This window comes from Amycolatopsis sp. VS8301801F10, assembly GCF_046195355.1.
GTDB lineage: Bacteria > Actinomycetota > Actinomycetes > Mycobacteriales > Pseudonocardiaceae > Amycolatopsis.
In genome coordinates this window covers 1,473,936-1,588,557 of sequence record NZ_CP176065.1, presented here as the reverse complement: position 1 = coordinate 1,588,557, position 114,622 = coordinate 1,473,936, and the positions used below count along the sequence as shown (strand labels likewise).

General features: G+C 68.7%; 108 protein-coding genes (1 of these 108 running past the window's edge). 61 read left to right on the top strand and 47 right to left on the bottom strand.

The genetic code is table 11. The annotated features are described in order from the left end of the window. The 3 genes in view from F9C11_RS07675 to F9C11_RS07665 are tightly spaced (at most 24 nt apart) and all read right to left on the bottom strand, a layout consistent with a single transcriptional unit that may run on beyond the window. A protein-coding gene (locus tag F9C11_RS07675; RefSeq protein WP_409184190.1) for a VanW family protein crosses the window boundary here: on the bottom strand, positions 1-1,797 show its 5' portion. It extends 42 nt beyond the left edge of the window; 1,797 of the gene's 1,839 nt are visible here — the first part of the coding sequence; it begins with the start codon at positions 1,795-1,797; the stop codon falls past the left edge of the window. Between the two features lie 24 nt (positions 1,798-1,821). Then, entirely contained in the window at positions 1,822-2,154 is a 333-nt protein-coding gene (locus F9C11_RS07670) for a co-chaperone GroES (protein ID WP_009085068.1), read from the bottom strand. A gap of 1 nt (position 2,155) precedes the next feature. Further along, on the bottom strand, positions 2,156-3,985 hold the full coding sequence (locus F9C11_RS07665) for a thioredoxin-like domain-containing protein (protein WP_409186840.1): 1,830 nt from the start codon (positions 3,983-3,985) through the stop codon (positions 2,156-2,158). A gap of 169 nt (positions 3,986-4,154) precedes the next feature. Here F9C11_RS07665 and F9C11_RS07660 point away from each other — a divergent pair, with 169 nt between their 5' ends. After that, positions 4,155-4,727, top strand: coding sequence for a hypothetical protein (locus tag F9C11_RS07660; RefSeq protein WP_409184189.1), 573 nt, complete (start codon positions 4,155-4,157; stop codon positions 4,725-4,727). A 362-nt stretch (positions 4,728-5,089) separates the two neighbouring features. Here the strand turns inward: F9C11_RS07660 and F9C11_RS07655 are convergent, their stop codons facing one another. Continuing rightward, on the bottom strand, positions 5,090-7,393 hold the full coding sequence (locus tag F9C11_RS07655; RefSeq protein WP_409184188.1) for an oxidoreductase: 2,304 nt from the start codon (positions 7,391-7,393) through the stop codon (positions 5,090-5,092). 257 nt (positions 7,394-7,650) lie between these two features. On the opposite strand from F9C11_RS07655, the gene F9C11_RS07650 reads away from it, so the two are divergent. The 4 genes from F9C11_RS07650 to F9C11_RS07635 are packed head-to-tail and all read left to right on the top strand — an operon-like array spanning position 7,651 to position 10,772. Further along, positions 7,651-8,172, top strand: a complete 522-nt coding sequence (locus F9C11_RS07650) for a hypothetical protein (RefSeq protein WP_409184187.1) — start codon at positions 7,651-7,653, stop codon at positions 8,170-8,172. Beyond that, positions 8,159-8,767 carry a DUF3558 domain-containing protein gene (locus F9C11_RS07645; protein WP_409184186.1) on the top strand — a complete coding sequence of 203 codons (609 nt, stop codon included), beginning with the start codon at positions 8,159-8,161 and terminating at the stop codon, positions 8,765-8,767. Before F9C11_RS07650 ends, F9C11_RS07645 begins: the two co-directional genes overlap by 14 nt. A 1-nt stretch (position 8,768) precedes the next feature. Next, positions 8,769-10,004 (top strand): hypothetical protein, encoded by a 1,236-nt coding sequence (locus F9C11_RS07640; RefSeq protein ID WP_409184185.1) that lies wholly within the window; start codon positions 8,769-8,771, stop codon positions 10,002-10,004. Positions 10,005-10,031: 27 nt separating this feature from the next. After that, a complete protein-coding gene (locus F9C11_RS07635; protein ID WP_409184184.1) occupies positions 10,032-10,772 on the top strand; it encodes an ESX secretion-associated protein EspG in 741 nt (246 codons plus the stop codon). Positions 10,773-10,815: 43 nt separating this feature from the next. Here the strand turns inward: F9C11_RS07635 and F9C11_RS07630 are convergent, their stop codons facing one another. From F9C11_RS07630 to F9C11_RS07620, 3 genes are read right to left on the bottom strand one after another with little or no spacing between them, the layout of a single operon-like run. Beyond that, the gene (locus F9C11_RS07630) at positions 10,816-11,589 is read right to left on the bottom strand and encodes an amino acid ABC transporter ATP-binding protein (RefSeq protein ID WP_409184183.1); all 774 of its coding nucleotides are present in this window, start codon (positions 11,587-11,589) and stop codon (positions 10,816-10,818) included. Then, positions 11,586-12,545 carry an amino acid ABC transporter permease gene (locus F9C11_RS07625; protein ID WP_409184182.1) on the bottom strand — a complete coding sequence of 320 codons (960 nt, stop codon included), beginning with the start codon at positions 12,543-12,545 and terminating at the stop codon, positions 11,586-11,588. The genes F9C11_RS07630 and F9C11_RS07625 overlap by 4 nt, the downstream gene beginning before the upstream one ends. A gap of 23 nt (positions 12,546-12,568) precedes the next feature. After that, positions 12,569-13,444: an ABC transporter substrate-binding protein gene (locus F9C11_RS07620; RefSeq protein WP_409186839.1), complete on the bottom strand. Its 876-nt coding sequence runs from the start codon at positions 13,442-13,444 to the stop codon at positions 12,569-12,571. A gap of 208 nt (positions 13,445-13,652) precedes the next feature. Between F9C11_RS07620 and F9C11_RS07615 the strand changes: the two genes are divergently transcribed. Genes F9C11_RS07615 through F9C11_RS07605 form a run of 3 tightly spaced genes read left to right on the top strand, consistent with a single transcriptional unit; the run spans position 13,653 to position 17,120 of the window. Beyond that, entirely contained in the window at positions 13,653-15,317 is a 1,665-nt protein-coding gene (locus tag F9C11_RS07615) for a circularly permuted type 2 ATP-grasp protein (RefSeq protein ID WP_409184181.1), read from the top strand. A gap of 16 nt (positions 15,318-15,333) precedes the next feature. Next, on the top strand, positions 15,334-16,281 hold the full coding sequence (locus F9C11_RS07610) for an alpha-E domain-containing protein (protein ID WP_009085091.1): 948 nt from the start codon (positions 15,334-15,336) through the stop codon (positions 16,279-16,281). Continuing rightward, on the top strand, positions 16,278-17,120 hold the full coding sequence (locus tag F9C11_RS07605) for a transglutaminase domain-containing protein (protein WP_409184180.1): 843 nt from the start codon (positions 16,278-16,280) through the stop codon (positions 17,118-17,120). The genes F9C11_RS07610 and F9C11_RS07605 overlap by 4 nt, the downstream gene beginning before the upstream one ends. On the opposite strand, the gene F9C11_RS07600 is transcribed toward F9C11_RS07605, so the two are convergent. Then, positions 17,121-18,101, bottom strand: a complete 981-nt coding sequence (locus F9C11_RS07600; protein ID WP_409184179.1) for a FecCD family ABC transporter permease — start codon at positions 18,099-18,101, stop codon at positions 17,121-17,123. Next, positions 18,098-19,114, bottom strand: coding sequence for a FecCD family ABC transporter permease (locus F9C11_RS07595; protein ID WP_409184178.1), 1,017 nt, complete (start codon positions 19,112-19,114; stop codon positions 18,098-18,100). Before F9C11_RS07595 ends, F9C11_RS07600 begins: the two co-directional genes overlap by 4 nt. A 62-nt stretch (positions 19,115-19,176) precedes the next feature. On the opposite strand from F9C11_RS07595, the gene F9C11_RS07590 reads away from it, so the two are divergent. Then, a complete protein-coding gene (locus F9C11_RS07590) occupies positions 19,177-20,190 on the top strand; it encodes an ABC transporter substrate-binding protein (protein ID WP_409184177.1) in 1,014 nt (337 codons plus the stop codon). 45 nt (positions 20,191-20,235) lie between these two features. Here F9C11_RS07590 and F9C11_RS07585 read toward each other — a convergent pair whose 3' ends face one another. Further along, positions 20,236-21,657: a M20/M25/M40 family metallo-hydrolase gene (locus F9C11_RS07585; RefSeq protein WP_409184176.1), complete on the bottom strand. Its 1,422-nt coding sequence runs from the start codon at positions 21,655-21,657 to the stop codon at positions 20,236-20,238. Positions 21,658-22,018: 361 nt separating this feature from the next. On the opposite strand from F9C11_RS07585, the gene pdhA reads away from it, so the two are divergent. The 10 genes from pdhA (at position 22,019) to F9C11_RS07535 (ending at position 32,204) form a co-directional block, all read left to right on the top strand. Next, positions 22,019-23,257, top strand: coding sequence for a pyruvate dehydrogenase (acetyl-transferring) E1 component subunit alpha (gene pdhA, locus F9C11_RS07580; protein ID WP_409184175.1), 1,239 nt, complete (start codon positions 22,019-22,021; stop codon positions 23,255-23,257). Next, positions 23,257-24,249, top strand: a complete 993-nt coding sequence (locus tag F9C11_RS07575) for an alpha-ketoacid dehydrogenase subunit beta (RefSeq protein ID WP_409184174.1) — start codon at positions 23,257-23,259, stop codon at positions 24,247-24,249. Before pdhA ends, F9C11_RS07575 begins: the two co-directional genes overlap by 1 nt. Positions 24,250-24,265: 16 nt before the next feature. Then, the gene (locus tag F9C11_RS07570; RefSeq protein ID WP_409184173.1) at positions 24,266-25,639 is read left to right on the top strand and encodes a dihydrolipoamide acetyltransferase family protein; all 1,374 of its coding nucleotides are present in this window, start codon (positions 24,266-24,268) and stop codon (positions 25,637-25,639) included. 106 nt (positions 25,640-25,745) lie between these two features. Then, a complete protein-coding gene (locus F9C11_RS07565) occupies positions 25,746-26,312 on the top strand; it encodes a TetR/AcrR family transcriptional regulator (RefSeq protein ID WP_409186838.1) in 567 nt (188 codons plus the stop codon). Positions 26,313-26,332: 20 nt separating this feature from the next. Further along, positions 26,333-28,267 carry an ABC transporter ATP-binding protein gene (locus F9C11_RS07560; protein ID WP_409186837.1) on the top strand — a complete coding sequence of 645 codons (1,935 nt, stop codon included), beginning with the start codon at positions 26,333-26,335 and terminating at the stop codon, positions 28,265-28,267. 10 nt (positions 28,268-28,277) lie between these two features. Further along, positions 28,278-28,883 (top strand): ATP-binding cassette domain-containing protein, encoded by a 606-nt coding sequence (locus F9C11_RS07555; RefSeq protein WP_409184172.1) that lies wholly within the window; start codon positions 28,278-28,280, stop codon positions 28,881-28,883. Continuing rightward, complete coding sequence (locus tag F9C11_RS07550; RefSeq protein ID WP_409184171.1) at positions 28,880-30,064, top strand: hypothetical protein; 1,185 nt, start codon at positions 28,880-28,882, stop codon at positions 30,062-30,064. Before F9C11_RS07555 ends, F9C11_RS07550 begins: the two co-directional genes overlap by 4 nt. Before the next feature lie 108 nt (positions 30,065-30,172). After that, complete coding sequence (locus F9C11_RS07545; protein ID WP_409184170.1) at positions 30,173-30,637, top strand: FxsA family protein; 465 nt, start codon at positions 30,173-30,175, stop codon at positions 30,635-30,637. 12 nt (positions 30,638-30,649) lie between these two features. Further along, positions 30,650-31,078, top strand: a complete 429-nt coding sequence (locus F9C11_RS07540; protein ID WP_409184169.1) for a very short patch repair endonuclease — start codon at positions 30,650-30,652, stop codon at positions 31,076-31,078. Between the two features lie 10 nt (positions 31,079-31,088). After that, positions 31,089-32,204 (top strand): DNA cytosine methyltransferase, encoded by a 1,116-nt coding sequence (locus F9C11_RS07535; protein ID WP_409184168.1) that lies wholly within the window; start codon positions 31,089-31,091, stop codon positions 32,202-32,204. Between the two features lie 102 nt (positions 32,205-32,306). Here the strand turns inward: F9C11_RS07535 and F9C11_RS07530 are convergent, their stop codons facing one another. Then, entirely contained in the window at positions 32,307-32,759 is a 453-nt protein-coding gene (locus F9C11_RS07530; RefSeq protein WP_409184167.1) for a very short patch repair endonuclease, read from the bottom strand. Between the two features lie 86 nt (positions 32,760-32,845). On the opposite strand from F9C11_RS07530, the gene F9C11_RS07525 reads away from it, so the two are divergent. After that, positions 32,846-34,132 carry a DNA cytosine methyltransferase gene (locus F9C11_RS07525; RefSeq protein ID WP_409184166.1) on the top strand — a complete coding sequence of 429 codons (1,287 nt, stop codon included), beginning with the start codon at positions 32,846-32,848 and terminating at the stop codon, positions 34,130-34,132. A 20-nt stretch (positions 34,133-34,152) separates the two neighbouring features. On the opposite strand, the gene F9C11_RS07520 is transcribed toward F9C11_RS07525, so the two are convergent. The 4 genes from F9C11_RS07520 to F9C11_RS07505 form a co-directional block, all read right to left on the bottom strand. Then, positions 34,153-35,112, bottom strand: coding sequence for a NaeI family type II restriction endonuclease (locus F9C11_RS07520; protein ID WP_409184165.1), 960 nt, complete (start codon positions 35,110-35,112; stop codon positions 34,153-34,155). A 59-nt stretch (positions 35,113-35,171) separates the two neighbouring features. Next, positions 35,172-36,998, bottom strand: coding sequence for a DEAD/DEAH box helicase (locus tag F9C11_RS07515; RefSeq protein ID WP_409184164.1), 1,827 nt, complete (start codon positions 36,996-36,998; stop codon positions 35,172-35,174). Then, on the bottom strand, positions 36,999-38,396 hold the full coding sequence (locus tag F9C11_RS07510) for a transcriptional regulator (protein WP_409184163.1): 1,398 nt from the start codon (positions 38,394-38,396) through the stop codon (positions 36,999-37,001). It lies immediately after the preceding gene. Between the two features lie 67 nt (positions 38,397-38,463). Beyond that, on the bottom strand, positions 38,464-39,144 hold the full coding sequence (locus F9C11_RS07505; protein WP_409184162.1) for a hypothetical protein: 681 nt from the start codon (positions 39,142-39,144) through the stop codon (positions 38,464-38,466). A 694-nt stretch (positions 39,145-39,838) separates the two neighbouring features. Here F9C11_RS07505 and F9C11_RS07500 point away from each other — a divergent pair. Next, entirely contained in the window at positions 39,839-40,531 is a 693-nt protein-coding gene (locus F9C11_RS07500) for a hypothetical protein (protein WP_409184161.1), read from the top strand. Between the two features lie 246 nt (positions 40,532-40,777). Then, the gene (locus F9C11_RS07495) at positions 40,778-40,999 is read left to right on the top strand and encodes a hypothetical protein (RefSeq protein WP_409184160.1); all 222 of its coding nucleotides are present in this window, start codon (positions 40,778-40,780) and stop codon (positions 40,997-40,999) included. Between the two features lie 61 nt (positions 41,000-41,060). Here the strand turns inward: F9C11_RS07495 and F9C11_RS07490 are convergent, their stop codons facing one another. Next, positions 41,061-41,639: an SCP2 sterol-binding domain-containing protein gene (locus tag F9C11_RS07490; RefSeq protein ID WP_409184159.1), complete on the bottom strand. Its 579-nt coding sequence runs from the start codon at positions 41,637-41,639 to the stop codon at positions 41,061-41,063. A 30-nt stretch (positions 41,640-41,669) separates the two neighbouring features. Then, complete coding sequence (locus tag F9C11_RS07485) at positions 41,670-42,314, bottom strand: SCP2 sterol-binding domain-containing protein (protein WP_409184158.1); 645 nt, start codon at positions 42,312-42,314, stop codon at positions 41,670-41,672. 120 nt (positions 42,315-42,434) lie between these two features. On the opposite strand from F9C11_RS07485, the gene F9C11_RS07480 reads away from it, so the two are divergent. Beyond that, the gene (locus F9C11_RS07480; protein WP_037364354.1) at positions 42,435-43,094 is read left to right on the top strand and encodes a TetR/AcrR family transcriptional regulator; all 660 of its coding nucleotides are present in this window, start codon (positions 42,435-42,437) and stop codon (positions 43,092-43,094) included. Here F9C11_RS07480 and F9C11_RS07475 read toward each other — a convergent pair. Together F9C11_RS07475 and F9C11_RS07470 are read right to left on the bottom strand one after the other, a co-directional pair. Next, the gene (locus F9C11_RS07475; RefSeq protein WP_409184157.1) at positions 43,083-43,919 is read right to left on the bottom strand and encodes a MaoC/PaaZ C-terminal domain-containing protein; all 837 of its coding nucleotides are present in this window, start codon (positions 43,917-43,919) and stop codon (positions 43,083-43,085) included. The genes F9C11_RS07480 and F9C11_RS07475 overlap by 12 nt on opposite strands. Positions 43,920-43,922: 3 nt before the next feature. Then, entirely contained in the window at positions 43,923-45,257 is a 1,335-nt protein-coding gene (locus F9C11_RS07470) for a 3-oxoacyl-ACP reductase (RefSeq protein WP_409184156.1), read from the bottom strand. A gap of 95 nt (positions 45,258-45,352) precedes the next feature. Here F9C11_RS07470 and F9C11_RS07465 point away from each other — a divergent pair, with 95 nt between their 5' ends. Further along, a complete protein-coding gene (locus tag F9C11_RS07465) occupies positions 45,353-46,642 on the top strand; it encodes an acetyl-CoA C-acetyltransferase (RefSeq protein WP_409184155.1) in 1,290 nt (429 codons plus the stop codon). 49 nt (positions 46,643-46,691) lie between these two features. On the opposite strand, the gene F9C11_RS07460 is transcribed toward F9C11_RS07465, so the two are convergent. After that, the gene (locus tag F9C11_RS07460; RefSeq protein WP_409184154.1) at positions 46,692-47,198 is read right to left on the bottom strand and encodes a DoxX family protein; all 507 of its coding nucleotides are present in this window, start codon (positions 47,196-47,198) and stop codon (positions 46,692-46,694) included. A gap of 184 nt (positions 47,199-47,382) precedes the next feature. On the opposite strand from F9C11_RS07460, the gene F9C11_RS07455 reads away from it, so the two are divergent. The 5 genes from F9C11_RS07455 to F9C11_RS07435 all read left to right on the top strand — a co-directional run bounded on the left by F9C11_RS07455 (position 47,383) and on the right by F9C11_RS07435 (position 51,370). Next, positions 47,383-48,141: a MerR family transcriptional regulator gene (locus F9C11_RS07455; RefSeq protein WP_409184153.1), complete on the top strand. Its 759-nt coding sequence runs from the start codon at positions 47,383-47,385 to the stop codon at positions 48,139-48,141. Between the two features lie 153 nt (positions 48,142-48,294). After that, complete coding sequence (locus tag F9C11_RS07450; RefSeq protein WP_009085137.1) at positions 48,295-49,485, top strand: ATP-binding protein; 1,191 nt, start codon at positions 48,295-48,297, stop codon at positions 49,483-49,485. Between the two features lie 256 nt (positions 49,486-49,741). Then, a complete protein-coding gene (locus F9C11_RS07445; RefSeq protein ID WP_162836041.1) occupies positions 49,742-49,891 on the top strand; it encodes a hypothetical protein in 150 nt (49 codons plus the stop codon). Between the two features lie 261 nt (positions 49,892-50,152). Further along, a complete protein-coding gene (locus F9C11_RS07440; RefSeq protein ID WP_409184152.1) occupies positions 50,153-51,082 on the top strand; it encodes a GNAT family N-acetyltransferase in 930 nt (309 codons plus the stop codon). Further along, positions 51,083-51,370, top strand: coding sequence for a hypothetical protein (locus F9C11_RS07435; protein WP_409184151.1), 288 nt, complete (start codon positions 51,083-51,085; stop codon positions 51,368-51,370). It begins immediately after the preceding gene. Here the strand turns inward: F9C11_RS07435 and F9C11_RS07430 are convergent. Further along, entirely contained in the window at positions 51,358-51,933 is a 576-nt protein-coding gene (locus tag F9C11_RS07430; RefSeq protein ID WP_409184150.1) for a peroxidase-related enzyme, read from the bottom strand. The two genes, F9C11_RS07435 and F9C11_RS07430, sit on opposite strands and share 13 nt — an antisense overlap. Before the next feature lie 758 nt (positions 51,934-52,691). Between F9C11_RS07430 and F9C11_RS07425 the strand changes: the two genes are divergently transcribed. After that, positions 52,692-53,342, top strand: coding sequence for a hypothetical protein (locus tag F9C11_RS07425; protein WP_409184149.1), 651 nt, complete (start codon positions 52,692-52,694; stop codon positions 53,340-53,342). Positions 53,343-53,349: 7 nt separating this feature from the next. Here the strand turns inward: F9C11_RS07425 and mctP are convergent, their stop codons facing one another. Beyond that, complete coding sequence (mctP, locus tag F9C11_RS07420) at positions 53,350-55,014, bottom strand: monocarboxylate uptake permease MctP (protein WP_409184148.1); 1,665 nt, start codon at positions 55,012-55,014, stop codon at positions 53,350-53,352. Then, the gene (locus tag F9C11_RS07415) at positions 55,011-55,289 is read right to left on the bottom strand and encodes a DUF3311 domain-containing protein (RefSeq protein ID WP_409184147.1); all 279 of its coding nucleotides are present in this window, start codon (positions 55,287-55,289) and stop codon (positions 55,011-55,013) included. The genes mctP and F9C11_RS07415 overlap by 4 nt, the downstream gene beginning before the upstream one ends. A 304-nt stretch (positions 55,290-55,593) precedes the next feature. Between F9C11_RS07415 and F9C11_RS07410 the strand changes: the two genes are divergently transcribed. Continuing rightward, a complete protein-coding gene (locus tag F9C11_RS07410; RefSeq protein WP_009085150.1) occupies positions 55,594-55,863 on the top strand; it encodes a helix-turn-helix domain-containing protein in 270 nt (89 codons plus the stop codon). A gap of 315 nt (positions 55,864-56,178) precedes the next feature. Here F9C11_RS07410 and F9C11_RS07405 read toward each other — a convergent pair whose 3' ends face one another. From F9C11_RS07405 to F9C11_RS07350, 12 genes are all read right to left on the bottom strand, one after another. Beyond that, positions 56,179-56,754, bottom strand: a complete 576-nt coding sequence (locus tag F9C11_RS07405) for an EndoU domain-containing protein (RefSeq protein WP_409184146.1) — start codon at positions 56,752-56,754, stop codon at positions 56,179-56,181. Positions 56,755-56,800: 46 nt separating this feature from the next. Next, entirely contained in the window at positions 56,801-58,069 is a 1,269-nt protein-coding gene (locus F9C11_RS07400; protein WP_409184145.1) for a hypothetical protein, read from the bottom strand. Then, the gene (locus tag F9C11_RS07395; RefSeq protein ID WP_409186836.1) at positions 58,063-58,668 is read right to left on the bottom strand and encodes an ATP-binding cassette domain-containing protein; all 606 of its coding nucleotides are present in this window, start codon (positions 58,666-58,668) and stop codon (positions 58,063-58,065) included. The genes F9C11_RS07400 and F9C11_RS07395 overlap by 7 nt, the downstream gene beginning before the upstream one ends. Beyond that, the gene (locus F9C11_RS07390; RefSeq protein WP_409184144.1) at positions 58,665-59,558 is read right to left on the bottom strand and encodes a TIGR03621 family F420-dependent LLM class oxidoreductase; all 894 of its coding nucleotides are present in this window, start codon (positions 59,556-59,558) and stop codon (positions 58,665-58,667) included. The genes F9C11_RS07395 and F9C11_RS07390 overlap by 4 nt, the downstream gene beginning before the upstream one ends. An 87-nt stretch (positions 59,559-59,645) precedes the next feature. Continuing rightward, entirely contained in the window at positions 59,646-61,466 is a 1,821-nt protein-coding gene (locus tag F9C11_RS07385; protein WP_409184143.1) for a phosphoenolpyruvate carboxykinase (GTP), read from the bottom strand. A gap of 400 nt (positions 61,467-61,866) precedes the next feature. Further along, entirely contained in the window at positions 61,867-62,562 is a 696-nt protein-coding gene (locus F9C11_RS07380; RefSeq protein ID WP_409184142.1) for a DUF6802 family protein, read from the bottom strand. An 88-nt stretch (positions 62,563-62,650) separates the two neighbouring features. After that, a complete protein-coding gene (locus F9C11_RS07375; protein ID WP_409184141.1) occupies positions 62,651-64,483 on the bottom strand; it encodes a dynamin family protein in 1,833 nt (610 codons plus the stop codon). Then, positions 64,480-64,944, bottom strand: coding sequence for a nucleotide exchange factor GrpE (grpE, locus tag F9C11_RS07370; protein WP_409184140.1), 465 nt, complete (start codon positions 64,942-64,944; stop codon positions 64,480-64,482). Before grpE ends, F9C11_RS07375 begins: the two co-directional genes overlap by 4 nt. 69 nt (positions 64,945-65,013) lie before the next feature. Next, a complete protein-coding gene (locus F9C11_RS07365) occupies positions 65,014-65,616 on the bottom strand; it encodes a TetR/AcrR family transcriptional regulator (protein ID WP_409184139.1) in 603 nt (200 codons plus the stop codon). A 7-nt stretch (positions 65,617-65,623) separates the two neighbouring features. Continuing rightward, positions 65,624-66,103, bottom strand: a complete 480-nt coding sequence (locus tag F9C11_RS07360; RefSeq protein WP_409184138.1) for a hypothetical protein — start codon at positions 66,101-66,103, stop codon at positions 65,624-65,626. 44 nt (positions 66,104-66,147) lie between these two features. Then, positions 66,148-66,741 (bottom strand): hypothetical protein, encoded by a 594-nt coding sequence (locus F9C11_RS07355; RefSeq protein WP_409184137.1) that lies wholly within the window; start codon positions 66,739-66,741, stop codon positions 66,148-66,150. Positions 66,742-66,773: 32 nt separating this feature from the next. Beyond that, the gene (locus F9C11_RS07350) at positions 66,774-68,318 is read right to left on the bottom strand and encodes a dynamin family protein (protein ID WP_409184136.1); all 1,545 of its coding nucleotides are present in this window, start codon (positions 68,316-68,318) and stop codon (positions 66,774-66,776) included. Positions 68,319-68,484: 166 nt separating this feature from the next. Here F9C11_RS07350 and F9C11_RS07345 point away from each other — a divergent pair, with 166 nt between their 5' ends. The 8 genes from F9C11_RS07345 to trmB all read left to right on the top strand — a co-directional run bounded on the left by F9C11_RS07345 (position 68,485) and on the right by trmB (position 75,528). Continuing rightward, complete coding sequence (locus F9C11_RS07345) at positions 68,485-69,690, top strand: sensor histidine kinase (protein ID WP_409186835.1); 1,206 nt, start codon at positions 68,485-68,487, stop codon at positions 69,688-69,690. Continuing rightward, positions 69,687-70,343 (top strand): response regulator transcription factor, encoded by a 657-nt coding sequence (locus F9C11_RS07340; RefSeq protein ID WP_009085178.1) that lies wholly within the window; start codon positions 69,687-69,689, stop codon positions 70,341-70,343. Before F9C11_RS07345 ends, F9C11_RS07340 begins: the two co-directional genes overlap by 4 nt. A 236-nt stretch (positions 70,344-70,579) precedes the next feature. After that, a complete protein-coding gene (locus F9C11_RS07335) occupies positions 70,580-71,515 on the top strand; it encodes an ABC transporter ATP-binding protein (RefSeq protein WP_409184135.1) in 936 nt (311 codons plus the stop codon). Positions 71,516-71,543: 28 nt separating this feature from the next. Continuing rightward, complete coding sequence (locus F9C11_RS07330; protein WP_409184134.1) at positions 71,544-72,284, top strand: hypothetical protein; 741 nt, start codon at positions 71,544-71,546, stop codon at positions 72,282-72,284. Between the two features lie 156 nt (positions 72,285-72,440). After that, positions 72,441-73,349, top strand: coding sequence for an ABC transporter ATP-binding protein (locus F9C11_RS07325; protein ID WP_409184133.1), 909 nt, complete (start codon positions 72,441-72,443; stop codon positions 73,347-73,349). Next, positions 73,346-74,089 (top strand): hypothetical protein, encoded by a 744-nt coding sequence (locus F9C11_RS07320; protein ID WP_409184132.1) that lies wholly within the window; start codon positions 73,346-73,348, stop codon positions 74,087-74,089. The genes F9C11_RS07325 and F9C11_RS07320 overlap by 4 nt, the downstream gene beginning before the upstream one ends. 215 nt (positions 74,090-74,304) lie before the next feature. After that, positions 74,305-74,799: a hypothetical protein gene (locus tag F9C11_RS07315; protein WP_409186834.1), complete on the top strand. Its 495-nt coding sequence runs from the start codon at positions 74,305-74,307 to the stop codon at positions 74,797-74,799. A gap of 21 nt (positions 74,800-74,820) precedes the next feature. Beyond that, positions 74,821-75,528, top strand: coding sequence for a tRNA (guanosine(46)-N7)-methyltransferase TrmB (gene trmB, locus F9C11_RS07310; protein WP_409184131.1), 708 nt, complete (start codon positions 74,821-74,823; stop codon positions 75,526-75,528). A gap of 114 nt (positions 75,529-75,642) precedes the next feature. Here trmB and F9C11_RS07305 read toward each other — a convergent pair whose 3' ends face one another. Together F9C11_RS07305 and F9C11_RS07300 are read right to left on the bottom strand one after the other, a co-directional pair. Continuing rightward, the gene (locus F9C11_RS07305) at positions 75,643-77,913 is read right to left on the bottom strand and encodes an FtsX-like permease family protein (protein ID WP_409184130.1); all 2,271 of its coding nucleotides are present in this window, start codon (positions 77,911-77,913) and stop codon (positions 75,643-75,645) included. Next, positions 77,910-78,605, bottom strand: coding sequence for an ABC transporter ATP-binding protein (locus tag F9C11_RS07300; protein WP_409184129.1), 696 nt, complete (start codon positions 78,603-78,605; stop codon positions 77,910-77,912). The genes F9C11_RS07305 and F9C11_RS07300 overlap by 4 nt, the downstream gene beginning before the upstream one ends. A gap of 188 nt (positions 78,606-78,793) precedes the next feature. Between F9C11_RS07300 and F9C11_RS07295 the strand changes: the two genes are divergently transcribed. The 3 genes from F9C11_RS07295 to F9C11_RS07285 are packed head-to-tail and all read left to right on the top strand — an operon-like array spanning position 78,794 to position 82,584. After that, complete coding sequence (locus F9C11_RS07295) at positions 78,794-80,596, top strand: sensor histidine kinase (RefSeq protein WP_409184128.1); 1,803 nt, start codon at positions 78,794-78,796, stop codon at positions 80,594-80,596. Beyond that, the gene (locus tag F9C11_RS07290; protein ID WP_409184127.1) at positions 80,593-81,246 is read left to right on the top strand and encodes a response regulator; all 654 of its coding nucleotides are present in this window, start codon (positions 80,593-80,595) and stop codon (positions 81,244-81,246) included. The genes F9C11_RS07295 and F9C11_RS07290 overlap by 4 nt, the downstream gene beginning before the upstream one ends. 30 nt (positions 81,247-81,276) lie before the next feature. After that, positions 81,277-82,584 (top strand): amidohydrolase family protein, encoded by a 1,308-nt coding sequence (locus F9C11_RS07285; protein ID WP_409184126.1) that lies wholly within the window; start codon positions 81,277-81,279, stop codon positions 82,582-82,584. Positions 82,585-82,586: 2 nt separating this feature from the next. On the opposite strand, the gene F9C11_RS07280 is transcribed toward F9C11_RS07285, so the two are convergent. The 6 genes from F9C11_RS07280 to F9C11_RS07255 all read right to left on the bottom strand — a co-directional run bounded on the left by F9C11_RS07280 (position 82,587) and on the right by F9C11_RS07255 (position 90,502). Further along, complete coding sequence (locus tag F9C11_RS07280; RefSeq protein WP_409184125.1) at positions 82,587-83,264, bottom strand: SDR family oxidoreductase; 678 nt, start codon at positions 83,262-83,264, stop codon at positions 82,587-82,589. Between the two features lie 52 nt (positions 83,265-83,316). Beyond that, entirely contained in the window at positions 83,317-84,999 is a 1,683-nt protein-coding gene (locus F9C11_RS07275; protein ID WP_409184124.1) for a hypothetical protein, read from the bottom strand. A gap of 99 nt (positions 85,000-85,098) precedes the next feature. After that, positions 85,099-86,496 (bottom strand): SdrD B-like domain-containing protein, encoded by a 1,398-nt coding sequence (locus tag F9C11_RS07270; protein WP_409184123.1) that lies wholly within the window; start codon positions 86,494-86,496, stop codon positions 85,099-85,101. Between the two features lie 54 nt (positions 86,497-86,550). Further along, positions 86,551-88,629, bottom strand: coding sequence for a PhoX family protein (locus F9C11_RS07265; RefSeq protein ID WP_409184122.1), 2,079 nt, complete (start codon positions 88,627-88,629; stop codon positions 86,551-86,553). A gap of 170 nt (positions 88,630-88,799) precedes the next feature. Further along, the gene (locus F9C11_RS07260) at positions 88,800-90,020 is read right to left on the bottom strand and encodes an MFS transporter (RefSeq protein WP_409184121.1); all 1,221 of its coding nucleotides are present in this window, start codon (positions 90,018-90,020) and stop codon (positions 88,800-88,802) included. Next, positions 90,017-90,502, bottom strand: coding sequence for a MarR family winged helix-turn-helix transcriptional regulator (locus F9C11_RS07255; RefSeq protein ID WP_409184120.1), 486 nt, complete (start codon positions 90,500-90,502; stop codon positions 90,017-90,019). Before F9C11_RS07255 ends, F9C11_RS07260 begins: the two co-directional genes overlap by 4 nt. Positions 90,503-90,587: 85 nt before the next feature. Between F9C11_RS07255 and F9C11_RS07250 the strand changes: the two genes are divergently transcribed. Together F9C11_RS07250 and F9C11_RS07245 are read left to right on the top strand one after the other, a co-directional pair. Then, on the top strand, positions 90,588-91,226 hold the full coding sequence (locus F9C11_RS07250) for an HAD family hydrolase (protein WP_409184119.1): 639 nt from the start codon (positions 90,588-90,590) through the stop codon (positions 91,224-91,226). Next, a complete protein-coding gene (locus F9C11_RS07245) occupies positions 91,223-91,429 on the top strand; it encodes a hypothetical protein (RefSeq protein ID WP_409184118.1) in 207 nt (68 codons plus the stop codon). The genes F9C11_RS07250 and F9C11_RS07245 overlap by 4 nt, the downstream gene beginning before the upstream one ends. A 72-nt stretch (positions 91,430-91,501) precedes the next feature. On the opposite strand, the gene F9C11_RS07240 is transcribed toward F9C11_RS07245, so the two are convergent. Both F9C11_RS07240 and F9C11_RS07235 read right to left on the bottom strand, forming a co-directional pair. Next, positions 91,502-92,590 carry an inositol-3-phosphate synthase gene (locus F9C11_RS07240; RefSeq protein ID WP_409184117.1) on the bottom strand — a complete coding sequence of 363 codons (1,089 nt, stop codon included), beginning with the start codon at positions 92,588-92,590 and terminating at the stop codon, positions 91,502-91,504. Positions 92,591-92,655: 65 nt separating this feature from the next. Further along, a complete protein-coding gene (locus F9C11_RS07235) occupies positions 92,656-93,213 on the bottom strand; it encodes a PadR family transcriptional regulator (RefSeq protein ID WP_409184116.1) in 558 nt (185 codons plus the stop codon). Between the two features lie 245 nt (positions 93,214-93,458). Between F9C11_RS07235 and F9C11_RS07230 the strand changes: the two genes are divergently transcribed. The 3 genes from F9C11_RS07230 (at position 93,459) to F9C11_RS07220 (ending at position 99,593) form a co-directional block, all read left to right on the top strand. Continuing rightward, positions 93,459-93,860, top strand: a complete 402-nt coding sequence (locus F9C11_RS07230; protein ID WP_043831456.1) for a DUF5318 domain-containing protein — start codon at positions 93,459-93,461, stop codon at positions 93,858-93,860. A gap of 349 nt (positions 93,861-94,209) precedes the next feature. Further along, a complete protein-coding gene (locus tag F9C11_RS07225; protein WP_409184115.1) occupies positions 94,210-96,855 on the top strand; it encodes a transglycosylase domain-containing protein in 2,646 nt (881 codons plus the stop codon). A 422-nt stretch (positions 96,856-97,277) separates the two neighbouring features. Beyond that, entirely contained in the window at positions 97,278-99,593 is a 2,316-nt protein-coding gene (locus F9C11_RS07220; RefSeq protein ID WP_409186833.1) for a transglycosylase domain-containing protein, read from the top strand. Positions 99,594-99,659: 66 nt separating this feature from the next. Here the strand turns inward: F9C11_RS07220 and F9C11_RS07215 are convergent, their stop codons facing one another. Continuing rightward, positions 99,660-100,718, bottom strand: coding sequence for a Gfo/Idh/MocA family oxidoreductase (locus F9C11_RS07215; RefSeq protein WP_409184114.1), 1,059 nt, complete (start codon positions 100,716-100,718; stop codon positions 99,660-99,662). 57 nt (positions 100,719-100,775) lie between these two features. On the opposite strand from F9C11_RS07215, the gene F9C11_RS07210 reads away from it, so the two are divergent. Further along, complete coding sequence (locus tag F9C11_RS07210; RefSeq protein ID WP_409184113.1) at positions 100,776-101,843, top strand: ROK family transcriptional regulator; 1,068 nt, start codon at positions 100,776-100,778, stop codon at positions 101,841-101,843. Positions 101,844-101,878: 35 nt separating this feature from the next. Further along, entirely contained in the window at positions 101,879-103,444 is a 1,566-nt protein-coding gene (locus F9C11_RS07205) for a glycosyltransferase family 87 protein (RefSeq protein ID WP_409184112.1), read from the top strand. A gap of 55 nt (positions 103,445-103,499) precedes the next feature. On the opposite strand, the gene F9C11_RS07200 is transcribed toward F9C11_RS07205, so the two are convergent. Then, entirely contained in the window at positions 103,500-104,273 is a 774-nt protein-coding gene (locus F9C11_RS07200; protein WP_409184111.1) for a deoxyribonuclease IV, read from the bottom strand. Between the two features lie 103 nt (positions 104,274-104,376). Between F9C11_RS07200 and F9C11_RS07195 the strand changes: the two genes are divergently transcribed. From F9C11_RS07195 to dnaB, 12 genes are all read left to right on the top strand, one after another. Then, positions 104,377-105,195: a hypothetical protein gene (locus F9C11_RS07195; protein WP_409184110.1), complete on the top strand. Its 819-nt coding sequence runs from the start codon at positions 104,377-104,379 to the stop codon at positions 105,193-105,195. A 133-nt stretch (positions 105,196-105,328) separates the two neighbouring features. Next, positions 105,329-106,279 (top strand): hypothetical protein, encoded by a 951-nt coding sequence (locus F9C11_RS07190; protein WP_409184109.1) that lies wholly within the window; start codon positions 105,329-105,331, stop codon positions 106,277-106,279. Positions 106,280-106,408: 129 nt separating this feature from the next. After that, positions 106,409-107,335, top strand: a complete 927-nt coding sequence (locus F9C11_RS07185; protein ID WP_409184108.1) for a hypothetical protein — start codon at positions 106,409-106,411, stop codon at positions 107,333-107,335. Positions 107,336-107,436: 101 nt separating this feature from the next. Next, positions 107,437-107,760: a 30S ribosomal protein S6 gene (rpsF, locus tag F9C11_RS07180; protein WP_106964995.1), complete on the top strand. Its 324-nt coding sequence runs from the start codon at positions 107,437-107,439 to the stop codon at positions 107,758-107,760. A gap of 29 nt (positions 107,761-107,789) precedes the next feature. Next, positions 107,790-108,293: a single-stranded DNA-binding protein gene (locus F9C11_RS07175; RefSeq protein WP_409184107.1), complete on the top strand. Its 504-nt coding sequence runs from the start codon at positions 107,790-107,792 to the stop codon at positions 108,291-108,293. A gap of 34 nt (positions 108,294-108,327) precedes the next feature. Beyond that, entirely contained in the window at positions 108,328-108,576 is a 249-nt protein-coding gene (gene rpsR, locus F9C11_RS07170; protein WP_009085242.1) for a 30S ribosomal protein S18, read from the top strand. A 14-nt stretch (positions 108,577-108,590) separates the two neighbouring features. Further along, complete coding sequence (gene rplI, locus F9C11_RS07165) at positions 108,591-109,055, top strand: 50S ribosomal protein L9 (protein WP_037364230.1); 465 nt, start codon at positions 108,591-108,593, stop codon at positions 109,053-109,055. 194 nt (positions 109,056-109,249) lie between these two features. Beyond that, positions 109,250-109,612 (top strand): hypothetical protein, encoded by a 363-nt coding sequence (locus tag F9C11_RS07160; RefSeq protein ID WP_409184106.1) that lies wholly within the window; start codon positions 109,250-109,252, stop codon positions 109,610-109,612. Between the two features lie 7 nt (positions 109,613-109,619). Then, complete coding sequence (locus tag F9C11_RS07155) at positions 109,620-110,219, top strand: DUF3558 domain-containing protein (protein ID WP_409184105.1); 600 nt, start codon at positions 109,620-109,622, stop codon at positions 110,217-110,219. Positions 110,220-110,261: 42 nt separating this feature from the next. After that, positions 110,262-111,641 (top strand): hypothetical protein, encoded by a 1,380-nt coding sequence (locus F9C11_RS07150; RefSeq protein ID WP_409184104.1) that lies wholly within the window; start codon positions 110,262-110,264, stop codon positions 111,639-111,641. 11 nt (positions 111,642-111,652) lie between these two features. Then, entirely contained in the window at positions 111,653-112,450 is a 798-nt protein-coding gene (locus tag F9C11_RS07145; RefSeq protein ID WP_409184103.1) for an ESX secretion-associated protein EspG, read from the top strand. Positions 112,451-113,163: 713 nt separating this feature from the next. Further along, the gene (gene dnaB / locus F9C11_RS07140) at positions 113,164-114,567 is read left to right on the top strand and encodes a replicative DNA helicase (protein WP_409184102.1); all 1,404 of its coding nucleotides are present in this window, start codon (positions 113,164-113,166) and stop codon (positions 114,565-114,567) included. The last annotated feature ends 55 nt before the right edge of the window (positions 114,568-114,622 follow it).

Sequence of the window (114,622 nt, the reverse complement as noted above, 5' to 3'; positions counted from 1 at the left end):
GCTTTCCTCGCGGACCTCGGCGCCGCTGGCCAGGTCGTAGAACACCCGGGTGTCGCTGACGGTGAACCCGGACGCGCCCGGCGACGCATGACACTGGCCGTCCGGACCGGGTCCGACCTGCACCGGCGGCGGTACCTGGTTCGACGGCGCACCGCTGCGGCCTTCGACCCGGAAGTGCTTGGTACCCCAGATCTTCACCGTCACCGAACCGCCGCTGACGCTCGCCTGGATCGCGAACCCGGTCGGATCGTTGTTGGCCAGCTTGAGGTCCACGGCGTTGCCGGAACTGTCCACCGCCACCGCGTCGCGGCCCGCCGGGTAGCGGTTGAGGAAGTGGTCGTGCGCCGCGTGGCCGCCGTCGCCTAGGCCAGCCAGGTAGGCCGCGTTGTACAAAGTGGACGAAAGCTGCGACAGCCCGCCGCCAGGCACCGCCGGGCCGGTGCCGTCCTCGTCGACCGGGGCGGACGCGTACCCGCCGCCGCGATAGTCGTTGAGGCTGAACGATTCTCCCGGTTTCACGACGACCCCGTTGATGCGGCCGGCGAGCGTGGCGACGTTGTCCGCGGCCGGGCCGCTGAGCCCGCCGGTGGTGTACTCGCCGATGACCTCCTTGACGCCAAGCGCGTTCGCGTCGTCGGTGGTCAGCGTCGGATGCTTCTTGTCGTACGCGACCGGCAAATCGCGGCCGGCCGGCTTGGCGAGCACCTCGGTGAGGGTCTTGAAAGTGTTGGCCCAGTTGATCTTTCGCCCCTCTTCGGACGGCGTGACGGCTGGGACGCCGGAGTCGAGGCTGATCCGCGCGTCCTTGCTGTTGGCCTCGGTGGACGCCAGGTCCGGCTGGACGGCCGCGCGCAGCTTCTCCTGATCGATCCGCAGTTCGAGCCCGCCGCCCCCGTTGGGCTGGAACTGGAACGACGACGCGATCGCGGACGGCTGCAGCGTGGCGTCCTTGCCCTCGCCGTGCAGCACGACCGGCGCGGCGACCGCGGGCGCGACCACGGTGTCCAGCAAGCGATGCACGTCGGCGGACGTGGTTTTGGCCGGGGTAACCGCCATCTTCACCGTGACCCCGCGCGGCGAAAGCCAGTCCGCCACCACGGCTTGCACCGCGGCCGGGACGTCGGTCAGCTCCTGGCCCTGGCGCGGCTCGACCGCGTACGCGGTGACCCCGTTGTTTTCCTTCGGCGTGAACCCGATGCTGCCCTCGACCAGCGGATGGTTGAGCTGCTTCCCGGCGAGCTGCTGGACCGCGTCGGTGACCTCGAGCTGGTCGCTGCGCGTCACGACGCCGACCTCGCGGGTGGTGAAGAACGAGAGCAGCCGCGTGACCGGGCTCCACGGCTGATGCCCGGCCTGGGCGAGCGTGCCCGGCCAGTCGAGCCCGAGTCCGGAATCCGCGGGCACGAGCGTCGCGGTGACGTCCCCGGCGTGGACCGGCACCGGACGCGTCAGCCTCGGCTGGAGTTCGGTGTGCAGCTTTGCTTCGGCCTCGGCGTACGACAGGCCGCCGACGTCGATCCCGGCGACCTGCACGCCGCGCGGGACGTCACCGGCGCTGGTCATCAGGTCGATGGTGTAGAGCAGCACGAACAGCCCGAGCAGACAGCCGACGATCATGAAGCTGCGGCCGACGCGTTTGCGGAAGCGGCGAAACGGCGTGTCCGGCGGCGGGGGCGCGTCGGCGACGGCGAAGATCTCCGTGGCCAGATCGGGTTCCCTGACCAGGGCGGGGTCGTTCAGCAGCTCGTCGCTCAGCAGGTCGTCGGCGAAAGCCGACGAACGGTCTTCTTCACGCAACGCCTGCCTCCCCTGGTACGGGAGCTACAGGTAAAGCCCCGTGCCGTGTTCGGTCCGCTCCGTGGCCACCGCGTGGATGTCGCGTTCGCGCATCACCAGATGGCCTTCGCCCTGGATCTCGACCTCGAGCTGGTCCTCCGGGTTGAACAGAACCCGGTCTCCCTGCTTGACGTTCCGCACGCTGTTGCCGACACCCAGTACATCACCCCACATCAGCCTGCGCGCGACTTGCGCGGTGGCGGGGATCACGATGCCGCCGCTGCTGCGGCGCTCGCCTTCCTCCTGCGACAACCGCACGAGGACGCGGTCGTGCAGCATCTGGATCTCGAGCTTGGGCGTGTCCGGCACGCCAGCCATGCTACTGACCGGTTGCCGGAGCCTTGGGCTCGCCCGCCATCATCAGGCTCAGCGCCTTCCCCCCTCCGTTCTCGAACCGCACCGGAACGCCCCAGTCCTGCCGGGTGATCCGGCACGCCGGGTGCTCGCCGCCGTCGTCGCAGCTCGCGGCCTGCGCCACTACCTGCAACACACCTTCGGTCGCTCCTTCGGCGAACTTGATCCGCCGGACGAGATCAGTTCCGACCCCGGCCCCGTCGGCGAGCAGCTCCGGCGGCGACGCGGTGATCTCCAGCCGCGTCGAGGGCCCGTAGCGCTCGTCGAGCTTCTCGCCCGGCGGCGGGGTGAAGACGACGGAAAACTCGATCTCTCCGGGGGCGAGCACGGTCGGCGGACGCCGCACGGCTTGCTTCGTGCCCGCGACGGCGGTCGCCTGCCCATTGCCCCCGAGCGGGGTAACCCGGTTGCCCGCCGATTCCACGACGTACAGCTCGCCGTCGTGGCGCACCAGGCCCTGCGGTTCGGCGAACCCGGTCGCCAGCGTCGTGACGTCGCGGGTGAAGGGGTCGTAGCGGCGGATCGCGCCGTTGTAGGTGTCGGCGATCGCGACCCGGCCGTCGGGCAGCACGGCGAGGCCGAGCGGATGCTGCAGCAACGCCTGGTCGGCCGGGCCGTCGGCGTGACCGAAGGTGAACAGGTCGGTACCGACCGCGGTGTGCACGGCGAACGACTCGCCCGCCGGTTCGATCCAGCGCAGGGCCGAGGTTTCCGCGTCGACGAACCACAGTTTCTGGCCGTCCACGGCGAATCCGGAGGTCTGGGCGAAGAACGCTTCGTGCACGTCGCCGTCGCGCAGGCCCTCGACGGTGGTCCCGGCGAACCGGCGGATGGAGCCGGCGACCGGGTCGAACACGCTCAGCGTGTGGTTTCCGGCCATCGCGACCACGACGCCGCCCGCCGGAGCCCACCAGGCGACGTCCCACGGGCTGGTGAGGTCGATGTCCAGCGCCTTGCCGGTGTCGGTGCCGTCGCGCCACTGTTTCCCGGTCCCGGCAACGGTTTTCACCTCGCCGGTGTTGAGGTCGAGGCCGCGCAGCCGGTGCCCGGCGGTGTCCGCGACGACCGCGTGGTACCCGGCGCGCTCGGCGACCTCGTTGGGCAGCAAGGCGATTCCGGCCGGTTCGGCGAACTGGGCCAGGTCGAACGGCCCGTCCTGCGTCCCGCGCACGCCGCTGCCGAAGCGGCGGATGACGGTCTCGCCGTCCGAGGCGAACTCGACGATGGAGTGGTGCCCGGTGTCGGCCACCAGGATCCGCCCGCCCGCGGTGACCACGGCCTTGCTGGGGAAACGCAGTTCCGTGCGCTGTTCCTCGACCGGTACGTACGGGCTGCCGCCGCGGCGGAGGGTGCCCTTCGCCTCGTGTTTGGCGACGAGGTCGGCGATCACTCGGCGTAGCGCCTCGCCGTGGCCCTCACCAGCCGCGACGTGCACGACGTAGCCCTCGGGGTCGACGACGACCAGCGTCGGCCAGGCTCGCACGGCGTACTGCGACCAGAGTTCCATCTTCGGGTCGTTGACCACCGGATGCTGCACCTCGTACCGGCGCACCGCGGCCTCGATCGACGTGCGCTCGCCCTCGCGGCTGAACTTCGGCGAGTGCACCCCGACGGTGACCAGGACGTCGGCGAATTCCTGTTCCAGCGGACGCAGTTCGTCGAGCACGTGCAGGCAGTTGATGCAGCCGCTGGTCCAGAAATCCAGCAGCACCACGCGTCCGCGCAGTTGCGCCAGGGACAACCGGCGGCCACCCGTGTTGAGCCAGACGTCGCCGGTCAGCTCGGGCGCGCGCACGCGGGCTTGCCGGGCTTGCGGTGAGGAAGTCACGGGAGGAGTGAACTACATCCGGTCACGCAGTGTTCCGCCAACCACGGCTGGAGAGAAGAACCTCACCCCGGCGAGGGAGCTCATTCCGGCGAAAAAGGACGCGCGGACGCGGCCCGGCGCTACGTACGCTTCGGGCATGACAAACGTTCAGCCGGCCGAAGCCTTCACCGTGGAGGAGGCCCGCGTCCTGCAGCAGAATCTCGGCGAGCCCTTGCGGCCTGGCCTCACGCCCGCCGAACTGAGCGACGTCGAAGACCAGTTCGGGTTCACGTTCTCCGACGACCACCGGATTTTCCTCACCGCGGGCGTGCCGGTCGGCGACCGCTGGCCGGACTGGCGCCACGGCGACCCGGACCAGCTGCGCAAACGCCTGGACTGGCCGGTCGACGGCGTCCTGTACGACGTGGAGAACAACGACCTGTGGCTTCCCGAATGGGGCGCCCGGCCGCGGTCGATGTGCAACGCGCTGGCGGTCGCCCGCCGGCACCTAGCGACGGTGCCGCAGCTCGTGCCGGTGTGCGGGCACCGGTACCTGCCCGCGACGCCAGGGGAATCCGGGTATCCGGTGCTGTCGGTCTACCAGACCGACGTGGTTTATTACGGCTGGGACCTGCGCAGCTACCTGCGGCACGAGTTCGGCGGGGAACCGCTGGGGGAGGAACCCGCGAACGTCCGGGTCGTGGAGTTCTGGTCGCGGTTCGTGGAGTGAGTGGTGTCTTTGGCGCCGGCTCCGCCGTCGCGGCGGGATCGCTGTGTTTGGTGGCGACGGCTCCGCCGTCGCGTGCGGGATCGCCTTTAAGTCGGCGGGTCGGGGAGCACCGCACCCGGCCCGGGGGGCCGTGCACGCTGCTCCCCGACCCGCCGACGCGATCCCGCCGTTCGAGTCAAGTCGGCGTCAGGCCTGGTCTGACCAAAACCGGCCAAAGACCACCACCCAACCCGACCCGAACGCGGGATCGCGTCGGCGTCTGGCGGGAGCGGCGTGCACGGCCCCCGGGCCGGGTGCGTCGTTCCCGCCAGACGCCGACTTGAAGGCGATCCCGCCGCGCCGGCTCCGCCGGCGCCAAAAATTCAAGACTCCCTCCGCAGCATCCGGCTTACGCCCGCCGCGACCGTGGTCGCGAGGATCCAGCCGGACGCGGTGAAGCCGGCCGCCACCCAGTTGTCCGCACCGTGCATGTACCAGCGCGACTTGTTGCCGAAGTCGACGATCGGCACCAGCAGGTCGGCCGTGTAGATGACCGGGTTCCATTGCAGACCGGAGTCCTGCTGGTTGACCAGGCAGCGCGGCCCGCTGGTCATGTAGCGGCCGGTGCGGTCGTTGACGCAGTCGTCCTTGCCGAGGCCGAACCACAGGCTGCCGAGCACCAGCAGCGTGAAGAGCCAGCCGAGCGCGCGCACCGGACGGAAGCCGTAGCCGACCATCGACCGCTGCAGCCAGCTCCAGACGCGGACGCCGGGGCCGAAGAACTTGAAGCCCTTGGCGAGTGCTTCGTAGCGGAACTGCTGCTTTCTCAGCGCGACGGTGGAGGCGTGCTCCTCGTTTCCGGCCGCGCGCAGGGTCGCGGCGAGCTGGTCGTACGGGCCTGGGCGGTAGCCGCGCATTGCCTTGCGCAGCAGCTCGATCCGGTGGTCCAGCGCTTTGTCGTCGTCGAGCGCGATGCCGTGTTTCAAGGCGTCGTAACGGAAATCCTCGAGTTCGAGACCGTCGGTGGCGTTCCAGATCTCTTCGTTGTCGGCTAGCGCACCGCAATGCGCCCTGCGCAGCCGCACCGAGCCAGTCGGCGGTTCCGCCGGGGACAGGACGAACTCGTCCGCCGTGACGTCGCTGGCGTCGAGCGCGATCCCGTGCGGGGCAAGGGATCCCAGCTTGGCACCGTGCATGTCGAGTCTGCGCGCGATCTGCGCGCCGTCGAGGTTCACGCCGCCCTCGGCCAGGAACGGGCGGTCCTTGTCCTCGGTCAGCACGAGGTCGCGGCCGATCCGCGCGGTGCGGATGTCGAGGGAGAAGCTGCTGGATTTCCGTTGCCCCGGCTCGGTCAGCAGCGTGCCGAACATGTTTACCGAGCCGCCGATTTCCGCGCCCTGGAGCCGCAGCGTGCCCTTCAGGGTGGCGTCGGTCAGCTGGAAATTGCCGGAGATCTTGGCTCTCCGTGCGGAAAACACGTCCCGTCCCGGATGGAGGAACATCGAATTCCAGGCGAGGAAGTTCCCGCCGACGGTGATGTCCGCGAGCCGGAGCTGCCCAATCGGCACGCGAAGGTTGGTCGCCTCGATGTCGCCGCCGATCGTGGACCCGTCGAGGTGCAGCGCCCGGTCGTAATACGGCGTCGCGCGGCCGCGCACCATGGTGATTTCCGCGCCCGCGAGCCTCAATGACCCGCCGATGCGCGCGTTGACCATGCGGAGCGTGCCGAACGCCCGCAGCCCGTCGGACAATTCGAGATTGCCGTCGACCTTCAGCCGATCCGCGACCAACGCCGGCCGCGGATCGAGGTACGGATCCCCGGATTTCCAGGCGTCCACGACAACCGGCCCGCGCTGGTCGACTTGAAGCCGCGCCTCGCGCAGGACGATGTCACTGTCCACAGTGGCGCTTGGGAGGTAGAGAACTCCCTTGGCGGAGAACCGTTTCCGCTCACTGGCCGGACCGTAGTTGTCGACCTCGCACAGCAAGCTGCCGCCGATGTGCAATCCGTTCCCGTTGAACGCGAAGCCATCCGGATTGTCGAACGTGGCCCCGGAGAAGTTGACGTTACCGCCGGTCCGCATGCCCGGCAGCCGCACCTCGCCCTCGGCGACCATCCGATAAGCCAGCAGAGCCCCGGTGATCACCAGGCGGTCGCCTTGAATAGCCTTGCCGTGCGGATGCTTGATCGTGGTCCTGGTGAGCACGACCGAACCGTCGATCACCGCGTCGGTGAGATTGACCGCGGCGTTGGGCATGCCGCGCTCGCGATCGTCCCCGCGCTGCACCGTGGTGGTCTCCAGCTCGAACCCGTCCGCCGCGATTTCCACCACGCTGCGAATCAGGCGCAGGTCATTCCGGCTGCGCAGATTTCGGGCCCGCAGACCGGGAAGCCAGCATTTCCGGAAAACGAGCCCGAGAAGAGTCGCCTCGCGCACGTCCGGCGGATGCTCGAACCGGCACCGCTCGAATTGGAAAAGGAAATTGAGATCGGCGGCGCGCAGATCGAGCGTACCGGTGATGTAGGCGTCCTCGACCAGCACGATCGGCGCGTTGGTGGCCTGCCGTCTCCAGCGAAGGATGCCGGTGGTGCCAGGTTTGAGCAGGTCCGCGGCCTTCACCTCATACCGCTTGTCGGGAACCCCGGCAAACGGATCAAGCGGCGGCAAGGTCGTATCGGTCGGCACGAGCCCCTTCTCCCCACGATCGTTCGGTCCTCAGGGAATCGGATCAACGGCGGATGAGCAAGGGGCCGGGTGGAGTAGTGGGTGGTAGCGGTTACTTAGTGCTTGCGGGTGACTACTGAAGTGCTCCACTGGCCGAGCGATCTTGCGAGAACCACCTTCCCGGGCGGCGCGTGCCTGCTATGGTCACGTGCCGAAGCTGATCAAGAACAGAGGGTAGGCCGCACCCGGGAACCGCGGCCCGTGCGGGGAGGCACGACATGCCAGACGGAAGCACCAGGGACCCCCAGGCTGTCCTCAAGGACGCCCTCGCGCCGACCCAGCCGTTACCACCGGGCAGCCCGCCCCTGCCGTTGGGCGCGACCGGGCAGACGGCCACGACCGGCCAGCGCCTGGACTACACGACGCTGGGCGCCAACCAGGCGAAAGCGGACTTCGCGGCCGCGGCGGGCAATGGCGGCTGGACTTTCAATCCCGAGGCGATGGACAAGGTCATCCAGGAGTTGGAAGACAGCCTGGACGGCGACTTTCGCAAGGCGCAGAACCACGGTCAGATGATGGCCCTCATGACGCCTCCGGGCGGGGAGCACGTAAGCACGAACTATGTGTCAACGGCCGTGAAAACCGTGGTCGCGCACAACGAGTTCGTCAAGGGCGCGGTGGACTACGTCACGTCGTACCTCGAGACGCTGAAAAAGGTGCGCACCGCCTACGTAAATCAGGACCACGCTGCTATGGACGACCTACGGAAGACTGGGACCCTGCCTGATGAACACCGCTAAAGCAACCATTCCGGTCATCATCGGCACCGCCGCGGCGCTCCTGCTCTCGGCCTGCAACAGCAATCCTGGCTCCCCAGCCCCCGCGTCGTCCCCCTCTTCCGGCACCGCCAACAGCAGCGCCAGTGCTCCGCCGAAGGTCGCGGACCCGATTACGAACACCTCAGCAGCGGAGAAGGACCCCTGTTCCGCCCTGCCGACCAGCGAGGTCGAGAAACTCGGCGGCAAGGTGCGCACGACAGCGGTGGACACGACGCCCGTCGGCATCACCTGCGGCTGGATCTTCGCCGACGGAACTGGTTCAGTCAACGGAGGGCTCGCCAGCGGCGCGAACGGGCTGCAAGGCCTCTATCAGCGAAACGCTGTAGGCGGGCTGAAGAAATTCGAGGTCCAGCCGGCCATCCAGGGCTACCCCGCGGTCGTATACGACATCGGCCTGAACGGCGATGGCGCTTGTGCGCTCGCGGTCGGGATCAACGACCGGTTGGCCTATGCCGTCAACACGCAGTTGCGGCCCGGGAATCCGAACGTCGCCGATCCGTGCGCGCTGGCGACCAAGCTCGCGTCCGCGGCTATCACCAGTCTCAAGGCGAAATGACATGGCTTACACCGGTGCAGACATCTACAAGCTGATGCACAGTCCGGGCGACACGTCGAGCCTCGACAACAGCCGCACTGCCGCCGAAGAACTCAAAGGCGTGCACGAGAACCTCGGCAAAATGCTGGCCAACAGCCAGAAGGCACTTGATTCTTTCTGGAAGGGGACTGCCGCCGACGGTGCCAAGCAGGGCTTGAACCCTCTCATTCAGGCCTCTCAAATCGCGGCGCAAAACCTCGACCGAACCCAGCAGTCGATGGCCGACCAGTCGGCGTCCTTCACTACGACGAAGAACTCAGTACGCCCGGTCGCCGACTCGCGCCCCGACGATCAGAAATTAAGCGATTACGTTTCACTCGGCGCTAGCGACGACGAAAAAGCGGCCGCTCAGTTCGATTACGACACAAAGATCAACGTCGAGCAGTACACGAACTACGAGGTTTCCACAAATCCTCGTATCTCATTCCTTCCGGCCGGCTATCCGTCGGCGCACGACCCGAACGTTTCCGCGAGCGAAATCACCCCGACCGACTCCGGAACAGGACCTGCCACCGGGCGGATCGGTTCCGGAGTCGGTCACCATTCAGCGGGCGGTTCGTCTCACAACTACGGCGGCGGTTCCTCGAACAACTACAGCAGCGGGCCCAGCACCTACTCCGCTCCTCCGGGGGCCGCGGGCATGCCGGCTCCTCCTCCGCCCGGGCACGGTGGGGTCGGGGCTCCTCCTGTGTCTCCGCCGAATGACAGCACTCGGGCGGCTTGGGCCGATCCCACTCCGCCTACTCCGCCGCCGACGTGGCAGCCTCCGGCTACGGTGCCGGGTGGCGGAAATCCTGGCGGGAATCCTGGCGGGATGAGCGGCGGGTTCGGGCCGGTCGGCGGGTTTGGCGGATTCGGGCCCACCAGCGGTGGCGGCGGCGGATTCGGCCCGGGTGGGTCCGGGTCCGGTGGCGCGGGCAGTGCGGGCGGCGGCGGTGCCGGACCGCGAGGTGTTGGCGGTGGTACTGGTGCCGGTGCGTTCGGCGAGGGTGCGGCTCGGCCTGGGATGGGCGGGGCTGGTGCCGCTGGGGCGAAAGGCCAGCCCGGCATGGGCGGCATGGGTGGCGGCGGCAAGGGCGGCAAAGGGCCCGAGGACGAGGAACACCAGCGCAAGATCCTGCTGGCCGAAGAGGACCCGGATTCGATTTTCGGGGGTTACGACGGCAATCGGCCGACGCCGCCGGTTATCGGGGCTTAGCGGAATGGCCAAGGGGGAGGGAAAGCGGTGCTGCGCAAGCCCGTTGAGCTGAGCCTGCAGACCTTCGAGGTGCTGCTGGAAAGGCTGAATCTCGGCGACATTCACCCGACGCTGGTTCGCGGCGCTTTGTGGTACTCGCCGGAGGAGCGGCGGCAGCTGGCGGCCGACACGGATCGCGAGTTGCACAATGTCGGGCTGATGCAGCGTGGCCGGCTTAGCGACGAATTCGTCGAGACAATGCATTTGCTGCAGCGTCCGGGCGTCGAGTACTACTCGTGGGTCAAATCGGAGCGTGGCGAGCGGACGGTGCGTGCCGCGGCGAGTGGGCGGGACGCGGCGACTGTGGTTGCGGTGAACCAGAAGCTGTATATCGCGCCGTGTTCGGCGGATACGTTGGTTCGCGAGTTCATCGGGCTGCTGCCGGAGGCTCCGGCTGCGCGGGTTCTGTCGCTTAACTGTTCCGACGAGGATCTGAACCTGGTCAAAAGCGGGCAGAACACGGGGCGGACCAGTCCGAGTATTCGCGACGCCAAGCAGGTGCTGCAGTGGCTCGAGAAGCCGCATACGTACTTCGGGCGGCTGTACGTCGCGGTTCGGGACAGCCGGGGGAAGCGGCGGCGCAACGAGAATCCGCCGGGATGGGCGGATATGGAGGAGGGACGGATTCTGTTCGGGGTGGACAAGTCCGGATGGATCAGCTTGGCCGGGGCGGGGCCGCAGGAGATGGCGAAGAAGGTGCAGCAGCTGGAGAACGAGCTGCGGCGTTAAAAAGGGCCGCCCGGAGATAACTCCGGGCGGCCCCAGCGAAAACTCAAGCGTTCGGGTTCAACACCCGGGCCAAAAACGCCTTCGTCCGTTCATGCTTCGGGTCCCCGATAACCTCTTCCGGAGACCCGGACTCCACGACAACGCCGCCGTCCATGAAGAAGACCTTGTCGGCTACTTCGCGGGCGAACTGCATTTCGTGGGTTACCACGACCATCGTCATGCCGTCCTTGGCCAGTTGGCGCATGACGCCCAATACATCCCCGACCAACTCCGGGTCCAAAGCGGACGTCGGCTCGTCGAAGAGCATCAGCTTCGGCTGCATCGCCAGCGCTCGCGCGATGGCCACCCGTTGCTGCTGGCCGCCGGAAAGCTGACCGGGGTAGGAACGGGCCTTATCCGCCAGACCGACTCGGTCCAGCAATTCCAGAGCCCGTTCCCGTACCTGGCCCCGAGGCTCGCGGCGGACCTGGATCGGGGCTTCCATGACGTTTTCCAAAGCCGTCATGTGCGGGAATAAATTGAATCGCTGGAACACCATGCCGATGTTCTTGCGCTGCTCGGCGATTTCCTTGTCCCGCAGCTCGTGCAAGCGGCCGCCGCGTTCGCGGTAGCCGACCAGCACCCCGTCGACATAAAGCCGGCCCGCGTCGATTTTCTCCAGGTGGTTGATGCAGCGCAGCAGGGTGGACTTGCCGGAACCGGACGGGCCGATCAGGCAGAGCACCTCTCGCTCCTGCACTTCCAGGTCGATGCCCTTCAGCACGTCGAGCGAGCCGAAGCTCTTGCACACCTTCTGTGCGGAAACAACGGGAGTCATCGCGAAGCACCCCCGCTCCCGGCACCGCCGCGGCCGAAGCGGTAGCCCAGCATTCGCGCTCCCCACCTGTTCTTCTGCGCGATCGCCCGGGAAGTGCCCCTGGCGAAATACCGCTCGATGTAAAACTGCACGACCGTCAGCACCGACGTCATGAACAGATACCACGTCGCCGCCACGATCAGCAGCGGAACCGTTTTGTAGTTCTGCGAATAAATCGTCTGTGCCGACACCATCAGCTCGAAGTACCCGATGACGACGACCAGCGACGTGGTCTTCAACATCGAAATGGTCTCGTTGCCGGTGGGCGGGATGATCACCCGCATCGCCTGCGGCAGGATGATCCGGCGCAGCGTCTTGCCCCGGCTCATGCCCAGCGCGGACGACGCTTCCAGCTGGCCGCTGTCCACGGACTGAATACCGCCGCGGACGATTTCCGCCATGTACGCCGCTTCGTTCAGGCCCAGGCCGAGCAACGACGCGACGAATTGGGTGATCAGCGTGTTCGTGTCCCAGCTGATGAAGGTCGGCCCGAACGGAATGCCCAGGCCGATCCTCGAATACGCCAGCGCCAGGAAGTTCCAAATCACCAGCTGAGTGATCAACGGCGTGCCGCGGAACAGCCAGATGTACACCGACGCCGCACCCGACATCAGCGGGTTCGGCGACAGCCGCATCACCGCGAGCAGCACGCCGCCGACAATGCCGATGATCATCGAGATCACCGTGAGCAGCAACGTGTTCCGCACGCCGTTGAGAATCCGGTTGTCGAAGAGGTACTCGCCGACGACCGGCCACTGCAACGCGGAATTCGTGACGACGCTGCGGATCACGATGAACGCGACGAACACGATGATCACGCCGGCGATCCAGCGTCCGTAATGCCGGACCGGGACCGCCTTGATCGGGGTGGTGTCGACCTCCTGCCAGGAATCGGCGGGGCCGGGGGAAGTGGACACGAGTGACTACGTCCTCAGTTTCTTCAGGAAGCGGACGGGTTGATCTCCGACTTGGTGATGGCGCCGGAACCGGACAGACCCCACTTGTCCAGGATCTTCTTGTAGATTCCGGTGTCGATGAGCTTCTGCACCGCGCCCTGCACCGCCTTGGCGAAGTCGCCGCTGCCCTTCGGCAGCACGATCCCGTACGGCGCGGTGTCGTACGGCGCGCCCGCGGACTCCAGCTGGCCGCCGGTCTGCTTCACCGCGTAGTCGATCACCGGCGAGTCGGCCAGTTCGGCCTGCACGCGCTTCGCGGTCAGCGCCAGGTTCACGTCGGTCTGCGCCTGGAACTGCGTGATGTTGATCGGCTGCTTGCCCGCCTTGGTGCACGCGGTGTTGCGCTTGCCGAGGTCGTCGACCTGCGTGGTGCCCTTCTGCACGGCCACATTCTTACCGCACAGGTCGTCCACCGACAGTTTGTCCGGATTGCCCTTGAGCACCGCGAGCGAGGTGCCCGCGCTGTAGTACGAGATCATGTCGACGGTCTGCATCCGCTCGGCGTTGATCGTGAACGACGAGATGCCCATTTCGTACTTCTTCGCCGAAATACCGGGAATGATGCCGTCGAACGCCGAGTTCTGGAACTCCGTCTGCACGCCGAGCACCTGGCCGACCGCGGTGGCGAGGTCGACGTCGAAGCCGGTCGCCTTGCCGTTCTCGACGAATTCGTTCGGCGGGTAGGTCTGGTCCTGGCCGATCACGATCTTGCCGTCGGCCTTGATCTCAGCGGGCACCTGCGCGGCCAGTGCCGCGTCCTTCTGCGCGGTCGGCGCGCTTTCCGTGCCGCCGGGAGCCTGGCTGGAACCCGCGTCGGTGCCGCCAGAGCCGTTGCCGCCCGCGCCGCACGCCATCGTCATGCCGACCAGCGCGAAAGCGGGGAGAAGGGCGAGTGCCTTCACTTGCTGTCCTCGGGCCACTTCGTCACTCCTCGTAGTTCTCAAGGGCTGAGAGCTGGCATATTGCCACTCGTAAGCGGGTATGCACAGCACTGATGCGTCACGGGGAAGTTTCGCACAAGACTTGCCGGAAGACGGGTGTCCCGGCCGCCGCGCACGGTAAGTCAGGATGTCCCCCATGAACAGCAACCCCGGACCCCGGCTGCCGCCAGCCGGTCGACGTGCGCGAACGGTGAACGGCCGCCGCACGGCCCGGCCCGGCGCGCAGTTCGACGGATACCTCGCCCCGGAGCGTCCGCACGCCGGCGCGTACGACGAGATGTTCGCGCCCGACGGCACGGTCCGCGCCCCGTACCGCGCGCTGTACGGCTCGCTCGCCGCGCTCGACGCCAGCGACCTCACCAACCGCTCGCAGGCGCTGGACCGGGCGATGGTGGACCAGGGGATCACGTTCTCGCTGTCCGGCCAGGAGCGGCCGTTCCCGCTCGACCTCGTGCCCCGCGTCATCCAGGCGACCGAATGGTCCCGGCTCGAACGCGGCGTGACCCAGCGGGTCCGCGCGCTGGAGGCGTTCCTCGCCGACGTCTACGGCGACCGGCAGATCCTGCGCGACGGCGTGCTCCCGCGCAGGCTGATCACCTCGTGCGAGCACTTCCACCGCGAGGCGTACGGGATCAAACCGCCCAACGGCGTGCGGATCCACGTGTCCGGAGTGGACCTCGTGCGCGGCGAAGAGGGCACCTTTCGCGTACTGGAGGACAATCTCCGCAACCCCTCCGGCGTGTCGTACGTGATGGAGAACCGCCGCACGATGGCGCGCGTGTTCCCGGACCTGTTCGCGCGACACCGGGTCCGGCCGGTCGGTGACTACGCGTCACATCTGCTTCGCGCACTGCGAGCGGCGGCCGCGCCGAACGTCGCCGACCCGATGGTCGTCGTGCTCACCCCGGGCGTCTACAACTCGGCGTACTTCGAGCATTCGCTGCTCGCCCGGCTGATGGGCGTGGAGCTGGTCGAGGGCCGCGACATGTTCTGCCGCGACAACGTGGTCTACCTGCGCACCACCGAGGGCGAACGCCAGGTCGACGTGATCTACCGGCGGATCGACGACGAATTCCTCGACCCGGTGCACCACCGGCCGGATTCGGTGCTCGGCGTCGCCGGGATCCTCAACGCCGCCCGCGCGGGCAACGTGGTGGTGGCGAACGCGGTCGGCAACGGCGTCGGCGACGACAAGCTCGTCTACACCTACGTGCCGGAAATGGTGCGCTACTACCTGAACGAGAAACCCATCCTGCCCAATGTGGACACCTTCCGCTGCTGGCTGCCCGACGAGTTCGACCACGTCATGCAGCACGCCGACGAATTGGTGATCAAACCCGTCGAGGGTTCCGGCGGGTACGGCATCGTCTTCGGGCCGGAAGCGTCCAAAAAGGAACTCGACGCGTTGCGCCGCAAGGTGCGTGCGAACCGGCGCGGCTGGATCGCGCAGCCGGTAGTGCAGCTGTCGACCGTTCCGTCCAAGGTGGACGATCGGCTCGCGCCGCGGCATGTGGACCTGCGGCCGTTCGCGGTCAACGACGGGAAGGACATTTTCGTGCTGCCCGGCGGGTTGACCCGGGTCGCGCTGCCCGAGGGCAGTCTCGTGGTGAACTCGTCGCAGGGCGGCGGTTCGAAGGACACCTGGGTGCTCGCTTCGCGGTCCTCGACGTCGGAGCAGGAACTTGACCGGCCCGCGCTCGGCGAGGTGTCCGTTGTGGACGGTGTGGCCGCGGAACAGGGTCCGGAGCTGTCCACGTCGCAGCAGCAGCAACAACAGCAGCAGCAGAGCTGAGGGAGGGAAATCCATGATGCTGGCCCGCAACGCGGAGTCGCTGTACTGGATCGGCCGTTACGTCGAACGCGCCGACGACACCTCCCGCATCCTCAACGTCTCGGTGCATCAGCTGCTGGAAGACGCGAGCGTCGATCCGGACCACGTCAGCCGTCAGCTGCTCGCCGTGCTCGGCATTCCGTTCGACGCGGGCGACGCGCTCGACGTGTGGAAGCTGACCGAGCTGGTCGCTTACGCGAAGGACAATCCGTCGTCCATCGTCGGCTCGATCAACTCCGCCCGCGAGAATACCCGCGGCGCACGCGAGGTCGTTTCGACCGAACTGTGGGAATGCCTGAACGCGACGTGGAACGCGGTGCCGGACCGGCAGCGGTACGCCCGCCGCGCCGGACCGCACGCGTTTCTGTCCTTTGTGGAGGAGCGCGCGGCGATGTTCGCCGGGCTCGCCGATTCCACGATGAGCCGCGACGACGGCTGGTTGTTCCTGGTGCTCGGCCGATCGGTCGAACGCGCGGACATGGTGGTGCGGCTGCTGCTTTCGCGGGTGTCCGACCGCGCTTCGTCGCCGGGGTGGATGACCGTGCTTCGCTCAGCGGGCGCGCAGGACACCTACCTGCGCACCAACCGCGGCGCACTTGACGCGGCACGCGTCGTGCAATTCCTGCTGAGGGACACGCTTTTCCCGCGTTCGGTGTTCCACGCGCTGCGTCAGGCAGAGGATTGTTTACGCCAGCTCGATCCGGGAATCAACGCTCGGGGCAACGAAAAGTCCGAGGCCGTCCGGCTGCTCGGCCGGGCCCGCAGCGAGCTGGAATTCCTCCACCCCGCGGCACTGCTGGACGACCTGCCGCGGCGGCTGCGCGGGCTGCAGGAAGCGATCAAGGAAGTCGGGGAAGCAGTGTCCATTCAGTACTTCCACACGTCGCCGTGGGTGGCGTGGAGCGGTGCGGAGGTGTCCCTGTGAGCTGGCAATTGCGGGTGACGCACCGGACCGGCTACCGGTACGCGACGCCGGCCACCCAGTCGTACAACGAAGCGCGCCTCACCCCGCGTTCGGACCGGCGGCAGACCACTTTGGCCACTCGCATCGAAACGTCGCCGGCCACCCGGGCCTATCGCTACACCGATTACTGGGGCACCGACGTCACGTCGTTCGACTTGCACGCGCCGCACACCGAGTTCACCGTGCTCGCGACTTCCGTGGTGGAGACCGCCGACGAAGCGGAACCGGTGCGTTCGGCGACGTGGAAGGACCTGCAGAGCGAGTCCGTCCGCGATCAGCGCACGGAGTTTTTGACCCCGACTCCGTACACGCCGAACGACCAGGAACTGTCCAAACAGGCCCGTGCGCTGCGGAAGGGCCTCGACCCAGCGGACGCGGTGCTCGCGATCTGCGGCTGGGTGAACGAGCAGTTGAAATACCAGCCCGGAACCACTGGGGTGCACAGCACGGCGACCGACGCGTGGCGGGCGCGCGAGGGGGTGTGCCAGGACTTCGCGCACGTGTCGCTGGTGATGCTGCGGGCGATCGGCATCCCGGCGCGGTACTGCTCGGGATACCTGCACACCAAGCCGGAGGCCAAACTCGGCGAGAAGGTAGAGGGCGAAAGCCACGCCTGGGTCGACGTGTGGACCGGCGGCTGGTGGGCGCACGACCCAACGAACGCGATCCCGGTCGGCCCGCGGCACGTGTGGGTCGCTACTGGGCGCGATTACGCGGATGTGGCTCCGTTGAAGGGGATCTTCACCGGGGCTAGTCAGTCCACTTTGGATGTTTCGGTGGAACTGACGCGGATGGCGTAGTCACGCGGTCTGGCGACGGCGGGAAACCGCCAGCAGCCACAACAAGTACCCGCCACCCAAAGCGGCCGCGACCACGCCCACCGGCAGCAGTGAAGCGTCCAGCACCCGCTGGCCCACGAAGTCCGCCGCCAGCACCAGCACCGCGCCCATCGCCGCGGAGGCCAGCAGGTTCGGTCCCGGGCGGCGGGTCAGGCGGCGCGCGAGTTGCGGTGCGGCGAGGGCGACGAACGGGATCGGTCCGGCCGCGGCGGTCGCGGCGGCGGCCAGTGCGACCGCCGCCAACAGGACCACCGCACGCACTCGCGGTACGGCGACCCCGACCGCGACTGCCGCGTCGTCGCCCATTTCCAGCATTCGCAGTGCGGGCTGGTGCACGAAGAGGAACGGCGCGAGCACCAGAACAGCCACGCACAGCGGGATGAAGTAGTTCCAGTCGCGGCCCGCCAGATCGCCGGTCAGCCAGCCGACCGCCTGTGCCGCGGCCTCGAGTTTCGCTTGCACCAGCAGGTAACCGTTCACCCCGGCCAGCACCGCGCTCACCGCGATGCCCAGGAGCACCAAGCGGGAACTGAGCAGACCGTGCGGGGCACACAGCGCGGTGACCAGCAAAGCAGTGAGCAAACCGCCCGCGACGGCGCCGACCGAGACCAAGCCGGGGCCCGCGCCGAACAGCAGGATCATCATGATCCCTCCGGTCGCCGAGCCGGTGGTGAAGCCGATGATGTCCGGGCTGCCGAGCGGATTCCGGGTCACCGTCTGGAAAACCGTGCCCGCCAGCGCGAGCGCGATGCCGACGAAAATCGCCACCAACGCGCGCGGCAGGCGGCCGGTGACCACCAGGTACTGCGCCTTCGTGCCGGATCCGGCGAGCGTCTGCAGCACTTCGAGCGGCGACATCTCGTAATCGCCAGTGCCCACGGCGAGCACCAAAAGCACCGCCGCCACCAGCGTCAGCAGTCCGACGACCAGCCACGTCCTCATCGCCGCACCGCCTTCAGCCGCCGCGCCACGATCACGAAGGCGATGCCGCCGATCACGTCCGTCATCACGCCCACCTGGATTTCGCCGTTTCCGCCGAGCAGCCGGCCGAGGACGTCGCAACCGAGCAGCAGCACCGGCCCGAGCAGCGCGGACAACGGCAGCACCCACCGTTCGTCTTGGCCGACCAGCGCGCGCACGACGTGCGGAATCATCAACCCGACGAAGGCGATCGGCCCGCACGCCGCGGTCGCGGTCGCCGACAGCAGGCCGACCGCGATCATGCCGGCCGCGCGGGTCAGCGCCGGATTCGCGCCGAGGCCGCGTGCGCTGTCGTCGCCGAGCGCGACCGCGTTGAGCGGCCGCGCGAGCACTCCCGCTAGTACCAACGCGACCAGGAAGAACGGCAGCAGCCCGGCGAGGCTGCCGAGGCTCCGGTTCACCAGCGACCCGACGAGCCAGTACCGCATCTGGTCGAGGCTGTGCGTGTTGATCATCTGCATGCCCTGGTTGATCCCGACGAACACGGCCTGCACCGCGACACCCGCGAGCACCAGCCGCAGCGGGCTCACCGAGCCGCCGATCACCGTGACCAGGACCGTTCCGGCCAGCGCGCCGAAGAAGGCGAACCACACCAGCTGCTGCGGCGATGTCACCGAAAACACCGCGCCGCCCAGAACGATCGCGACCGCCGCGCCGTGATTGATGCCGAGCAGGCCGGGGTCGGCGACCGGGTTGCGTGTGATCGCCTGCAGCAGCGCGCCAGCCAGCCCGAGCCCGACGCCGACGGCCAGCCCGAGCAGCGTCCGCGGCAGCCGGTCGTCGCGGATCACCACGTCCTCGAGGGTGCCGCTGTAGCAGAACAACCCGTGCCAGACGCTGCCGAGCGGCAACCGGTTGGAGCCGAAGGCGATGGACAGCACCACCACCGCGACGAGGGCGACGAGCGCCGCGACCAGGACTGTCGCGCGGACGCCCCAGCGCCGGGATGTGACGCGCTCCCCAAGCAGGACCATGGCGTTCACCCTAAGGCAAGGCTAACCTCAGGCGGTACCTCACCCGATCCTCCGGAGTTCCGATGACCCTCTCCTCGGCGCGGCTGTCCCGCCGCGGTTTTCTCGCCGGCACCGCCGCCGCGGGCACGCTCGGCCTGCTGAGCGCCTGCGGGTACAAAGACGACCAGCCCGCGGCCGGCGGTGGCGCGACGTGGTCGTTCACCGACGACCGCGGCCGCAAGCTCAGCGGCGAGCGTCCACAACGGATCGTCGCACAGGTGACCGCCGCGGCCGCACTGTGGGACTTCGGCGTGAAATCGGTGGGCATCTTCGGCCCCTCGCGGCTGCCGGACGGCAAGACCGACCCGCAGGCCGGCGGCGTCGACCTGAACTCGGTGACCTCGCTCGGCAACGTGTGGAACGAGTTCAACTTCGACAAGTTCGTCTCGCTGAACCCGCAGCTGCTGGTCAGCGTGATGTACCTGAAGCAGCAGATGTGGTACGTGCCGGACACCTTGGCGGACAAGGTGGACAAGGCCGCGCCGAGTGTCGGCATCGGACTGCAGGACATCGCGATGCCGCAGGGGATCGCGAAGTTCGAGGCGCTGGCGAAGGCGCTCGGCGCGAACGTCGCGACGCCGGAAATCCAGCAGGCGAAGGAAAAGTACGAGGCCGCGGACGCCAAGTTCGCCGAGGCGGTCAAGAAGACGGCCGGGCTCAAGGTCGTGCTGCTGTCCGCGCAGAAGGACACGGTCTACGTGGCCAACCCTTCGAAGTTCGCGACCTCGAAGCACTACCAGGAGAAGGGGATGCAGTTCGTCCTGCCGGAGAAGCCCGACGAGAGCCAGGGCGGCTACTACGAGCAGGTGAGCTGGGAGAACGTCGGCAAGTACTCGGCCGACGTGATCATGTACGACTCGCGCGGCGGTTCGCTGTCGCTCGGCCCGGACGGGCTCGGCGGCGTCCCGACCTGGCAGCAGCTGCCCGCGGTGAAGGCGGGCAAGCTGATCCCGTGGAACAACGAGACGCCGTTCTCGTATCAGCGGTTCGCGGCGGAGCAGACCCGCGTGGCGGACGCGCTGGCCAAACTCTCGTGAGTGCCTATCCCGGTTAGAACCGCGATAGGCACTCACGAGGGAAGGTCAGCTGCGGGCGTGCGCGTCCAACAGGTGCGCCACCGCTTCGGTGACCTGCTGGGCGTAGTCCAGGTTCAGCCACTCGTCCGGCACGTGGATGTTCGAATCCGCGCCGCACGCGCCGGTGACCAGGAACTGCGCCTCCGGGTACTTCTCGCCGAGCAGGCCCATGAACGGGATCGACCCGCCCATGCCCGCGGCGCGGTGCGGACGGCCGAACACCTCGTCGTCGACCCGGCGCAGCGCTTCGGTCAGCCACGCGGCTTCTTCCGGTGCGTTCCAGCCGTTCTCCGCCTGCTGGTCCTCGGCGATGGTGACCTTCGCGCCGTACGGGACATCCGTGGTCAGCGCCCGCTTGATCGCCGCGAGCGCGTCTTCCGCGACCGCCGTGGGCGGCAGCCGGAAGCTGAGCGTGAGCGTGGTGCTCTGCCGCAGCACGTTGCCCGCTTCGGCGGGCTTCGGAAGCCCTTCGCCGCCGATGACCGACAGCGTCGGCCGCCAGTAGTTGTTCAGCAGCAGCTCAAGCGCGTCCTCGGACACCGTCTTTCCGCCGCTCACCAACGGGAACGCGGTGCGCAGCGCCTCCGGGGCCACCTCCGCGACCGCCTCGATCTCGGCGCGGCGGCTGGCCGGCACCTCGACGTTCAGCTCGGACAGCTTGATCTCGCCGGTTTCCGCGTTCTCGATGCGCTCCAGCAGCTGCCGCAGCACGCGGAACGAGCTGGCGACGACCCCGCTGGCGAGGCCGGAGTGCTGCGCGGTGGCGAGCAGCTGGACGGTCACCGTCAGGTGCACCATGCCGCGCAGGCTGGTGGTGAGCCACAGCCGCTCGTAGTCCATGCCGCCCGCGTCGAGGCACACGACGAGGCTGACTTCGCCCAGCCGCGCGCTCAGGTGCTCCAGGTACGCGGGCAGGTCCGGGCTGCCGGATTCCTCGCCGGTTTCCAGCAGCAGCGCGATGCGCGCGTGCTCGCCGCCTGCCGCGTGCACCGCTTCCACCGCGGCGCTGGCCGCGTACCCGGAGTAGCCGTCGTCCACCGAACCGCGGCCGTACAGCCGCCCGTCGCGGATCACCGGCGTCCACGGGTCGAGGCCCTCGGACCAGCCGCCGACCGGGGGCTGCTTGTCGAGGTGGCCGTACATCAGGACGGTGCCCTTGTCCGTCGCGCCCAGGGTGGCCGGAATGTCGACGAACAACAGCGGGGAACGGCCGTCCAGCTCGACGACCTCGATCCGCGCGCCGGGCAGGTCGCGGCCTTCGAGGTAGCTCTTGACGTGCTGGACGGCGGCGGCGAGATGCCCGGTCGACGCCCAGTCCGCGTCGAACGCCGGGGACAGCGCGGGGATCGCGATCAGACCGGACAGGCTCGGCGTGACGTCGTTGATCCACGTCGAGACCACGGATTCGCGTACGGATTTTTGCTCCACGGCGCCATCTTGCCACGGTGACCGACGTCACCGGAGCGACCGAACGTCGTGAGTGCTGATCCCGGTAAGAACCGCGATCAGCGCTCACGAGGGCAGGTGGGACCCCGGTTGAGTACCCGACCATCGCCTCTCCGATCCTCGGGCTTCCAAGCGTTTCCCCTGTTCAGCGAGGTTTTCTCAGCAACAAATCAGCAACTGCCGCTCTCCATCGGAGCAATTCTCGTGCCAGGATGTGGCCACGAACCGTCAACGCCGACGGTGACCGGGGTACCTCGGACCCGAGGCGCCGGTCCCCGCCGGTGCAGTCGCTGTGGCCGCCACAAGCGGCCGTCAGAGGCGCCGACACCGAGGAGAACTGCTCATGCCGTCCGAACAGTGGACGCACCCGGAACCTGGAGACGGGCCGGCCGCCGTAGCGGCCCAGCCTTCCCCTGAACAGGTGATCGCCGGTTTGCGAGCGACAAGCGAAGGTGGCGCTGAGCTCACTCAGCTGCTCACCCCCGAGGGCCAGCGGGTCCCGTCCGAGCGGTTCGACCGCTACGTCGAGGACGTCGACGACGAAACGCTGAAGAACCTCTACCGCGACATGGTGCTGGTGCGCCGCGCGGACCGCGAGGCCAACGCGATGCAGCGCCAGGGGCAGCTGGGCATCTGGGTGCCGCTGCTGGGCCAGGAAGCCGCGCAGGTCGGGTCCGGTCGCGCGCTGCAGCCGCAGGACATGGCGTTCCCGAGCTACCGCGAGCACGGCGTCGCGTACACGCGCGGCATCGACATGCGCGACCTCATCGGGATTTTCCGGTGCACCGACCACAGCGGCTGGGACTACCAGGCTCACCGGTTCCACCCGTACACCATCGTGATCGGCAACCAGGTCCTCAACGCCGCTGGTTACGCGATGGGCCAGAAGTTCGAAGGCAAAGTCGGCGACGAGGGTGGCGAGGCCACCATCTGCTACTTCGGTGACGGCGCGACTTCGCAGGGCGACGTGCACGAAGGGTTCGTCTGGGCCGCGGTGTACGACGCGCCGCTGGTCTTCTTCTGCCAGAACAACCAGTGGGCGATTTCCGAGCCGACCGAACGCCAGTCGCGGCTGCCGCTCTACCAGCGCGCCCGCGGCTACGGCTTCCCCGGCATCCGCGTGGACGGCAACGACGTCCTCGCCTGCCTCGCCGTCACCCGGTGGGCGCTGGAGGAATGCCGGCACGGCAACGGCCCGGTGCTGATCGAGGCGTTCACCTACCGGATGGACGCGCACACCACCACCGACGACCCCACCCGCTACCGGCTTTCGGACGAGCTGGAGGAGTGGAAGCTCAAGGACCCGATCGAGCGCGTTCGGGCGTTCCTGGCCCGCAACGGGCACGCGGATCAGGCGTTCTTCGACAGCGTCCAGGCCGAGGCCGACCAGTTCGCCGCCGAGCTGCGCGACTACACGTTCAACATGCCGGAGCCGCCGCCGGAGCGGGTGTTTTCCCAGGTTTACGCGGAACCTTCGCCGGTGCTGGAAGCGCAGCGCGAAGAGTATCTGTCCTATCTCGACGGTTTCGCCGCCGAAGAGTCGCTTGCGGGCTCGAGCATTCACAGTCGGGGTGAGCGCTGATGACTGATCTGCAGAAGCTCACGATCGGCAAGGCGCTCAACCTCGGTCTCCGCCGTGCGATGGAGGAGGACCCGAAGGTCCTGATCATGGGGGAGGACGTCGGCAAGCTCGGCGGCGTTTTCCGGATCACCGACGGACTGCAGAAGGACTTCGGCGAGCAGCGCGTGCTGGACACGCCGCTGGCCGAATCGGGCATCATCGGCACCGCGGTCGGCCTCGCCGTGCGCGGTTTCCGGCCGGTGTGCGAGATCCAGTTCGAAGGGTTCATTTTCCCCGGCTTCGACCAGATCTCCTCGCAGCTGGCGAAACTGCACTACCGCACGCAGGGCAAGGTCAAGATGCCCGTCGTGATCCGGGTGCCGTTCGGCGGCGGGATCGGCGCGGTCGAGCACCACTCGGAGTCGCCGGAATCGCTGTTCTCGCACATCGCCGGCCTCAAGGTGGTGTCGATTTCGAACGCGGTGGACGCGTACTGGGGCATCCAGGAAGCGATCCGTTCGGACGACCCGATCCTCTTCTTCGAGCCCAAGAAGCTGTACCACTCGGGCGCGTTGAAGATGGAGGTCGACACCTCGACCGCTCCGTCGCGGGTGTTCTCGTCGCAGCTCGTGCGCGAGGGCACGGACGCCACGGTGGTCGCGTACGGCCCGTCGGTGAAGGTGGCGCTCGAAGCCGCCACTGCCGCCGAGGCCGAGGGCAAGTCGCTGGAGGTCATCGACTTGCGCACGCTCTCGCCGCTCGACCTCGGACCGGTGTTCGAGTCGGTCCGCAAGACCGGACGGCTCATCGCGGTCAGCGAAGCGCCGTCGGAATCCTCGCTGACCTCGGAAATCGCCGCCCGGGTCCAGCAGGAATGCTTCTACTCCCTGGAGTCCCCTGTCCTGCGCGTGACCGGATTCGACACGCCGTACCCGCCCGCGAAGCTCGAGGAGCATTACCTCCCCGATCTCGACCGGGTGCTGCACGCCGTCGACCGATCTCTCGCCTGGTAAGGGGGTTCCTTCCGAAATGCCTGAGTACAAACAGTTCCCCTTGTCGGACACGGCGGAGGGGCTCACCGAAGCTGACATCCTCGCCTGGCGCGTGAAGCCGGGCGACACGGTCACGGTCAACCAGATCGTGGTCGAGGTCGAGACCGCGAAGGCCGCCGTCGAACTGCCGATCCCGTGGGCCGGGGTGGTCACCGAACTGCACGTGGAACCGGGGCAGACCGTCGAGGTCGGGACGCCGATCCTGACCGTGGACGTGGATCCGGACGGGAAAGCCTCGCCCGCTCCCGCCGCTGCTCCCGCCGCGGAGTCCGCTCCCGCCGCGGAGTCCGCTCCGGCCGAGGAGGAGATGAAGCCGCTGGTCGGCTACGGCTCCAAGGCGGCCGGGACTACCCGGCGGGCGCGTAAAAGCGCGACCCCAGCACCGGCTCCCGTTGCGGCGGCACCGACCCCGGCGGCACCCGCCCCGGCCGCTCCCGCGCCGGTGGCCGAGACCCCGCGCGGCGGTTACGTCCCGCTGGCCAAACCGCCGGTTCGCAAGCTGGCCAAGGACCTCGGCGTCGACCTGCACTCGCTCACCGGCAGCGCGGACGGCGGCGTGATCACCCGCGAAGACGTGCACCGGGCAGCCAACGGATCCGCCGCGCCCGCCGGGACCCCTGTGTCCACTGTGGACTCCGGATACGACCCGGCCACCCGCGAGCGGCGCGTGCCGATCAAGGGCGTCCGCAAGGCGACCGCGGCCGCGATGGTGCAGAGCGCGTACACCGCTCCGCACGTCACGGAGTTCCTCACCGTCGACGTCACGCCGATGATGGAACTGCGCGAGAAGCTCAAGAAATCGCGTGAATTCAGCGGCGTGAAGCTCACTCCGCTGGCGTTCGCGGCGAAGGCGGTGTGCCTCGCGGCGAAGCGCACGCCGGACGTCAACGCGGTGTGGGACGAGGCCGCGCAGGAGATCGTCTACAAGGACTACGTGCACCTCGGCATCGCGGCGGCGACCCCGCGCGGTCTCGTGGTGCCGAAGATCCGGGACGCGGATTCCTTGTCGCTCAAGGAACTCGCGGTCGCGCTCACCGAGTTGACCGACGTCGCGCGCGAGGGCAAGACGACGCCGGCGGCGATGCTGGGCGGCACCTTCACGATCACCAACGTCGGCGTGTTCGGCGTTGACACCGGCACGCCGATCATCAACCCGGGCGAGTCGGCGATCCTGGCGGTCGGGGCGATCCGCGACACCCCGTGGGTGGTCGACGGCGAGATCAAGGTGCGCAAGGTGATGCAGCTGTCGCTGAGCTTCGACCACCGGGTGGTCGACGGGCAGCAGGGGTCGGAGTTCCTCGCCGACGTCGGTGCCCTGCTCGCCGATCCGGCGGTCGCGATCACGTACTGAGCCGAAGGGGCCGGGTGCGCTCGGCCCCTTCGTTGTATCCCGTTGACGGAGTGAGTACTCACTCCGTACCGTGGAACGCATGGAGACGAGAAAACGAGCGCCCGGGATGGCGCCGGACGACCGGCGGCGGATGATCGTCCGCGCGGTGCTTCCGCTGGTCGTCGAGCACGGCCGAGGGGTCACGACCGCGCAGATCGCCCGCGCCGCCGGGATCGGCGAGGGCACCATCTTCCGGGTTTTCCAGGACAAGGACGAACTGTTCGACGCGTGCGTGGAAGCCGCGCTCGACCCGGCGGAGGCGCTGGAGATGATCGGGGAGATCCCGGCTGAGCTGCCGTTGGAGAAGCGGCTGGCGGAGGCCGCCGAGGCGATGAACGCGCATCTCCAGCGCATGGGCGCGGTGATGGCCGCGACGATGAAGGGACGGCCGCGTCCGGAGGAGGCGCGCAATCGCAAGTCTGTGACTGGCGACAGCCGGCGCGAGTCGATGGAGGCGATGCAGCGGGCGGTGCGCGAGCTGTTCGTTCCGGACGCCGCCCGGTTGCGGCTGCCGGTCGACAAAGCCGCCTCGCTGTTCTTGGCGCTGCTGTTCACGCAATCCCGCCCGATGCCGGGTGCCCCGACCACGGACGAAGTCATCGACGTCTTCCTGCACGGTTCGGTGCTGGCGTGATCCCGGGCGGTGGGGGCGGGATCGAGATGGCCCTCGGCCGCCGCGGTCGCCGCCGGATGGCGCAATCCGTGCCGGACAGCGGCCTCACCGGGCCGGTCGACATCCCGGAACCGGAGCAGCCGGAACAGCCGAAAGGCCTGCGCGCGCGGCTGTCCCGGATGCGCACCTCGGTGGCGGGCACGGTCCGCGGCCTGCCGAAAGTCGCGAGACTGACCTGGCAGGCCAGTCCGACGCTGACCATCGTGCTTGCGGTGATCACGCTGGCGTCCGGCCTGTTGCCGACGGTCACCGCGTACGTCGCGAAAATCCTGCTGGACTCGGTGGTCGCGGCGATCCAGCATCGCGGGTCGACCGCGGACATCGTGCGCATCACGGTGTTCCAGTTCGGCGTGCTGGCGGCGACCGCGATCAGCAGCGCGCTCACCACGATCGCGCAATCCCTGCTGCAGGAACGGATGACGCTCGCCATCCGGCACCAGGTCATGCAGCACGCGAGCGATCTGCACCTGGCGTACTTCGAAGGCTCGACTTCGTACGACATGCTGCGCCAGGCCGCGCAGGAAGCGCCGACGCGTCCGTTGTCGATGATGACCTCGGCGTTAGGCCTGGTCCGGACGCTGATCACCTTCGCCAGCATGATCGCCCTGCTGGTGTCGATCAGTCCGCTGCTCGCGCTGGTCGCGTTGCTGGCTCCGATCCCGGCGTTCATCTCGCAGTCGAAGTACGGCTCGCGGGCGTTCTGGCTCACGTTCATGATGTCGCCGATCAAACGGCGGATGGACTATCTGTCCTCTTTGGTCACGACGGACACGTATGCCAAGGAGACCAAGCTGTTCGGCCTCGGTCCGTACTTCGTGGACCGGTTCCGGAAGCTCGGCGTGGTGGCTTACGAACGGCAGCGGAAGCTGACGGTGAAACGGAATGTCAGCTCGACGTCGTGGGGTTTGCTGAGCACCCTGGTCGGCTCGGCGATCGCGTTGTACATCGCGCTGGAAGCGGTCGGCGGCCGGCTCACCCTCGGCGACCTGGCGTTGTACACCGCCGCCGCGACGTCCGTGCAAAGCTCGGTGACCGGGCTGTTCGCCGCGTTTTCCGGGATGTACGAGAACAATCTCTACCTGGACACGTTGTACAAATTCCTCGACACCGAACCGGAAATCACCCCTCCGGCGAAACCGCGGCCGCTTCCGTCCACTGTAGACGGACACATCCAGTTCGAATCGGTGAGCTTCAGTTACCCGGGCGCGGACGAACCGGCGCTGCACGGGGTGAGTTTCGAGATCCGGCCGGGCGAAACCGTCGCCGTGGTGGGGCGCAACGGCGCGGGCAAGTCGACGCTGTTCAAGCTGCTGTGCCGGCTGTACGACCCGACGGCGGGCCGGATCCTGCTGGACGGCGTGGACATTCGCGAGTACGACCCGGTCGACCTGCGCACCAAGATCAGCGCGATGTTCCAGGATTACGTGACCTACCAAGGCACCGCGGCGGAGAACATCGGCCTCGGCGACCTCAACCGGCTGACCGACCGCGAGCACATCGAGGACTCCGCCCGCCGGGCCGGAGCCGACGAGCGCATCGCCCGGCTGCCCACCGGGTACGACAGCCCGCTCGGCCGGTGGTTCGACCAGGGCGTGTCGCTGTCCGGCGGGGAATGGCAGAAAATCGCGCTGGCCAGGGCCTTCCAGCGGGAGGCCCCGATCCTGATCCTGGACGAGCCGACGTCGGCACTGGACGCGCAAGCCGAGCACGACCTGTTCGACCGGCTGCACACGTTGTCGCGCGGGCGGACCACGCTGTACATCTCGCACCGGTTCTCGACGGTCCGCCAAGCCGAGCGCATTCTGCTGCTGGACCACGGAAAGGTCGCGGAATACGGCACGCATGAGGAGCTGATGGCGGCCGGCGGCGGGTACGCGGAACTGTTCACGCTGCAAGCGGAGGCGTACCTGAAGTGACTATCTTGAGGTGATCAGCCGAGGGGGTTTCGTGCTCATCACCACTCAAGACCTGGGGGTCACCGCGGGCGAGACAGCGCTGTTCAGCGGTCTCGACCTGGCCGTCGACGCCGGCGAATGCCTGGTCGTCCGCGGTGCCAACGGGGCGGGCAAATCGACGTTGCTGCGGTGTCTCTACGGGAACCAGCAGCCCACGTCCGGTTCCGTGTCCGTCTGCGGCGGACCGCCGGACGAGCGGTCCGCCGCTTTCCGTCGCCGGGTTTCCGTCCTTTTCGACGATTCGGCGCTCTTCGACGAGCTCACGCCGCGCCAGCATCTCGATCTGCTGCGCAATTCCTTCGGCGGGGAACTGGCCGAGGGCCCGGTCCCGGCTCCCGATGTTCCCGCGGCGGAACTGTCCGCCGGACAACGACGGCGGCTCCTGCTGCACGCCGCGGTCGCGCGTCCGCACGAGGTACTGCTGCTGGACGAACCGGAACGCGCGCTCGACGCCGAGGGCCGGGCCTGGCTGTCCACCCTGGTCGCGACCAGCACGGGACGCGGCGCGGCGGTCGTGGTGGCAAGCCATCACCCGCCGCTCGCGGACGAGGTCGCGGATTACGTGGTGGACCTGTGAAACGCCCGGACCTGGTCCTCGCGCTGATCATCGCGGCCGGCCTGCTGGGATCGCCGTTCTACAACACCGAACTGGTGCGCAGCCAGCTGATCGGCGGCGCACCGGTGGGCGCGCTGGGCAGCGTGCTCGTGCTGTGCACCGGCCTCGCGCTGGCCTGGCGGGCGACGCTGCGGCGCGGGTACCTCTGGGCCCATCCGGCCACGCTGACCTGGGATGATTTCGACGGCCAGCGCCCTGCGGCGCTGACCCGGCGGCTGGTCCTGGACTGGGCCGCCCGGTTCGGCGTGGCGGCTTATTTTTTCGCGGTCTCCGGCATGCTCATCGGTTTCCCCAGCTCGCTAGCCGGCCCTCTTGCGCTTTTCGCGGCCGTCGCCGCACTGGCGCTGACGATGGGCCGCCGACGTCCGTTCCCCGGCGAATCCCTTGCCCCGCTTACCCTCGCACTGGCGTTGATCATTCCACTGTGGAGCTACGCGCTGGCCGCCGGTCTCGCGGCGATCGCCCTGGCCTGGTCTTCTCCGTTGTCGCGGACGGTTTCCCGAGACACGTTGATCCGGCACTACACCGAACGCATGGTGCGCCGGACGTCCGCCGCCTTCCTGGACGTCTGGGCACTGCTCCCGGCCGGCCGCCCAGTGCCGTGGCGAAACGCGCTGGCCGGCCGCTTCATCGTCACCCGCTATGTAGTGACGGGGACTCTCGCCCGCCGGTACACGCTCGGCCTGCCGGTCTTCCTGGCACTCGCCGTGCTCGCGACGCACGCGACGTTCCCCGCCGTGACGTCAGTGTGGCTGCTGGGCGTCGGCGGTTATCTGGCGCTGCTCCCGTTCACCGCGCCGGTCGCGCAGCTGCATCGAGTGCCCGGGTTACGCCGCTGGCTGGACGCGTCGAACTTGCGGCTGCATGCCGTGACCTGCGCTTTCCTGTGCCTGCTAGCCCTGCTCTGGGCGGGTGTGGTCCTGATGCTGGGGATCCCGGCGTCGCTGAGCGCAGTGGTAGCCGTACTTCTCGCCGCACTCGCGGCTGTCCGCTCGGTGACCCGCGGCCCGCTGGATTTCAGCTCGATGGGGATGGTGCTGTACGAGGGAGTCCTGATCCCGGCCGGCCTGGTGCGGCAGCTTGTCCGAGGCCCGGACCTGCTGGTGCTGGGGTTGATCGCGGCGAGCTTTGTCCCGCTCTGATCGTCGGCTCCTCCGCCAGGGAAGTAGCCGGCCGTGTGCCTGCGGACCCTCTGACCTGGTCTTTTTCCCGTCCGGGAGCAAAACCCGGCACTCGATCGTTGAGTGGATATGGCTGTCGTGTTCCTGCTCTACGTCATCGCTGAAGTCGCCGCCATCTGGGCGGTCGGCTCGGTCGTCGGTGTGCTCGGCACGATCGGTCTGCTGATCGCGGGCGCGTTCGTGGGCTCGTGGCTGGCGCGCCGGGAGGGCGGCAAGGCGATGCGCGCGTTCCTGGCCACCGCGCAGTCCGGGCGCAATCCGGAGAAAGAGCTGACCGACGGCATGCTCGTCGCGCTCGGCGGGGTGCTGATCATGGTTCCCGGCTTCGTCAGCGACGTGCTCGGCCTGTTTCTCCTGCTGCCGCCGACGCGCTCGATCGCCCGGCGGTTTTGGCTGCGTCGCGCGGAGAAGCGCGCCATCCGGTACGCCAACCAGCGCCGCGGTCCGGTGATGGTGGTGGACAGCGAGGTCGTCGCGGAGGAGCCGCGGCCGACGAATCATCCGGTGATCGAAGGCCGGATCGTCGAAGGCTGAGCCTTTGCCACAATGACTCCCGTGGAGCGGCTGGAAACGACTTCCGCGGTGAGCGCCCGCATGAGCAGGCAGAAGTCCCGCAATACCTCGATCGAAATGGCGCTGCGCAAGATCCTGCACGCCGCCGGGTACCGCTACCGAGTCCACCGCCGTCCGGTGAAAGGCGTCCGCCGCGAGGCTGACCTGGTGTTCGGCCCAGCGCGAGTGGCGGTTTTCGTCGACGGCTGCTTCTGGCACGGCTGCCCCGAACACGGCACCTGGCCGAAGAACAATGCCGATTATTGGCGGACCAAGATCGAAACCAACCGCCGCCGGGACGCGAATACCGACGCGCTGCTGCTCGAAGCGGGCTGGCTGTCCGTGCGCATCTGGGAACACGAAGCGAGCGAGGTCGCCGCGTCGCGGGTGATCGAGACCGTGAAGGAACGCCGTCCCCATTAATGTTGGCGCCATGCCTCTACCGGGTCAGCCCACCGCCGCGGAGTTTTTCGCCGGTATCGGTCTCGTGCGCCTAGGCCTCGAACCGGCCGGCTTCGACGTCGCGTGGTCCAACGACATCGAACCGGCGAAGCAGGCCATGTACGAGGCGCACTTCAACGACCAGGGCACGCACAAGTACGTACTGGGCGATGTCGCCGCCCTGCGCGGCTCCGATCTGCCCACTGGCCTCAGCCTGGCCTGGGCATCCTTCCCCTGCACCGACCTTTCGCTGGCCGGCTGGCGGCGCGGCCTGGCGGGCTCGCACTCGTCGACGTTCTGGGAATTCACCCGCATCCTCGACGAACTGGGCCAGGACCGGCCGCCGGTAGTGGCGCTGGAAAACGTCGTCGGCCTGGCCACCAGCCATGGCGGCGACGACCTCCGCGCGGCGATCCGCGAACTCAACCGCCTCGGCTACTCCGCCGATGTGCTGACCCTGGACGCCCGGCGGTTCGTCCCGCAGTCACGGCCGCGGTTGTTCATTGTCGGCGCGCAAAACCCGCCCTCGGACTCGCCCGCGCCGTCCCCGCTGCGCCCCGCCTGGCTCACGCTGGACCCGTCCTTGCGGACACATCGCGCCGCCCTGCCCGCGCCGCCGCCGCTGCTGGTCACCGGCCTGTCCGCAGCCGTCGAACGCCTCCCCGCCGACGACGAGCGGTGGTGGCCGGTGCCCCGCGCTGAGGCGTTTATCGGGTCGCTCTCACCGCTCCAACTGGAACGGCTGACGCAGCTACAGTCGGGAAAGAAGCTGGTTTACCGGACGGCCTACCGGCGCACCCGAAACGGAAAGCCAGTGTGGGAAGTCCGGCCAGACGACATCTCGGGCTGCCTGCGCACCGCCCGAGGCGGATCGTCTAAGCAGGCCGTGGTGCAAGCGGGCCGGGGCAGCGTGCGGGTCCGCTGGATGACGCCCCGCGAGTACGCCCGGCTGATGGGCGCGGGGAAATACTCGCTGGACGGACTGCGAAACAACCAGGCCCTGTTCGGCTTCGGGGACGCGGTGTGCGTGCCGGTGGTGCGGTGGCTGTCGGAGAATTACCTGATGCCGTTGGCGCGTGGGGAGATGAGCCTCGAGGCCGCGGGCTAGCGATCAGCCGCAGCCACTCTTTCGTGCATCTTGGCGGCGCGCCGAGTGCTCGGATCAGGGACTTTGCCGAGCCTTCGCACTACTGTCGAACACGTGTTCCAGCTAGCTCATCGCATCAGTGACCGCGGCCACTGCCTCCGGCAGCGGAACGTGTTCCCAGATGCGCACCACGTTCCATCCGGCTTCGCGCAACGCGCCGGTCACCAGCTCGTCCCTGGCCATATTGCGTTGCAGCTTGGGCGTCCAGTACCACTCGTTGCTCGTCGGCTGCCGGCCGTGCTCGGGACACACATGCCAGAAGCAGCCGTCTACGAAGACGGCGATCTTTCGCGCCGTAAAGACAATGTCCGGCCGCACCCGGACGCCTCCGTCGAGCACCAGAGGAAGGTCTTTCCGGTAGCGGTAACCAAGCCGATGCAGTTCTTTGCGGAGCGTTACCTCAGGCTTGGTGTCAGTACGGCGGTTGGCGCGCATGTTCCTCGAGCGGCCCTCGCTGGCAGGGGCGGGGTAGAGCCCCTTGGCATGCGCTTCGTCCCGAGCCTCGCGGCCTGCCATCGGCACCCCTTCTCGCAGGCTTCAAGCTATGAGGAAAGATACCGTTCCGCGCCCAAGCATCTCGCGCGAGCCTTGAGGAGGTTACTGTGAGTGAGGCCTTCGAGGTCATCGAGATCTGCGCTGGTGCCGGCGGCCAGGCATTAGGCCTGAAGAAGGCTGGCTTCACTCACCGTCTCGCGATCGAGCTTGACCCCAACGCGTGCGCGACACTGAGAGCCAACTTCGAGGGCGAGGAGCACATCGTCCGAGAGGGCGACGTCGCCGATCCCGGGACGTGGATACCGGAACATCACCGGCCGGACAACGATGCGGGGTTGCCGGAACTCGCGCTCCTGGCAGGCGGGGTTCCGTGCCCTCCATTCACCATCGCCGGCAAGCAGCTGGGCGCGAACGACGAGCGTGATCTGTTCGCATGGGCCGTGGAGCAAGTCAACGTCATCAAGCCGCGCGCCGTGATGCTTGAGAACGTCCGCGGTCTGAGCATGCCCCGCTTCGCCGGCTACCGCCAGCATGTAATGGACCAGCTCGTGAGCTTTGGTTACGTTGCCGAGTGGCGCCTCCTGCACGCAGCCGGGTTCGGCGTGCCGCAGCTCCGGCCACGTTTTGTGCTTGTCGCGCTCCAGAAGGAGTATGCGGACCACTTCTCCTGGCCGGAAGAGTCCGAGCGTGAGGTCACCGTCGCGGAAGCCATCGGAGACCTGATGGGCAAGCACAAGTGGGAAGGCCTCGAAGACTGGAAGAAGAAGGCCAGCAAGATCGCCCCTACCATCGTCGGCGGCTCGAAGAAACACGGCGGCGCGGATCTCGGACCGACTCGCGCGAAGCGCGCATGGGCCGAACTCGGCGTGGATGCGATGGGCCTCGCTGACGACGCACCGAAACCGGGCGATAAATTCGAGGGGAAGCCTGGGCCCAAGCTGACCAACGAGATGGTGGCTCGCATTCAAGGCTGGGCAGATGAGTTCGGCGACTGGAAATTCATCGGCCGGAAGACCTCGAACTACCGGCAGATCGGCAACGCGTTCCCGCCACCCATGGCATTCGCCGTCGGGAAAGCAATCATGAAGGCGCTGCAGAAGGAGGGCAAAGTCAGCGACCGGCAGATAAACCAGGAACACGATCCGGTTTATCGCGCCCTCCGAGACACCGATAAATTCGTTACGGCGGAGGACCTTAAGAAGGAAGCCGGGCTTCAGCTGGATATCCCAGAACTGGAGAAACGAATCAGCCTGATCAACCAGGACTTTGACGTGGAGATCAAAGAGGGTCCCAAGGGCGTCGAGTACAAGCTCGGTGCCTTCAAGGCGTTCGTGGGCCAGGATGACCACGTCCGGCACGAGGCTTTCCAGAAGAACCGGACCAAGATCAGCTGACCCGGACGCCTGAGCTGCCGTCAGACTCGCGGCAACTCAGGAGCAGGATTCGTGAGCTGCTCGTCAGGGGAAGCGACGACCCAGTACTCGCCTTCCAGCTCCACAGAAGGCCCTAGGTCGCTCGCAGTCCTCGGTCGCAGCCGCACGCTGACGAACTCGCCTTCGCCCGGCTCAGCGATATTCAAGGTCTTCGCGACGTTAACGTGGTTGACGTAGTCGCCAAGGATGACGAAGCCTTCTCTTTTCAGAATGGAACGCGCCCCACCGTTTCCCCGAACGCGCTTCATATAGTCAGCCTGCATGGCGACTGTGGCGACGACGTTACGCGACACTCGTCTGCCCGCAGCTACGCGAAACAACGAATTGACCCGCTGCTGCCCGGACTTTGCCGCGAAGACTTCCTTGATTTCTTTCTCGCTAAGACGCAACAGCAAGTTTTCTTGCAGTGGAGCATCACGGAAAAGCCAGCGAATCTGACCCTTACCGTAGACGTTGAGGGAGCGTTTACCATCCCGGTTTTCGCGGATCCGCAGATACTCCCGCCTGGCTCGCACCAGACCTACACACCACCGGGACGCCTCGTCGCTGGCCCACACCACCATCAGCAGATGATCATTAGCTTCCGGGGGAATCATCCAGGCACCGTTCTGCTGCGAGAATTTGCAGTCGACGTCGACGCCGCCAATCGCGTAGTCCATCGATGCGCCGCCGGCGAACTCGAACTCGCGCTGAATGTTGATCTCGATCAGCGTGCCGGCATGCGTCTTCTCGGTCTTGTGCAACTGATCCCAGCGATAACGGCCAGTGTTCTGGCCGTCGAGCAGCATGTCGATGCTCCGGCGGATGGCCTTCGCGAATCGCCGCCCGTCCGGGTCGGCCTTGCGGAGGATCGCAGCGACCTCTTCAAGCTGGGGATCCGGATCCTGACGGGCGGGCTCGTTCCACAACTCTGCTTGACCGGCCTGCTCGTCGTCCGCCATGCGAACGACACTAGTTCGCTCCGCGGCTCGCTCGCACCGATTTCCCGAAAGTCCCGGCCTCAGTTCTGGCGTGCCGCGATGTGCAGCATCAGCGCCTCGACGTCCGCTGAATCCATGCCCGCCACCGCTGCTGGCTCATCATCCGGGTCACCGAGTTGCTGAACAGCGGAGTCGTCGAGGATCCGGCCCATGAAGTCAAGCTTCTCGTTGAGCCGCATCGCGACGACCTCGTCGATCGTTTCGCGAGCGGTGAGGATGGTGACGTTGGTTTCCGCATCCGGCGCGAGACCGAGGCGATGAATCCGGTCCAAGCTCTGCAGAAAGCGCCCCGCTTGGAAGTCGCGGTCGACATAAACCGCGTCGTGGCAGACCTGGTGCAAGCTGATTCCCTCGCCGAGCGTTGCCGGGTTGGAGATCAGCACCTGGCACGCCGGATCAGTCCGGAACCGATCAATCTGCTCCTGCCGTTCCGGTGTGCCACCGTGCACCACTGCGGGGGAGAAGTCAGCGAGCAAGCTCTCCAAGGTGGTGATACTGCGTACGAAGCTGGCCCAGACCAGGGTCTTCCGTCCTTGGGCCGCGTTGCCCGCCACGATCGCGAGTGCTTCCTGGTACTTCGGCGGTATCTCGTACTCGCCCAATGAACCAAGCAGCTCGTAGAGCGGGTTTTCGGGAGGCACCTCCAGTGGAGGAACCTGCAAGGATATCGGCTCGTAGCGAGAAGCCCCTTGCGAGAGCAGGGCGGGGCTGGTCGCAGCCATGATCATACGAAGAACAGTCCTGCCCAACGAGTCGAAGTCAGATCGGCTCCGTTCCGCGCGCGCAGATGCGAATTGCCCCAGAAGCGCGTCGTAGATCTCCCGATGCAGAGGAGGCATGTCGACCGTGCGAACCCGGAGACTGACGGGCGGCAGACCCAGCTCTTGTTTCGTCGTACGGGCATACATCGGCTTCAGCACGCGGCTGGCGTAGTCCAGGTTGCCGCCCTCAACGGCCTGGCTCACCACCCGTCGGCCACGGCCTGGCCAGACGAAAGCGAGCAAGCTCTCCAGGTCGCGAGCACCGTTAGGGGCCGGCGTCCCGGTCAAGATCAGCCGTGCCTTGCTCAACGGGGCGAGCGACATGCAAGCCATGCCATAGACGCCGGCCGTGCCCAGCTTCATCCGATGAGCCTCGTCGAGAATCACCAGTGCGGGACCCGCATTCAGCCAGTCTGCCAAGGTTTCAAGCGAACGGCCAAGCCTCTCGTAGTTGACGATCAGCAAGTCCGCGGCGCGGAAACCAGCTCGCCCCAGGAATTTCACGGTAAAGCCGTCTCCGAAACACTCCTGGCTCTCGTCAACCCACGCTTCGTACGCGGACTTCGGGCTGACCACCAGGACGCGGTCGACCTTCCGTTGTTCCCGCAAAGCCGAAAACACCGCGAGCGCGACGCGGGTCTTGCCGGCACCGGGAACGCTGAAGTTCGCGCCGTGTCCCAGAGAGAGAAGCTTGGCGATGTCGCGGCGCTGGAACTCCGTGAGGTCCGCCGTCCACCCAGAGCCGAGGATCCCCGGGACATCCTCCGCGGAGACCTGGTTGCTGCCCAGATCTCCGGCGAGGATCTCCTCTGACCGTTCCGCGTCTTGGAGCAGGGCCAGAGCCCGGGTGCGAAAATTCTCTTCCCAAACGACGGTAGCGGGTTCAGGCCAGTTCGCCAGCTCTTCGAGCCCAGCCAGAAACTCGTCAATCGGTACCTGGGCCGCCAGGCGGTCCACCATCCGGCCGCCTGGAAACCGTGCCATCAAGCTAGCAAGCGATTCCCGGTAGGGCGGTTGCGCACGGAGTTCCGCACGCGTTCTTGTCTGGTCAAAGGCCAGCACCAGGCTGGGCGACGATTCAGCCACTCAGGAACCAGACTCGAGCATCACGTGGCGCAGCCAATCGACGCCCTCGCCAGGGTCATTGACCGTGCGCGTTCCTTCAACCGCCAGCCGGCGAAGGACCTTTTTCAGCTTCAGCAGCGCGTCGTTGAACGCTTCTTCATCGAGCGATCGGTCGGCACGCGACATCACCAGGTCTGTCACGCACTGCTGGAGCTGATCGGTCGCGGCGGTGACCCGATCCGATACTTTTCGTTTCTTCTTCGTCAGTGTCTGGTCGCTGCCGGCCAGCTTGATCGCGTTCTCCACCAAACTGCGAACCTCTGTCCAAGAGTCAGGCGTCCCGTCTGCGGTAGCCGACTTCTCAGCCACCGCGCGAAGCACCTTGTCAGTGAACGCTCTGGCCGTAGCGGCTTGGCTGGACCCCGCCTTCACCGACCTGCCCAATCCAGGGATGGCAACTTCGGCTGACTCGGTCTCGGGGATGAATCCGTCCGGCAGCCGGGGAGAGAGGTAGCGATCCAGGAAGTCTGGCTCGATGAACCGGACATCTGTCTTGGAAAAGTCCAGCGCGATCGCGGCGAGACGTACTTCCTTCAGGATTTCAGCATCGTCCGGCTTGACGGCTTTGACCTTCTGATAGGTACGTGCCAGCTCCCGCATCTTCTCCTGGTCGCGCTCGAACTCGATGAGCGGAATGCGCCGACCGTCGGCCTCGCTGCGCTCGATCATCGACTTGATCGCGGAGAAGACCCACAAGTCCTGCTCGCACGCCGGCACTGTACTGCGGAAAGTCTGCGCGATAGCTGGCATCGGGACGCCCTGGCTGACCAGCTCGTCGATAGCCAGCAACCTGTTGATGTACGAGTAATCGCGCCGATGTTCCTTCCGCAGCTGGAGAGAGAGCTCGACATCTCGCACATCGGACCAGTCGCAGGACGCCGGCAGCACCGCTACCCGCATCGTCGCTTCAGGACCGTGAAGCTCCATCAGCGCAGCACGGCGAGTATTCCCATTGACGAGCACACCATCAACGGTCGTCAGCCCCGGCTCGGTCTGCTTGTACTCCCGGAGGCTCTCCTTCAGCTCCGTGAACGCCGGATCGATCTGCGTCGGGTCCGCCGACAAACTCTTCAGAAGCTTGTCGAGGTACTGCTGGCTTTCGACAGACCAGGGATCTTCGTCCACCAGTGCGTCAAGCCGCGGATCGTGGCTGCGCTGTGCACGGACCCGGTGGGTCGCCGGGTTGTAGTAGAGGTCCCCGATTTTCACCTCGACGACATCGAGGTGGACCTGCTTGCCACGCCAGTCGACGGTCTGAGTTTCCCGTGGCCCGGTTGCGTCAGCAACCTCCTTGAGCCGCCGCTCGATGAGGTTCCGGATCTCGTCAGCTCGGGGCGGTTGCCCATAGTCTTTGATCATTACCACTCCTGCGCTGGCCACGGGCTTCCCGACAGAAACGATATCCCGGGCCTAGCCCGGGCACGCCTCAGTCCAAGCCAATCGCACCGCGGACACTGGCCCGCGCCTCGGCCGGCAGCGCGCGATAGCTGGCCCATACGCGCTCCACCTCCCGAAAGTCCCGTTCGCCGGCTTCGATCCAGCTTGCCAGGACCCGCTGATCCTCCTCGCTCAAGCCTTTCGCCCGGACCGCCACCCCCGCGGCATCCGCGACCAGCTTGTTCCCTCCGAGCCGGCACCTGCGGCACTCGGCGACAAGCTGCACCGCCACACCACCGTCCGGCACCCGTACCTTCCGGCGCGCGATGTCGAGCTGCGCGCCTTCGCCCGTGTCTTCATGGACGTCACCGGGGGTAATACCGCACGAGCGGCACATATTGTCGTCATGGGCGATGATCTCCCGGCGGCGCGTGGCCCCAATGGCCGGCGCATGCGACGGCCTGGAGGTCACCCCCTTCTCCCACACCGGCTGGCCCTGCTTCACGAAGCGCTGCTCCGGGGCGGCCAAGGTGACGTCCTCCCGGTTCGTGTCGATGCGCCATCCGAAACTCCGGAGATCCCGCATCCGCCGGTCGATCTGCGAGACACCGGGAAAGGTGTCGCGCAGCTGAGCCTTGGTGAACTTGTTACCTTCGCCAACTTCGGCAACAAGCCACAAGGCAACCCTTTTCATGGTGCCCAGGTTTTTATCCTGCCACGAAAGCGGCATCTCTCCTCCGTCGCGTGTAAGCCCGGCCGCAAAGCCCTTCTCCACCGATTTATATCAGGAACCGGGAGACCTGTCTGCAACTGCGGACAGAATGCAATTATTGCAGAAATATTATCACAGCGATCATTGCAGCAAAAATCGATTCTTTACTCGGTAAAATTTCACTATGCGGACCTACTGCTTCACACTGCGAAGCGGCAGAAATGTCGACTTAGCGACCCGGAGACCAGTGACCGCGACAGAACCGATCTCCGACACCGCGTACGCGCACCGAGCACCGCGAAGAGTGCGTACGCGGCCGACACTCCGTACGCAGAACTGCTGCCGCTTCGCCAGCGAAGGCTGCTAGGCTCGCCTGGCACCATCATTTCGAAAATGCGGCGCAAGCCGTAGACAGCGCAGCTGGAGACAGCGCAAGCCGGAGACAGGGGGGTCGTGCCGGAGTTAATCGACCATCGAAGCAGCACCTCCATGAGCTAGACCTCGCGTGCACTAAACCCTCGCGCGCACTAAACCCGTTGGGGTGCAACAGGTCTACTGGTACAGCAGATCTACCGGCGCCGCCCGCCGCGTCGGGTCTTAAGCCATCGCGAAGCCGGTCTTCAACGTGCGCTTAGCAATGACCCGGACGTCAGCGCAAGCGCCACCAGAATCCACAACCAGAATCAGAGTTCAGAAGAGGAGATCAAGGAACATGCCAGCCCTGGGGCAAGTCGGGAAACGGCTCGGACGCCCTCCGACCCCGGAAGTAATCGCGTTCGCGGCCGCGCTCAAGAAACTGTATCTCCGCCTGCCGAAGCAGAGCATGGTGCGCAACGCTGCCGTCCTGCACGTATCGCAGCCCGCGCTTTCCCAGTACCTGAATTTGACAAGGATCCCGCCCGCGTCCTTTCTCAGGACGATCTACCTGGCAGCCTCGGCCAGGACGCCCGCAGGCGAACTGCCGTGCCGTTTAAACGAGCTCATCGAGCTGCGCCACGCAGCCAAAGAGAGCCTTTTGCGCACCGGTACGCGATGCCAAGACGCCCCTAATGCTGTGGCGCACGCCACATCCTGGGATAAAACGGCAGGAAAAAAGGACCGGCGCAACGGCAAGTCGTGCCGGGCCGAGGACCGGCGCAACGGAAACTGCGTCGCGCCGCGCGAACCGTGCGGCGGCGCGAACAAAGGTGCGCGGCCTGTTTCCAGCGACCCGTACTCCGAGGTTGAGGACCGGAAGGAGGTTGAGGACCGGAAGGTCCCGCCGGGAACCACACCCGTCTTGGCCGCTGCGGACATGATCTCGGCGGCACTCGCATCTCTGCAGCTACACGACTACGCGACCGTGCGCGAACTGCTCGAGCAAACCAAACCATTATTACACAGAGCAACTGTCGCCTGGGCATGACATCGGACCCGAACGAAAGGGACCCGAACGAAAGCCGACCACGGAAAGAGTCGATTGGTTACTTACTGTAAACGACACTTGCGGAGCATCTCACGCACCCGCATAAGCACCTGGCCGACGTGCGCTCGGGACCCGCCGTGCGACCTTCCGCGAGCATCCCGAGACGGGACTGACCGAGTTGCCGGCATGCGATCGGCCAGCCCCATCCCTTCGAACACGACCGAACACCTAGGAAGGCCATGTTCTATGGTCAATAGTAAGCGTGACCTGGGCCGCAAGCGCCCCGGCCGCGGAATCGTCACCCCGTCCAGCGGTCGCGGGAGGCGGAAGATCGCCCGTACCAGCGTTACCATTCGCCGACGCGGCAAGGACGTTCAGAAGGCTGTCGACAACCCCTGGTTCAAGCTCATGAGCTTCTTCTTCAGGCTGCTGTCGCTGATCGTCCGCCTGACCCACTGGCACTGGTAGGTCACGAGGATGGGCTCAGGCCGGCGCGCTGGCGTGAAGATCGTTCACGCCAGCGCGCCGGCTAGTCCGCCCCAGTCGGCTTAGGAATGTCGAAATACCCCGACAACCGCACCGCCGGCGCGTACTCGCCCTTGACCTTGACCTTCCCGGTCACGAACATCGCCGCCACCGCCGCGTTGCCGGTCGCCATGCGGATGAAGTCCTCCACCGCCACGGTGATCGTCGTGTCCGGGGTGCGGGACAGGTCGGTGCTCGACACGCACAGGCCGTCCTCGATGACCGTTTGGTAGCGGTCGAAATCGTCTCCGGCCGGGAAGCGCCAGGAGACCACGACGTCCACGTGCCGGGCTCGGTCCGGGCGGAAGTGTTCCGACATCCGGCGGAAGATCTCGTCCAGGAAGACCGCGCGCAGTTCGTCGTGGTCGGCGATGCCTTTCAGCTGCTCCCGCGTAGCCGCCGCGACGACATCGACCAGGGACTGCGTGGTCAGCGAGGCGATGTCGATGCCGGCTCCGGCCGTGCCGAGCATGTGCAGCGTCTCCAGGACCTGCACGAACTGCTCCGGGGTCAGTTTGCCCACCTCGAGCGTGCGGGCGAAACCGTTCACCGCGTGCTCACCGGGTGAGTGCGCGGCACGCATGCGCGAGCGCCAGCGGGACACCGGAGCGGCTCAGGCCGGTCGGGGCAGGTCGAAGTGGCCGACCAGCCCGGCTGCGAAGGCGAGGTCGCCCTTGACCTTGAGTTTCCCGGTGACGAACAGGACCGCGGGCGTTGCCTGATGGGTGATGATGCGGAAGAAGTCCACGGGCGAAAGCGTAATCGTCACACGGGGTTTCTCGCGCATTTCGCGGGACACTGTGCAGGTTCCGTCGGAAAGCACCGTCTCGTAGCGGTCGTAACCGCCCTCGCCGGTGCCGCCGGACAACCGCCAGTGCACCACCGCGCGCAGCGACTTCGCCCGGATGTGCGCTCCCATGCGGGCGAAAATCTCGTCCAGCACCCGCTCGCGCAGCGGACGTTCGGCGGCCACGGCCTCCAGCTGCGCCCGCGACGCGCGCGCGACCAGCGTGGCGAACTTCGTCGGGTCGACCTTGTCCAGAGAGAATGCCGGCACCTGCTCCGACAGCCGCATCAGCGCCGCCAGCAGCCGGTTCAGGTCCGAACGGCCCAGCTCACGAGGGTCGATGGCATCCGCGACCGCGTTGGCGTCGAGCGCGCTCGCGTCGACGGCTTCGGTGCGGTCCAGCGCGTCCAGCAGCGCGACCCCGCGCAGGCCGGCCAGGTCAGAGCTGGTCGCCTCCGGGTTGTCGGCCATCATTCACCCCTTCCGGAACTTTCCGCCGTAAGGCTACCGGCGAGTAGGTAGCGCGGCAAGCAACGCCGCCGACCTGGGGACGGGTACCGTCCGTGCCAGCGAGAGGGAGGAAAGAGCAGCGTGCCCGACGAAGATCAGCGCCCACCCGAGCGAGCGAGACGGCTCCCGAGGGCGGTCCGTGAACGGCAGATCCTGGACGCCGCGGTGCAGGTGTTCTCGAAACACGGCTACCACTCGGCGTCGATGGACGAGATCTCCGAGGTCGCGGGCGTCTCCAAGCCGATGATCTACACCTACCTCGGCTCGAAGGAAGACCTCTTCGGCAAGAGCATCCAGCGCGAGGCGACCCGACTGCTGGAAGCCATCCAGGCGGGCGTGCAGCCCGACCTGCCGCCGGACATGCAGCTGTGGCACGGCCTGCGCTCGTTCTACCGCTTCGTCGCCGAATATCGCGAGTCCTGGACCGTGCTGCACCGCCAGGCACTGACGGTCGGCGGCGGATTCGCCGCGGAGATCACCGCGATGCGCACGCGCGCGATCGAACTGGTCGCGGCGCTCGTGGTGGCCGCGGGCACCCGCAAGGGCCTCGGCGAGCAGACGGAGTTCTCCGGCCCCGGCCTGGCCGCGGCACTGGTCGGCGCGGCGGAATCCCTGGCCGACTGGGCACTGGACCACCCGGAGATCTCCGACGGCGTGCTCGCGTCGTGGCTGATGAACCTGGTGTGGCTGGGCTTCAACGACCTCGTCGAGGGGCAGGTCTGGAAGCCCTCAGAGGGCTGAAATCACCCCGTCCAGGTGCGGTTTCGGCTTCCGCGCATGCCACAGTTCGAAGGCCCACCCGTCGTCGGTCTGCCAGGTCGTGAACGCCGCGCGGCCGGGCAGCAGCACGGGCTGCTTGAACCGCACCGCGACGGTGTACGCGTCTGGCAGCCTGCCTTCGAAGGACGCCAGCGCGTGTGCCTTCGTCCACATGCCGTGCGCGATCGCCTGCGGGAAGCCGAACAGGCGCGCGGTCAGCGGGTGCAGGTGGATCGGGTTGCGGTCACCGGAGACTTCGGCGTAGCGGCGGCCGATGTCGCCCGGGACGTGCCACAGCGCGGACGGTTTCGGCGGCGTCAGCTGGGGGCGCGAAGCGGACCCGGTACCCGAGCCGGTGCGGCGAAGATAAGTCGACACCTCGCTCCACACGGTGTCCGCACCGGAGTGGACCTCGCTCACCATGTCGAACTGGCTGCCTTTTTCGTGCGGGCGCAGGTTTTCCGCGCGCACGCTCACCCGGAATGTCTCGCCCAGCGACAACGGACGGTGCTGGGTGATCCGGTTCTCGACGTGCACCAAGCCCAGCAGCGGGAACGGGAAACCCGGCTCGGTCATCAACGCCATCTGCAATCCGAACACCAGCATGTGCGGATACGTCACCGGCAGCTCGTCCGAGAACCGGAATCCGCAGACTTCGTTGTAGGCCGCGACATGCGCCGGGTCCACGACGACCTCGGGACGCACCAGTTCCGTGGTCGGCAGCGTTGAGCCACCGCCGCGGCGCAGAAGGGCTTTCGGGTACAGCGTCGCCAGGCTCGGCGCGCTCGTCACTTCACGGACGGCCATCGCTCACGCCCCCAGCAGCGCCTGGCCGCACACGCGGACCAGGTTCCCGTTGACCGCCGCCGAGGCCGGGTTGGCATACCAGGCAATGGTTTCCGCGACGTCCACCGGCAGCCCGCCCTGGCCGAGGCTGGACAGCCGCCGTCCGGCCTCGCGGATGAACAGCGGTACCGCGGCGGTCATCTTGGTCTCGATGAACCCGGGCGCGACCGCGTTGATCGTGCCGCCGTACTCCGCGAGCCGCGGCGCGCCGACGTTCACCATCCCGATCACGCCCGCCTTCGACGTCGCGTAGTTCGTCTGGCCGACGTTGCCCGCGATGCCGGCGATCGAGGAAACCCCGATGATCCGGCCGTTTTCGCGCAGGATCTTGTCGACGAGAAGCTTGTCGTTCACCGCGAGCTGCGAGGCGAGGTTCACCGCGATTACCGAATCCCAGCCGCCCTCGGTCAGGTTGCCGAGGGTCTTGTCGCGGGTAATACCGGCGTTGTGCACCACGATGTCCACGCCGCCGTGCCGCGAGGTCAGGTACTCGGCGAGCTTGTCCGGCGCGTCGGCCGCGGTGATGTCCAGCTGCAGCGCGGAACCGCCGATCCGATTGGCCACAGTGGACAGATCGCCGCCCTGCGCGGGGATGTCCAGCGCGACCACGTGCGCGCCGTCGCGGGCGAGCGTTTCGGCGATCGCCTCGCCGATGCCCCGCGACGCACCGGTGACCAGCGCGACCTTGCCGTCCAGCGGCTTTTCCCAGTTCTCCGGCGCGGGCGCGGTCTTCGCGTGCGTGCCGACGCGGATCACCTGGCCGTCGACGAACGCCGACTTCGCCGACAGCAGGAACCGCAGCGTCGACTCGGCCGCGTCCTCCGCCCCCTCGGCGACGTAGACCAGCTGCGCCGTCGCGCCGCGCTTGAGTTCCTTGCCGACCGAGCGGACGAACCCTTCCAGCGCGCGCTGGGCGATCTGCTCGCGGCCCTCGGCCAGCTCCGGCGGCGTGCCGAGCACGACCACCCGGCCGGAGGCGCCCACCTTGCGGATCACCGGGTGGAAGAACCGGTAGACCTCACGCAGCTGTCCCGGGTCCTGCACGCCGGTGGCGTCGAAGACCAGCGCGGCGTGCCGGTCGGCGGGCGCGCTGAGCACCTCGATGCCCGCCTCGGCGAGCTGCGCCCGGACGGTCTTCTCCAGCCGTCCGCCGGGCGCGGTGCCGAGAAGTGCGGGACCCTCGAGCGCGGGCTGGCCGGGACGGTACCGGCGCAACGTCGCGGGGTTGGGCAGGCCGAGCTTCGGCACCACGAACTTCCCCAGCGGGGTTTTCGTGAACTGCTGGTACCTGTCCGCCATCACGTGCCTCCCGTGCAGTCTGCGTCACGTCGCAGTCTAACCTACTCACTAGTAGGTTACAGTGTGAAAGGCACGACTCCAGAGAGGTGGACGGCATGGCGACCAGGAAAACCCCCGCGGTGCGCAAGGTCGCGATCGTCGGCGGGAACCGGATCCCGTTCGCGCGGTCGAACGGCCCGTACTCCCGGGCCTCGAACCAGGACATGTTCACCGCCGCGCTGGACGGTCTGGTCAGCCGGTTTTCCCTGCAGGGCGAGGTGATCGGCGAGGTCGCCGCGGGCGCGGTGCTCAAGCACTCGAAGGACTTCAACCTCGCCCGCGAAAGCGTCCTGGGCAGCAAGCTCTCGCCCGCGACGCCGGCGTCGGACGTGCAGATGGCGTGCGGCACCGGATTGCAGGCGGTCATCAACGTCGCCCACAAGATCGCGCTCGGGGAAATCGATTCGGCGATCGCCGGCGGCGTGGACACCACGAGTGACGCCCCGCTGGCGGTGAACCCGCAGCTGCGCCAGATCCTCGTGCGGCTCAACGCGGCGAAGACGCTCGCCGACCGGCTCAAGCTGGTCGCGAAGATCCGCCCGGGCCACCTCGTCCCGGAGATCCCGCGCAACGCCGAACCGCGCACCGGCCTGTCGATGGGGGAGCACGCCGCGCTCACCGCGAAGGTCTGGGACATCACCCGCGAGGCGCAGGACGAACTGGCCGCGACCAGCCACCGCAACCTCGCCGCCGCCTACGACCGCGGCTTCTTCGACGACCTGGTCACGCCGTACCTCAAGCTCACCCGCGACCAGAACCTCCGCCCGGACTCCTCGGTCGAAAAGCTCGCCAAGCTCAAGCCGGTCTACGGCGGCCCGGACGGCACCATGACCGCGGGCAACTCGACGCCGCTGACCGACGGCGCGTCGACCGTCCTGCTCGCCACCGAGCAGTGGGCGAAGGCGCACAAGCTGCCGGTTCTGGCGTACCTGACGTTCAGTCAGACCGCCGCCGTCGACTATGTGCACGGCGACGAGGGTCTGCTGATGGCCCCGGCCTACGCGGTGCCGCGGATGCTCGAGCGCGCCGGATTGACCCTGCAGGACTTCGACTTCTACGAGATCCACGAGGCGTTCGCGTCGCAGGTGCTCGCCACGCTCAAGGCGTGGGAGGACCCGGCGTTCGCCAAGGAGAAGCTCGGCCTCGACGCGCCGCTCGGCTCGATCGACCGCGCCAAGCTCAACGTGAACGGCTCGTCGCTCGCGGCCGGGCACCCGTTCGCCGCGACCGGCGGCCGGATCGTCGCCACGCTCGCGAAACTGCTGAACGAGAAGGGTTCCGGGCGCGGCCTGATCTCCATCTGCGCGGCGGGCGGCCAGGGCGTCACCGCGATCCTGGAGAAGTAAGCGCGAGAGGCCGCCGCCCGGACGCTCGGGCGGCGGCTTTTTCGCGCGTTCAGTCGGTGAGCGTCTTCTCCGCGCGCTTGGCCAGTTTGTCGGCGCGCTTGCCCGCCTTCTTCGCCGCGCGCCGGGCCCGCCAGCCCAGCGACGGCTTGCCCGCCGTGTCGCTCGCGGCCAGCAGCAGCCCGCCGGCCAGCGACGCGTTCTTGAAGAACTGGACCTGCTGGGCCTGCTTCTCGCCCGGATCGGACAGCTGCCAGAACCGGTGCGCGGCCAGCGTCGTCGGCACCAGCGAGCCGAGCAGCGCGACCGCCGCCAGCCGCGGCGCCTTGCCGCTCGCCAGCGCGAGCCCGGCCCCGATCTTGACCGCCGCGTCGATCTGCACCAGCGTGGCCGGATCGCGCGGGACCTGGTCCGGGACCAGGCCCTCGACCTTGTCGAAGGTCTCGGTGAGGAACGGTTCGGCCGCCTTCGCGTGGCCCTGGGTGTCGCGCAGGGCACCGATGCCGCCGAACACGAAGATCGACGCGAGCAGTGGACGTGCCACCCGGCGCAGTATCACGGTCTCGCCTCTCTGGTCAGGAATCCCTGTACAAGAACCTACAACCGGGATTGCCCGCCCCGCTCCCCGCCGAACCGGGCTAGCGATACCTAGCCGAATATTGCTCTATCGCTAGATTCCCCTAGACAGTTCTAGCAGACTCACGCTTGACCTTGCCGCTACGTCAACCTCTACCGTCGAAGCCGTGGTCAGGACGGAATGGTCGATCCAGGACATCGCCCGGTTCGCGGGCACGACGAGCCGGACCCTGCGGCACTACGACGCCGTCGGGCTCCTGCCGCCGACGCGGATCGGCGCCAACGGCTACCGCTACTACGACGAGCAGGCACTCGTCCGGTTGCAGCGGATCCTGCTGTTGCGCGACCTGGGCTTGGGCCTGCCCGCGATCGCCGAGGTGCTCGACGGCCAGCGCGACGGCGTCGCGGCGCTCGAAACGCACCTGGCGCTGCTGAAACAGGAACAGCAGCGGATCGGGCGGCAGATCGACTCCGTGCGGACCACGCTCCGGAAACTGAAGGGAGGTGAACAACTGATGGCAGAGGAAATGTTCGACGGGTTCGACCACACCCAGTACGAGGAAGAGGTCACCCAGCGCTGGGGCGCCGACGCCTACCGCAAGGGCGACCAGTGGTGGCGGTCGCTGTCCGCGGACGAGAAGAAGGCTTTCCAGCAGGAACAGCTGGACATCTCGGCGGCGTTCGGAGCTGCCCGCGAGGAGGGCCGCGACGCTGGTTCGGACGAGACCCAGGCGATCGCCGCGCGGCTCTACCGCTGGCTGCGCCCGGCCGCGGGGACCGTGTCGAAGAGCTACTTCGCCGGTCTCGGGCAGCTGTATGTCGACGACCCGCGATACGGCTCGTACGACGAGAAGCACGGCCCCGGCACGGCCGAGTACATCCGCGACGCGATGAAGATCTACGCGGAGCGGAACCTGACGGACTAACGCTCCGTCAGAGTGGGCGCTGGGGGTAAGGATGGACGGGGCTGCAGACCCGGCCATCCTTCGAGCACCATGCGCTAAGCCGCCGAGCAACACGCGCTAGCCATCTATGGCCAAATATCGGTCCAGCTCTAGACACCTCGATACGGTGACAGAGTGGACCCCATCCGCAACCCCTTCGCGCCCGGTGCCGGGCAGCGGCCGCCGGAGCTGGCTGGCCGGGAAAGGGAGCTGAAGGCGTTCGAGGTCGTCCTCGAACGCGTCGCTCGCGGACGCCCGGAGCGCAGTCTCGTGCTGACCGGCCTGCGCGGCGTCGGCAAGACGGTGCTGCTGGGGGAGTTGCGGTCGATGGCCGTTCGGCGGCGCTGGGGCGCGGGCAAGATCGAAGCGCGGCCGGACGCGGAACTGCGGCGTCCGTTGTCGGCGGCGCTGCACCGGGCGATCCGCGATCTGGCCGTGCGGCATCGCGCGCCGGACCGGGTCGAGGAAGTGCTCGGGGTGCTGAAAGCGTTCGCGCTCAAGGCGAACAAACCGGACGCGAAGCTGCGCGACCGCTGGCAGCCCGGCATCGACGTGCCCGCCGCGCAGGGCCGGGCCGATTCCGGCGACATCGAGATCGACCTGGTCGAGCTGTTCACCGACGTCGCCGAGCTGGCCGCGGACGTCGGCACCGGGGTCGCGCTGCTGATCGACGAGATCCAGGACCTGCAGCCGGACGACGTCTCGGCGCTGTGCGCGGCTTGCCACGAGTTGTCGCAATCCGGCGCGCCGCTGGTCGTGGTCGGTGCCGGGCTGCCGCATGTGCCCGCGGTGCTGTCGGCGTCGAAGTCCTACTCCGAGCGGCTCTTCCGCTATTCGCGGATCGACCGGCTCAGCCGCGAGGACGCCGACTACGCGGTCCTGGCTCCGATCGAACGCGAGGACGCCGGGATCGAACCGGAGGCGCTCGACGCGCTCTTCGACGCGTCCGGCGGTTATCCGTATTTCATCCAGGCCTACGGCAAAGCCGCCTGGGACGCCGCGCCCGCGGACCCGATCACGGTCAAAGACGTGCAGGTCGCCGCGCCCGAGGCGGAGTCCGAGCTGGCGGTCGGGTTCTTCGGCTCGCGCTACGAGCGCGCGACGCCCGCCGAACGCGAGTACCTGCTCGCGATGGCCGAGCTGACCCAAGGCCGCGACGAGGCCGCCGGCACCGCCGATGTGGCCGTCTACCTGGGCCGCAAGCCGTCGTCGTTGTCGCCGGCGCGCGACAGCCTGATGAAGAAAGGCCTGGTCTACTCCGCCGAACGCGGGCAGATCGCCTTCACCGTGCCGCACTTCGGGCACTACCTGCTCGGCCGCGACTGAGCGGATCTTCCCCTCGCTACCGGTCTATCCGGCTGCCTAGCGGTCTCTAGTCATTTCGCTAGATATCCGTAGAGAGTGGTAGCGCGTTAGCGGCTTGTGACCGCCAACACGAGATCTGTCCGGCGTTCTCCAGCATGTCACCGATGATTCTTCGGCAAGTGCCCCATGTCACCGCAGATTCGTTGGATTCCTTGTGAAAAAAGGTGCATACTAGAGACACAGCCACCGAAGACCTCTGAAGGGGATGCAGAAGACCATGAGCAACATCGCCGCCAAGCTCCGTGCCCGTCGCGCCGAGGCTCGCACTCGCCGGGCACTGAACCGGGCGATCGACACCGCGGCCACCTCCACGGTCCGGCAGGAGCTCATCGCCCTCGCCCAGGCGCGTCAGCCGTTCATGCGCTGACCTGCACGACCAACCTGTTGGTGGGTCACTCACGCGAGTGATCTAGACCACAGAAAACCCTGGGTGTAACGCCGCGAAGAGCCGCGTCGATACCCACTACGACCCCGTGATGCTGGCGGACCCCCGACCTGGCAGCATCACGGGGTTTCCATATGTCTGGACCATTTCCCCCGCCGCTCCACCACCGAGGGAATTCCCTTGCCCCAAGTGGGCGAAGGGGAGATGCTTGACTCAGTCAACGATCGAGTCGAGGTGGTCCCCGTGCCGGATTCCGTACTCGCCGAGCGCGTCGCCACGGTTCGCGCGTTCAATCGGCTCTACACCGGCGTGATCGGCGTCCTCGACGAGGGACCGGCCGACGCCGAATACTCGCTGAGCGAAGCACGGGTGCTGTTCGAACTCGCCCAACAGGACCGGCTGCAGGTCAGCGATCTGCGCAGACGGCTGTCCCTCGACGGCGGCTACGCGAGCAGACTGCTGGGAAGGCTGGAAACCCGCGGCCTGATCACCCGCGAACGCTGCGCGGACGACGCCCGCCGCCAGCTCGTCGCACTCACCGAACAAGGCCGCGCCGCCTTCGCCGACCTCGACCGCCGCTCGGCCAGCCAGATCGGCAGCCTCCTCGACCAGTTCGCGGACGCCGACCAGCGCCGGCTGCTCGGCGCGATGGGGACCATCACCGCACTCGTCAGCGATTCGGCACCGGAACCGGTAGTCACCGTGCGCGCCCCGCGCCCGGGCGACCTCGGCTGGGTGGTGCATCGGCACGGAGCGCTGTACGCCGAGGAGTACGGCCTCGACGAACGCTTCGAAGCCCTCGTCGCCCGCGTGGTCGCCGACTTCGCCGAACGCCGCGACGACCCGCGCCAGGCCGGCTGGATCGCCGAACTCGACGGCGAACGGGCCGGCAGTATTTTCTGCACGCCCGGCGACGAGGAAGGCACCGCGAAGCTTCGGCTGCTCCTGCTGGAACCAGCCGCGCGCGGGCACGGGGTCGGCAAGCGGCTGGTGCGCGAATGCGTCGAATTCGCCAGCGCACGGGGATATCGGGCGATGGAGCTGTGGACGCTGTCGTTGCTCGCCGCCGCGCGCGGGATCTACCGGAGTGCCGGATTCGAACTAGTCGGCAAGGAAGAGACGGACGCGTTCGGTCCGCTCGTGACCGGCGAGACCTGGCGGCGGGAGTTGTAGATGTTCGTCCTGTACTGCGCCGTGTGCGATCGCCGCACGCTGCTGGGCGTCGACGAGGTCGACTGGGTGGAGAACCTGACGCGCGGCGTGATCTCGGTGTCCGGCCACTGCCCGCTGGGCCACGACGCGGTCATCCTGACCGGCGACGCGTTCACCCCGCACGCGGACCCGAGGTGTTTCGGGCCCGCGCCGCGAGTGTGGACGAAACCGATGCACCGCCTGCGCGACTGGCTGCGCACCCGGTTCGAGCTGAGCCGCGACCTGCCCGGGCCGTTCTACCGCTTCTGACGCCCCATCAGGTAGAACTCCGGATTCGGCTTGAGCGCGGTCAAATGCGCGAGCCGGTTGGACATCGCGAACAACGCGGTGATCGCGCCGACGTCCCAGATCTCGTCCTCGGTCAGCCCCGCCTCGCGCGCCGCCTCCAGGTCGCCCTCGCCGAACAACGCGGATTCGTGGGACAACGCCAGCGCGAGGTCGACGATCGCCCGGCCGCGCTCGTCGAGCTCGACCTGCCACGGATTGGTCGCGACCCGGTCGGCCAGCTCCGGGTCCTTGGCGCGGATCCGCAGGATCGCCCCGTGCGCGACGACGCAGTAAGTGCAGTGGTTCGCACCGGAGGTGGCCACGACGACCAGCTCGCGTTCGGCTTTGGTGAGCCCGCCTTCGCGTTCCATGAGCGCGTCGTGGTAGTCGAGAAACGCCCTCAGCTCGGCGGGCCGGTGGCCCAGGGCGCGGAAGATGTTCGGCGTGAAGCCGGATTTCTCCGCGATGGCGCCGATGCGCTCGCGGAGATCGTCGGGAAGGTCTTCGAGTTCCGTCACGGGGAACCGGCTCACGGGGTTGGTCATACCGCCCACGCTAACCGGCGCGGTTCGCGTACGGGAGGGGGTCGGATGGCGCCAAGGTGAGCGGATGGATGAGCGACAGACGCTGCGGCCGATACCGCGGTGGGTGATCTGGGCCGGGTTGCCGACGATGGTGGCGCTCGCCGCGGCGGCGGTGTAGATATTGCTCGCGTTCGCGCCGGGCTCGGCCCAACTGGACGCAATCCGGACCGGTGGGACGCTCGGGGCCGGGCTCTGCGGGGCGGTCGCGTTGTGGCTGGCGGTGCGGAAGCAGCGGTCCACGAAGTTGGCTTTGCTGCAGAAACAGGAGTCGTATCGGCTTGCGGAGCAGGTCGCTGCGGACAACCGGGACGATGCAATTGCGCGACGGGTCACTGAACAATTCTGAGGATTCCGCCGGATGAGACGGATGAAGAGACTCAGGTTCGACAAACCGCACAGCGAATCATCGCGAGGTGTGGGCACCCAGACGATAGGTGACGTTGGCCCGACCTCGTACTGGATCTGTCAGGTGCACACCTCGACAAAGTCCGCTTCGATGGCTTCTGTTTCAAACAAGATTAACCTCGACGGAGCAGTATTGTCAGGCCCCGCGCACTTCGAAGGCACCAACTTCACCGCCGCGGCCCGGTTGTCGTCGAAGGACCCGGTCCCCGGCACTGGCCAAAGGGCTGGAAGCTCGGCGATCCCCAAGACGCCCCTGATCCCTTCCGACTGACCCCGGATGCACCCCGTTCACCCGGAAGGGGTTTGCTTACCCCGTGAACTGGACCGCGTACGTGGACGGTTACTGCGAGCGCACCGCGCCCGGGCTCTGGGGTGAGCCGCTCAACGACCTGGCCAACCTTGCCTTTCTCGTTGCCGCCGGGTTGATCTGGTGGCGGGCCGGGCGACAGCGCGCTGGGCGGGTGCTTGCCGTCCTGATCGGGGTGATCTTCGTTGCCAGCAGTGTCTTTCACCTGGTCGCCACGCGCTGGGGTGCGGTCGCCGACTCCGCGGCCATCCTGATCTTCAGCTTGTTCTACGCCGCGGCCTTTCCCCGGGTGTTCTTTGCCGCGACGGCCAAATGGTCCTGGCTCGGGGCACCGGCGTTCCTCGCGGTCACCGGCGCATCGGCGGCGCTCGGCGGCGGGCTGTATCTGCCAGCGCTCGCGGGTCTGGCCGGGTTCGCCATCGCGTTGGCGGTCAAGCGTGATCCGTACTGGCTGCACTTCGCCATGGCCGCCGCGGTGTTCGCGTTGTCGTTGTCCTTCCGCACTATCGACGGCGTGATCTGCGGGGATTTCCCAGCGGGCACGCATTTCCTGTGGCATTTGCTCAACGCGGTGGTGCTGTACCTCGTCGCGAAGGCGATGATCGGCAAAACAGAAGAGGCCCCCGCGCCGGAAAACGACGCGGAGGCCTCTGTCTAAAAAGGACTCAGTGCGCGCCGATCGGGCGCAGGTCCTTGTCGTGTTCGTCGGCGTGGTAGTCCTCGGGCTCGGTTTCGTCGTTGCCCGGGCTCCACTTCGCGGCACGGGCGATCACCGAAACCACCGCGGCTACCACGATGTTCGCGATCAACGCCACGAAACCGGGGTAGATCTGGACCACGGCGAGGCCGGTGCCGCGGAAGGGGTGCCAGCCGAAGATCGACAGGTTGCCCATCGCCAGTGCCGAACCGCCGAAGTGGAGTTTTCCGTTGGCCGGGTTGGGGATGCCGTACAGCATGATCAGGCCCCAGGCCATGCCGACGATCCAGCCGGCGATGAGGCCCGCCTTGTGGAACCAGCGCGTGTACAGGGCGATCGCGACCGCGGGCAGGGTCTGCAGGATCAGCACGCCGCCGATGAGCTGCAGGTCAATCGAGAACTGCGGGTCGATCAGGATGATCACCAGCACCGCACCCAGTTTGACCACCAGCGACGCCAGTTTGGCCTGCTTGGCTTCCTGCTTCGGGGTCGCGTCCTTGCGGATGTACTCCTTGTAGATGTTGCGCGTCCACAGGTTCGCCGCGGCGATCGACATGATCGCGGCGGGCACCAGGGCTCCGATGCCGATCGCGGCGAAGGCGATGCCCGCGAACCAGTTCGTGAACTGCGAGTCGAACAGCAGCGGGACGATCGTGTTGCCGTCCGGCTTTCCGGTGGCGGCGTTCTTCAGCGGCTTGACGCCCGCCGAGATCGCGACGTATCCGAGCAGCGCCAGCAGGCCCAGCACGAACGAGTAGGCAGGCAGCGCCACCATGTTCCGCTTGATCACGTTGCGGCCGCGCGAGGCGAGCACGCTCGTGAGCGAGTGCGGGTACAGGAACAGCGCGAGTGCCGAACCCAGCGCCAGCGTCGCGTACTGCAGCTGGTTGCTCGAAGTCAGCAGGATCGAACCGGCCGGTTTGCCGGTGTTCGGGTTCGGCTTGGCGAGGGTTTCCTTGGCGGTGCTGAAAATGTGGTCCCAGCCGCCGAGCTTCGAGGGCAGGTAGAGGACCGCGACGATGATCACGAGATAGATCAGGATGTCCTTGACGAACGCGATCAGCGCGGGCGCGCGCAGGCCCGACTGATACGTGTAGAGCGCCAGGATGATGAACGCGACCAGCAGCGGCAGGTGCCCGACGATGCCGGAACCGTTGATGCCCATCGTGCGCAGCACGGCTTCGAGGCCGACCAGCTGCAACGCGATGTAGGGCATGGTCGCGACGATGCCGGTGATCGCGACCAGCAACGCCAGCGTCGGCGAGCCGAAGCGGCCGCGGACGAAGTCGGCCGGGGTCACGTAACCGCGCGAACGGCTGACCGACCACATGCGCAGCGCGGGCAGCAGGACGATCGGGTAGACGACGATCGTGTAAGGCAGCGCGTACAGGCCGAGCGCGCCGGCGCTGAACACGAGCGCGGGGACGGCGACGAAGGTGTAGGCGGTGTAGAGGTCGCCGCCGAGCAGGAACCAGGTGATCCACGACCCGAACTTGCGGCCGCCGAGTCCCCACTCGTCGAGGTGGTCGAGGCTGCCGCCGGCCTTCCACCGCGAGGCGACGAAGCCGAGCACGGTGACCACGACGAACAGGAACGCGAAGACGATCAGTTCGACCCACTGAATGTTGTTCATCGGGCGTCCCCCTCGTCCAGGTCGTCGACGCTCAGCTCGTCCCGGCCCGTGTTGCGCGGCTTGTCCTTGGTGGCCAGGTAGACGATGCCGGTGCACAGCACGCCCAGCACCACGAACGCCAGCTGGAACCAGTAGAAGAACGGAAGGCCGAACAGCCGCGGCCCGTCGAAGTTGAACAGCGGCGTGACCAGGATCAGCAACGGGATCAGCAACAGCAGGTTCCAGGCACTGAACTGGAACCCGCGCACCCGACCGCCCGGTTTGGCAGTGGACATCGAACCTCACCTAACACTCACGTGACACGCGACCGCCTGACCCTAGACCCCGGTCATCCCGCCGTCATACGACTTCGATATCGATTCGATCAGCACTACGAACACGTTCCAGGGTGTGGACAACCTCGGGGACAACCCGCTCCCGCGCGGCTCCGGAGAGTCGTCCGCTACCCCTATCGGCGGGGCCGGACCCCCCCGAAAGCCCCAAGGAGTTGTGCCGGAAGGCGGTTGTCCACCGGGTTCGGCAGCTTGTGCACAGAGTTATCCACAGGCAGTGGACAACTCTGTGGCTAAACTGGACGGCATGGTCCGCGTGCCCCTCACCGACGAAGAACGCTCCCGCGGCGAGCGGCTCGGCCTGGTGCTGCGCGCCGCCCGGGCCAGCCGCAGCATGGTCGACGTGGCCGCGGAAGCGGGCATTTCGGTCGAAACCCTGCGCAAGATCGAGACTGGGCGGATTCCTACGCCCGCGTTTTTCACGGTGGCGGCGATTGCTGACGCGGTGGGGATGCCGTTGGATCAGCTGCGGGTTGCTTGTGCGGGGGATGCGGCTGCGTTTTCGCAGGCCAGTTGAGGGGTTGGGGGCGTTCTGTCTCGTCGCCTGGCGGCGACATTGCAGGTGGGGGGTTGCGTGGGGCACCCCGATTTTTCATTGTGCTGACGGTTCGGGGGAGGGGCTGGGGGCCTCGCTCTTTGGGTGCACCGGCGGCGGATTAGGGCTGAGTGCTGCGTGGGTGCGGCGGCTGCGGGTTTGGGGGTGGGGGCCTCGCTGTTTGGTGCACCGGTGCGGTTTTTAGGGCTGGGTGCTGTGCGAGTGGGTGCAGCGGCTGCGGTGTGGCGGTGGTGGTTGAGTGTGTGGGTTGGGCTGCGGGGGTTTCTCGGTGATATCTCAGCCGCGTAGGTCTGCTAGGACTCGTTCTCGGTCGTTGAGGTAGTGGCAGTCTCGGACTGGCAGGTCGAAGGAGTTCAGCAGCTTCTCGAAATCCGCGTACTCGTCCGGGTTCAGCTGGATGCCGGTCACCTGGAAATGTGCGGCGAGGGTGTCCGCCAGTTCCTCCCATTCGCCGGACCACTGCAGGTCGCGGTAGTGCTCCAGGTCTTCCGGCGGCATTCGGTGGGCGAGCAGGCGCAGGACGCTGTCGACGAAGTAGCTGATCCGGTTGCCCGCGCGGTCGTCGACGGTCGGGTTTGCCGGGTCTCTCGCGGCGTCCGCGTTTCGGATCACGCCGGGGCCTGGCAGCGGGTAGCTGGTGTGCACGAGACCGTCGCCGTTGACCAGGACCACCACGCGCACGCCGTATCGTTCGCCGACGCAGCGCCAGCGGCCGTTGTACTGCTGCCGCCGGGGTTCGCCCGGATCGTTGGCGACGTCCTTGACCACCGCGATGATCTGCTCGTCGCTCCATCCGGGCGGAAACTCGCACGTCGCCCTGCGGCCGATGCCGGAAGCGTGTCCACCGCCCACCTTCGGCTCCTCTCGTCGGCACGGAGCCTAACCCGGGCGCGGCCGTTCAGCCGAGTTGTGCGAGTACCAGGATTCCGACCGCCAGCAGGTCCGGACCGCGGAACAGTTGCCGCATAAGGTTTGCTGGCATCGGGCCAGCGGGGGTGTCGACGAAACCCGCGCTGCTGTAGTCGACCGGCTGACGCGTGACCGTGCGCAATACCGAGAGCACTGCCAGGGCAACAGTCACCCACGAGAGCGGCGAAAACGTGGTGCCCAAAGCCAAAAGCGCCACTGAGAGCAGAGCGCACCAGACCAGGCCGACGACTGTCAGCGCGACGCCGTGGGCAAGCACCAGCTCTCGCGACGACGAGCCCAACCACCGGCGCCGACCCGGATTTCGCCACAGCACGCCAAGACCGGCCCCGAAAGGAGTAAGCGCGACGTACGCGCCGATCCCGACGAGCACTGGTCCCGGCAGCGTGGGAACAGCAACATGGCCCACGGCTACCGCGAAAGCCACTAACAACACCGCGCTCGCGTATCGGGACCGGCCGACGATTCCGAGCCACGCGAGCCGGAACGCGGTGGGCGGGCGCAGCGACCAGGAACCGGCGGGCGCGGATTCCGGCAGCATCATCATCGGGTCGAGGAAGCTCACCGCCATCGCCCGCAGCACCCGCGCGTTCCAGCCGTCGAGCAGCACCGCGCGGCCAGCACCGCTGACTGCTTTGCCGCCGAAAGCCAGCAGCAGACCGCATAACGCGAGCGCCGCGCCGACGTACTGCACCGTCGTCGCGTCCAGCCGAGCCGCGGCTAGCACCACCCCGGCCACCGCGAGGAGCAGCGGGCCGGCGGCTTCGAAAAGGAACGCGGTACGCCGCGCGGTGGTGAACGCGAGGATCGTGCCGCCGGCGACGAGCGCTGCCGCGGCGCGCCACCAGTCGAGCGAAGCGCCGCCGACCGCCAGCATCAGCGCCGCCAGATACCCGAGCACGACGACGAATCCGGTGAGCACGCTGGCCAGCCGGGCCGTGACGACGCGGCGGCGGTCTACCCGGGCGAAGTCCATCCAGGTCAGCTCGGCCGGTTCGGCCCAGACGAATCCCCGGCGCAGCAGGCTTCGCCAGCCCACCGCGGCGCACAACGCGACCAGGCCGAGCACCGCCGAGTAGTCCACTGCGGACGGTCCAAAGAGGACTCGGTGCCAGGCGTCGGTGCGGAAGAAGGCGGTGAACAGGAAGCCGACGCCGAAGATCAGCACGAACGTAGGGCTGTCGCCGCTGAAAATGCCGCCGAACCGCTTGCGGCCGGGCACCCGCAACCGGGTCACCACAGTTCGAGCACGCTGTCTGCGGTGTCCAGCAACGGTTGGTGGTGCGTGGCGACCACCACTGCCGCACCCGCCGCGGTGGAGCGGGCGATCAGCTTGACCAGCCACTCCTTGCCCGCGGTGTCGAGCGCGCGTTCGGGTTCGTCCAGCAACAGCACGCAATGCGGCCGCGCGGTGACGCCCAGCAACAGCAACCGGCGACGCTGCCCGGCCGAGAAATGCCCGGCGGTGACGCGAGCGCGTTCGGCGAGACCGGCGTCCGCGAGCAACTCTTCGAAATCGCCGAGATCCTCGCCGAACGAGCCGGAAAGCAGTTCCAGATGCTGCACCGGGGTGAGTTCGGCGAAGAAGTCGGAATCGTCGAAGAGGACGGACACCTTGCGGCGAAAGGCAACGCTGCGTTCGTCCGGCTTCGCGCCGTCGATCAGCACCCGGCCCCGCTGCGGTTCCTGCATTCCGTACAGACACCGCAGCAGGGTGGATTTGCCGACGCCGTTAGGCCCGACCAGCACCGCGCATTCTCCCGGGTCGACCGAGAAATCGAGGTCCTCCAACAACCACAGGTCACCGGCCTTCACGCCGAGCCCGCGCGCCTCGACTATTGGCGGCACAGCAACTCCACCACCGGGGCCAGCACTTCGAGGTTCGGCTCGAGGACGGTGAAATAGCTGATGCCGAACCGAGCGCGGTGCGCGACCAGCTGCGCAGCGATTTCCTCCACAGTGCCGACCAGCACGGTGGGGACCTCGGCCAATTCGTCGAACGTGAGCGAATCGCCTACGCGCGCATGGATTTCCCGCAACGCGCCTTCGCGATCATCAGTGACCTGGACGAGCTGCACCAGCAGGTTGAATTCAGCCTCGCGGCCAGCGAGCCGCTCGGTGACAAACCTCGTGCGTTCTTCCACCGCGTCCGCCGTCGCCAGCATCAACGGCGAACCGTCGCGCACTTTTGCCATGCCGCTGAAGGCAATCGTCGTCGCGTGCTCGGCGGCGAGCGAAAGCAGCCGGTCGCCGCGGCCGCCGATCATCAGCGGGGGACCGCCGGGCCGCACGGGTTTCGGCGCGTATTCCGGATCCGCGTAAAGCCGCTGGAGTTCCTTGACCACGAGTTCGAGGTGCTCGACCCGCGCGCCCGCGCTGGGAAACGGCATTCCGGCCGCTTCGAACTCCTCTTTCACGTATCCGGCGCCAAGACCGAGTTCGAGCCGTCCGGACACGAATTGGTCCGTGCCCGCGACTTCCCGCGCGAGCAGCACCGGATTGTAGAACGGCGCGTTGAGCACGAAGGTGTTGAGCCGCACCCGTTCGGTGACCGCGCCGGCCAGCACGAGCGCGGGAAACGGCGGCGCGATGCCGAGATGGTCGGCCACGCTCAGCACGTCGTAACCGAGTTCCTCGACCCGGCGGCATTTCGCGACCCACTCCTCGCGCGAGCCGGGCCGCACCAGGTTCACGCCGAACCGGAAAGTCTTCTCCCCATCAAAGCTCATGCGGTCCACGGTAGCCGTTTCCCGGACCCGAAGAAGGGGACGTCGCCGCCCGGTGCGAACGTCCCCTTCTTCAAGCAGCGGTGAGCGTCAGCCCAGACGCTGGGCCAGCGCGTCCAGCTCGTCGCGCAGCGGCGTCGGCACCTCGCCGATCTTCGCGAACCACTCCTCGATCAACGGCAGCTCCTCGCGCCACTCCTCGTTGCGCACCTCCAGCGCGGCCTGGATGTCCTCGACCGGCTCGGAAAGGCCCTCGAGGTCGAGATCCTCGGCGTTCGGCACGAACCCGATCGGGGTCTCGACCGCGTTGCCCTTGCCCTCGACGCGCTCGAGCACCCACTTGAGCACGCGCGAGTTCTCGCTGAAGCCCGGCCACAGGAAACGGCCGTCGTCGCCGCGGCGGAACCAGTTGACGTAGAAGATCTTCGGCAGCTTGTTCGCGTCGGCGTTCTTGCCCAGCTCCAGCCAGTGGTTGAAGTAGTCGCCGGCGTGGTAGCCGAGGAACGGCAGCATCGCCATCGGGTCGCGGCGCACGTTGCCGACCGCGCCGACCGCAGCGGCGGTGGTCTCCGACGACATGGTCGCGCCCATGAACACGCCGTGCTGCCAGTCGCGGGCCTGGTTCACCAGCGGCACCGTGGTCTTGCGGCGGCCGCCGAACAGGATCGCCGAGATCGGCACGCCCTTCGGGTCGTCCCACTCCGGCGCGAGGATCGGGCACTGCGACATCGGCACGCAGTAGCGCGAGTTCGGGTGGGCGGCCTTCTCCTCCGAGTCGGGCGTCCAGTCCTCGTGCTTCCACGACGTGGCGTGCGCGGGGGTGTTCTCCATGCCCTCCCACCACACGTCGCCGTCGTCGGTGAGCGCCACGTTCGTGAAGACCGTGTTGCCCTTCTCGATCGTGCGCATGGCGTTCGGGTTCGTGTGGTTGTCGGTGCCCGGCGCGACGCCGAAGAAACCGAACTCCGGGTTCACCGCGTACAGCCGGCCGTCCTCGCCGAACCGCATCCACGCGATGTCGTCGCCGAGGGTCTCCGCGCGCCAGCCCGGGATGGTCGGCTGCAGCATGGCGAGGTTGGTCTTGCCGCAGGCGCTCGGGAACGCCGCCGCGACGTAGTGGACCTTGTTCTCCGGCGAGATCAGCTTGAGGATCAGCATGTGCTCGGCGAGCCAGCCCTCGTCGCGGGCGATGACCGAGCCGATGCGCAGCGAGTAGCACTTCTTGCCCAGCAACGAGTTCCCGCCGTAGCCAGAGCCGTAGCTCCAGATGAGACGCTCCTCCGGGAAGTGCGAGATGTACTTGGTTTCGTTGCACGGCCAGGCGACGTCCTTCTCGCCCGGGGCCAGCGGCTTGCCGACCGAGTGCAGCGCGGGCACGAATTCGCGCTCCGAGCCGTCCGGCGCGATGAACTTGTCCAGCGCGGCCTTGCCGGCGCGGGTCATCACGCGCATCGAGGCGACGACGTAGGCGAAGTCGGTGATTTCGATGCCCAGCTTGGGGTTTTCGTCGCCGAGCGGGCCCATGCAGAACGGGATGACGTACATCGTGCGGCCGGCCATGCAGCCGCGGTACAGCTCCGTCATGGTGGCCTTCATCTCGGCCGGGTCGACCCAGTTGTTCGTCGGGCCCGCGTCCTTCTCCTCCTTCGAGCAGATGAAGGTGCGGTCCTCGACCCGCGCGACGTCGCCGGGGTCCGAGGTGGCCCAGTAGGAGTTCGGCTTGGCGTCCAGCTTCACGAAGGTGCCGGCGTCGACCAGCTCCTGGTTGATCCGGGCGGCTTCCTCGTCAGACCCGTCGACCCACACCACGCGGTCCGGGGTGGTCAGTTCGGCGACCTCCCGGACCCAGGACAGCACGCCACTGTGCGTCGTCGGCGCTGTGTCCAGTCCGGGGATGGCGACTGCGGTCATCTCTACTCCTGACTTCCGACGACAAAAGAGCCCACACCGCGAACGACAGTGTTCTTGGTGCGGGCTTCGTTGCCGGCGACCGAATGGCTTCGCACACCGGCGGAAGACCGGTGTGCGGGTTTTGGGATTCCCCGACTGTAGCCGGATGGACGGCAGGTAACCGAGAGCTGACCTGTCGGTTCTCTCACAAGAACGATAAGGGAATCGATTCAGTTTCACCGGAACGGGCCAGCGCCGAAAATCTTTCCGCGTGGCCCGCGTCGCATTCGTGCCCGATGCCGGGACCTGGTCTGATCAAGCGCGCGCGGGTGTCAACGCTGTCAGCCGTCCCCGGCCGGGAAACGACGAACGGGCCCGGCGCGCGGCCGGACCCGTTCGTGTGACGTCAGTTACCGAGTGCTCAGTTGGGGCTGATCCACTGCCCGGTTCCGCTGTCGATCTTCGCGACGCCGCTGAGCAGCTGGGCGCCCTCGCCGCCCCAGGCGGAATCGCTGCCCGGGTCGGCCGCCGCGTGGCTCGCGCCGCTGTCGGCCTCGGTCCACTGGCCCTGGCCGGTGTGCTCGAAGGTGTGCGTGGAACCGTCCGCGCCGACCTGCACCGCGACGTCGGCCTGGCCGTCGCCGTTGGTGTCGGTGAAGGCGATCGTGCCGCCGGACTTGGTCTCGACCACGGCGGTGTCGTTGTGCCCGTCGTGGTCGGTGTCGATGGTGGCGACCCCGGCGTCGACGTTGCCGTCCGGCAGGTCGGCGTGGATGTGCCCGGTGGTCGAGGTGTCCTGCGTATGCGGGTCGGTGCCGTCCGACCCGGACTGGCCGTGGCCGGATTCGACCCAGCTGCCGCTCTGCTCGTCGTAAACCGCCTGGTCCACGACGTGCCCGGACGCGTCGAGCACCGCGTAGTGGTCGGCGACGCCGTCGTGGTCGGTGTCGGCGAACGCCTGCGCGGTGCCGTCGTCGTGCTCGACGACCGCGGTGTCGGAGACCCCGTCGTGGTCGGTGTCGTAGTTGACCTCGGCCTGGTACTCCTGGCCGTCGACGTGGACGGTCAAGGCCTCCGGGCCGGTCGCGTCGGTGCCGCCGCTCTCGTCGACCCACATGGGTTGGTCCCCCTTAGTACGCCGGGTCTGCCGTTTCTCGCTCGGTATGACTCACGTTAGGCCGGTTCGGTTCCCGTCCACAAGCCGATCACGCACCGGCCCGATCGCGGACCGTGCGGATGCGGGCCAGCAGCGTTTCGGCTCGGGTGTGGCCCTCGGTGACGTCCTTGAGGCGTTTCGAGACGATCGCGATCTTCTTCGCCCGCTCCTGCGCGCTCATCTTGATCGTCTGGTCCACCTCCTTCAGCTCCGCCTCGATCGCCTCGATGCGGCGGCCCAGCGCCTCGTCCAGGGCGAGCGACAGTTGCTGTTCGGCCTCGATGAGCTGTTCGGCGATCAGCTGGTCGAGCGTCGAGCGGGCGTCGGCGATCGCCTCGACCAGCCATTGCTTCAGGTGCTGTTTGTCCGAGGCGTGTTTGCGGGTGCGGGCCATCCACCAGCCCGCGCCGAGGCCGATCACGATCGTCGCCGGCAGCACCACCGGGTTGAGGATCGCGACCCCGGCCAGGGGCAGCGCGGCGATCTTCCCGGCGCCGACGCCGCCGGAGATGCCCATGAAGACCAGCAGTTTGTCTTCGGCCGTCGGCGGTTTCTTGTCCGGCGGGCGCAGCACGACCGGCGGGCCGCCGGCGCGGGCGAACTGGGCTCGGATCACGTCGAGTTCTTCGGCGGAGAACAGCTCCGACAGCGCCGTGTTCGTCACCTGGTTCAGCCGCTGCGACAACTGCATCGACACCCGCTGCGAAGCGGTCTGCAGCGCGATGTCCACTTCCTGCGGCAGCGCGGCCAGTTCGTCACGCTTCGCGGCGTCGATGCGTTGCCGGAAATGCGCCTGGGCCTCGCGCATTTCGCGGCTGCTCTCGTGGCCGATCTCGACCCGCGTGCGCTGGATTTCGCCGCGCAACCGCAGTTGCCAGCCCCGGGTGGAGGTGCGGCGTTGGGACTGAAGATCGTCGCGGCGGGCGCGGAGTTGTTCGGCTTCCGCTTCCCCGGCGGACAGGGCCCGGCTTTCCGCTTGCAGCTTCGCCTTGATCCCGGCCAGCGCGCTCGACAGCGAGCGGAGCGTGTTGGCTTCCTTGAGCATCATCGACCGGCCGACCAGCAGTTCCTGCAGTGCGACCTGCACCGCCGCGATGCCGGACTTCTCCCGCAGCATGGCGGCGACCTGGTCGTTCGGCGCCTTCGCGGCGGTCTCGAACACACGCGCCGACACCGGGTGGAAGACCGCGTCGGCGAACCGCGGCGCGTGTTCGGCGAGCAGTTGCCGGTCGGCTTCCAGGATCTCGCGCCAGCCGCGGAACGCGTCGGTTTTGGCCAGCACGAACACCACTGTCTCGACGCGGTCCGCGACCTCGCGCAGGAACTGCAGCTCGGTCGAGGTGAACGGGGCCGACGCGTCGACCACGAACACCAGCGCGGTCGCGCCCGCGGCGGCCTCCTTCGCGAGTTCGCCGTGCAGTGAATCGAGCCCGCCGACGCCCGGGGTGTCGACCAGGGTCAGCCGTTCCAGCAGCGGGACCGGGCCGGAGACCTCGACGTAGCGCGGCGGCAGCTGTCCCGGCGGCAGTTCGTGCGCGGCGGACACCCAGTCGACCAGTTGCGTCAGGTCGAACGGGACCGGTGCCAGCTGCCCGGGATAACAGGCCTGCGCGCCCCACTGCGGCGCGTGCTCGAAAACCAGGTAGGTCGCGGTGGCCACGTCAGCGTCCACAGGGGACAGTCCCGGGGTCGCGAGCAGGGCGTTGACCAGCGAACTCTTCCCGCGGTTGGTCTCGCCGACGACCACCACGGACGGTTTCTCCGAACGGGCCTTGCGCTGGTCCTCAACCCACTTCGCGGCCTGCGGATCAGCCTCGCGGACGACGCCGAGCAGTTGTTCGCGAGCGGCCTGGACCTGGGCGGGAAGCGTCGGTGCGGTCACTGCGCCCGCTTCGCGTAGACAGTGACGATGGGCGCGCGCAGCAGCCGGTCCTGGTCGGCGAACCCGACGACCTCGGTCTCCGCGACGACGCCTTCCAGCTCCGGATCGTCGGTGGGCACCGCGCCGCCCGCTTCGTGGCGCGCCGGGTCGAAGCGCTCGCCCTCGGCGCGCAACGCGGTGACGCCGACGGCGGCGAGCCCGTGTTCGAGCCGCTCCACGACTCCGCTGCTACGGGCGCGGTCCAGCGCGTACAGGCAGAGCTGGATGAGCGCCTGCCGGTCGGAAAGCGCGCGTTCGAGGTCACCCGGGGCAGCTACGAGGTCCACATCGGGATCCGACGCATCCGCCGCGGCGGCGGTTCCGTCCGCCTCGGCGATGATCCGCGCGAGTGCGTCCGCGCTGATCTCGCCGGTCGGCGCTTCGGCCGCGTCGCCTGCTTCCTCGTGGCCGAACCACGCCATCGAGCCCCTCCCCTGGTAGTCCCCGTGATTCCACCAGTTTGCGACACCTCGGCGCGCGGCGGGGGCGGATCACTCAGACGGGCCGAGAATCCGCGTCAGCAGCTGCCGCAGCACCGCCTGCTCGTGCTCGACGTCCAGGTCGGGATCGAGGCTCGCGCGGGAAAGCAGGGCGTCGACCAGCGCGACGACCCAGTTGCCCGCGTCGCCCGGGGCCAGCATGGGGGAGAAGCGGCCGGTTTGGACGCCGCGCTCGATCAAGCCGACGAGACCGACGCGCATGACGTCGTCGTTGCTGCGGATCAGCTCGGCGAACTCCGGATCGCGCGCGGCCTGCGCGGCCGCTTCGAGGATCAGCCGCACGACGCCGGGCAGCACGATCGCCGCGGACATCCGCTCGACCACGGCGAGCACGGCTTCCCACGGGTCGGCCATTTCGACCGCGGCGGCGAGCAGTTCCTCGTTGTCGGCGGTGTCGGCCTCGAAAATGCCGACGAAAACCGCGCGTTTGCTGGGGAAGTAGTGGAACAGGCTGCCGGAGCTGATCCCGGCGGCGCGGCAGATGTCCGCGGTGGAGGTCTTCTCGAAACCGTTGCGGGCGAAGCAACCGGCGGCCGCGTCGAGAATCGCGCGGCGCTTCGCCGCGTGCTTCTCCGGGTCGACCGTCCTCACCACGGGGACATCATCGCTCAGGCGGCGGTTCGTCGAGCCACGGGCGGCCGTGCGCGGTGAACGCTTCGGCCAACTGCTTCCGGGGCAGGTCCGTTTTCTCGCGGGCGATCTCCCGGTCGTTCTCGCCGAGCAACACGAGCTTGCCGTCGTCGACGAAGACCGCGGTGAGGGGAGCGTCGATGCGCCGGCGCCGTTCGCGTCGTTCGAGGGTGACGCGCGTGGCGGACACCGTGACGATCAGCCGGTCCCACGCCCAGACCCAGGCGAACGCCACCCCGAGCAGCAGGCCGACGACGACCGCGCCGATCAGCCGCCACGGCTGCGGCACCGAATGCAGCAGCCGGAACGGACCCTGCACCGGGAACCAGGTCAGCGACGTGATCCAGCCGGTGAGCGACTGGACGCCCCAGCCCAGCAGGGCCCCGGCGACCGGACAGGCCAGCCAGGAGCCGCGGCGCACCCACGCCGGTTCGTCGACCACGGTTTCCATGGGGATCATTATTAGACCGAGTGCTCGGTTTATCAAAACCGGGGTCAGGCGAGTTCGCGGATCAGCGAGCGCATCGCCTTCTCGAGCGCCGGAACATCCGCCGCCAGCCGGGACGACACCAGCAGCTGGTGTTCCGCCGTGCGCAGCCATACCCGGCCGGCGACCGGGATCTCCAGCACCGACAGCCGGAACGGCCGGGCGCGGCGGCCCAGTTCCACCTCGGTTTCGCGGACTAGCCTGCCCAGCCGTTCCCCGGCGAGGATCTGGCGGCGGTGGAAGCCGGACGAGACCGGCCGGCGGGCCGCGGCGAAGTGTTCAGCCGCGGCCGGGGCGAAGTGCTGGGCCGCGAGGTCGATCGCCGAACCGTCACCGGGAGCGGGGCTTTTCCGGCGGGTGCGGGCGGAACCGCGCTCGCGCAGGAAGGACAGCAGGCCGTTCCACCACGGTTCCCACTGCGCCTGCACCGCCGCGCGGTCGAGGGCGGGCGGGACGTGCACCGGCACGGCGGGCTCCACCGGCGGCAGCAGCTGGCCGTCGGCGACCGAGAGCGCGAGCACGTCCCGGAGGAACAACGCCACGTCGACGTCGTGGTCGCTCCCCCAGTTCACCCGCCACGAGGTGGTGTCCTCCAGCCGCACGACATTCAGCCTACGCGTCGCGGCCGAGTTGTTTACTGTTCGCGAATCTGTTGCCAGATCAGGAAATAGGCGCGGTGCACGACGTGGGCCACGCGGCTTTGCGCCGGAGTCGCGCCGAACGACGCGAAAGACCGCCACCAGCCCGCGCGTTCCAGCGCGTGCGCCGCCAGCTCCGGACGCGGGGCCCCGGGAAGGCCGAGCTGTGCGCCGATGTCGGCGTTGCTGCCGACCCGAAGCACCTCTTCCGCCAGGTCTTCCGGCATTTCCACGGCCCCGGACGCGACGAGCGTCAACGCTTCCAGCAGCCGCAGCTGATGCGCTTCCGGGCGGGCCAGCAGCACCTCGATCGCGTCGTGCACGCGCTGCCGTTCGCCCGGGTCGCCGGACGCGTGCGCCAGCGCGGTCACCGACGCCAGCGCGGCCGCGGCCTTGATCCCGTCCGCCCGCGCGGCGAACACGATCGAGAGCCGGCGGCGTACCGCGTCGAGTCCGGAGAGGTCGAGAAGCTTGCGGCGCAAGGCGCCCGCGGTGATCTCCGGTTCCGCGCGGATCGCGTCGACCGCGCAGCGGATTCCGAAAAGGTCGAGTTTCTCCAGCAGCCGCAACCGGATCCCGGTCGGGACGGCGCACTCCCAGCTGGTGAAGATGTCGGCCGCGATGAGCATGGTTTCGAGGACGTCGTCGTCAAGCGCGGCGAGCTGGCCGAGCGCTTCGGCGTCGGCCGAGGTGAACCCGCCGGACTCGGCCGATTCGGCGATCAGGCCGATCACCGGCAGCACGTCCGCGACGCGCGGCTTCAGCGTCGCGGCCTGTTTCTCGGCGAGCAGTTGCGCGGCCTTCCAGACGTCCCCGCCGGAGCCTTCGACCGAGTCCGCGACGATCGTGTCCGCCTTGTTCAGCACGGCGATCGCGTTGACCGGCCCCGCTTCCCGGCTCGCCGTCGCGGCGGTGAACGCGGCCAGCGCCTGCTGATCGTCCGCACGCACGCCCTGGGTCACCACGTACAGCACGGCCTCCGCGCCCGCGACGGCGTTGCGCGAGGTGTCGTCGAGGTCGTCGGAACCCTCGTCCTGCTCGGCCGCGCCCAGCAGCTGCTCGGTCCGCGACACCGACGCGGCGTCCAGCGAGCCGAGACCCGGGGTGTCGATCACCGTCATGTCCTGCAGCACCGCGTTGGTGAGGTACGCCTCGAGGTGCGAGACCTCGGAGATGTCGACGCCCAGCTCGGCCGGGATCGACCCGTCCGCGGCGAACGGCAGCACCTGCTTGCGGCCGTCGAGGAACACCACCTCGACCCGGTCGACCGTGCCGTACTGGAACCGGGTGACCAGCCGCGTGCACTCGCCGACGTCGGTGGGCGCGACCCGCCGCCCGATCAGCGCGTTGACCAGCGTCGACTTGCCCGATTTGATCCGCCCGGCGACCGCGACCTGCAGCGGCGCGCCGAGCCTGCGCAGCACCTCGGCGAACCCGGCGGCGGTGCGCGGCGACACCTGGGACCGCAGCCGGTGGCACAGTTCCGCCACCGACGCGGACAGTGGGCCGGCGAGGCGTCCCCGTTCCGCCGTTCCCGTCACCGCCCCGGCCCCCTTCCGGCTCGTCCGCTCGCCCGTGCGGGAATCGTCGCATGCCGGTCATCCTCCGGTCGCACCGAAGGTGCTACCCGCGACCGACGCGGCATCCGGTGCCGCGACCTACTGTTGACTCGTGCGACGGCTCAGCCTCTGGATGCGTGCCCACCCGATGGTGGGGGACTCGCTGCTGGCGCTGTTTCTCGCCGCGTTCGACATCCTGGTGTTCGCCACCGGCGGCCTCGAGCCGGAACTGCCCGGACCGGACTGGTACGTCGCGATCCCGATCGACCTCGCCGTAGTCGCGCCGCTGGTGTTCCGCCGCAAACGACCGGTGCTCGCCGCGTACGTGGTGTACGTCGTTTCGTACGCGCACAGTGCGCTGGACCTCGGGGTGTCCGGCCTGGCCGCGCTCGCGATCAGCCTCTATTCGGTCCAGGTCTACGTCGGGCGCAAGCAGGGGCTGCTTTACGGCGGCGCGTTCGTGGTGGCCATGGCCGTCACCGCGATCGTCAAACCCGAGCCGTCGATGGCGGCCCAGCTGCTGTTCAGCGCCTTCACCATCGCGTTCTGCTGGCTGCTCGGCGAGTTCATGTACGCCCGCCGCGCCTACCAGCGCGAACTGGAGGCCCGGTTGCACCTGCTGGAAACCGAACGCGACCAGGCCGCGCGCATCGCGGTGGCCGAGGAGCGCGGCCGGATCGCCCGGGAACTGCACGACGTGGTGGCGCATTCGGTGAGCGTGATGGTCGTGCAGGCCGACGGCGCGGCGCTCGCCCTGAAAGCCAATCCGGAGCTGGCCGGACGCGCGCTGGGGACGATCTCCGAAACCGGCCGCGGCGCGCTCGGCGAACTGCGCCGGCTGCTCGACGTGCTGCGGGGCGACCGCGGCGACGACGAACCGCGGGTGCCACAGCCCGACGCGACCGCGCTGGGCGATCTCGCCGAGCGCATGCGCGCCGCGGGCGTCCCGGTGGACCTCTCCCTCGGCGACGGGCTGGACCACTTGCCCGCCGGGGTGTCGCTCGGGGTCTACCGGATCGTCCAGGAATCGCTCACCAACACGCTCAAGCACGCCGGGGCCGGAGCCAGCGCCGCGGTGCGGGTGCGGCGGACCGGCGACCAGGTCGAGGTGCTCGTGCGCGACGACGGCGCGGGCCGGGCGCGGCGGCTCGAACAGGTCGGCCCGAACGGGGCGAACGGCGCGACGGCGGCGGCGGCCCGGCAACCGGAGCCGCGGCTGTCGGTCGCGGGCGGGAACGGATTGATCGGGATGCGGGAGCGGGCGCACGTGTACGGCGGGACACTGGAGGTGGGCCCCGCCGCCGGCGGTGGCTGGCAGGTGCGAGCGGTGCTGCCGGTTAGGTTGAACTCGTGATCCGAGTGGTGGTCGTCGACGACCAGGAACTGATGCGCGTCGGGTTCCGGATGGTGCTGGGCGCGCAGGCCGACATCGACGTGGTCGGCGAGGCCGGCGACGGCGCGCAAGCCGTGCGGATGGCCGCCGAACTGCGGCCCGACGTCGTGCTGATGGACGTGCGGATGCCGGTGCTCGACGGCGTCGAGGCGACGAAACAGATCGTCGCGGCGGGCACCGCGCGGGTGCTCGTGATGACCACCTTCGACCTCGACGAGTACGTCTACGCCGCGCTGCAGGGCGGCGCGTCCGGCTTCCTGCTCAAGGACACCCAGCCGGACTACCTGGTGTCCGCGCTGCGCTCGGTCGCCGACGGCGACGCGGTGATGTCGCCCTCGGTCACCCGCAGGCTGCTCGACCGGTTCGTCGGCTCCGGCGGTTCGGAAATGCGCGATCCGGCCGAACTCGACGTGCTGACCGACCGCGAACGCGAGGTGCTCGTGCTGATCGCGAAAGGCATGTCGAACGTCGAGATCGCCGAGACGTTGTTCCTTTCCGAGGCTACGGTGAAAACACACGTCGGGCGGATCCTGTCGAAGCTCGACCTGCGCGACCGCGTGCAGGCGGTCGTCCTCGCCTACGAAACCGGGCTCGCCCGGCCGGGGATCGGCTGAACCGTCCGATTCGGACACTGTCCACACCGGACCCCGCCGCGGATTCCGCCGTGGGGTCCTTGGCGCTCCGGGCAAAGTTCAGGGTCGGCTCAGGGGCATCCCCCATCGCGCTCCACCCTGCGACCCGGTTGGGTACTACTCAGGTCGGGTAGCCGGTTCGGTCCACGGGATGACGCGAAAACGGCGGCGCTGAGACAGGATGAATTCCGTTAGCACCGCCGTAGAGGGAGCAGGGGATGATCGAGGCAACAGGTCTCACCAAGCGTTACGGGAGCACGCTCGCGGTGAACAACCTGTCGTTCAGCGTGGCGGCGGGGAAGGTCACCGGATTCCTCGGCCCGAACGGCGCCGGCAAGTCCACCACCATGCGCATGATCCTCGGCCTGGACAACCCGACCGCGGGCCAGGTCCGGATCGGGGGCAAGCTCTACCACGAGCTGAAGGAGCCGCTGCGCACGGTCGGCGCGCTGCTCGACGCGAAGTGGGTGCACCCGAACCGCTCGGCGCGGGCGCATCTGCAGTGGATGGCCCGGTCCAACCGGATCCCGCCGGCGCGGGTGGAGGAGGTGCTCGACACCGTCGGGCTCACCAGCGTCGCGGGCAAGCGGGCGGGCGGGTTCTCGCTCGGCATGTCGCAGCGGCTGGGGATCGCCGCCGCGCTGCTCGGCGACCCGGAGGTGCTGCTGTTCGACGAGCCGGTGAACGGCCTCGACCCGGAGGGCATCCTCTGGATCCGCAAGTTCATGCAGCGGCTCGCCGCCGAGGGCCGGACCGTGTTCGTGTCCAGCCACCTGCTTTCGGAGATGGCGCTCACCGCGACCGACCTCGTGGTCATCGGCAAGGGCCAGCTGATCGCGCAGTCCACCACCGAGGAATTCGTGGCGCGGGCGGCGGAAAACACCGTGAAGGTGCGCTCGCCGCAGCTTCCGCAGCTGCGCCAGCAGCTGATCTCCGCCAGCGCACAGGTCGCCGACGCGGGCGAAGCGCTCATCGTGTCCGGAATGGACAGTGCGAAGATCGGCGAGATCGCCGCTTCGGCGAACCTCGTGCTGCACGAGCTGAGCCCGCAGACCGGCTCGCTCGAACAAGCCTTCATGCAGATCACCGGCGACTCCGTCGAGTACCACACCGGGCTCGAGGCAGAGGCGCGGCAGGCCGCGGCCATCCGCTGACCACACTCTCGTTGGGAAGAGAAAACTCATGACTTTGCTCGCGGTCGAACGCATCAAGCTCTTCACCACCCGGTCGCCGTGGTGGTGCGCCCTCGTCGCACTCGCGCTCACCATCGGGTTCGCCGGCCTCATGGCGGGCTCGCTGCCGAGCGGGGAGACGATCTCGGTCGCCAACACCCAGGTCGGGCACCAGTTCGGCATCGCGGTGATCATGGTGCTGGCGGCGCTCGCGGTGACCACCGAATACCGGTTCGGCACGATCCGCACCACGTTCCAGGCGGTGCCGAACCGCGGCAGCGTGCTCGTCGCGAAGGCCACCGTGGTCGCGCTGCTGTCGTTCGTGATCGGCGAGATCGGCGCCTTCGCCTCGTGGGGCCTCGGCTACGCGATCCGCCCGTCGGACTCGGTCGCGCTGAACACTTCCGCGGACTGGATCAACGTCGCCGGCGTCGGCGTGGTGTTCGCGTTCGCCGCGATCATCGCGGTGGCGGTCGGCACGCTGATCCGGCACAGCGCGGGCGCGCTCTCGCTGCTGCTGATCTACGTGCTGGCAGTGGAAAACCTCGTCCAGCTGATCCCGACCGTCGGCCAGAAGATCCACGAGTGGATGCCGTTCACCGTCGCGGAGCGCTTCCTCGGCGGCGTCCGCCAGGTGCCGGGAGCGCCGGAGGCGGCACTGTCGCAGTGGGGCTCGCTGGCCTACTTCGCCGGGGTGGCCGTGGTGCTGCTGGCCATCGCGATCGGCGTCGCGAAGAAGCGCGACGCGTAAAGACCCACAGGGGCGTTCGGACGAGTCAGGCGGGGGCCGGCGGAGCCGAACAAGGGGAAAAAGGGAAAAAGGGGAACAAGATCCGGGTCGCCATTCGGGGGGCGGCCCGGATCTTTTCGTTTCGGTAGAGTTCGGGTCCACGAGAAGGGGGACGGCGTGCTCGAAGCGACTGGGCTCACCAAGTCCTACGGCGACACGGTCGCGGTGCGGGACCTGACGTTCACCGCGCGGGCCGGTCGCGTCACCGGATTCCTCGGCCCGAACGGGGCGGGGAAATCCACCACGATGCGGTTGCTGCTCGGGCTCGACGCGCCCACCGCGGGCACCGCGCACATCGAGGGCAAGCCGTACCGGCAGCTGACCGATCCGCTGCGCACGGTCGGCGCGCTGCTCGACGCGACGTGGCGGCATCCGGGCCGTTCCGCCCGCCAGCACCTGCGGTTCCTCGCCGCGACGAACGGGCTGCCGGACCGGCGCGCCGACGAGGTGCTGGAACTGGTCGGGCTGTCCGCGGTCGCGCGCAACCGCGCGGGCACCTTCTCGCTCGGCATGCTGCAGCGGCTCGGCATCGCGAGCGCGCTGCTCGGCGACCCGCGCGTGCTGCTGTTCGACGAACCGGTGAACGGCCTCGACCCCGAGGGCGTGCACTGGGTCCGCCAGCTGCTGCACGGGCTCGCCGCGGAAGGCCGCACGGTGTTCGTGTCGAGCCACCTGCTGCCGGAAATGGAGCAGACCGCGCAGGATCTCGTCGTGATCGGCCGCGGCCAGCTCATCTACCAGGGCACGATGGCCGATTTCGTGGCGCGTGCCGGTTCGCGCGGGGTCCGGATGCGCACGCCGCACGCCGACGCGTTGCGCACCGCGCTCACCGAGCGGCGCGTGGTTTTCACCGAGGAATCCGGTGCGTTCCTGGTGTCCGAAATGGACAGTGCGGCGATCGGCGAACTCGCCTTCGCCGCGCGCGCCACGCTGCACGAGCTGAGCCCGCTGGCCGGTTCGCTCGAGCACGCCTACCTCGAATTGACCGGGCAGGCAGCCGAATTCACCAGTGGAGGTGCGCGGTGAATCTGCTGCGGGCGGAACGGATCAAGCTTTTCAGCACTCGCGCGCCGTGGTGGTGCGCGCTGATCGCGGTGGCCGCGCCGATCGCGTTCACCGCGTTGTTCCTCGGGCTTTCCGGGGCGGAAATCACCGCGGACGTGAGCAATACTCAGCTCGCCACGGGCACCGGCCGCACGGTCGCGCTGGTTCTCGCGGTGCTCGCCGCGACGGCCGACTTCAACTGGGGCACGCTGCGGCTCACCTTCCAGGCGGTCCCGACGCGGACGCCGGCACTGCTGGCCAAGGGCGCGGTGGTGTTCGCGGTCTGCGCGGTGCTCGGCCTGCTCGCCGGCGTCGGCTCGTGGGGCATGGCGCATCTCGTGCGCCCGGACGCCGATCTCGGCCTGCATTCCGGAGCGGATTGGCGCGTCGTGTTCGGCCAGATCCTGACCTTCGCGCTGACCGGACTGCTCGGCGTCGGCGTCGGCCTGCTGCTGCGCAGTTCCGCGCTGGCGCTGGCGATCGTGCTCGGGTGGACCCAGCTGGTCGAGGGCCTGGTGCTGCTGATTCCCAAGATCGGCAGCGACCTCTACCAGTGGATGCCGTTCTACGCGGCCTCGCAGTTCGCCGGTGGCGATTTCACCAGGACGACCCTGAAACTGTCGCCGCCTTTCGGTCCGTGGGGTTATCTCGCGTATTTCGCGGCCATCGCCGCGGTGTTGTTCGCCGCGGGCGTGGTCACCGCGAATCGGCGGGACGCCTGACCTGCACGTGCACATTCCCGAGTGCGCGGAGAGCATTCGGATTAAATCCTCGTAAACCGGTGTGGCTTCTCTCACACGGAGCGGACATACTGTCAGAAACCCACGGATATTCACAGCAGAGCCCCGTCTCAGCTCTCCGGAGGTGAACCGTGACGGTGGACATTGATCACTTCGTTTCCCGCGACGCTGCGGTACCGACCCCCCGCCTCGAACCGATGCTGGACCTCGAATGGTCCCAGGCGATCGAACTGCCCCGGTTCGCGCTGCCCGCGACCCGGCCCGCCGAACTGCGCCAGGCGTGGGTGCATCGCGCCCCCGAGGACGCGGTGCTCGGGCTGTACCGGCGGGCCAGCGGCACCGACGACGTGCTTCCCGCGCCGTGGTGGCTGCGCGCGGTCGCGAGCGGACGGCTCGAATCGCGCGAACTCGGCTTCCGCATCGAGGACCGGGTGGCGCAGCTGCTCGGCAAGCGGATGGGCTGGGAGTTCGTGCCCTGGGCAGCCGACGGCGAATCCGGGTACTGGGAGTTCATGCCGTCCGAACGCGGCAAGTCCGGCCATTCCATCCCGACGACCGTGCTGAACACCGACCGGCACGACGGCTGGATCGACGTGTTGCCGGCGCATTCCGGCCGCGCGCCGGAACCGGTGGCGGTGGCCGGGCTCGCCGGACTGCGCTCGCGGCTCGGGGAGTTCGAAGCGGTCCGCTGACCCGATGCGTATGTTGTCCGGGTGGAAAACGAGGACCAGCCACGGCTGCGCAGCGTGGTCAGTTACGTCAAACGCGGCGGCCGGATGACCGTCGGCCAGCAGCGGGCCTGGGAAGAACACTGGCCGCGGCTCGGCCGGACGGTGTCGGAGCTGCCTTCCGGGCCGGTCGACTTCACCGAGTGGTTCGGCCGCGAAGCGCCGGTCATGCTGGAAATCGGCTCGGGCATGGGCGAGACGACCTCGCAGCTGGCCGCCGCCGCGCCGGAGCTGAACTACGTGGCCGTCGAGGTGTACGACCCCGGACTCGGGCAGCTGATGCTGCGCGCGGAAAAGCTGGGCGTGAAGAACCTGCGCCTCATGCACGGCGACGCGGTGGTCCTGCTGAACTCGCACGTCGAGCCAGGCACGCTGTCCGGAGTGCGGCTGTTTTTCCCGGACCCGTGGCCGAAGAAGCGCCACCACAAGCGACGGATCGTACAGCCGGATTTCGTGGCACTGATCGCGTCGCGGCTCGCGCCGGGCGGGACTTTCCACATGGCGACCGACTGGGAGCACTACGCCGAGCAGATGCTCGAGGTGTGCTCGGCGGAACCCGCGCTGCGGAACCGGTACGCCGACGAGCCGGGCGGCTGGGCCCCGCGGCCGGAGTGGCGGCCGGTGACGAAGTTCGAACAGCGAGCCGACCGCGAGGGGCGGGTTTCGCACGATCTGATCTTCGAGAAGCGCTGACCCCTGGGCTAGCGAAGCGACGAAGGGCCGTCGCCGGGTTCCCATCCCCGGTGACGGCCCTTCGCTTCCTTCACCCCCGGTGCCGCCCCTCCCCCGACGAGGGGCGGCCGCCAGTTATTCGTCGGCCAGTGGCTCCGCCTGGACCCGTTTCAGCGCGGGCGTGCAGACCGACGCGCCGAGCAGCGCGACCCCGATTCCCAGCACCACCGGCGCGGCGATCCACGGGCTGAACACGACCGACCCCCGTTCCATCGTCGCCATGAACAGCCCCAGCCCGACCACGACGCCGGTCACCCCGGCACCGATCGTCGCCACCAGCGAGGGCAGCGCGGCCTCCATCCGCAGCGCCCGGGACAGCACCCGCACCGGGGTGCCCGCCGCCATCAGCGCGCCGAACGTCCGCCGCCGGTCCATCACCGAGCCCGCCGTCGCGACCGCCGCGCTGCAGCCGGCCAGGATGCCTGCCGCGACGAGGCCGATGACGGTGACCCGGCGCAGGTCGCTGAGCTGCACTTGCTGTCCGTAGAGGTGCTGCTCGCGGCTGCCGATTTCGTTCCCGACCGCGTTGGGCACCAGCGCGGTCCGCACGACCTCGCGATTGGCCTCGGCGGTCGGCACGACCAGGGTGACCTGGCTCGGTTGGACGCCGGCGGGCACCGCGGACGGATCGAGCACGTATTCGCCGTAGTTGTTGTGCTTTTGCGGGTGGTAGGTGCTCGTGGCGACCGCGCCGAGCGGGGTGCCCGTGCTGTCCTCGCCGCCGTACCGCGCGACCCGCAGGTTGTTCGTGTCCAGCTGGTACGGGGAGTAGAGCCCGACGCCGGGCTTGCAGTCCTGCTGGGTGATCCCGAGCCGGGTCAGCTTGGCGGCATCGGCGCAGGTCATCACGTACGCCCGCTGCATCGACCGGTAGTTCCCCTCGCCCTGCATCACGTAGACGCTGGCCACCGGGACGACGCGTTCGGACAGTCCGGCCTTCGCGAGCGTGGCGTTGGTCCGCTCGGCCGCTTCGGGCGCCCGGTCCGCGGTGACGTCGACGTACAGCGCCGAGTCCACGTACTGGCGTCCGCCGCCGGCGAGGGATTCGATCGACGGCAGCAGGGTGAGCGCCATCGACCCGGTGAACACCGCGAGCACGATCCCCGCCGAAGCCCGGTAAGACCCCTTCGGGTCGTTGCGCAGCCGACGTCCGGCCAGCAGCGACGACGGCCGCCGCCAGATCCGCACGAACGTGCCGCCGACCGCCGAGGTCACCCACGGTCCGACCACCATCGCCGAGGCGACCACCAGCAGCAGGCCGAACAGCACCAGGTTGCCGCTGCCGCCGTTGCGCGTGCTGAAAACGGTGTAGAAGAAGAACAACCCGGCCGCGGGCAGCGCGAGCAGCCGCCACCAGCGCAACGGCTTCACGGTGTGCCCGCCGGTCGCGAACAGCGGCGTGCGCACCACCCGGCGCAGGCCGAGCACCCCGGCGAGCACCACGAGCAACGGGACCAGCAGCACGGCGAGCACAGTCAACGCCACCGGCAGCGAGAAGTCCGAGGCCAGCCAGGTGCCGCCGTCCCACGGCACGAACGTGGCCAGCCCGCGCAGCGCCGGGCTCAGCAGCAGGCCGAGCAGCGCGCCGACACCCGCGGACAACCCGGTTTCGGCGGCGACCATCGCGGTCACCTGCCCCGGTGTCGCTCCGGCCAGCCGGATCGCGGCGAGCCGCTGTTCCCGGCGGGCGGCGGTGAGCCGGGCCGACGACGCGACGAGCACCAGGCTCGGCACGAGCAGCACGATGATGCCGACCCAGGACAACACGGTGAGCAGGCTGTCCGGATGACCTTGGCCGAACGGGAAGGACGCGGCCGGGAAAGCGTCCTGGCCCGGCTGGTCCTTGTGCCCGTACGGGCGCATCTCCTGCGGGCTGTGCCCGACGAGCGCGACGAGCTGCTCCGGGTACCGCAGCGCCTCGTCCCCGAACGCGGCGACCGGTTTGCCGAAGCGGTTCCCGAGCTGGTCGGCCGGGGTCGCGGTGAGCAGTTTCCCGAGCGCGGGCGACACGATCGTCTCGCCGGGGCCAGGCAGCCGCGGGATGCCCGCGGGCAGCCGCAGCGAGTCGGCCGGCCCGGTGACCGCGATGTCGACGCGGGCGACCTGCTTGCCGTTGAAGTAGTCCTTGGAGGAGTTGACCAGCAGGGTGTTCTGCTGGCCGGAGTCGTAGCGGCCGCTGCTTTGCCACAGCGCCCGCTGCTCGCGCGCCTGAGTGGCGTACGGAAGGGTCGCCAGCAACAGCACGAGCCCGGTCGCGACGGCGACGCCGACCGCGGTGAGGATCGCCGAGGTGCGGGTCCGCCGGTCGCCGCGCAGCACCCGCAGGGCGAGCTGGAACGGGTTCATGCCGCGAGCCTCGTCGCGATCAGGCCGTCGCGGATCGCGACCGTGCGCGGCATCGATTCGGCGAGTTCGCGGTCGTGAGTCACCACGAGCACGGCGGCGCCGGACGCCTGCGCGGCGGCCAGCAGCGCGTCCATCGTCTCGCGGCCGGTGCGGGTGTCGAGCGCGCCGGTCGGCTCGTCGGCGAAGATCACCTTCGGCCGGTGGGTGAGCGCGCGGGCGATCGCCACGCGCTGCGCCTCGCCGCCGGAAAGCTCGCCGGGAAGCCGGGCCTCCTTGCCGGCCAGCCCGAGTTTGCCGAGCCATTCCCGTGCCGCGGCGATCGCCTCGCCGCGGGTTCCGCCTGCCAGCAGCGACGGCAGCGCGACATTTTCTTCGGCGGTCAGCTCGGACACGAGCATTCCGGACTGGAAGACGAAACCGAATTCGGTGCGCCGCAGTTCGCTGCGCCGCTTTTCACTGAACTGGTCGATTCGCTGTCCCTGCAACCAGATCTCGCCGCTGTCCGCGCGCAGGATGCCCGCGAGCACGTGCAGCAGCGAGGTTTTGCCGGAGCCGGACGGGCCGACGATGGCGATCGCCTCGCCCGGCTGGACGTCGATGTCGATTCCGGCCAGTGCGTGCTGCTGCCCGTAGCGCTTTACCAGCCCGCGCCCCGACAACACCGCTCCGGCGCTCAGGTGTGGATTCGTCATCCGCCAGCTCTCTCCCTGTCTCCGTCATGCGTCTTCGATTGCGACGGAAGGCAGCTTCGCGGATCCGGGCGGGTGTCCACTTCGGGCAGACGGCCGGTCCCTGCCCTTCCCTCATCGGCCGATCGGCCGATGAGGGACGAACCACGTGGCCAAGGTGCGCGCTGGCGCGGATCCTCTACCGTCACGGTGTGCCGCACACCCCGCCGTCGAAAACGCTTGCCGCGCGGGCGACCGAACTCGCCCGCCGCCTCGACATGTCCGTGCTCGTTTTGCTCGCGGCGCTGGCGTTCGACGTCGTGTTCGTGACCAACGCGGCACTGGACAACGTCGGCTCGCGCTTCGTCGATCTCGGTCTCTTCCCGGGCATTTTCGCGATGGCGGCGTGCGCGTTCTGGGCACGCAAACGCGCGGCGGTGGCGGGCGTATTCGGTGCGCTGACGCTGATGTTCTGCACCTTCGCGATCCGCTACCTCTCCATCCCGACCTACTCGAGCGTGCTGGCGAATCTGTCCATCACCGAGGTGGTGGCCGGGATCGAAATGGTCTACTTCCTCGCCCGCCGGGCGCGTCCGGGCGTCGCCTTCGCGGTGATCAGCGCACTGGTCATGGGCGCGCTCACCGCGGTGTTCGGCCGCGAGGCCGAGATCCGGTTCCACGCCAGCAGCATCCTGCAGTCGTTGCTCTTCGGTTTCCTGCTCCTCGTCGCCGCCGTGGTCACCGGCGCGGTCGGGCGGCCGCGGCGCGAACGCGACCCGGCGACGGTGGAACGCCTGCGGACCATGCACCGGTTCACCGAACTGGTGCGCGGCCAATGGCCGTTGATCGGCATGCTCAGCATCGGCGTGCTGATCGAATTCGGCTACACCTACGAAAGCGGCAGCCGCGGTTTCCCGCTGCTGGCCTGCTCGATCGGCGCCGCCGCGGTGACCGCGCTGTCGCCGCGCCGCCCGCGCGACGCGATCCTGGTGGTGGCCGGGATTCTCCTGCTGTCCGCGCTGATGACGCCGTTCCTGCACCCCAGCCACAGCTACCAACTGCTCGGCGGCATTCCGCCGACCCAGATCGTGGCCGGGTTCGGCGTGGTCGTGAACGTCGTGCGGGCGGTGCCGCTCGCGCGCGCCTGGCCGCGGATCGTGGTGCTGTCCGGCGCGGTCGCGGTCGGCACGATCCTGAACTTCAGCCAGTACCGCACCGGCCGCCTGCTCACCGACCCGGCGACGCTCGGAATGCTCGCCACCGTCGCGGTCCTGCTGCTCGGCATCGCCATCGCGATCGGCCTCTACCTGCGGTCGCGCGATTCCGAACGCGCGCAGGTGGTGAAATCCGCGGTCACCGACGCGCAGACGGCCGAGCGGATGGCGCTGGCGAGGGAACTGCACGACGTGGTCGCGCACCACGTGACCGGGATCGTCGTGCAGGCGCAGGCCGCGCGGATGATGGGGGAGAAAAACCCGGAACTCGCGCTGGAGGCGATGGGCCGGATCGAGAACGCCGGCGTCGAGGCGCTCGCCGCGATGCGCCGGCTGGTCCGCAGCATGCGCGGCGACGCACAGGCCGGTTCGGGCGAGTTCAACGAACAGGCGACCACCGATCTGGCGGCTGACCTGCACCGGCTTGTCGAAGCGGGCAACCACGGCATCCCGACGCGGCTCAGCCTCGACCTCCCGGCGGACCTGCCGCACGAGGTCGGCCGGTCCGCGCTGCGGCTGATCCAGGAGTCGCTCACCAACGTCGGCAAGCACGCCTCGGACGCCACCGAGGCGCTCGTGCTGGCCGAGGTCGTCGACGGCGAACTGCACCTGCGGGTGACCGACGACGGCAGCGGGCAGACTCATCGCCCGGCAGGCGGGTCGGGCGGATACGGTCTGGTCGGCATGCGCGAACGCGTCGCGCTGCTGCACGGCAGGCTTTCGGCAGGCCGCGAGCCGAACGGCGGCTGGCGGGTCGAGGCGTGGCTGCCGCTCGAGGCGAACGGGGAGACAGACGGGTGATCCGGGTACTGATCGCGGACGACCAGGAAATGGTGCGGATGGGTTTCCGCATGATCCTGGACGCGCAGGACGACATCGAGGTGGTCGCGGACGTGCCGGACGGGGTCTCCGCCGTCGCCAAGGCGCGCGAACTGCGCCCGGACGTGTGCCTGCTGGACATCCGCATGCCGGGCCTGGACGGGCTGGAGGTCACCCGCCAGCTGGCCGGGCCGGACGTGGCCGACCCGCTGAAGGTCGTCGTGGTCACCACTTTCGACCTCGACGAATACGTGCACACCGCGCTGCGCAACGGCGCGAGCGGCTTCCTGCTCAAGGACGCCGGGCCCGCGCTGCTGATCGAAGCGGTGCGCGCGGCCGATCGCGGCGACGCGCTGGTGTCGCCGCAGATCACCGTGCGGCTGCTGAAGCACTTCGACGGCGGGAACACCGCCAAGCGCGAGGCTCCGGCCCCGTCGGAACCGCTGACCGCGCGCGAGCTGGACGTGGTGAAGGCCGCCGCCCGCGGGCTCACGAACACCGAAATCGGCGCGGAGCTGTTCCTGTCGCTGTCGACGGTCAAGACGCATCTGGCTTCGGTGCAGGGCAAAGTCGGCGCCCGCAACCGGGTGGAAATCGCGGCTTGGGCCTGGCGCAGCGGCGTAGTGGATTAACCGCTACTGGCACGCCCGTACTATCTCGTTATGTCGCGTCGCTTCCATGCTCCAGTCGTTCTGCCCGCCGACCCGTCCTGCTCGCTGCTTCGCGACGCCGTCGTGGATGTCGACGGCGAAGGCCGGATTTCCTTCGTCGGGCCGGCTTCGGACGCACCGGAGTTCGCCGGCGAGCAGACCCGGCTGACCGGAATCCTGTTGCCAGGCTTGGTGAATTCGCACGCGCACAGCCCGATGACGCTCCTGCGCGGCATGGGCGGCGACCTGCCGCTGCTGCGCTGGCTGCGCGAGATCATCTGGCCGGCCGAGGCGAAGCTGAAGCCCGCCGACGTGCGCACCGGCATGCTGCTCGGATCGGTCGAAATGCTCCGGCACGGCGTGACGACCAGCGCGGAAATGTATTTCGAGGGCGAGCAGCTCGTCGACGCGGTGCTCACGACCGGCGGGCGAGTGCTCGTCGCGCCGCCGGTGATCGAACTGCCCGGGATGGACTGGCGGGCGACGCTGGCCGCGATCGACCGGTGGATCGACGCCGACGGACTGCGGTTCGGTCCCGGCGAGCGGATCGAGCTGGGGTACGGGCCGCATTCCGCGTACATGCTGAACCCGGAGGGGTTGCGGGCTACCGCCGAGTCCGCGGCCGCCCGGGGCGCGCTGGTGCAGATTCACGTCGCGGAGGCCGCCGCGGAGGATCTGGAGCAGCGCAAGCAGTACGGATCGGTGCCTCGGCTGCTGGATTCGCTGGGGATGTTCAACGGCCGGACGCTGGCGGCGCATTCGGTGCATTTGTCGGACGAGGACATCGCGATCTTCGCCGCCCGGGGCGTCGGGATGGCGCATTGCCCGGGGTCCAACGCGAAGCTGGCTTCCGGGATCGCGCGGATCAAGGACCTGCGGGCGGCCGGCGTCGCGATCGGGCTCGGCACCGACGGCCCGGCGTCCAACGACGACATCGACCTGTGGGAAGAGCTGCAGCTGACGGCGATGCTGGCTCGGCTGGCCAATGACGATTCCACCGTAGTGACCGCCAAGGACGTGTTCCTGATGGCCACCCGGGGCGGGGCGGAGGCGCTGGGCCGTCCCGACCTCGGGGTGCTCGAGGCGGGCCGCTGGGCGGACCTGGTGCACGTCGACCTCGACGACCCGGCGTTCGCGGCCGGGCTGGACGTGCCGGACGAGCAGTTGCTGGCGAACCTCGTCTGGGCGGCCGGTTCTCGCCGGGTGCGGGACGTGTGGGTCGCGGGCGAACAGGTCGTCGCCGACGCGGAGCCGACTCGGGTCGACCGCCGCGAGATCCAGGCGACGGTGGCGGACACCGCCGCCCGGCTGCGGGCCTGACCTCAGCGAGGACGGATCTGGATTTCGGTGAGGTGTGCTTCCGGGGTGGCGGTTACCGCGGTGAGGACGGCCGTAGCCACCGAGTCTGGGCGCAGGTACTTGTCGACCTCGTAGCTGCCGCCCTCTTGGACGCGGACTTCGCGTTGCATGTCGGTGTCCGTGCGGCCGGGGAAGATCGACGTCACGCGCAGATCGGGTTCTTCGGCGCGGAGTGAGTCGGCGAAGGCGCGGGCGGCGAATTTGCTGGCCGCGTAAGGGCCCCAGCCGGGACGGGCGTGGTATCCGGCACCGGAGTTGATCACGACGACGTGGCCGTTCGCGTTGCGCAGCGCGGGAAGCAGCAGGCGAGTCAGTTCCGCGACCGCGATGACGTTTACCTCGAGGTTCATGCGCCACACGGAGGCCGGCGAGTCGGCGACCGTGCCGATTTTGCCGGTACCGGCGGAGTGCACCAGCACGTCCAGCCGGTCGATCTTGCTGGCTGCGGCTTCCAAGGAAGCGGCGTCGGTGAGGTCGACCGGCCAAGGCTGCGCTCCGGGCAGTTCCTCGGCCACCTTCGCCAGTGCGTCGGTGTCGCGGCCGCCCAGAAGAAGCCGGTGCGTCGGGGAAAGCTGGTGCGCGATAGCCGCGCCGATGCCCCTCGAGGCACCGGTGATCAAGGCGAGCGGGAGGTCGGTCATACCGGCCACGGTAGGCGTCCGGCGCTGATTCGCCAGCCGGGGGAGTCGTCGATCACTTCGCCGGAGCGCACTGAGCCGCGGCCCGGGGATCGCGGGGATAGCGGATCTCCGTGCGGTGCACCGCGCCGGTGAAATTGTCGATAAACCGACTCCAGGTGAGCGGTTCGCGGGTGGAGGCGAGGACCTCCTGCACGTCGGGGCAGCGCAGTGCTTGGCGGGCGGCGTCGATCTCGACGGGCTGGAACATCCGGATCTCGCCGTCGGTGGCGTAGTCGCCGCGTCCGGCTTCGGCGATCTCCCAGGCCGCGACCAGCCACTTCGAGTGTCCGGGGCGGCCGCCCGCGATGGCCGACGAGTGTGCGGCCAGGTCGCTGGCCAGCCCGTAACCGTCGTGGATGCGGACGTCCAGCGAGACGATGTTGCTGATCGCGCCCATGCTGTCGGCCGCCATGGTCACGTACGGGCGGTCGGTCGGGAAGCGGAACCACTGCTTGACGTCGCCGTAGCTGTAGACGAGCACGGCTGGCTGCTGCGTCGCCCGCACCGCGTCGACGGCGTGGCGGATGACGTCCTGGCCCAGGTAATCCGTCGCCAGCACGGGGTGTTCGCGGCCGGTCGCCCAAGACCAGTAGCCGCGTTCGTCGGTGACGCTGACCGCGAGATGGGTGCCTTCGTACGGCACCCGCAGCCAGCCGCCCGCGATGACCGACCACGCGGCGACTCCGGCGACGAACGCGATCGTCTTCCGGGTCACCGGAATCGCCAGCACGGGAAGCAGCAGCGCGAACAACGCGGGCAGCAACATCCGGCCGTGCATGAAATCGCCGCCGACCCGCACGACGTACAGCGCCAGCAAAAGCGCGCCTGCCAACGAAGTCAGCATCAGAATCCGCGACCGGCGCGCCAGTACCGCGGCAATCGCCAGCAGCAGCAACGGAATCCACAGCACGTACGGGCTGATCAGGTCAGCGAGGTACGCGAAGCCGCGCGGCCAGTCGCTGTTGGTCGCTTCCTTCGCGAGCGCGGTGTTCGGCGTGAGCAGACCGTAGTAGCCCATCCGAAACACTTGGTAGGCCACCGGAATCGCGATTCCCGCGCCAAGCCAGCCCAATGCGGCAAGCCATCGCGGACGGCGCAGCAGCACGAGTGCGACGAAGCCGACCACGCTGAACAACGCCAGATCCGGGCGCACGAGCGGACCCAGTCCGAGCACGATCGCGGTGGCGACCGGGGTTTTGCCGCGCACCAGCAACCACCAGCTCAGCCCCAGCCACAGGAACACCAGGCCGGTTTCCAGTCCGGAGGTCGCGAAGTCGCGGAACGGCGGGAGTGCGCAGACGACCAGCGCACCGGCGGGAACGACTGGTCCGGCGTAGAGCCGCCGGGCGCCGTCGAGGCCGAAGAACAAACCGCCCACCGCGCACAGCAGGCCGGTGATGACCGCGAGCCATTCCAGTGGCGGGCCGGGAATGGTGCCGACTCCGGCGAGCAGCCAGGTCCACAACGGACTCGTGCTCGCCTCGACGCGCTCGCCGACGTTGAACACCGGCCCGTTCCCGGCGAGGATCTGCCGGACGGTGCGGAGCACGAGCAGTCCGTCGTCGCTGATCCACCGGCGCTGCCAGGCGAGCACCGCATACAGCGCGAGGACCGCCCCGGTGGCGGCCCACGTCCAGGTCATCGGGCGGCGGTACCACGAGGGCGGGTCGGCGGGCGCGTCGGCGGCCGCGGTCATGATTGGTCCAGACCTCCCCGAGACGTGGTGTGCAGCCACAGTCTCGCATCCGCCCGGGCGTGACGCTCAGTGGTCGCCGCGAAGATCCGGGAAGGACGGTCAGCGCGCGGCCGAGGCGGAGGCGGTCGGCAGCGGCGGCCCGCTCGGCGCGGACGGGACGGTCGGCAACGGCGGGGCGAGGCCGATGTCCAGGTCCATCCGCTCGCGGTCCTTGCCGCCGAGGGTGAACGGCGAGGTGCAGCCGGTCGCCGGGTCGACGGCCGAGTCCAGCCCCGGCGTGCCCGCGCCGCGCTGGGTGACGGTGAGGCGATCCGGCAGCTTCGAGATGTCGAAGCACACCTGGTAGGTGCCGTCCTTGCGCTGGTCGAACAGGTAGCCGCCGTCGGCGTTCGTGCGCGCGGTGGCGACGGTGCCGCCCGCGCCGTCCTTGAGCGTGACCGGCAGCTCCGGGAAGCCGGGTTCGTCGTCGTCCTGCGTGCCGTTGCGGTTCAGGTCTTTCCACGCGCGGTCGCCGATCTTGCCGACCGAGGGCTGCGGCGTGACCATGACCGTCGCGGACGCCTTCTGCTCGGCGAGCGGCCCGCCCGGACCGGCGCCGGTGACCTTCGCGGTGTTGACGTGCCCGTTGTCGTCCTCGGTGAGGTTCGGGTGGTCGCAGGCGAGTTCGCGCGACGCGTTGGCGGCGAGGTCGAACGCGCCGGGAAGCCCGGTGCACCACGGGTCTTTCACGAGCAGCCCGGTGAGCGGTTCGGAGCCGGTGTTGGAGACGGAGATGCGGAAGTGCGCGGCGTCGCCGGCCGGGATGGCAGCCGACGGGCCCCACGTTCCGTCCGCCGGATTCCGCACCTCCATCTTCACCGCGAACGCGGCGAGAGCCACGTGCACGCAGTCCCACAGCACCCAGTTGTGGTTGGTGCTGGCGAAAAAAGAGACCCCCGCGGTGTCGTCCGGCGCGGGGAACGGCGGCAGCTCCTGCCGCGCGAGCCTGCCGTCGGACGCGACGTCGTGCGTTACCGCGAGCGGTTTCTCCACCAGCACGCGGCCAGCGCGGTCGGCGAAGCGCAGTCCGGTCGTCGCGCTCGCGCGCGAACCGAGGCCGGACTGTGCGGTACCCGCCCACACCGACAGGGAGTATTGCCCGCCGGGCACCGCTTTCACCTGCTGGCTGGCCGAGCTGACCCGGCCGTCCGGCGTCTGGATCTGCGCGTTGACGTGCCCGTCGACCGCGTGCGCGGTGCTGGTGACCAGTTTCGGCACCCGGTCCGCCGGGGTGCTGCGCGGAACCGGTGCGGCGGGGGTGAAGAGATACTCCCGGGGAGGCCCGCCGGGCGAACCGGCGTCCTCCACGCTCGGGTTGGCCGCGATGCCGCCGCACTCCGGAGCCCCCTCGGCGGGAGCCGATCCGGGAGTGACGACGGCGAGCGCGCCGACCAGCATCGCAGTGCCCGCCGCCGCGCCCGCCGTACGTCCGATCGCGACTTTCCTTGCCCGCCTCACGCGGTGAAGCTAGACCCAGGAAGCCCGATCGGCGGTAAGAAACACCCCAAAGTGTTACCGGCGGCCGATCCGGCCCGGCAAACCGAAGGCGCCCTTCTTCCACACCGACACGATCGCCGGCCGCGGCTGGGAGCTGCCGCCGTCCGGCCAGTGCGAGGTCGGGTTCGCCGAACTCGGCGCGTCCTCGCCGGGGTGCTGCACCGCGACGAGCACGAGGTTTTCGGTGACGACCGGACCGCACGTCTCCGCGCCGACCGGCACGGACAGGAACTGCTTCACGTGCCCGCGCTCGGGTCCGGTGACCGGAACCGAGAACAGGCCGTCGTTCGCGCCGAGGGTGTTGCCGTCGGTGGAGATCCACAGGTTGCCGTGCGGGTCGAAGGCCACGTTGTCCGGGCACGAGATCGGGCTGACCTGGTCCTTCGGGAAACCGCCGAAGTAGGTGTCGGCCGTGGCCGGATCGCCGCAGACGAGCAGCAGCCGCCAGGAAAACCGGGTCGAGGCGGCGTCGCCGCGGTCCTCGTCCCATTCGAGGACGTGCCCGTTTTTGTTGCGGGTGCGCGGGTTCGCCTCGTCCGGGGCCGCCTTGCCCGCCGCGCCGCGGTCGGAGTTGTTGGTGAGCGCGGCGTAGATCCGGCCGTTGACCGGGTTCGGCTCGATGTCCTCCGGGCGGTCCATTTTGGTCGCCCCGGCGCGGTCGGCGGCTTGCCGGGTGAACACGTAGACCTCCTCCGCGGTGAATCCGTCCACAAAGGACTTGTCGCCGCTGGCAAGGGGAATCCACTCGCCGGTGCCGTCGAATTCGCCGTCGGCGGGCAGCTTGCCGGAACCGTCGATCTCGCCCGGGCTGTTGCCGGAGAACTTGGCGACGTACAAGGTCCCGTCGTCCAGCAGCGCCGAATTGTGCCGCCGGGCGAGCGCGGAGTTCCCCTTCTTGTACTTGCCCTTCGACACGAATTTGTAGATGTACTCGAACCGCTCGTCGTCGCCGGAGTACACCGCGACCCGGCCGTCCGCGGTGATCTTGACGTTCGCCGCCTCGTGCTTGAACCGGCCGAGCGCGGTGTGCTTCACCGGCGTGGAATGCGGGTCGTTCGGGTCGATTTCCACGACCCAGCCGAACCGGTTGGGCTCGTTGGGCTCGCGCGAAACGTCCCAGCGCTTGTCGAAACGCTCCCACTTCCGCGTGCTCTCGCCGGTGCCGATCGCGTACCGCTTGAGCCGCGCGGCCGCCGCCGGGTCGGTCACCTTGTCGGCGTGCGCGAAGTACTGGTGGAAGTTCTCCTCGCCGGACAGCACGGTGCCCCACGGCGTGACGCCGCCGGAGCAGTTGTTCTGCGTGCCGCGCACGCGCTTGCCGGACGGATCGGCCGACGTCTTGAGGTACTTCGAACCGGCCGCCGGACCGCGCACCTCGAAAATCGTGTCGAGCGTGATCCGCCGGTTCAGCGGGCTCGGCACGGTGCGCAGCGCGCCGCCGATCGGGTCGCGCAGCGTCTGCACCACCGACAACCCGTGTGCCGCCCAGGCGATTTTCACCTGCTCCTCGGTGGGATTGGCCGGGTCGTACTGGTCGGCCGGGAACAGGTGCACCTCGGTGGTGTACTCGTGGTTGACCACCAGCAGGTTGCGCAGGCCGAGCGGGTCCTGCGGGATCAGGCCGACGAAGTCGTTGTTGTAGCCGAACTGCTTGGCCTGCGCGGCCGCGGTCTGCTTGCGGAAGTCGAACTTCGGCGCGCCCGGGACCACCGGGTCGCCCCAGCGGATCACCACGTGCTGGGCGTACCCGTCGGGGATGCTGACGGCGTCGAGCTTGTTCGGCGGCACCGGCGTGAAGTCGGTGCCGGGCACGGCGCGGCCCTTCGCCAGCGGTGCCGGAGGCTGAGCGGGGGCGGCCGCCGCGGTGCCGGACAGCGCGGCGAATCCGCCCGCCGCCGCGGCCATTACCGCACCGGCCTTGAACACGCCGCGGCGCGAGACGCCCTTGGCGATGTCGCCGAAGTATTCGTTGCCGGTCGGGTTCGGGGCCTCGTGCGCGCACGCGTTGCCGCAGCGGTATTCGCAGGTGATCGGTGACCGGCCGGCGGAATGCGCGGTGAACAGGGGCAGCAGTCGTCCGGGCTCCAGGGACACGGGGCCTCCAGGGTCGCTTCTCGGTGGGAACGCAGCGACCGTATGCGGCGAAAACCCCTGGAACCGGACCAAAAGGTGAACAGCGGGTGTATTCGGCGAAAGACGACGATCGCCCCCGAACAGACAGTCCGGGGGCGATCGCCGAGGGTGGCTGTATTGACCGGAGAGGCTCAGAACTCCTCGTCGCCGACGAGCGCGGCCTCCCTCGGCACGGTGTGCGGGTCGGCCTTCTTCTCCCGCTGCGAAAGCAGCACGGCGGCGATCAGGCAGAGCACCGCGGCGACCAGGAACGGTCCCTGCTCCCAGCCCATCCACTCGGCGACGTGCCCGACGAGCGTGGCCGCGATCGCGCCGCCGAACCACCGGCAGAAGTTGTACCCGGCGCTCGCGACCGGCCGCGGCGCGTCGCTGATCGACATCGCGGTGCCGGTGAACAGCGTGTTCAGCAGCCCGGAAACCAGCCCGGACACGATGATCCCGACGACCACCACCGGCTTGCTCGGAATGGCGAGCACCAGCATCAGCACGGTGTAGCCGGCCACCGCCAGCGCGGCCGCGTGCCGTTCGCCGAAGCGGGCGGCCATCTTCGGCGCGAGCACCACGCCGGCGATCGCCACGCACAGGCCCCAGCCGCAGAAGATCAGCCCGACGGCGATGGCGTTCCAGCCGAGCACGAACGGGGACCAGGCGAGCACCGCGAAGAACGCGGCGGTGTAGAGCGCCGACGCGATCGACGTGCGCAGCAGGCCGGGGTGCTTGAGCGCGCGGAGCGGGTCGAGCAGCTTGATCGGTTCGCGCTTCTCGGCCGAGTCGCTCTTCAGGAAGATCGAGCACAGCACCAGCGCGGCGACCATCAGCACCGCGGTGCCGAGGAACGGACCGCGCCACGAGATCGTGCCCAGCAGCGCGCCGAGCAGCGGACCGACGGCGAGCCCGACGCCGAGCGCGGCCTCGTAAAGCAGGATCGCACCGGATTGGCCGCCGGTCGCCGCGCCGACGATCACCGACAGCGCGGTGGCGATGAAGAAAGCGTTGCCAAGGCCCCACACCGCACGCAGGCCGACGAGCTGTTCGATCGAACCCGCCGCGGCGCACAGCGCGGTCGCGGCGACGATCAGCGTCAGCCCGACCAGCACGGTCCGCTTGGCCCCGAACCGGGCGGACATCGCGCCGGTGAAGAGCATGGCGATCACCTGCACGCCGAGATACGACGTGAACAGCAGCGTGACCTGGGACGGCGAGGCGTTCAGCCCCTTGGCGATGGAGAGCAGGATCGGGTCGACGAGGCCGATGCCCATGAACGCGATGACCGCGGCGAACGCGGTGATCCACACCTGTTTGGGCTGGCCTTTGACCGCGTCCAGCAGGCTCGAGTGGTGCTCAGCGCTCATCGCGGATCAGTTCCTCCTTCGGCTGTTGCGGCGAGTTCCGCGGCGGGATCGTCACGGTGGAAGTCGGCGATCAGCTTCGTGAGCGCGGGAAGCGCGGCGTCGATGACGGCGCGCTCCTCCGGGTCGAGGCGGTCGAGCCGCGCCCGCAGCTCCGCCTCCCGGCCCGCGATCATCTCGGCGTAGAACCGCTCGCCTTCCGGCGTGGCCTCCACGAGCACGGCGCGCCCGTCCTCGGGATCGGGACGGCGGGTCACCATGCCGAGCCGCTCGAGCCTGCGCACGACGTCGGTCATCGACGGCATCCGCACCCGCTCGAGACGGGAGAGCCGGCTCATCCGGCTCGGCCCCCGGCCGACCAGCTCCGACAGCACCGACCCCTGGGTCAGGGTCAGCAGCTGCGCGGATTCGCGGCGCACCAGGTAGTACAGCCGGAACACCACCGGCCGCAGCCGCTGCGCCAGATCGCCCCTCGAGGAAGTCACTTAGCTAGGCTAACAAAAATTAGTTAGGGTGGCGAAGTAATTCGGCTCACAAGGTGGTCCAGTCCAGGACCCCTAGGCTGGAGAAGTGGATGCGGTGATCTTCGACCTCGACGGCGTACTGGTGGACTCCGAGACGACGTGGGACGAGGTGCGCCGCGCCGTGGTCGCCGAGCACGGCGGGACCTGGCGCCCCGAGGCGACCCGCGCCCAGCAGGGGATGAGCACCCCGGAATGGGCGCACTACCTGGTGGACACCCTGGGCGCGCGGCTCACCCCGGACGAGATCGCCCGCACGGTGATCGACGAGATGGCCGCCCGGTACGCCGACCGCCCGCCGGTGATCGACGGGGCCGACCAGGTCGTCCGCGAAATCGCCCGGCACTGGCCGGTCGCGATCGCCAGCTCGTCGCCGCCGGTGCTGATCCACTCGTTCCTGACCGCGTGCGACCTGACGTCGCTGGTCCCGGTGGCGGTGTCGAGCGAGGAAGTGGCCGCGGGCAAGCCGGAGCCGGATGTCTACCTGCGAGCGGCGATGCTGCTGGGCGTCGAGGCATCCGGCTGCGCGGCGGTCGAAGATTCGACAAACGGCCTGCGCGCGGCGTTCGCGGCGGGCATGACGGTGTTCGCGGTGCCGAACCCGCACTTCCCGCCGGACCCGGAGGTGCTGCGGGAGGCGACCGTGCTGCCGAATCTGGCCGCACTGCCTGCCGCGCTCCGTGAGTGACACAGCCCACCGCGGTAAATAACCCCAAATCGGTTGCGGCAGGTATCCGGCCGGTCGATCGCCTCGCCTGGCTCGCCGGACAGGGCTGGCGGACGACCGTCGACCGCGCGGGCGAGCTCGCCGCCAGCTACGGCAAACAGCTGCCCGACCCGCTCGGCGACGCGATGACCAAAACCGAACTGGTCACCGTCGACCTGCCCTGAAACAGCCGTGCGGGGAACCCTGCCGGAATCAGATTCCCGCAGGATTCCCCGCACGGACAGGCAAACGGCGGCTCAGCGCTCCACTTCGCCGCGGATGAAGGCGTCGACCGCGTCGCGGGCGGTCGAGTCGTCGTACTGCTCCGGCGGCGACTTCATGAAGTAGGACGACGCGGACAGGATCGGGCCGCCGATGCCGCGGTCCTTGGCGATCTTCGCCGCGCGCACCGCGTCGATGATGATGCCCGCCGAGTTGGGGGAGTCCCACACCTCGAGCTTGTACTCCAGGTTCAGCGGCACGTCGCCGAACGCGCGGCCCTCGAGGCGGACGTAGGCCCACTTGCGGTCGTCGAGCCACTGCACGTAGTCCGACGGTCCGATGTGGACGTTGCCCTTGCCGAGCTCGCGGTCGACCTGCGAGGTGACCGACTGGGTCTTCGAGATCTTCTTCGACTCGAGCCGCTCCAGCTCCTTCATGTTCAGGAAGTCCATGTTCCCGCCCACGTTGAGCTGCATCGTGCGGTCGAGCTGCACGCCGCGGTCCTCGAACAGCTTGGCCAGCACGCGGTGCGTGATGGTGGCGCCGACCTGGGACTTGATGTCGTCGCCGACGATCGGGACGCCCGCGTCGGTGAACTTCTTCGCCCACTCCGGGTCGGAAGCGATGAAGACCGGCAGCGCGTTGACGAACGCGACGCCCGCGTCGATCGCGGCCTGCGCGTAGAACTTGTCGGCCTCTTCGGACCCGACGGGAAGATAGGAGACGAGCACGTCGACCTGCGCGTCGCGCAGCGCGCCGACCACGTCGACCGGAGTCTCGTCGGACTCCTCGATGGTCTCGCGGTAGAACCGGCCGAGGCCGTCGTAGGTGTGCCCGCGCTGGACGGTGACGCCGAGCGGCGGCACGTCGGCGATCTTGATCGTGTTGTTCTCGCTGGCGGAAATCGCCTCCGAGAGGTCCCGGCCGACCTTCTTCGCGTCGACGTCGAACGCGGCGACGAACTCGATGTCGCGCACGTGGTAGTCGCCGAACTGGACGTGCATCAAACCGGGGACGCGCGTACCGGGATCCGCGTCGCGGTAGTACTGCACGCCCTGGACCAGCGACGAGGCGCAGTTGCCGACGCCCACGATGGCCACCCGAACGCGGCGGTTCTCGCCCATGCCGGTTTCTCCTTCAATCTCATTCACTTGCATCTGCAGGTCTGCCGCCCCGTTGCGGCCGCCGCTCAACCCAGTCCCGGCTGCTCCGGGCCGCGCTGTTCGGCTTGTTCGTGCGCGATCAGCTCGTTGAGCCAGCGCACCTCCCGCTCGCTCGACTCCAGCCCCAGCCGGTGCAGCTCGCGGGTGTAGCGGTCGATCTTCTCCTCGGCCCTGGCCAGCGCGTCCCGCAACCCTTCGCGCCGCTCCTCGACGCGGCGGCGGCGGCCTTCCAGGATTCGCATCCTGACGTCGGCCGGTGTCCGCGAGAAGAACGCCAGGTGGACGCCGAATCCCTCGTCGTCCCACGTCTGCGGTCCCGCGTCGCCGAGCAGTTCGGCGAAGCGTTCCTTGCCCTCGGCGGTGAGCTTGTAGACGCGGCGGCCGCGCCGTGACCACGCCCGGTCGTCCGCCTCGTCGAACTCCTCGACGAGGTAACCGGCCCGCAGCAGCCGGCGCAAGGTCGGATACAGCGAGCCGTACGAGAACGTCCGGAACATCCCGAGCGTCTCGTGCAAACGTTTGCGCAGCACGTACCCGTGCATGGGCGCCTCGTGCAGCAATCCGAGGATCGCGAGTTCGAGCACACCACACCCCATTCCGGGAATACGCCGCGGCCGGAACCGTTGATCACCCGGAACCGGCTCAGCCAACCTACTCGCCGAGTATATCGCGCCGATACATCGGAGTGGCGGAAGTAACCCGCGACCAGCACGCGCGCGCCGATCCGTGACCAGAGCGTTAGCAAACTTTCGGCGTGTCCGAACGGTTGCCCTGGGTACGGGAAAGCAGGGGGCACCGCGGACACAGAAAGAGCCCGTACTCTGTCCTCGTGCGAAACCAGCGGCAGGTTGTGGATTACGCCTTGCAGCGCCGTGCGCTGCTGGCCGGCGTCCGCTCCGGACGCGTCGGAGACCACGAGGTCTGCGACGCGAGCCCGTACCTGCTCCGCGCGGCCAAATTCCACGGCAGACCCGAGGACCGGGCCTGCCCGATGTGCCGCCGGGCCCCGCTGCACCTCGTCTCCTGGGTGTACGGCGACGAGCTCAAGCACGTCTCGGGATCGGCACGCACCCCCGCCGAACTGGCCCGGATGTCCGGGATTTTCGGGGAGTTCACCGTCTATGACGTAGAGGTGTGCCGGACGTGCCACTGGAACCATCTGGTCCTGTCCTATGTCCTCGGCACGGGAGAGCCCCAGCCGACCCGGCCGCGAAGGACTGCCGGGCAGTGACGAGTACCACAACCGCTGCAGAACGCAGGGCGGTGCGCCGCGGTTCGTCCCGGACGGCGGCGCCGGCAGTGCAGCCCTCGGAGGCCCATTCGTGAACGACGACCGCAACCGCTCCTGGCCGAGCCAGGAGCCAGATGCACCTCGCCGTGCCCGGCGACCCCAGGAGGACCCCGGTCCCGCCTGGCCCGCCGATGACGCCCCCCGGCGCCCCGCGCCGCCCCGCCGTCCTCCCGCCGGCGGGCCGCGCCCGCCGCGCGCCCCGCGTGCCGAAGCCGGTCCGGAATGGCCGAGCGGCGACGAGGGCGCTCCGCAGTGGCCCGCCGCCGACGAGCCGCGCCGCCCGCAGCGCATGCCGCAAAACCGCGCCCCGCAGGGCCGCGCGCCCCAAGGACCCGGCCCGCAGGACCGCGGTTCGGGCACCCGTGCGTCGCAGATCCTCGCCGGACAGGGCGCGCCGCCGCGCCGCCAGCCTCCGGGCGGACGACCCGGGCCCAACGGCGGCCCGAACGGAAACGCCACCCAGGGGCTCCGGCAGCCGCCGCCCAACGGACGGCCGCCCCAGGGCCGCCGGGTCCCGCCGCCGCCTCCGCCGTCCTATCCGGAGACCGACCGCGAACCGGACCTGATCACGCACGCCGCGCACAACGGCTACGCGCCCTACGACGACCGGTACGACGACGGCTACGACCCGTACGACGAGGAAACCCGCCTCGCCCAGTACTCGGACGACGCGGATTTCGAGGACGAGCCGGAAAGCGAGGAGGACGGCAAGAAGCCCAAGACCCCGCTCTCGCCGGCGCAGCGCCGCAAACGCCGCTGGAAGATCGTCCGGCGCGTGCTGTACGCGATGTTCGGCCTGTTCGTCGTGGTGCCCGCGATCGCGTTCGTGATCACCTATTTCACCGTCGACGTGCCCTCGCCGCAGGAAGTGCTCGCGAAGCAGAGCCAGCCGATCACCTTCTTCTACAGCGACAAATCGGTGATGGGCCGAGTGGTCCCGGAGGGCGGCAACCGCGAACTGCTGCAGCCCAACCAGGTGCCCGAGGTCGTCAAGCACGCCGTGTACGCGGCGGAGGACGCGACCTTCGAGACCAACTCCGGCTTCAACGTGATGGCGATCCTGCGCTCGGTCTTCAACCAGGCGACCGGCGGCACCGGCGGCGGTTCGACCATTTCGCAGCAGTACATCAAGCAGGCGACCAAGAACGACGCCCCGACGCTGACGCGGAAATGGACCGAACTGGCGAAGTCGTTCAAGCTGAACAACGAGGCGTCCAAATCGGACATCATCACCGGCTACCTGAACATCGTCTTCTTCGGCCGCGGCGCGAACGGCATCGCCGCCGCTTCGAAGGCGTACTTCGGCAAGGACGTCAGCCAGCTCAACGCGTCGGAGGCGGCGCTGCTCGCCGGGATGATCCAGGGCCCGAGCCGCGACCGCGACACCGCGTACGTGCAGAAGCGGTGGAGCTACGTGATGGACCAGATGGTGGCCAACCACTGGCTCTCGCCCGCCGACCGGCAGGCCGCGCAGCTGCCCACGCTGATCCCGCGCGACGCGCAGCGGAAGCAGGACGCGGGCACGCTGGACTACTTCATCCGGCAGCGCATCGTCGACGAGCTCAAGGACAAGGGCTACGACGAGGACAAGCTGTACTCCAGCGGCGCGAAGATCTACACCACGATCGACCCGAACGCGCAGAAGCTCGCGGTGCAGTCCATCCAGGACAACATGGAGGGCCAGACCGACGAGAACCTCCGGGGAGCGCTGGTCGCCGTCGACCCGAGAACCGGGGGCGTGCTCGCTTACTACGGCGGGCCGACCACGGTGAAGAACGACGCGGGCAAGGACGTGCTCGCCACCGACTGGGCGAACACCCCGCAGAACCCGGGTTCGTCGATGAAGGCCTTCGACCTCACCGCGTGGCTGAAGATGGGCAAGGGCCTCGGCGAAACCTTCGACGGCACCGACCGGCGGGAACTCGGCGGCCGCGTGGTCCGCAACGCGGGCGAAAGCTCCAGCTGCGGTCCGCAGTGCACGGTCAAGAAGGCCATGGAGGTCTCGGCCAACACCGTGTTCTACGACATGGTGCTGAACTGGACTAAACCAGCGCGGGTCGCCGAAGCCGCCAAGGAAGCGGGCGTGCAGCCCGCCCCGAAGGGCAAGGCGAAACTCGGCACGAGCGACGCCAACATCGCCCTCGGCGGTGGCGCCACCGCGGTCACCCCCGAGGACATGGCCGCCGGGTACTCGTCGTTCGCCTCCGGCGGGGTCCGGCGCGACCAGCACTTCGTCGCGAAGCTCACGAACTCCCAGGACGAGGTCATCTTCGACGACACCAACGGACAGGGAAAGCCCGCGTTCGACGACAACGCGGACAAGAGCAAGCAGATCGCCGGGAACGTGACCGAGGCGCTCGGCCCGGTCATCGCCGAATCGCACCTGAAGTGCCCGAGTGGACACGAATGCGCGGGCAAGACCGGCACCCAGCAGTACGACCCGCGAGACGGCGACCCGAGTTCGTACAAGGACCGCAACGCCCAGACCTGGATGGTCGGGTACACCCCGTCGGTGGCGGCCGCGGTCTGGATCGGCGGCGACGGCAACAAGCCGCTGCACGACAAGAACGGCAAGCCGATCTTCGGTAAGACGATCGCCGGCCCGGCGTGGCAGGACTTCCTCACGAACTACCTGAAGGACAAGCCGGGCGAGAAGTTCGACAAGGTGCAGCCGATCGGCAAGGACGCGGACGAGGTCGTCACGTCGACCAAGGCGGCCCCGCCGCCGCGGCAGACCACGAGCGAAGAGGCGCCGCCGCCGTCGACGCCGTCCTCGTCGTCGGCGCCGCCGTCCAGCTCGTCGCATCCGCCGTCCTCGACGACCACCAGCCCGACCCGGCCGGGCGGCATCTTCGACGGCGGAACCGAAGGCGGCAATCCGGGCAGCGGCGGCGGTCCGGTGGTGAACGGCGAACCGACCCGGCGCGGCGGCTGATCCGCGCCTTGCCCGCTCCAAGAGGCTCCTCTCCACCCCGGAGAGGAGCCTCTTTTCGTCGGTACCGCCCGGCTGGGGGTGCGGTAGGTTCACCGACGGTCTCCTCCCCCGCGAAGGGGATCGGCCAGGGGAGTGAACCTCTACCGGGGTCGCCGCGTCTGGTCAACAGAGGGCCTTCTGCGTCCGCAGGCTGCCCGTGTCCGAGAAGAGGATCCGCAGTGAACGACGACCGCAGCCGCTCCTGGCCCGACCGGGATCCCGACCCGCGGCGTCAACCACCCCCGTCCCAGCCCGGCCCGCCGCCGTGGGCCCGCGGCCCGCAGCGTCCGGCCGCCGGTCCGGCGGGTTCTCCGCCGCCGGGCCGCCGTCCGCCGCCGCCCGGCCGCCGCCCGGTCCCGCCGCCGCAGCGCGAGCCGGAGCTGATGACGCACCGGATCGCCGAGGACGACTACCGCGATCCGGGCTACCGCGACGCCGGCTACCGCGACGAGGGACCGCTCGACCCGGACGAGGGCTACCCGGCGGAAGACCTGGACAAGAAGGGCCGCACGCCCGCGCAGCGCAAGAAGAGACGCTGGAAGATCATCCGGCGCTGTGCGTACGCGTTCGTCGGCCTCTTCATCGTGCTCCCGGCGATCGCGTTCGTGATCACCTACTTCATGGTCGACGTGCCCTCTCCGCAGAGCGTCGCGCAGGGCCAGAACCAGGCCGTCACCTACCTCTACGCCGACGGCAGCCCGATGGGCAAGGACGTGCCCTCCGGCGGCAACCGGCAGATCCTCACCCCGCAGCAGATCCCGGACGTGGTGAAGCACGCGGTGATCGCGACCGAGGACGCGACGTTCGAGACCAACTCCGGCTTCGACGTCACCGGCCTGCTCCGCGCGGTGTTCAACAACCTCACCGGCGGCACCGGCGGCGGGTCCACGATCTCGCAGCAGTACATCAAGAAGGCCACCGACAACGACGCCCCCACGCTCACCCGAAAATGGACCGAGCTGGCGAAGTCCTTCAAGATGAACCAGACGTACGAGAAGCAGGACATCATCACCGCGTACCTGAACATCATTTACTTCGGGCGCGGGGCGTACGGGATCGGCGCGGCGTCGCAGGCCTTCTTCCACAAGGACGTCTCGAAGCTGGACTACTCCGAGGCGGCGCTGCTCGCCGGGCTGATCCAGCAGCCGGGCCGTTCGGAGAACCCGAAGGTGGCGCAGGGCCGCTGGAACACCGCGCTCGACCGGATGCTCGAGAACAAGTACATCACCGCGCAGCAGCGGCAGGAGGCGAAGTTCCCGGCGGTGATCCCGCTGGACGAATCGAAGGGCGACGCGAACGCGCCGTACAAGTTCATCACCGCCCAGGTGAAGGCGGAGCTGGCGCAGCACGGCATCGACGACGACAAGTACTACTCCGGCGGCTACACGGTCCAGACCACCATCGACAAGCGCGCCCAGGAGGTCGCGACCCAGGTGGCGACCGACGCGCTGAAGGACCAGACGGACGACCGGCTGCTCGATTCGCTGGTGGCGGTCGATCCGAAGACCGGCGGGGTGCTCGCGTACTACGGCGGGCCGGCGACCATCGACGTGAACGGGAAGAAGCAGGGCGCCCGCGACTGGGCGAACACGCCGCAGAACCCCGGTTCGTCGATGAAGGCGTTCGACCTCACCGCGTTCCTCAAGATGGGCAAGGGAATCAACTCGACCTTCGACGGCAGCAACAACCGGGTCTTCGACGGCCGCGTCGTGCGCAACGCGGGTCCCAGTTCCAGCTGCTCCGGGCAGTGCACGGTCGCCGAGGCGATGAAGCGGTCGGCGAACACGGTGTTCTACGACATGGTGCTGAACGAGACGCATCCCGGTCCGGTCGGGCAGGCCGCCCAGGAAGCGGGCGTCAAGACCAAGGACAAGGGCGGCCAGTCGCTGATCTCCACCGCGGACGCGAACATCGCACTGGGCGGTGGGCAGACCCAGATCACGCCCGCGGACATGGCCAGCGCGTACGCGACCTTCGCCGCCAACGGCATTCAGCGCGACCGGCACTTCGTGAAGAAGGTGACCAACTCGCAGAACGAGGTCGCCTACGAGGCGCAGCAGAGCGCGGGCAAACCGGCGTTCGACAGCAGCGCGGACAAGAGCAAGCAGATCGCCGGCAACGTGACCATGGCGCTGGGCCCGGTGATCGACTTCTCGCACCTGAAGTGCCCGTCCGGCCACGAATGCGCCGGCAAGACCGGTACCCAGCAGCACACGAAGCGGCCGGGCGAACCGGCGTGGGCGGCGAACGCGAACGCGCAGACCTGGATGGTCGGCTACACGCCGTCGGTCTCGGTCGCGGCGTGGGTCGGCGCGGACGGCGACCAGAACCTGCACGGTCCGGGCACGTCGCCGATCTACGGTTCGACGATCGCGGGCCCGATGTGGCAGAAGTTCCTCGACGGCTATCTCAAGGGCAAGCCGGGCGAGAAGTTCGACCAGGTGCCGCTGATCGGCGCGCAGGCCCCGCCGCCGGACCAGGGCGACCAGAACGCGGGCGAAGAGCACCCTCCGCAGCAGACCACCGGCAACGAACCGGAGGATCCCGGCGACGGGAACGACCACGGCGGGCCGATCACCGGCGGGCCCAGCCAGCCGCGTTGGCCGAGCGGGTTCCCGCACTGGCCGTCGGGCAAGCCGTCGTCGCACAACCCGCCCAGCGGCGGTCCGTCGACCGGCGAGCAACCGCCGCAGGAGTGACGAAAAAGGCCGTGGCCGCGACGGTGGGGGGAGGCCGTCGCGGCCACGGCCGTTCGGAGGGCGGCTTCAGCCGCCGAGTGTGAGCACGCGGCCTTCGGCGCCCGAGCGGTGCGCGGCTTCGATCACGCGCAACGCCTCGACCGCGCTCGCCGGGTCCACCGGGAACTCCGCTTCCCCGCGCAGCGCGTCGCGGACCTGGGCGTAAAACGCTTCGTAGCAACCGGTTTCGGTCGGCACCACTTCGGTGTCGTCGTTCACGCCGAGCACGCCGGCGTCGCTTTCCGGCTCCACGCCCCAGCCCTCGTCGCCGGGCCGGAGACCGGCTTTGATCTGCGGTTCCTGGACGTCGAGGCCGTATTTCGTGAACGTGGCCTGGTCGCCGAGCACGCGGAAGCGCGGGTTGCGGGTGCCGGCGAGCGCGGACGACCACAGATGCGACCGCACGCCGTTCTCGTGGTGCAGGGCTACGAACACGTCGTCGTCCACCTGCACGCCGGGGCGGCGGCGGTCGACCTCCGCGTACACCTGGGTGACCGGGCCGAACAGCTGCAGCGCCTGGTCGACGATGTGCGCGCCGAGGTCGTAGAGCAGCCCGCCGGCCTCGGCCGGGTCGCCGAACTCGCGCCAGTTGTCCTTGATCTTCGGCACCCAGCGGTCGTAGCGGGATTCGAAGCGGAAGACGGCGCCGAGCCTGCCGGACTCGAGCACCTTGGCGACGGTGCGGAAATCCGAGTCCCAGCGCCGGTTCTGGAAGACCGTGAGGCCGACGCCCTTCGCCTTCGCCGCGTCGACCACCTGCTGTGCCTCGGCCGCGGTCGGCGCGAACGGCTTGTCCACGACCACCGGAATCCCGGCCTCGATCGCGCGCAGCGCGAGCGGCACGTGCGTGCGGTTCGGCGTGGTCACCACGATCAGGTCGAGATCACCCGCGCGGGCGAAAAGCGCGTCCGCGTCCGGGACCACCTCGGCGCCAGGGTGCTCGGCGCGCGCCTGCGCGGCCCGCTCCGGGTTCGCGGTCACCAGCACGGCCGGGACCAGGCCCGGCGTCGCCGCGACCAGCGGCGCGTGGAAGATCCGGCCGCCGATCCCGTACCCGAGGATGCCGACCCGCGCGTCATCAGCCATGACCCCCATTAAACAACACTGTTGCGTAATAGGCCACCCGTCCGAGATGATCGGCCGATGGCGGAAACCGGCGTCAACCTGCGCGGGCTGCGACGCCACAACCGCGCGCTGCTGCTCGGGCACATCCTGCGCGCGGGCGGGCTGAGCCGGGTCGAACTGGCGCAGCGGTCCGGGCTGACCCAGCAGGCCGTGTCGAAAATCGTGTCCGACCTGCTCCCGGAAGGGCTGCTCGACGTCGAACGCGCCCCCGCGGCCGGGGTCGGCAAACCGCGCACGATGCTGCGGCTGCGCGCGGAAGCCCGCTGCGCACTCGGCGCGCAGGTCGACCGGGACGGTTTTCTCGTGCTGCGCACCGGCCTGACCGGCGAGGTCGAGGAGATCGCGGAAGGCCCCCTGCCGATCGGCTTCGGCCCGGAGGCCGCGGTGACCGCGATCGCCGACGGCGTGCGCAAACTGCTCTCCGGCGTCGACCCGGCCCGCGTGCTCGGGCTCGGCGTCGGCGCGGTGGGACCGCTCGACCACCACGCGGGCCGGGTCCGCGACGCCACCAACATGCCCGGCTGGCACGACGTCCCGCTGCGCGATCTGCTCGCCGAACGCACCGGGCTGCCGGTCACGCTCGACAAAAACACCAACTCCGCCGCCTTCGCGCACGCCTGGCCGGAGGAAACCTCGGCCGCGACCGCGGTCGTGCTCGTCGGCACCGGAATCGGGGTCGGCCTGCTCATCGACGGGCGCGTTTACCGAGGTCCGCGCACCAACGCGGGTGAGTTCGGCCACACCACCATCGCCTACGCCGGACCGCGCTGCGCCTGCGGACGCCGCGGCTGCGTCGAGGTCATGCACCGCGCAGCCGGAACCCCGCACGACGCCGCCCGGCTGCTCGGCATCGGGCTCGCCGACCTGGTGCAGGTGCTCGATCTCGAACGGATCGTCCTGTTCGGACGGACAGTCCGCGGCGCGCCGGAGGTCTACCGCGAAACGGTCTCGCAGCAGCTGCGCGAACTGCTGCCGGTGCCGTACTGGCAGCGCATCGACGTCGAGCTGAGCGATCTCGGCGAGGAGGCGGTGGCCCTCGGCGCCGCATTCGAGGTGCTTGCCGGGTTTTACGAGGATCCGAAATGACCGGCGCCCCACCCGCGGACCGATAGCATCCCGACGTGTCCCGCGTCTCCGAACCCGCCGACGAGCCGGATTCGGCTCCCCGCACGCTCACGCCCGCCGAGCGGATCGCCCCCAGCAGGCACGATCCGCTGGTGGCCGCGGCGACGAGACCCGTCGGCGGCCCGATCGGCGCGCACGCGGCGGTCGGCAGGCAGTGGTTCTGGTCGCCGCAGCGCGTCGGCCTCGCGATGGCCGTGCTCGCGCTGGTGGTGTGCTGGTTCGGCAAGGCCTCCTGCATCCAGCAGTACAGCGACTCCAACGGCGTGCACCAGCTCGACTGGCGGTCCGGTCGCCCGTTCGTCGCCATGTGCTACTCCGACATCGTCCCGCTCTACAGCTCGGAAAAGCTCGACGACGCGAACACCTTCCCCTACGTCACGTCGTGGCAGGAGGATTCGCAGACCGCGGAGAACCAGACCCGGTACATGGAGTACCCGGTGGTCACCGGCCTGTTCCAGTGGATCAACGCGAAGCTCGCGGCGGGCTGGACCTCGGTCGCGAACGCGGGCTGGCTGCCCGGCGCGCTGCCAGTGGCCATTTACTTCAACATCTCCGCGTTCTGGCTCGCACTCGCCTGGCTGGTCACCGTGTGGGCCACCGGGCGGACGACGAAACGCCGGCCGTGGGACGCGGCGCTCGTCGCCCTTTCCCCGCTGGTACTGGTCCATACCTTTACGAACTTCGACGCGCTCGCCACCGCGGCCACCGCCGCCGGGATCCTGGCGTGGGCGCGAAAACGCCCGGAGGTCGCCGGAGTCCTCTTCGGACTCGGCGTCGCCACCAAGCTGTATCCGCTGCTACTGCTGGGCGTGCTGTTCCTGTTGTGCCTGCGTGCCGGAAAACTGCGTGCCTGGAGCCGGACCGCGGCGTTCACCGTGCTGGCCTGGCTGGTGGTGAACGTCCCGTTCATCGTGGCCGCGCCACGCGGGTGGTGGGAGTTCTTCCGGCTCAACACCTTGCGCCCGATGGACCCGGATTCGCTCTACAACGTCATCTCCTACGCCACCGGCTGGGCGGGCTTCGACGGCGTACTCCACAAAGGACAGACGCCGACCGTGCTGAACATCGTGGTCTCGGTGCTGTTCCTGGTCTGCTGCGCGGGAATCGCCTACGTCGCGCTCACCGCGCCGCGCCGGCCGCGGTTCGGGCAGCTGGCTTTCCTTGTCGTGGCGGCGTTCCTGCTGACGAACAAGGTGTGGAGCCCGCAGTACTCGCTGTGGCTCGTCCCGCTGGCGGTGCTGGCGATCCCGCGCTGGCGGCTGCTGCTGGGCTGGATGGTCATCGACGCGGCGGTGTGGGCGCCCCGGATGTTCTACTACCTCGGCGTCGACCACAAAGGACTGCCTGCGGGCTGGTTCCTCGGCGGCGTGGTCGTCCGCGATCTCGCCGTCGCCGGGCTCTGCGTACTGGTGCTCCGCGAGATCTACCGCCCGCGCACCGACCTGGTCCGGCTCTCCGGCGACGACGACCCGGCGGGCGGCGTGCTGGAACGGGCCCGCGACAAGGTCGTCTTCCCGCCCTTCCGCCGCTCCCGCACCGCCGCCGAGCAGCCGGTCTCGTGAGCCGGGAAGGACTCCTTCCGGGACTCCGCGTCCGGCGAGGAGCCCTTCCCGGACTTCAGCCGAGCTGCTTGCGCAGGTAGGCGATGTCGGCGGCCTGGCCTTCGCCCGGCGTCTCGACGACCACCGGCGCGCCCGCCTGGCGCACGACCTCGGCGAGCAATTCCGGTTCGATCGTGCCGTCGCCGTCGACCACCGAGGCGTGCCGGTCGCGGTTGGAGCCGTGCTCGTCACGGGAGTTGTTGCAGTGCACCAGGTCGATCCGGCCGGTGATGGCCTTGACCTTCTCCACCGCGGTCTCGAGGTCCCAGCCCGCCGCGTACGCGTGGCAGGTGTCGAGGCAGAAGCCCGCGCCGAACTCGCCGACCTTGTCCCACAGCCGGGCGATCACGTCGAGTTCGCGGGTCATCGCGTTGTCGCCGCCCGCGGTGTTCTCGATCAGGATCGGCACCGCGAAGCCGCCCTTTTCCGCCTCGCGCTCGAAAAGCTTGCGCCAGTTGAGCAAGCCCTCCTCGACGTCGTCGCCCGCGCCGACGTGCCCGCCGTGCACGATGAGGCCCTTCGCCCCGATCGCGGCGGCCCCGTCGGCGTGCTGGGTGACGTTCTTGCGGGACGGGATGCGGATCCGGTTGTTCTTGGACGCGACGTTGATCAGGTACGGCGCGTGGATGAACACCTCGACCGGGGAGGCTTTGATCTCCTCGCCGTGCGGATGCGGTTTCGGTGCCTTCCACCCCTGCGGGTCGGAGAGGAAGAACTGGACGACGTCGGCTTCTCGCTCGGCGACGGCGGCCAGCGGATCGTCGTCTCGGACATGGGCGCCAATCTGCATGCCCTGACGCTACTACCGGGCGAATCTCCCCCTTCCGCCTGAGTTGGTGACGCTCGTGGAGTACCGTGAGCGCGTTCCGTGATCCAGTCGGGGGAGGAAAGGCATGCGGAAACGCGCTGGACGGACGATTTCGCTGGGGATCGCGCTCGCCGCTCCGCTGCTTCTCGCTTTTCCCGCCGCTGCCTCCGCCGACCCGAGCCCCACGGTCAGCGGCGACTGCGAATCCACGCTGCAGAACGACAAGAACGGCACCGGCCTCGCGCTCGACGCGGGCGCCCCGCTCAACGCGCCGAACCGGCTCACCGTCGGCCTCGATTCGAAGGCGAAGCAGTCCGACGGCAACACCACGTTGCTCAACCTCCCGGTCGGCGACACCGTGCGTACGCTGGGCGTCGGCGAGGTCCCCGTCGTTGGCGAGACGGCCGCGAAGGACACCTGCCCGATGCTGCAGGCCGCGGGGAACGGCGTCGGCAACGCGACCCAGGAACTGGTCGGCGGCCTTCCGGGAAACCCGACCCCCGGGCCGCCGCAACCGACGCCCAAGCCGCCCAACCCCACGCCGGCCCCGCCGTCCCCGGCCCCCGGCCCCGGCGGCCCTGGCCAGCCCGTCCCCGGCGGCGACACGCTCGGCCCGGTGACGTCGGCCGGCGGACTGTCCGGCCTCGACTCGGTGTCCGGCATCTTCACCGGAGCCGCGATGCTCCCGGCGAGTTTCGTGCAGGCCCCGATCGTCACCCAGGTCGTGCCCGGCCAGCTGCCGCAGGGCCAGGTGCCGACTGTCGACGCGAAGCGCTCCGGCACCGCCGAAGCCCTGCCCGCGGCCACCCCGCCCGCCCGGCTGCCGCTGCTGATCGCCGTGCTGGCGCTCGCGCTGGTGGCCGCCGCGCTGGTGCGCGCGTGGCTGCGCCGCACGCCCGCCTGAGGTTCACCCTGAGTAGCGCCCGCTTCCACCCGAATGCCTGACCTCGGAGGGGAGGCGGGCGTTACTCGTCTTCGTTACCGTCGTTGTCCACAGCGAGGCAGGTACAACGGACGCGGCGAAAGGGTCGACGGCCATGCAGCAGCACCGGGCACGAAGGGCCACCGCGGTCGGCGCCGCCGCTTTCGTCCTGGCCGGCTCGGCCGCGCTCGCCGCACCGGGCACCGCCTCCGCGAGCACCCTGACCGCGACCTGCGGCTCCACCATCACCGCCCATCCGGGCGACCACGTCCAGGCGACCACTCCGCTGCTCGGCATCCCGATCGACCTCGGCATCGTCGGCCAGGTCTCCGGCGTGCTCACCGGCACCATCAACGCGGTGCTCGGCACGGTCTGCAAGGTCACGGTGAACGTGGTCAACACCGTCGTCGCGCCGGTCCCGGTGGTCGGCGCGCCGGCCGCGAGCGCGGTCAACGGCGCGGTGGCGGGCGGCACGAACACGCTCCAGCAAGGCGTCGCCGCGGCGGGCCAGGCCTTCAGCGGCAGCCAGCCGGGCAAGCAGAACCCGGCCCCGAACCCGCAGCAACCGCCGTCCGGCGGCAACGGCGGCAGCCCGCAGCAGGGCGGTTCTCCCGGCGGTGGCCAGCAGCAGTCCCCGATGCCGGGCTCGACCAGCCCGGTGCTCGGCGATTACGGCGCCGCGGGCGGCGGGGCCGCGCCGTTCTCGGCCTTCCTGCCGAACTTCAGCAATCTGTCGTACGGCTACAACACCGGTTACGCGCCGATGCGCGACTACAGCGGCATCCCGATGGCGATGGCCGGCCTGTTCAGCCCGTCGCCGTCGCTCCGGTACGGCAGCCAGGTCCCGGGTTACGCGCCGCAGTACGGCGTCGCGAACCCGGACGGCTCGGCCGGCGGCGACCGCACGATCCAAAACGCCGGCAACGCCGAAGCATTGCCCGGCACTGGCGGCAACCACACGAACGGGTTGGACTGGCCCGTTCTGGTGGCAGTTTTGGCACTCTCCGGAGTCAGCGCCGGGTTGGTCCGCACGTGGGTGCTCCGCCGAATGGCCGCTACGAGCTAGCCCGCCCCACCCCAGCCGCCACCCTCAGTCAGCGGCTTCGCCGCACTGTTGTCACTGCGCCAGTATCTTTACCGGAGTCCATTCGTTGTCCTAGACGCGACGAACCATGCCCGCGGACCCCGGAGGATAGTGCTCGTGCGGAAAATCCCCACCTGGAAGCGAACCCGTCGAGCACTCACCGTCACCGCTCTCGCCGCCCTCTTCACCGGCGGCACGTTCCTGGGCGCCGGTCCCGCTTCCGCGGCGACCACGCTCGCGAACCAGTGCAAGGGCGCGGTCACCGGCGGCATGGGCGACACGGTCGCCGTGCCCGGTTCGGCGGTCAAGGAGATCGTCCGCCGGTCGGCCCAGGATCAGGTCAACTTCTGGCGGCTGCTCACCGTGTGGCCGGATTCGCTGGCGAATGCCATCGCGAACAAGGGAAATCTGCCGGTCGGCTCGATCCCGAACGCCGCGGGCGGCACGATCAGCGGCGACGCGATCGGCCAGGTCGTGGCGAACGCGCTGAAGGACGAGTGGGGGCTCGGCGTCCTCCCGGACACCAAGACCAAGGTGCTGAACGGGATCCGCGGCGGCGTCGCGTCCGCGTGCGGGCTCACCACCACGGCGAACAACTACCAGGCGCCGTCCTCCCCGAACTCCCCGGCGAACGGCGGGGCCCCGGCGAACGGCAACGGCAACGCGCCCGCGCAGAACGGCGGCGGCAACCCGCTCGGCAGCTACCAGCCGGGCTCGACCGGCATCGCCCCGCCGCGCGACTACGGCAACATCCCGACCGCGAGCCCGGGCACCCCGGGCGTGCTGGGCACCGCGATCGCCCCCGGCGCGCGGTACGGCACGCTGCCCGGCTCCGGCGCGCTGCCGCAGCAGCCGTCGGCCGGACAGGACCCGCAGGGCCAGCAGGGCCCGGACATCCGCAACGCGGGCAACGCCGAAGCGCTGGCGAGCCAGGGCGGAGCCTCGGACGTCCAGCTGCCGATGCTGCTCGCGGTGATCGTGCTGGCCGGCGTCACCGCCGGGCTCGTCCGCACCTGGGTGCTGCGCCGCGTCAGCTGACCCGCCGCGCCGGACTGTCGGACCCGCCGGGTACGCTTACCTGGACAAACCCTCCTGTCACGGAACCGCCGTGACCGCGAGCCCATAGGAGGTGAGTGGTTATGTCACGCCATTACGAGGTAATGGTCATCCTGGACCCGACGCTCGACGAGCGTACGGTCGCGCCCACGCTGGACAACTTCCTCAACGTGATCCGCACTTCGGGCGGAAGCGTCGAGAAGGTCGACGTGTGGGGCCGCCGTCGCTTGGCGTACGAGATCAAGAAGAACGCCGAGGGCATCTACGCGCTGCTGGACCTGAACTCGTCGGCCGAGGCCGTCAAGGAACTGGACCGCCAGCTGTCGCTGCAGGAAACCGTGCTGCGCACCAAGGTCATGCGCCGCGAGGTCAAGGCCGCGGCCAAGCCCGCGCCCGCCAAGGCCTGATCCGAGCCCGAGCCGAAGGGACGCCATCCGTGGCTGGAGACACCGTCATCACCGTGGTCGGAAACCTGACGTCCGACCCGGAGCTGCGCTTCACCCCGTCCGGGGCGGCGGTCGCGAACTTCACCGTCGCGTCCACCCCGCGCACACTCGACCGGCAGACCGGCGAGTGGAAGGACGGCGAGGCGCTGTTCCTGCGCTGCAACATCTGGCGGCAGGCGGCGGAGAACGTCGCCGAGTCGCTCACGCGGGGCGCCCGCGTGGTGGTGCAGGGGCGGCTGAAGCAGCGGTCGTTCGAGACCAAGGAAGGCGAGAAGCGCACCGTCGTCGAGCTCGAGGTCGACGAGATCGGCCCCTCGCTGCGCTACGCGACGGCGAAGGTCAACAAGGTCAGCCGCGGTGGCGGCGGCGGTGGCGACTTCGGTGGCGGCGGCAATCGCGGCGGCGGCAACAGCGCGCCCGCCGACGACCCGTGGGGCTCGGCCCCGCCCGCGGGCGGTGGCGGCGGAGGCTTCTCCGACGAACCCCCGTTCTGATCTCATCTCTTTCTAGAATTCCAGGAGCACACCAGTGGCCAAGCCACCCATTCGCAAGCCCAAGAAGAAGGTCTGCGTGTTCTGCAAGGCCGAGAAGAAGGGCCGCCCGGAAACGATCGACTACAAGGACACGAACCTGCTGCGGAAGTACATTTCCGACCGCGGCAAGATCCGTGCCCGTCGCGTCACCGGCAACTGCAGCCAGCACCAGCGCGACATCGCCATCGCGGTGAAGAACTCGCGCGAGATGGCTCTGCTGCCCTACACGTCCACCGCGCGCTGAGGGGAGCACCAGTCATGGCGAAGATCATTCTCACCACCGACGTGGCGAACCTCGGCGGCCCCGGCGACATCGTCGAGGTCAAGGACGGCTACGCCCGCAACTACCTGCTGCCGCGCGGCTACGCGATCGTGGCCACCAAGGGCGCGGAGAAGAACGTGCGCACGATCCAGCGCGCGCAGGAATCCCGCCGCATCCGCGACCTCGACCACGCCAAGGAGATCAAGGCGACGCTCGAGGGCCTCGGCGCGATCCAGCTGACCGGCAAGGCCGCGGCGGGCTCGAAGAAGCTGTTCGGCTCGATCACCGCCGGCGAGATCGTCGACGCGATCAAGGCGCAGGGCGGCCCGCTGCTCGACAAGCGCGTCCTCGACCTGCGCGACCACATCAAGACGGTCGGCAAGCACTCGGTCAACGCCCGCCTGCACCCGAACGTGAAGGTGGACCTCCGGCTCGAGGTCAAGGCCGTGGCCGCGAACTGACGTTCGCGTCTTTTTCCGCGAACCGCCCCCGGGAGATTCTCCCGGGGGCGGTTTCGTTTCCCCGGACTTCCCGCAGCTAGAGGCCGCTCTCGAAACAACTGAAGGCGAAGCGGGAACCAACTGGCGTGCGTTACCATCCAACATGCTGATCTCGCCGCTTGGGGAGCGAGAACTGTGCCAAAGGGGGTCACCGGATGTCCGACGTACCACCGCCCGCGCCGATCATGGTCGGCGGTTACGGAACGGCAGGCGGGTACAAATTCAGCGAGGACGAGGTCGACTCTGTCATCAAGCAGTGGGAAGACCTGCTCGCGAATCTGAACAACGACCTCAGTCACGCACGGACCATCGCCGAGGTCAAGCGTCCGGCGGACGAGTTCGCCAGCAACGACTTCGTCGACAAGGGAGCGAACCCCTCCGGACAGACCCTGCTCCAGCAGCACCAGCGCATGGTTGACTACGTCACCAACTTCATCACCGCGTTGAAGGCCGCCAAGAACAAGATCACCGTCGCCGAGCAGGAAGCACGCGACGCCGCAAGCAAGACGAAGGTCTGAGCTGCTCATGCCGCACCGCACCATCCGGATCGCCGCCGCTGCCGTCGCCGCTCTCGGTCTCCTGACCGCCTGCGGCGGAGGAAAAGCCGACGGAGGCAACACCCCCTCGCAGGCGCCCGCCAGCTCGAGCGCGACCGGAGGCGGGTCGGGCCCGAAGGTCCCCGCCGCGCTGCCCACGAAGGACCTGCTCGGCGACAACCCGTGCAAGGTCCTCACCGACGCGGAGACCTCCGATTTCGGCCTGGTCGTCCCGGGGAAGACGCTGACCGGGGATCTCCCCGGCTGCCAATGGAGGTCGGCCGACAACGGCCAGAACTCCATCGGCATGCGAGTGGTGCAGCAGAACAAGAACGGCATCAGCGACATCTACGACCAGAAGGCCCGGCAGGCGTATTTCGAGCCGGTCACCGTCGACGGATATCCGGGCGTCCTCGCGGACACGCAGGACGGACGCCCGTCGGGTACGTGCACGCTGTGGCTCGGGGTCACCGACCAGCTGTCCGTGTCGATCATCCCGGCGATCGGAGCCGGCCCGAACAAGAGCAACCCGTGCGGTCTCGCGCAGAAATTCGCGGGCGCAGTCGTCAAACATCTCAAGGCGGCATGACCGCCCAGCGGCCGGTGCCCGGCTCGGAAGGAGTGGCTCATCATGGGGAATGACGCCAACACCGTAGGCAAGGAATTGAAGTACGCGGCAGGCGGCGCCGTCGCCGGAGCCGCGGTCGGTTCGGTCGTGCCGGTCGTCGGCACCGCGGTCGGCGCGGTCGCGGGCGCGGCGGTCGGCAGCCTCGTCGGGCTGTTCAGCGGAGGCCCGGACGCGAAGCTCGCCGAGGCGGACCTCGGCGGCCGCTCGATCGACGCGCGCACGATCTGGGAGAAGATCCACGTCGGCGACAGCTCGTCGCTGCAGGGCGGCGTCACGGCGGCCAACAACCTCAAGACCGTGCACGACTCCCGGATCACCGAGATCGACAACCTGAACAAGAAGATGGACGCCGCCTGGCAGGGCGGCGGCGCCACCGCGGCGCAGGCGGGCGCGCACCCGCTCGGCGTCTGGCTCCAGGACTCGGTCAACAACCTCGGCAAGAGCCACACCTACCTGAACACGCAGGTCGAGTGCTTCTCGACGGTCAAGGGCAAGGTGCAGGAGATCGCCAAGGAACCGCCGCACGCCGGTTTCGTCGACGGGATCAACCCGTTCAGCGACAAAGACGACGAGATCAACCAGTACAACGAGACCGGCAAGGCGAACGTCCAGGCCTACACCAACTACTTCAACGCCAGCGGGCAGAACGCGAGCCAGCTGCCGCAGTACAGCGCCTGGCAGGGCAACAACATCTCCAACCCGGGCAGCAACGGCGGCGACTTCGGCGGCGGTCCCGGCGGCACCGGCGGCAACTTCGGCGGCGGACCCGGCGGCGGGGGCGGCGGCTTCACCCCGCCGAAGATGGACCCGCCCAAGTTCACCCCGCCCACGACTCCGCCGCACACCCCGCCCAGCACTCCGCCGCACACGACGTTCCCCGGCGGACCGGGCGGTCCCGGGCACGGCGGCGTCACCGACCCGACCGGGCACTACCCCGGCAGCGGCAACGACGGCGTGACGACCTCGGGCTGGACGCCCCCGACCGACACCAGCAAGTTCACCCCGAGCACCTTCGGTCCCGGCGGCTCCGGCCAGTTCGGTCCGGGCGGCGGTGGCGGCGCGGGTTCCGGCGCCGGTGCGGCCTTCGGCCCGGGCGCGTTCGGCGCGGGCGCGGGCTTCGGTCCCGGCGGCTCCGGTTCCGGTGCGGCCGCGGGCGGCATGGCCGGCGGCGCCGGAGCGGGCGGCATGGGCGCCGGCGCCGGCATGCGCGGCGGCACGGCGGGCAAAGCCGGTGCGCCCGGCATGGGCGGCATGGGCGCCGGCGGCAAGGGCGGCAAGGGCCAGGAGGACGAGGAGCACCAGACGAAGTACCTGGTGGAAGAGGACGCCAACGAACTCTTCGGCTCCGACCAGCTGACCGTTCCTCCGGTTATCGGTGAATGAGGCCAGCCGACGTGATCACGCTTGACCGACCCACCAAGTTCACCCTCCCGACGCTGTACAACCTGATCCGGCGTCGGGGCGGTGAGCCCCATCAGGCCATCGCCGAAATCCCGGTGTTCCACGACCCGGACGCCGAACGGAAGCTGGACCAGCAGGTCAACGAGGCGCTGACCGAGTCCGGACTGATGGGACCCCGCGGCATGGACCGCGATCTGCTCGCGCTGATCGAGTCCATCTCGCATCCGCACCTGGAGTTCTACGGCTGGTTCGACGGCACGTTCTCCGACGGCAGCCCGGGCAACTACTCGGTGCTGTGCGGCAGCGGCAACGGCGGCGGCTTCGGCCTGCTCCGGATCATCGGCGAGAACACCGTCACGGTGTCGCGCCAGCGGCCGGACCTGCTGCTGCAGACGTTCCTCGACCTCATGCCCGCGGGCAAGGCGGCGAGCGGGCAACCGCTCGTCACCAGCCGCAGCGAGTACCAGAGCGGCCGGGCCGCCGGGTCGGAGGACGTTTCGCAGGGCTCGATCATGCAGAGCGGGCAGCGCAACGAGCAGCTTTCGCCGCTCAAGGAGATCCAGCGGATCCTCAAGCTGCCGCGCACCGGCAGCGGCGCGCTGTACGTCGCGGCCCGCCCGAACGGGGGACGGCGGCGGCGCATTCCGAAGCCGGTGAACTTCATCGACACCAGCGAGGGCCGCTGGCTGATGGAGGAGCGGCCGGGACAGGACTCGCTGATCGTGTTCACTCCCGGCACGATGCAGGCGATCTCCGAACGGCTGCGCCAAGCGCAGAGCGCCTTGGGCTGAGCGCCCCGAGCGTTACTCCGGGTGGGGTTCCCGGCACGGCACCGCGAGGTGGCCGGCCGGTGAACTCCACCCGGTTTCGCGTTTGCACCCGGTTAACCTGCGCTTTTGCCTGGTTGCTCACTGTGTGCACCCGTCGGCTGGGCCGGGTGGGTAACTCTCCTTCGTTCAGCCCATCGGGTCGGCTCTCTACCGTGCGTAGCAACCATCCACAGGACGGTGGACGGACACGGGTGCGACACGCCGAAGAACCAGTTCGACGCGACACGCCGGACGAGTTTTCGCGAAGTTCTCCACAGTCTCTACACAGGCCTTGACCTGCGGGTTTAGCGAAGCTGATCTGCACTGTCCCCACTTTGTCCACAGGCTTGCCGGTACCTGTGATTCGTTGCCCCCAGTCATCCACAGGTTGTCCACAGGACGGTCAACACCCGGAATTGCGCTCGTCCTTCCGGGGGATCTAGCGTGCGTTCGCGCCCAGTACTCCCGGTGGCTCCGCGTGGCGGTCACCGGTACGGGGAACCGCCCGGTCCATCATCGAAGAAGATCGAACGGGCGAGGTGGGAAAGCCGGGCCGACTCCGGCATACTCGAACAGGTGTTCGCCTGGACCGGTCTCTTCGCGAGGCGGGCGGCGGACGCGGTTCGGCACAGGACAGGCGCACGAAACGACGGGGACGGCCGGAACGACGGCCGGGCGAGGGAGGTGTCCGGGCAGTGGCGGTGACCGATGACCGCGGTCCGGCGTACGCGGAGTCCGATCCGGGTCCGGGCGACCCCGGCCCCGGCGGGTTCGACCGCCAGCCGCCGCAGGACATCGCGGCGGAGCAGTCGGTGCTCGGCGGCATGCTGCTGTCGAAGGACGCGGTCGCCGACGTCATCGAGGCGCTCGGCCCCGGCGATTTCTACCGGCCCGCGCACCAGGCCGTGTACGACTGCATCCTCGACCTCTACGGCCGCGGCGAACCGGCCGACCCGATCACCGTGGCCGCCGAACTGGAACGGCGCGGCGAACTCGGCCGCGTCGGCGGCGCGCCGTACCTGCACACGCTCATCGCGACCGTGCCCACCGCGGCCAACGCGGGCTATTACGCCGAGATCGTGTCCGAGAAGGCGGTGCTGCGCCGGCTCGTGGAGGCGGGCACCCGCATCGTGCAGTACGGCTACGGCGCGGCCGCGGCCGACGGCGCGAACATCGACGAGGTGGTCGACCGCGCACAGGCCGCGATCTACGACGTCACCGAACGCCGCACGAGCGAGGACTACGTCGCGCTGGAGGACCTGCTCCAGCCGACCATGGACGAGATCGACGCGATCGCCTCGCGCGGCGGCCAGTCCCAGGGCATCCCGACCGGGTTCGCCGACTTCGACGAGCTGACCAACGGCCTGCACCCCGGCCAGATGATCATCGTCGCCGCCCGTCCCGGTGTCGGCAAGTCGACTTTGGGACTGGACTTCGTCCGTTCGGCGTCCATCAAGCACGGCCTGACCAGCGTCATCTTCTCGCTGGAAATGAGCCGGACCGAGATCGTGATGCGCATGCTGTCGGCCGAGGCGAAAATCCGCCTCGCCGACATGCGCGGCGGCAAGATGTCCGACGACGACTGGACGCGGCTGGCCCGGCGGATGAGCGAGGTGTCGGAGGCCCCACTGTTCGTCGACGACTCGCCGAACATGACGATGATGGAGATCCGCGCGAAGGCCCGCCGGCTCAAGCAGCGGCACGACCTGCGGCTCGTGGTCGTGGACTACCTGCAGCTGATGACGTCCGGCAAGCGCGTCGAATCGCGGCAGCAGGAGGTCTCGGAATTCTCCCGGCAGCTGAAGCTGCTGGCGAAGGAGATCGAGGTGCCGGTGATCGCGATCTCCCAGCTGAACCGTGGCCCGGAACAGCGCACCGACAAGAAGCCGATGCTGTCGGACCTGCGTGAATCCGGCTCCCTGGAGCAGGACGCGGACATCGTCATCCTGATCAACCGCCCGGACGCCTGGGAACGCGACGACCCGCGCGCCGGCGAGGCCGACCTGATCCTGGCGAAGCACCGGGCCGGTCCGACCAGCACCATCGTGGTCGCGCACCAGCTGCACTACAGCCGGTTCGCCGACCTCGCCCACGACTGACCCGAGCCGCTGCGGGGTTTCAGCCTCCACTGCGGCCCGCCAGGCCGGGCGAGTA

Excerpts from the sequence above, each read along its gene's own strand:
- F9C11_RS07500 (WP_409184161.1), top strand. The coding sequence starts at position 39,839 with ATGCCAGCCCTGGGGCAAGTCGGGAAACGGCTCGGACGCCCTCCGACC.
- F9C11_RS07650 (WP_409184187.1), top strand. The coding sequence starts at position 7,651 with ATGCCAGACGGAAGCACCAGGGACCCCCAGGCTGTCCTCAAGGACGCC.
- F9C11_RS07345 (WP_409186835.1), top strand. The coding sequence starts at position 68,485 with ATGGTGGGGGACTCGCTGCTGGCGCTGTTTCTCGCCGCGTTCGACATC.
- F9C11_RS07220 (WP_409186833.1), top strand. The coding sequence starts at position 97,278 with ATGACGCACCGGATCGCCGAGGACGACTACCGCGATCCGGGCTACCGC.
- F9C11_RS07565 (WP_409186838.1), top strand. The coding sequence starts at position 25,746 with ATGGCGCCGGACGACCGGCGGCGGATGATCGTCCGCGCGGTGCTTCCG.
- F9C11_RS07490 (WP_409184159.1), bottom strand. The coding sequence starts at position 41,639 with ATGCGTGCCGCGCACTCACCCGGTGAGCACGCGGTGAACGGTTTCGCC.
- F9C11_RS07630 (WP_409184183.1), bottom strand. The coding sequence starts at position 11,589 with ATGACTCCCGTTGTTTCCGCACAGAAGGTGTGCAAGAGCTTCGGCTCG.
- F9C11_RS07535 (WP_409184168.1), top strand. The coding sequence starts at position 31,089 with ATGCCTCTACCGGGTCAGCCCACCGCCGCGGAGTTTTTCGCCGGTATC.
- F9C11_RS07595 (WP_409184178.1), bottom strand. The coding sequence starts at position 19,114 with ATGGTCCTGCTTGGGGAGCGCGTCACATCCCGGCGCTGGGGCGTCCGC.
- F9C11_RS07645 (WP_409184186.1), top strand. The coding sequence starts at position 8,159 with ATGAACACCGCTAAAGCAACCATTCCGGTCATCATCGGCACCGCCGCG.
- F9C11_RS07380 (WP_409184142.1), bottom strand. The coding sequence starts at position 62,562 with ATGTGGGTCGACGAGAGCGGCGGCACCGACGCGACCGGCCCGGAGGCC.
- F9C11_RS07385 (WP_409184143.1), bottom strand. The coding sequence starts at position 61,466 with ATGACCGCAGTCGCCATCCCCGGACTGGACACAGCGCCGACGACGCAC.
- F9C11_RS07415 (WP_409184147.1), bottom strand. The coding sequence starts at position 55,289 with ATGTCCACTGCCAAACCGGGCGGTCGGGTGCGCGGGTTCCAGTTCAGT.
- pdhA (WP_409184175.1), top strand. The coding sequence starts at position 22,019 with ATGCCGTCCGAACAGTGGACGCACCCGGAACCTGGAGACGGGCCGGCC.
- F9C11_RS07285 (WP_409184126.1), top strand. The coding sequence starts at position 81,277 with ATGTCGCGTCGCTTCCATGCTCCAGTCGTTCTGCCCGCCGACCCGTCC.
- F9C11_RS07660 (WP_409184189.1), top strand. The coding sequence starts at position 4,155 with ATGACAAACGTTCAGCCGGCCGAAGCCTTCACCGTGGAGGAGGCCCGC.
- F9C11_RS07445 (WP_162836041.1), top strand. The coding sequence starts at position 49,742 with ATGAGCAACATCGCCGCCAAGCTCCGTGCCCGTCGCGCCGAGGCTCGC.
- F9C11_RS07570 (WP_409184173.1), top strand. The coding sequence starts at position 24,266 with ATGCCTGAGTACAAACAGTTCCCCTTGTCGGACACGGCGGAGGGGCTC.
- F9C11_RS07510 (WP_409184163.1), bottom strand. The coding sequence starts at position 38,396 with ATGATCAAAGACTATGGGCAACCGCCCCGAGCTGACGAGATCCGGAAC.
- F9C11_RS07280 (WP_409184125.1), bottom strand. The coding sequence starts at position 83,264 with ATGACCGACCTCCCGCTCGCCTTGATCACCGGTGCCTCGAGGGGCATC.
- F9C11_RS07540 (WP_409184169.1), top strand. The coding sequence starts at position 30,650 with ATGACTCCCGTGGAGCGGCTGGAAACGACTTCCGCGGTGAGCGCCCGC.
- F9C11_RS07225 (WP_409184115.1), top strand. The coding sequence starts at position 94,210 with ATGCCGCAAAACCGCGCCCCGCAGGGCCGCGCGCCCCAAGGACCCGGC.
- F9C11_RS07410 (WP_009085150.1), top strand. The coding sequence starts at position 55,594 with ATGGTCCGCGTGCCCCTCACCGACGAAGAACGCTCCCGCGGCGAGCGG.
- F9C11_RS07670 (WP_009085068.1), bottom strand. The coding sequence starts at position 2,154 with ATGGCTGGCGTGCCGGACACGCCCAAGCTCGAGATCCAGATGCTGCAC.
- F9C11_RS07335 (WP_409184135.1), top strand. The coding sequence starts at position 70,580 with ATGATCGAGGCAACAGGTCTCACCAAGCGTTACGGGAGCACGCTCGCG.
- F9C11_RS07330 (WP_409184134.1), top strand. The coding sequence starts at position 71,544 with ATGACTTTGCTCGCGGTCGAACGCATCAAGCTCTTCACCACCCGGTCG.
- F9C11_RS07200 (WP_409184111.1), bottom strand. The coding sequence starts at position 104,273 with ATGCAGATTGGCGCCCATGTCCGAGACGACGATCCGCTGGCCGCCGTC.
- F9C11_RS07505 (WP_409184162.1), bottom strand. The coding sequence starts at position 39,144 with ATGCCGCTTTCGTGGCAGGATAAAAACCTGGGCACCATGAAAAGGGTT.
- rpsF (WP_106964995.1), top strand. The coding sequence starts at position 107,437 with ATGTCACGCCATTACGAGGTAATGGTCATCCTGGACCCGACGCTCGAC.
- mctP (WP_409184148.1), bottom strand. The coding sequence starts at position 55,014 with ATGAACAACATTCAGTGGGTCGAACTGATCGTCTTCGCGTTCCTGTTC.
- F9C11_RS07360 (WP_409184138.1), bottom strand. The coding sequence starts at position 66,103 with ATGGAAACCGTGGTCGACGAACCGGCGTGGGTGCGCCGCGGCTCCTGG.
- F9C11_RS07215 (WP_409184114.1), bottom strand. The coding sequence starts at position 100,718 with ATGGCTGATGACGCGCGGGTCGGCATCCTCGGGTACGGGATCGGCGGC.
- F9C11_RS07390 (WP_409184144.1), bottom strand. The coding sequence starts at position 59,558 with ATGAGCTTTGATGGGGAGAAGACTTTCCGGTTCGGCGTGAACCTGGTG.
- F9C11_RS07430 (WP_409184150.1), bottom strand. The coding sequence starts at position 51,933 with ATGACCAACCCCGTGAGCCGGTTCCCCGTGACGGAACTCGAAGACCTT.
- F9C11_RS07210 (WP_409184113.1), top strand. The coding sequence starts at position 100,776 with ATGGCGGAAACCGGCGTCAACCTGCGCGGGCTGCGACGCCACAACCGC.
- F9C11_RS07615 (WP_409184181.1), top strand. The coding sequence starts at position 13,653 with ATGTCCCCCATGAACAGCAACCCCGGACCCCGGCTGCCGCCAGCCGGT.
- F9C11_RS07260 (WP_409184121.1), bottom strand. The coding sequence starts at position 90,020 with ATGAGCGCTGAGCACCACTCGAGCCTGCTGGACGCGGTCAAAGGCCAG.
- F9C11_RS07240 (WP_409184117.1), bottom strand. The coding sequence starts at position 92,590 with ATGGGCGAGAACCGCCGCGTTCGGGTGGCCATCGTGGGCGTCGGCAAC.
- F9C11_RS07495 (WP_409184160.1), top strand. The coding sequence starts at position 40,778 with ATGGTCAATAGTAAGCGTGACCTGGGCCGCAAGCGCCCCGGCCGCGGA.
- F9C11_RS07590 (WP_409184177.1), top strand. The coding sequence starts at position 19,177 with ATGACCCTCTCCTCGGCGCGGCTGTCCCGCCGCGGTTTTCTCGCCGGC.
- grpE (WP_409184140.1), bottom strand. The coding sequence starts at position 64,944 with ATGGCGTGGTTCGGCCACGAGGAAGCAGGCGACGCGGCCGAAGCGCCG.
- F9C11_RS07545 (WP_409184170.1), top strand. The coding sequence starts at position 30,173 with ATGGCTGTCGTGTTCCTGCTCTACGTCATCGCTGAAGTCGCCGCCATC.
- F9C11_RS07300 (WP_409184129.1), bottom strand. The coding sequence starts at position 78,605 with ATGACGAATCCACACCTGAGCGCCGGAGCGGTGTTGTCGGGGCGCGGG.
- F9C11_RS07155 (WP_409184105.1), top strand. The coding sequence starts at position 109,620 with ATGCCGCACCGCACCATCCGGATCGCCGCCGCTGCCGTCGCCGCTCTC.
- F9C11_RS07610 (WP_009085091.1), top strand. The coding sequence starts at position 15,334 with ATGCTGGCCCGCAACGCGGAGTCGCTGTACTGGATCGGCCGTTACGTC.
- F9C11_RS07435 (WP_409184151.1), top strand. The coding sequence starts at position 51,083 with ATGTTCGTCCTGTACTGCGCCGTGTGCGATCGCCGCACGCTGCTGGGC.
- F9C11_RS07530 (WP_409184167.1), bottom strand. The coding sequence starts at position 32,759 with ATGGCAGGCCGCGAGGCTCGGGACGAAGCGCATGCCAAGGGGCTCTAC.
- F9C11_RS07485 (WP_409184158.1), bottom strand. The coding sequence starts at position 42,314 with ATGGCCGACAACCCGGAGGCGACCAGCTCTGACCTGGCCGGCCTGCGC.
- F9C11_RS07305 (WP_409184130.1), bottom strand. The coding sequence starts at position 77,913 with ATGAACCCGTTCCAGCTCGCCCTGCGGGTGCTGCGCGGCGACCGGCGG.
- F9C11_RS07640 (WP_409184185.1), top strand. The coding sequence starts at position 8,769 with ATGGCTTACACCGGTGCAGACATCTACAAGCTGATGCACAGTCCGGGC.
- F9C11_RS07150 (WP_409184104.1), top strand. The coding sequence starts at position 110,262 with ATGGGGAATGACGCCAACACCGTAGGCAAGGAATTGAAGTACGCGGCA.
- rplI (WP_037364230.1), top strand. The coding sequence starts at position 108,591 with ATGGCGAAGATCATTCTCACCACCGACGTGGCGAACCTCGGCGGCCCC.
- F9C11_RS07600 (WP_409184179.1), bottom strand. The coding sequence starts at position 18,101 with ATGAGGACGTGGCTGGTCGTCGGACTGCTGACGCTGGTGGCGGCGGTG.
- F9C11_RS07575 (WP_409184174.1), top strand. The coding sequence starts at position 23,257 with ATGACTGATCTGCAGAAGCTCACGATCGGCAAGGCGCTCAACCTCGGT.
- F9C11_RS07160 (WP_409184106.1), top strand. The coding sequence starts at position 109,250 with ATGTCCGACGTACCACCGCCCGCGCCGATCATGGTCGGCGGTTACGGA.
- F9C11_RS07620 (WP_409186839.1), bottom strand. The coding sequence starts at position 13,444 with ATGACGATGGCGTGCGGCGCGGGCGGCAACGGCTCTGGCGGCACCGAC.
- F9C11_RS07275 (WP_409184124.1), bottom strand. The coding sequence starts at position 84,999 with ATGACCGCGGCCGCCGACGCGCCCGCCGACCCGCCCTCGTGGTACCGC.
- F9C11_RS07475 (WP_409184157.1), bottom strand. The coding sequence starts at position 43,919 with ATGGCCGTCCGTGAAGTGACGAGCGCGCCGAGCCTGGCGACGCTGTAC.
- F9C11_RS07470 (WP_409184156.1), bottom strand. The coding sequence starts at position 45,257 with ATGGCGGACAGGTACCAGCAGTTCACGAAAACCCCGCTGGGGAAGTTC.
- F9C11_RS07190 (WP_409184109.1), top strand. The coding sequence starts at position 105,329 with ATGCAGCAGCACCGGGCACGAAGGGCCACCGCGGTCGGCGCCGCCGCT.
- F9C11_RS07195 (WP_409184110.1), top strand. The coding sequence starts at position 104,377 with ATGCGGAAACGCGCTGGACGGACGATTTCGCTGGGGATCGCGCTCGCC.
- F9C11_RS07465 (WP_409184155.1), top strand. The coding sequence starts at position 45,353 with ATGGCGACCAGGAAAACCCCCGCGGTGCGCAAGGTCGCGATCGTCGGC.
- F9C11_RS07315 (WP_409186834.1), top strand. The coding sequence starts at position 74,305 with ATGCTGGACCTCGAATGGTCCCAGGCGATCGAACTGCCCCGGTTCGCG.
- F9C11_RS07520 (WP_409184165.1), bottom strand. The coding sequence starts at position 35,112 with ATGGCGGACGACGAGCAGGCCGGTCAAGCAGAGTTGTGGAACGAGCCC.